Raw genomic sequence first — 92,171 nt, forward strand, 5'->3', positions numbered from 1 at the left:
GGGTTTTCAGCAGCAGGCGCCCGGCGGCATCGCGCTCGTAAGCGGTGATCAGCGTCGAGCCGTCATCGCCAAACTCGGTCTTCTCCAGCAGGTGGCCGTTACGGTCGTAGGCGTAGGCGGTGCGCCGGCCGTCGAAGCCGGTTTCCTGTCGGATCAGTCCGGTGGGCGTGTAGTCCAGTCGATACTTTTCCCCGGACTCGTTCTCGATTTCTGTCAGCAGCAGTTGCGCATGGTCGTAGCGGTACTGCACCCGCGTGCCGTCGGGGTTGATCTTGCGCGAGACCAGATGCAGGTCGTCGTCATACTCGTAACGGGTGACGCGCCCCAGTTCGTCGCGCTCGGCAGTGACCTGGCCATAGGCGCCGTAGCTGTAGGCGCGGGTGGCGCCGCCAGGCAACGTCGTCTGGAGCAGGCGACCCACGGCGTCCCAGTGCTGGCGGGTGATCGCGCCGTGTTCGTCCTGGGTTGTCGTCCGTCGCCCCAGCGCATCGTAGGAAAAGCGCCGCACACCGCCGTCGGGCAGGGTTTCTTCGGTCAGTTGGCCGAGGTCGTTCCACACCCACTGATGCCGGCTGCTGTCCGGGTAACGGACCGACAGCAGTTGCCCACGGGTGTTGTAGTAGTAATAGGTAACCAGCCCGTCGGGATCGACCGCCTCGGTGACATCCCCCTCAGCGTTGCGCCGAAACGTCCACACCGCCTCACCACGAGAACGGCTGTGCAGGAAACCGTTGCGATACTCGTAGGACGTTGGCTCATCTTCCGGCGGAAGCCGCGCCACCAAGCGTCCGACTTCGTCGTAGCGGTACTCGGTGACCGCCCCCAGCGGATCCTGCTCGGCGATCAATCGTCCCGCAGCGTCGTAGGCCTTGAGGTGCTCGCCGCCATCGGCCTCGACCTTGCGCACCAGTCGCGCCCGATCGTCGTGGACGTAGGTTTCTTCCGTGCCATCGACGTAATGCACCGCGACGCTGCCGTCGTCGGCCCAGACGTAACGCGTGTCCATCTGCGAGAACGAGGCCCAGTGGCGGACGCAACGCGCGGCCTTGCCGGAGCGCTCCCACTCCCAGAAGAAACTCGCGCCACCGGTCAGTTGCCGCTGCAGGATGACGTGCTGGTCGTCGTAGTCGTAACGCTCGCTGTCCCCGGCGGCGTTGGTCGCTTCCAGCAGACGCTGGCAGGCGTCGTAGCGGTAGCTGACGAGGGTTTGTTCGGTGTGCCAGCCCGTCCCGTCAGCAGCAAAGGACTGGTAATCGACAGCGATCAGCTGCGCCCGGTCATAGCGCAACCCCAGCGACCGACCGGCGCCATTGTCCAAACGAACAATGCGCTCCTGATGATCGCGAACAACCCGCAGCCGGTTGCCATACGCATCGCTGATCGTCGTCAGCCGCCCGGCGCGAAAGTGATAAAACCGCGCTGCGTCCCCGGCCAGCGCGAGAATCAGCTCCTCCGGCTCATCCCCGAGAAAAATCGCGGCCCGCGACAGGCTGTTGTGAATCGCCGGGCGTTCAACACTGGGCAACGGAAAGCGCGTGCGGCGGTTCTCGTGATCGACCCAGACCACCGCATCGCCTTCGAACGCCAGCCGATGGGCCAGCGAATGGCTCCAGCCAAACCCCAGCCCGACATCGAGCTCAACCGCGCTGGTGCGGTACAGCCGGGTGAAGGTGAACGGCAACACCCCGTCGAGCGTGCCATCGCTGAGGGTCAGCAGTTCTTCGCCGGTGACCATCGACACCGGACAGCCGTTGGTGCAGGTCAGCGGCGCGCAATCGGCGCTGGCGCCGTTGGGGTTTTTCGCTTGATCGGGGGAGTCGTCGCGAGGTTCGTGCCGCTCCATCCGGGTCGTGCCCCGGGACTTGTCCCGCGCCATGGGCGCCGGATTCGGTACCGTCAACACCACTGAATCCGCCTGGCGAATATTCAGCGGGATCGCCGGCGTCGGCTTCAGCGGCACGGCGCGCGTATTGACCATCAACGGCTTCAACGTGGCCGCGTGTTTGTTCAGGTCGGCAGTGGAGGGCAGTTCGTTCAGGCGCAAGGCCGCCGCTGCCAGCCATTGCCGCGCCCGAGGCGACTTGATCTTGCTCAGCACCTTGCTGCTCAATTTCACGGGTACGCCGACGCCACCGGCGACCCGCATCAGCAGAAAGCTGATCAACAATTCGACCCGAACCTCGGCCACCACCTCCGCCAGGTATTGCGGCGGCAGCATCTTCAGCCAACTGGTGAAGGCCGCCAGATGAATAAACAGCAACGGCTCGTCACTGAGGATCAGCAGGCCATTGGCGATGGCTTCTGTGGAGGCATTGAGCAGCGCTTGCAGTTCGACCTCGGTCAGGTACTGCAACAGTTTTTCACTGTTGGCCTGCAGGTCGGCGAGCAGGGCGAACAGCTGTTTAACGTCGTCCCAAATGGCGTTTAACGCCTTCTCGAACCCGCGCCAGTCGGCCTGTTGTAACTGGCGGTAACGATCGCTGAAGCCGGCGCTGGAAAACGCCGTCCATAGCGGCTGAAAACCGGCCCACTCGTCGCGCAGCCAAGCTTCCAGCCCGTCGAGGATCCCCTCGTACGAGGCATACAGCGCTTTGACATGATCGGTGGAAACATCGGGAAAGAAGGTGATGCGATAACGCTGGCCTCGGTCGCAGTCGCTGACTTCCAGAATGCCGCTCGGGCCGATGGTATGGCGCAGCGGTGCGCCGAAGCTCAGAACCCCGTCGACATCGGCGATCACCGGTTCCAGCACCACCGGGGTATTGCCGATCGGTACGAAGCGCGCCGCCTCGAACATGTGCACCAGGGTCAGCGGACCGCTCGCGGGGCACATGACCACCGATGTCTGAATCGGCTGGCGGGATTTGGCGGGCGCGCTGAGCTGCAGGTCGTTGCCGACCTTGAACACCTGCTCGACATCCAGCGCCGTCCCGGTCCAGAACTGCTCGGCCCAGGCATCGTATTGGTTCAGGCTCAGGCGGAACTCGCGGATCAGTGTTTCGAAGTCCGGGTGAACCGGGTTCAGGGCGGCAACCACCAGCAGGCCGATGCTGTTGTTCAGGGCCAGAAGCCGATCGGTTTGGAACATTCGCAGGCACTCGCGCACGTGAAAGAGGTGCGCGGACTTTGCGGGGGATCAGCCAGGAAAGAAGTCGGGCAAGTAGGCAATAGCTGTAGGGCATTTCGCTAAATATCAGCGTGCCATTCAACGCCTTGCGGACATTGGCCGTTGCTGAATGTCCATTGGCCTCGCTATGCTGCTGAACCCATTAATCAGATCCGAGCAGCGGCATCGACTGTGCCGCCCGGGATGTTTTTGATAACGGATCCGATGATGAATGCACCGATGAAGGCGTTTGGCCCGATCAAGGCCGTGATTTTCGACATGGACGGTTTATTGCTGGACACCGAAGGCATCTACACCGAGGTCACGTCGCTCATTGCCGAGCGTTACGGGCGGACCTTCGATTGGAGCGTTAAACAGAACATCATCGGACGTGGCGCCAATGACCTCGCCAACTACGTGGTGCAGGCGCTGGACCTGCCGATCAGCGCCGAAGAGTTCCTGGTGATCCGCGAGCCGCTGATGCGCGAGCGCTTCCCCAAGGCGCAGGCGATGCCAGGCGCTGAGGAGCTGATTCGCCACCTCAAGGCGCACAACATTCCGATTGCCGTGGGCACCAGTTCATCGCGCCAATCGTTCGGCCAGAAAACCACCTTGCACCGCGACTGGTTTGCGCTGTTCGATTTCATCGTCACCGCAGACGATCCGGAAGTCGGTGCCGCCAAGCCTGCGCCGGACATTTTCCTCACCGCCGCCCGGCGTCTGGGGGTCGCGCCTGAAGATTGTCTGGTGTTCGAGGATTCACCGTTTGGCGTCACCGCGGCGAAAGCGGCGGGGATGACCGCCATTGCGATTCCCGACGCGGCCATGGCCGATGAAAAATACGCCCACGCTGACGGGATCCTGCGCACGCTCAAGGCGTTCACTCCGAGTGCCTGCGGTTTGCCGGCGCTGGAATGGGCCTGATCGCTGAATAAACACCCATGAAAAAACGCCGCCCTCTGAACCGAGGTGCGGCGTTTTTTTGTGCCGGGGATTCAGCAATCAGGCGCCGAAGCCGCCGTCGATGGTCAGGCTGGCACCGGTGATGTAACCGGCCTCAGGGCCTACCAGATAGGCGACGAAACCGGCGATTTCGTCGGCCGTGCCGTAACGACCGACTGCCATCAGCGGGATCAGGCTTTCGGCGAAATCGCCATCGGCCGGGTTCATGTCGGTGTCGACCGGGCCGGGCTGCACGTTGTTGATGGTGATGCCGCGTGGGCCGAGGTCGCGTGCCAGGCCTTTGGTCAGGCCGACCAGCGCCGATTTGCTCATCGCGTACACACCGCCACCGCCGAAGGGCATGCGGTCGGCGTTGGTGCTGCCGATGTTGACGATGCGCGAGCCTTCGCCCATGTGTTTGGCGGCTTCCTGAGAGGCAATGAACACGCTGCGCACGTTGATCGCCAGGGTCTGGTCGAAGTCTTCCAGTTTGAAGTCTTCCAGCGGCGCAATCGCCAGTACCCCGGCGTTGTTCACCAGAATATCGAGGCGGCCAAAGGCTTCAACGGTGGCGCTGACGGCGTTGCGGATGGCGGTTTCATCGGCGCTGTCGGCCTTGATCGCCAAGGCTTTGCCACCCTTGGCGGTGATGCTGTTTTGCAGGTCTTCGGCCTTGGCGGTGGAGCTGACGTAGGTGAAGGCGACAGCGGCGCCTTCGGCAGCCAGACGTTTGACAATGGCGGCGCCGATGCCACGGGAACCGCCTTGAATCAGTGCGACTTTACCGCTGAGGTGTTGAGTGGTCATGTTCGATCTCCAGTAAGTGGAAGGCGGGGTGCCTTGGTGTTGGAGCCGAGTATCGGCCTGACATCGACAACCGTGTAGCCCATGATTGCTATAGTCTGTGTAAACCAAAAGTTTATAGTGGCGACCATGGAAACCTTCAGCAGTATCGAATGCTTCGTGCGCAGTGCCGAGGTCGGCAGCTTTGCCGAAGCCGCCCGGCGCTTGAGCCTGACCCCCGCCGCCGTCGGCAAGAGCGTGGCGAAGCTTGAAGTGCGGCTCGGTGTACGGCTGTTCCAGCGTAGTACACGCAGCTTGGCCCTGACCGAGGCCGGTCAGCTGTTCTTGAGTCAGGTCAGTGGCAGCCTGACGACGATTCAGAATGCCGTGGCCAATCTGTCCAGCGTCCAGGGACTGCCGGCAGGCACGTTGAAAGTCAGCATGGGCACGGTGTTCGGGCGGTTGTACATCGTGCCGTTGCTGGAAGAATTTTTAGGTCGGTTTCCGGCGATCAACCCTGACTGGCATTTCGATAACCGGCAGGTCGATTTGATTGGCCAAGGTTTCGATGCGGCGATTGGTGGCGGATTTGAACTGCCCCAAGGCGTCGTCGCCCGCAAATTGGCGCCCGCGCATCGAGTCTTGGTGGCCTCCGCTGACTATCTGCAAAAGCACGCGGCCATCGCCGAGCCGGATGACCTGCAACACCACGATGGCATTCTGATTCGTTCGCCGCAAACCGGTCGAGTACGCTCCTGGCAGTTGATCAGTGGTGGTGGTCAACTCTGCCGGCCACTGACCCTCAGGACGCGAATGACCATGAGCGACTCCGAAGCCGCCTGCGCGACGGCCGCGCAGGGGCTGGGGATCGCGCTGGTCAGCATGCCGTTTGCCGTGGGTTACCTTGAGGCGGGCACGTTGAAGCGCGTGCTGCCGGACTGGTACATCGATGACGGCAACATTTCGATCTACTACGCCGAGCACAAATTGCTGCCGGGCAAGACGCGGGCGTTTGTCGATTTTGTGATTGAGCAGTTTGCGCAGCAAGGGTTGGCTCAGCGATTCAGTGCTATCTGAGTTTGGCTTTTAACCGAGGCGCGGCCATCGCGGGCAAGCCACGCTCCCACAGGTCTCGCGTCGCACACAAAATGTGCGAGAAACTCATAACCTGTGGGAGCGTGGCTTGCCCGCGATAAACGATAACGCGGTCTACCGGGCAAACCGCTCCGCCCAACCAATGATCTGTTTCGGCCGTGGCGTCGCATAAGTGCGCACCTTGGACGTCGACAACCCCAGCCGCACCAGCGATTCGGCAATGGTCACCGCCGCCGTCACCCCGTCCACCACCGGCACCCCGGTGCGTCGGCGAATCTGTTCATCCAGCCCGGCCATGCCGCCGCAGCCGAGGCAAATCACCTCGGCCTTGTCCTGCGTCACCGCCAGTTCCGCCTGATGCACGATGGCTTCCAGCGCGCGTTGCGGTTCGTGTTCCAGTTCTAGCACCGCCAGACCGCTGGCCCGCACCGAGGCGCAGCGATCCCACAGGCCCGACAGTTTCAGCCGATCCTCGATCAGCGGCACGGTGCGGTCCAGCGTGGTCACCACCGAATAGGCGTGGCCGAGAAACATCGCGGTGCTTGCCGCCGCGTCGGTGATGTCCACCACCGGCACGTTGAGCAGCTCCTGCAAACCTTCACGGCCGTGCTCGCCATAGCCGGCCTGAATCACTGCGTCGAACGGTTGGTCGTAGGACATCACCCGGTCCATTACGGCGATGGCTGCCAGGTAACTTTCGAAATTGCCTTCCACCGAGTCGGCGCCAAAAAACGGCGTCAGACCGACGATTTCCGTGCCGGGGGAAGCGACGGCCTGCGCCGAGCGGGCGATGGCCTGGGTGATGGATTCGGTGGTGTTGACGTTGACCACAAGAATACGCATGGGAAGTCCTTATTGCGGGCAGTTCAGCGGCCCGAAGCGCGGGCCGCGAGGAAGTTAATGGCCGACGTTGTCGACGGCGATGGATTCGCCGCTGACGTCGGCGTAGTGCGGCTGACGCCGGGCGATGATCAGGTAAAGCATCGCGGCAATGCCGGCGCCCACCAGCCACGAGAATGGCGAGATGTTGTGGAAACCTGGCACCAGCGCCAGGACGATGGCGATCAGCGCTGCAGGAATGAACGCCGCCACGGCGCGGAAATTCACCCCGCGGCTGTAGTAATAAGCGCCGTTGGGATCCTCGCTGTACAACTGCGGGACGTTGATCCGGCCTCTGCGGATCAGCCAGTAGTCGACCATGATCACCCCGTACAACGGGCCGAGCAGGGCGCCGAGGCCGGAGAGGAAATACACGATCACCAGCGGACTGTTGTAGAGGTTCCACGGCAGGATCAGCACGGCGATGGTTGCGCTGATCAGCCCGGCGCGGCGGAACGTCAGGTATTTCGGTGCCAGGTTGCTGAGCACGAACGCCGGCGCGACGAAGTTGGCCATGATGTTCACCGCCACGGTGACGATCAGGAACGCCAGACAGCCGAGGACCAGAAAGAACGTGTTGGGAATCGACGCAATGATTTCGGTCGGGCTTTCGATGATCCGTCCGTTGATCTGAAATTGCGCGCCGCACAATAGGACGGTGATGGCGGCGAACACCAGAATGTTCACCGGCAAGCCCCAGAAATTGCCGACCTTGATGGTTTTACGGCACGGCGAAGATCGGGCGAAATCGCAGAAATTGAGAATCAGCGTGCCGTAGATCGCCAGCCACAGGGCGCCGCCGGCAAAGATGTTGCGCCACATCTCGCCTCCGGTCAGCGGTTCGCGGATCGACCAGGCAATGGTCGCGTTGGCCTGGGTGTACATCCACGCGGCGAGGGCGGCGACGGTCAGCAGAATCACCGGTCCGGCAAAGGCTTCGTAACGGCGAACCATCTCCATGCCGTAGGCAAGGATCGCCAGTTGCACGAACCAGATCGCCACGAAACACACCCAGCCCAGAGACGACAGGCCGAGGATCGAGTTGTGGTCGTACTCGGCGAAGCCGGGGTGAATCGCTGTCAACAGCACGCGAAACACCACCGACGCCAGGTACGTCTGAATGCCGAACCAGGCGATGGCGATCACCGCCCGGATCAATGCCGGAATCTGCGCCCCGTGAATCCCGAAACTGATCCGGCTGATCACCGGAAACGGCACCCCGGTTTTTTGCCCCATGTAGCCGGACAGGTTCATGAAGAAGTACACCAGCGCCGCGCCGATCCCCAGTGACAGCAGAATCTGCCAGCCTCCCAGGCCTAACGCATACAGGCCGATGGCGAACGAGTAGTTGGCGATGTTGTGCACATCGTTGGTCCACAGGGCGAAGATGCTGTATTTGCCCCAGCGCCGACCTTCGGCCCTGGTTGGTGCCAAGTCGCTGTTGTGCAAACGGGGGCTCAGTTGTAACGGTTCGGCCAGGCCATCGGCGGGCAATGGCTGGTCGAGGGCAGAGGCGGACAGATTCAGCGCGATGTTGTTGGAGAGACTTGTACGCATTCCGGCAGGCTCCTGATGGGCGGGCCGCGATGACTGTGCATGAGCCCGGGGCTCGACAAATCTTCGTCGCGGCCAGCAGACATCACTGGTTACGGGGCATCTGCAGCCTGTACGGGATAGGGCGCTTCAGGCTTGCGGATCGAAAGTGTTTGGTCATGTTTTGCAGTTTTGTATACAAAACATGCATGCACTAAAGCCAGATCTGTGCCAGTTACCGATCTATGCGCAGCCATCCTCATTTCGAAAAGTTATCGAGGAGCGCTAAGTGGTTGAAAATGGTTGGTTATAAATTGACCGATTGAACAGATATTTATTTTTTGCGGGGGATTTTTTGGAGGTGGCAAAACGGACGGGCGTTCAGAAGGGATGTAACTTTTCAGGGCGTGAAAAGAAAAAGTGCACACATAAATGGCACCGATGGTGACATTCGTGTGTACACATTTTGAAGGTTTCACAAAACACTGTAGGAGTGAGCCTGCTCGCGATAGCGGTGTATCAGTCCAGGAATTTCTTGGCTGACACACCGCTATCGCGAGCAGGCTCACTCCTACAGGGAGGACATCATTGGGGCTGAGATTTATGCCTTGCTGATGATATTCCCCGCATGCAACCCGCATTCTTTCTGCGTCGCTTCTTCCCACCACCAGCGGCCTTCGCGCTCGTGCTGGTTCGGCAGGACCGGGCGGGTGCACGGTTCGCAGCCGATGCTGATGAAGCCGCGTTCATGCAGGCTGTTATACGGCAGCTCGAGCATGCGGATGTAGCCCCAGATCTCTTCGCTGGTCATCTGTGCCAGCGGGTTGAACTTGTACAGGGTGCGCTCCGGGGTGGAGAACGCGGTGTCGATTTCCAGCACCGCGACGGCGCTGCGGGTGCCCGGGCTCTGGTCACGGCGCTGGCCGGTGGCCCAGGCTTTGACCCCGGACAGTTTGCGCCGCAGCGGTTCGATCTTGCGGATGCCGCAGCATTCGCCATGGCCGTCCTTGTAGAAGCTGAACAGGCCTTTTTCCTTCACGAACGGTTCGAGTTTCGTGTAGTCCGGCGACACCAGTTCGATATCGATCTTGTAGTGCTCGCGCACCTGATCGATGAAGCGATAGGTCTCCGGGTGCAGGCGGCCGGTGTCGAGGCTGAACACCTTGACGTTCTTGTTCAGCTTCCAGGCCATGTCCACCAGCACCACATCCTCGGCGCCACTGAAAGAGATCCACAGCTCATCACCGAACTCGGCAAACGCGAGTTTCAGGATGTCCTGAGCGGATTTATTGGCATAGGTCGTGGCGAGTTCCACGACATCGAACGTTGGGCTCATCAGGGCGGCTTCCTACAGGTCGGTGGCGCTGGGCGCTCTATATGGCGGCGATGTTAACAAAAAGCAGCGGGGTACGGGGTGCCCGCTGCGTTGCGCCGTGGCGGGGGAGTCGCTAGAGTTCGGGCTCGCTCGACTCAATAATCAATACAAACGGGAGTGTCTTGTGGAAATTGCTTGCCTGGATCTTGAAGGGGTACTGGTACCGGAAATCTGGATCGCCTTCGCCGAAAAAACCGGAATCGAATCCCTCAAGGCCACCACCCGGGACATTCCCGATTACGACGTGCTGATGCAGCAGCGCCTGCGCATCCTCGACGAGCACGGCCTGAAGCTCTCGGACATTCAGGAAGTGATCGCCACCCTCAAGCCGCTGGACGGCGCGGTGGAGTTCGTCGACTGGCTGCGCGAGCGCTTCCAGGTGGTGATTCTCTCGGACACCTTCTACGAGTTTTCCCAGCCGCTGATGCGGCAACTGGGCTTCCCGACCTTGCTGTGCCATCGTCTGATCACTGACGACAGCGGGCGGGTGACCAGCTATCAATTGCGTCAGAAAGATCCCAAGCGCCAGTCGGTCCTGTCGTTCAAGAGCCTGTACTACCGGGTGATTGCGGCGGGGGATTCGTATAACGACACCAGCATGCTGGGCGAGGCGGATGCGGGGATTCTGTTTCACGCGCCGGAGAATGTGATTCGCGAATTCCCGCAGTTCCCGGCGGTGCATACGTTTGCCGAGTTGAAGCAGGAATTCATCAAGGCTTCGAACCGCGACCTGAGCCTGTAAACAATTCCTGTGGCGAGGGAGCGTGCTCCCGCTGGAGTGCGAAGCGCTCCCCAAAATCTTACGACTGCTTCGCAGCCGAGCGGGAGCAAGCTCCCTCGCCACACAAAGCTATAGGTTCTGCAGGGTTTCCAGTAGAACCTTCACTTTGGTAATCGACTCCTGATACTCCGCCTGCCAGTCCGAATCGGCCACAATCCCGCCACCGCCCCAGCAACACACCTGCCCATCCTTGACCAGCAGACTGCGAATCGCGATGGAGCTGTCCATCTCGCCGCGCACGTCCAGATACAACAACGACCCGCAATACAAACCGCGCCGCGTCGGCTCCAGTTCGTCGATGATTTGCATGGCACGGATCTTCGGCGCGCCGGTGATCGAACCGCCGGGGAAACTGCCGGCGATCAGGTCGAGGGCGTCGCGATCCTGCGCCAGTTCACCGGTCACGCTGCTGACCAGGTGATGCACGTTGGGATAGCTTTCCAGGCTGAATAACTCCGGCACCCGCACCGAGCCGATGCGGCAGGTGCGGCCGAGGTCGTTGCGCAGCAGGTCGACGATCATCAGGTTCTCGGCGCGATCCTTCGGGCTGGCCAGCAGTTCGGCGGCGTTGGCGGCGTCTTCGGCGGGCGTCAGGCCACGCGGGCGGGTGCCTTTGATCGGGCGGGTTTCCACCTGGCGCTCGCTGACTCTGACGAAACGCTCCGGCGACAGACTCAACACCGCGCCGCCCTCGGGCAGGCTCTGGAAACCGGAAAACGGTGTCGGGCAGGCCTCGCGCAACGCGCAATAGGCCAGCCATGGATCGCCCTGACACGGCGCGCGGAAGCGTTGGGCGAAGTTGACCTGATAGCAGTCACCGGCCTGGATGTATTGATGGATGCGTTCCAGCGCCTGACGATAATCATCGGCCGACAGGTCGGCGGTCATTGGCGTGTTCAGCTTGAACGGCGTCAGTGTCGCTGTGGCTGGTTGGCTGAACAGGGCGATCAGCCGTTGCTGCTCGCTCTTGGCCAGTGACGGGTGAAACACCAGTTGGCTGGTGGCCGTCTGGTGATCGCTGATCAGTGCCCAGTCGTACAGGCCGAAGCGCGCGTCGGGCAGTTGCAGATCGTCCCGGGCCTGGCTCGGCAGGTGTTCCAGATGCCGGCCGAAGTCGTAACTCAGATAGCCGATCAGGCCGCCGGCGAAGGGCAGTTGGTAGTCCGCAGGCAGCTGCGCTTCGCCGAGACGGGTCAGATTGTCGCGCAGGCGTTGCAGGAAAACGCTGCCGCTTTCGTCGGGCAACACCGCCAGTTGTTCCAGCGGCCAGGCGCTGAGCAGGTCATAACGACCACGATCGGCACTCGGCCGGCCGCTGTCGAGCAGCACGGCGCCGGGCGCATGGCGGATGGCCGCGAAATAGTCGGCGGGGTTGGCGCGGTAGGGCAGCGGGTATACGAAACAGATCAACATGGGCGGGGCAGATCGGCCATTGAGGCGGGGTGGGGATTGTAGTCCTCTCCGATGCCAGATCAAAGTCAAAAGCCTACCCCCTCACCCCAGCCCTCTCCCCCAGGGGGGGCGAGGGGGAAAGGGAGCAGATCGGGGGGCTTTTCAAGTCCTGAGTTCGACTCCGGACTGTCAGGTCGATGGCGCGTGAACATCCAACTCGGTCAGTCCCCTCTCCCTCGGGGAGAGGGCTAGGGTGAGGGGCTTTTCAGCTTTTAGCCCTCAACAGCCGGAATATGCCCAAACATCTCCTGAGTAAACGCCACCCGCTCTTCAACCGACTCTGTCACCCCGCGTGCCTTCAGCTCTTCCAGTCGCGCTTCCACCGCATGGGTACGCAACGTCAGCCCGCAATCGTTGGCAATCTGGATATTCAGCCCCGGTCGCGCATTCAGTTCCAGAATCAGCGGGCCTTTCTCCTGGTCCAGCACCATGTCCACGCCGATGTAACCCAGCCCGCACAGCTCATAACAGCCAGCGGCGAGTTTCATGAAACCGTCCCAGTAGGGCAGTTGCACGCCGTCCACCGCGTTGGTGGTGTCGGGGTGTTTGTTGATGATGTTGTTCAGCCAGGTGCCGCGCAGGGTCAGGCCGGTGGCGAGGTCGACACCGACGCCAATCGCGCCCTGGTGCAGGTTGGCCTTGCCGCCGGACTGGCGGGTTGGCAGGCGCAGCATGGCCATCACCGGGTAACCCATCAGCACGATAATGCGGATGTCCGGCACGCCTTCGTAGCTGATGCTCTTGAAGATCTGGTCCGGGGTCACCCGGTATTCGATCAGCGCGCGGTCGCGGTGGCCGCCCAGCGAATACAGGCCGGTGAGGATGCTCGAGATATGGTGTTCCAGCTCCTCGTGGGCGAGGATCTTGCCCGACACCGTGCGATAGCGGCCTTCGAAGCGGTCGGCGATGACGATGATGCCGTCACCGCCGGCACCTTGGGCCGGTTTGATCACGAAATCGTTGCGCCCGCCGATGATCGCGTCGAGCTTGTCGATTTCCTTCTCCGTGGAAATCACGCCATACAGCTCCGGCACATGAATGCCGGCGGCGATCGCGCGTTCCTTGGTGATGATCTTGTCATCGACGATCGGGTACAGGCTGCGCTTGTTGTACTTGAGCACGTAGTCGGCGTTACGCCGATTGATGCCCATGATGCCCCGCGCCTCCAGGGCCTTCCAGGTCTTCCAGAAACCGAACATCAGGCGTCAGCCTTCTTCAGGAAAGCCTTGAAACGCACCAGTTCGGTCAGGCGGTAGCCGCGATAGCGACCCATCGCCAGCATGAAGCCGACCAGAATCAGCAGGATCGCCGGGAAGGTGAACACGAAGTACACCAGCTCCGGCACGGTCATGATCAGGTGCGCCAGTGAGGCGGCGAACAGCGTGCCGATTGCCACTTTCATGGCATGGCTGGCGCCGCGTTCTTCCCAGGTGATCGACAGGCGTTCGATGGTCATGGTCAGAATCACCATCGGGAACAGCGCCACCGACAGGCCGCGCTCCAGACCGAGCTTGTGGCTGAACAGGCTGATCGCCGCAATCAGCACCACCACGAAGGTCAGGACCACCGAGAGGCGCGGCAGCATTTGCAGCTTCAGGTGTTCCAGGTACGAGCGTAATGACAGGCCCAGCGCAGTGATCACGGTAAACAGCAGGATGCCGAAGCCCAACTGCGTTTCGCGGAAGGCCAGTGCGATCAGTACCGGGGTGAACGTGCCGAGGGTCTGCAGGCCGATCAGATTGCGCAGGATCAGGATCACCAGCACGCCGATCGGGATCATCACCATGATCATGAAGGTCTGCTGGGTCTGCAGCGGCAGGCCGTACAGCGAGTATTCAAGGAAGTTGGCGTCGGTGTTTTCGTCGGTCAGCTTGGCCAGACGAATCGCGTTCATCTCGCTGTTGTTCAGGCTGAAGGTCACGTTGGCTTTCTTCGCGCCGTCGACGGTGATCAGGTTTTCATCGCCGGTCCACCACAGCAGGCGGTCCGTCGGCAGACCTTGCTCACCGGTTTCCGGGTTGAAGTACAGCCAGTCGTTGCCGTTGAAGCTGCGCAGCCACAGTTCCGGGGTTTGCGGTTGATCGGCGACGAGGCGGATGGTGTGGACTTTTTCCACCGGCACGTGGGCGATGGACAGCAGCAGTTCGACGATCTTCGCCTTGTGCGGCGTCGACGGGTCGCCGGCCAGCAGCAGTTTGACGTTGTCGTCGTTGGCGTTGTTGACGCGTTTGATCGCCTCGCCGATGAAGGTTTCGACGTCGGCCGAGTGCTGGCGGATCGGCGCGAGCAGGGCTTCGGCGGCGATTTTTTCCGGGCCTTCGATGGCGATGCTATCGCGGAAGGTCGGGCCTTTGATCTTGGATTTTTCTGCGGTGTAGCGTTTGGTCAGCACCAGACGGTAATAAAGGGTCTGGTTGCCCTTGGCCCGGCGCGCCGACCAGGTGACCTTGCGGTTGCCGTCGACGCGGTTCACGGCAACGCCGTAGTTATTGGAGATGAAGCTTTCGTTGAGGCTGACGTAGTCGCGGCTCAGGGGCGGCACGAACATCTGGATCTTCACCGGATCCTTGGTGCTGGCGACGAACTCGACCTTGGCGTCGATATTCCACAGGTCGTCGGTGGCGTCCTCGGTCACCGGGATGCCGAGCACGAAAATCTGATAGGCCGTAACCGAAACGCCCAGGAGCACCAGAATGGTGATCAGGATTTTCAGGTGGAAGGTTAGAGAACGCATGGAAATTACTCGGCGGTATGAGCGGCGATGGTGCAGGCGGGTTTGCCGGCAGCGTATTTAAGACTGGGGTCGACCAGCGCGTCGAAGCGTTTCAGGGCTTCGGAGCCGATCAAAAGCGGGTATTGGAACGCACTACGGTCGGTCAGGTTCACTTCGATGCTGCGCAGCGCCGAACCCATGCAGATGTCCAGCTCGATTACCGGCCGGGCGGTGTACTTCTTGCCTTCTTCCGGGTCGTAGTCGCCGGCGCGGCGCTTGATCTTGCTGACCCGGGCCAGCGGCCGTTCGATCGGGTGCGAGTGCGCGGCGTCGATCGCCAGATAGAAGCGTACCCACGACTCGCCATTGCGTTTGAAGCGTTTGATGTCGCGGGCACTCAGCGAGGCGGTTTTGGCGCCGGTGTCGAGTTTGGCCGCGACTTCCAGATTGATGCCATCAAGCGATGCATATTCGTTGAGGCCGTACACGGTTTTTTCCCCCGCGGCAGCCAGGCCGGGCAGGCAAAACAGAGCAAAAAATGTGGGGAAGGGCTTGAGTCTCATAAATCCTGGTGCGCAGCGTTCCGTTCTCGGTTCAGGTTCCTGGCAATGACTGCGCAATCCCCTTCGTGTGCCTATCAGCTTTTTATGACAAGCCGTACAAAAGGCCAGCAAATGCGGGCGGCATTCTAGCACGGTGGTTTTATGGCGCCAGCGCTTGGGCCGGTCTATAACCCTTGGGATACCCTGTGGGAGCGAGCCTGCTCGCGAAAGCGTAGTGTCAGTCAGCATCTTCTTGGGATGACGCACCGCCTTCGCGAGCAGGCTCGCTCCCACAGGGATTAATCGACCAATGGAAGATTGCCTGCGGTTATTAGACGATTGTCGACAATGTGTATTTATCCTTTGACTGGCGTGGGCTAATTGGCTAGTTTTTGCCGCATTGGATTTGAAGGTGTCGACAATATGCTGGATCAACTCGATCCCCCGGTCATCAGCGGCGACGATTCCGAAACACTTTCGGAAAACGTCTTCCGGCGCATCCAGGCGGCCATCGTCAAAGGCGAGATCGCCCCGGGCAGCAAGATCTCCGAGCCTGAACTGGCGCGCACCTACGGCATCAGTCGCGGGCCGCTGCGCGAAGCCATTCATCGGCTCGAAGGCCAGCGTCTGCTGGTGCGCGTACCGCATGTCGGCGCGCGGGTGGTATCGCTCAGCCATGCCGAATTGCTCGAACTCTACGAAATCCGCGAATCCCTCGAAGGCATGGCCTGCCGTCTGGCGGCCGAACGCATGAGCGTCGAAGAAATCGACGAACTGCGCCGGGTGCTGGAAACCCATGAGCGCGACGCGGCGTTTCAGGCCGGCGTCGGCTATTACCAGCAGGAAGGCGATTTCGACTTTCACTACCGGATCATCCAGGGCAGCGGCAATCGCACCCTGACCCAGATGCTCTGCGGCGAGCTCTATCAACTGGTGCGCATGTACCGCATCCAGTTTTCCACCACGCCGAACCGGCCGCGCCAGGCCTTCGCCGAACACCACCGGATTCTCGACGCCATCGCCGACCGTGACGGTGAACTCGCGGAATTGTTGATGCGCCGCCACATCGGCGCCTCGAAACGCAACATCGCCCGTCATTACCAGGACGGCGCCGACAATAAGACAGCCACTGAACGAGGTGAGTCATGAGTTCCAAGCAGAACACTCCAGGCCAGCGTTTCCGCGATGCGGTCGCCAGCGAGCATCCATTGCAGGTGGTCGGCGCGATCAACGCCAACCACGCGCTGCTGGCCAAGCGTGCCGGTTTCAAGGCGATCTACCTGTCCGGTGGCGGGGTGGCCGCAGGTTCGCTCGGTGTGCCGGACCTGGGCATCACCGGCCTGGATGACGTGCTGACCGACGTGCGCCGCATCACCGACGTCTGCGACCTGCCGTTGCTGGTGGACGTGGACACCGGTTTCGGTTCGTCGGCGTTCAACGTGGCGCGCACCGTGAAGTCGATGATCAAGTTCGGCGCGGCGGCGATCCACATCGAGGACCAGGTTGGCGCCAAGCGTTGCGGCCACCGTCCGAACAAGGAAATCGTCAGCCAGCAGGAAATGGTCGACCGCATCAAGGCCGCCGTCGATGCCCGCACCGATGACAGCTTCGTGATCATGGCGCGCACCGACGCGCTGGCCGTCGAAGGTCTGGAATCGGCCCTGGATCGCGCCGCCGCGTGCATCGAGGCCGGCGCCGACATGATCTTCCCGGAAGCCATCACCGAGCTGGAGATGTACAAGCTGTTCGCCAACCGCGTGAAAGCGCCGATTCTGGCCAACATTACCGAGTTCGGCTCGACGCCGCTGTACACCACCGAGCAACTGGCCGGCGCCGACGTGTCGCTGGTGCTGTACCCGCTGTCGGCGTTCCGCGCGATGAACAAGGCTGCGGAAAACGTTTACACCGCGATCCGCCGCGACGGCACGCAACAGAACGTCATCGACACCATGCAGACGCGGATGGAGCTTTACGATCGCATCGATTACCACACCTTCGAGCAGAAGCTCGATGCGTTGTTTGCCGCTAAAAAATGAAGATCAAAAGATCGCAGCCTTCGGCAGCTCCTACAGGAACGCGGTCGATGTAGGAGCTGCCGAAGGCTGCGATCTTTTGCCAACAACACCGTAATTGCAGATTCCCTAACAAATTCAAGATTGGAGACAGCAATGGCCGAAGCAAAAGTACTCAGTGGTGCCGGGCTCCGGGGCCAGGTTGCCGGGCAAACCGCACTGTCCACCGTGGGCCAGGCCGGTGCCGGGCTGACCTATCGCGGCTACGACGTGCGTGAACTGGCGGCAGACGCGCAGTTCGAAGAAGTGGCTTACCTGCTGTTGTACGGTGAGCTGCCGACCCAGGCGCAACTCGACGCCTACCAGCAAAAACTGAGCAAGCTGCGCGATTTGCCGCAAGCGCTGAAAGAAGTGCTGGAACGCATCCCTGCCGACGCGCACCCGATGGACGTGATGCGCACCGGTTGCTCGTTCCTCGGCAACCTTGAACCGGAGAAAGACTTCTCCGAACAGCGCGACAAGACCGACCGCCTGCTGGCCGCGTTCCCGGCGATCATGTGCTACTGGTACCGCTTCAGCCACGACGGCAAACGCATCAACTGCGTCAGCGACGAGCCGAGCATCGGCGGCCACTTCCTGCACCTGCTGCACGACAAGAAGCCGAGCGAACTGCATGTCAAAGTGATGAACGTGTCGCTGATCCTCTACGCCGAGCACGAATTCAACGCCTCGACCTTCACCGCTCGCGTTTGCGCGTCGACCCTGTCCGACCTGTATTCCTGCGTCACGGCGGCCATCGGTTCCCTGCGTGGCCCGCTGCACGGCGGTGCCAACGAAGCGGCGATGGAAATGATCGAGCGCTTCTCGTCGCCGGAAGAGGCGATCAAAGGCACCCTCGGCATGCTCGAGCGCAAGGACAAGATCATGGGCTTCGGCCACGCGATCTATAAGGACAGCGATCCGCGCAACGAGGTGATCAAGGGCTGGTCGAAAAAACTCGCTGACGAAGTCGGCGACACGGTGCTGTTCGCGGTCTCCGAGGCCATCGACAAGACCATGTGGGAGCAGAAGAAACTGTTCCCCAACGCCGACTTCTACCATGCCTCGGCGTACCACTTCATGGGCATCCCGACCAAGCTGTTCACGCCGATCTTCGTCTGCTCGCGCCTGACCGGCTGGGCCGCGCACGTGTTCGAACAGCGCGCCAACAACCGCATCATCCGTCCGAGCGCCGAGTACATCGGCGTTGAACAGCGCAAGTTCGTGCCAATCGAACGTCGCTGAATGGTGAGGGCCCGGAGCCCGAGAGCGCCGCTAGACCCTGTGGGAGCGAGCCTGCTCGCGAAGACGGACTGACATCCAACATTGATGTCGACTGATCTACCGCTTTCGCGAGCAGGCTCGCTCCCACAGTGGACGATGTGTATCTCAACTCCGTGCTGGCCACCCTTTGAAACTACCGTGACCCGAGTCCTGACCCGATGAACACAGCATTCCGCAAAAACCTGCCCGGCAGTTCCCTGGATTACTTCGACGTCCGTGCGGCGGTCGAGGCGATTCAGCCCGGCAGCTACGACACCCTGCCGTACACCTCCCGCGTGCTGGCGGAAAACCTCGTGCGTCGCTGCGACCCGGCCACGCTCACCGATTCGCTGAAACAACTGATCGAGCGCAAACGCGACCTCGACTTCCCGTGGTTCCCGGCGCGGGTGGTGTGCCACGACATTCTCGGCCAGACCGCACTGGTCGACCTCGCCGGCCTGCGTGATGCGATTGCCTTGCAGGGCGGCGACCCGGCGCAGGTCAACCCGGTGGTGCCGACGCAACTGATCGTCGACCACTCGCTGGCGGTGGAGGCGGGCGGTTTCGACAAGCAGGCGTTCGAGAAGAACCGTGCCATCGAAGACCGGCGCAACGAAGACCGTTTCCACTTCATCAACTGGACCAAGAAGGCCTTCAAGAACGTCGACGTGATTCCGCCGGGTAACGGCATCATGCACCAGATCAACCTGGAGAAAATGTCCCCGGTGATCCAGGTGCGTGACGGCGTGGCATTCCCCGACACCTGCGTCGGCACCGACAGCCACACCCCGCACGTCGATGCGCTGGGGGTGATCGCCATCGGCGTTGGCGGCCTCGAAGCCGAGAGCGTGATGCTCGGCCGCGCCTCGTGGATGCGCCTGCCGGAAAGCGTCGGCGTCGAACTGACCGGCAAGCTGCAACCGGGCATCACCGCCACCGACATGGTGCTGGCGCTGACCGAATACCTGCGCAAACAGAAAGTCGTCGGTGCCTGGCTGGAGTTCTTCGGTGAAGGCGCCTCGGCGCTGACCCTCGGCGACCGTGCGACCATCTCCAACATGGCCCCGGAATACGGCGCCACGGCGGCGATGTTCTACATCGACCAGCAAACCATCGATTACCTGAAACTCACCGGTCGCGAAGACCAGCAAGTGCAGCTCGTCGAGCAGTACGCCAGGCTCAACGGTCTGTGGGCCGACAGCCTGAAAGGCGCGCAATACGAGCGCGGCCTGACGTTCGACTTGTCGTCGGTGGTGCGCAACATGGCCGGGCCGAGCAACCCGCACGCTCGCGTAGCGGTGTCAGACCTGGCCGCCAAAGGCATCTCCGGACAGTGGGATGACGTGCCGGGGCAAATGCCTGACGGCGCGGTGATCATCGCGGCGATCACCAGTTGCACCAACACCAGCAACCCGCGCAACGTGATCGCCGCCGGCCTGTTGGCGCGCAATGCCAACAAACTCGGCCTGACCCGCAAACCGTGGGTGAAATCCTCGCTGGCGCCGGGTTCGAAAACCGTTGCGCTGTACCTCGATGAAGCCGGGCTCATCACTGAACTGGAACAACTCGGTTTCGGCGTCGTCGCGTTCGCCTGCACCACCTGCAACGGCATGTCCGGGGCACTTGATCCGGTGATCCAGCAAGAGATCATCGACCGCGATCTGTATGCCACCGCCGTGCTCTCCGGTAACCGCAACTTCGACGGGCGGATTCATCCGTACGCCAAGCAGGCGTTTCTCGCTTCGCCGCCGCTGGTGGTTGCTTACGCCATCGCCGGCACCATCCGTTTTGACATCGAAAAAGATGTGCTGGGTGTGGTCGACGGCAAGGAAATCCGCCTGAAAGACATCTGGCCAAGCGACGAAGAAATCGACGCCGTAGTGAAGTCGTCGGTCAAGCCGGAGCAGTTCCGTCAGGTCTACATTCCGATGTTCGCCATCCATGAAGACACCGGCCCGAAAGTCACGCCGCTGTACGACTGGCGTGAGATGAGCACCTACATCCGCCGTCCGCCGTACTGGGAAGGCGCGCTGGCCGGCGCGCGTCCGCTCAAGGGCATGCGCCCGCTGGCGGTGCTGCCGGACAACATCACCACCGATCACCTGTCGCCCTCCAACGCGATCATGCTCGACAGCGCCGCCGGCGAATACCTGGCGAAAATGGGCCTGCCGGAAGAGGACTTCAACTCCTACGCCACGCACCGTGGCGACCACTTGACCGCGCAGCGTGCAACCTTCGCCAACCCGAAACTGTTCAACGAAATGGTTCAGGAAAACGGCAAGGTCAAGCAAGGCTCGCTGGCCCGCGTTGAGCCGGAAGGCAAGGTGATGCGCATGTGGGAAGCCATCGAAACCTACATGGAGCGCAAGCAGCCGCTGATCATCATCGCCGGCGCCGACTACGGTCAGGGTTCGTCCCGCGACTGGGCGGCCAAGGGTGTGCGTCTGGCGGGTGTCGAAGCGATCGTCGCCGAAGGTTTCGAGCGCATCCACCGCACCAACCTGGTGGGCATGGGCGTGTTGCCGCTGGAGTTCAAGCCGGGCACCGACCGTCACACCCTGGCCATCGACGGCAGCGAGACCTACGACGTGATCGGCGCCCGCACACCGCGCGCCGACCTGACGCTGGTGATCCATCGCAAGAATGGCGAGCGCGTTGAAGTGCCGGTGACCTGCCGTCTGGATACCGCTGAAGAAGTGTCGATCTACGAGGCCGGTGGCGTGTTGCAGCGCTTTGCCCAGGACTTCCTCGAAGAGTCGGCGGTGGCCGTTTAAATCAACTGATGGGGGCATGGGGTTTCAGGCCCCATGCCTTCGGTAAGGAGCATCATGGCTCACGCACCACAAATAAAGATCCCCGCCACCTACATGCGCGGCGGCACCAGCAAAGGCGTGTTCTTCAGCCTCAAGGATCTGCCCGAAGCCGCGCAGGTTCCCGGCCCCGCCCGCGATGCCTTGCTGCTGCGGGTGATCGGCAGCCCCGACCCGTACGACAAGCAGATCGACGGCATGGGCGGCGCCACTTCGAGCACCAGCAAAACCGTGATCCTGTCGAAAAGCATCAAAGCCGATCACGACGTCGATTACCTGTTCGGTCAGGTGTCGATCGACAAACCTTTCGTGGACTGGAGCGGCAACTGCGGCAACCTCTCGGCGGCGGTCGGCTCGTTCGCCATCAGCAACGGTCTGGTCGATGCCAACCGCATTCCGCACAACGGTGTGGCGGTGGTGCGCGTGTGGCAAGCCAACATCGGCAAGACCATCATCGCCCACGTCCCCATCACCAACGGTGAGGTGCAGGAAACCGGTGACTTCGAACTCGACGGCGTGACCTTTCCGGCCGCCGAAGTGCAAGTCGAATTCATGGACCCGGCGGCGGAAGAAGAGGGCGGCGGTGGCTCGATGTTCCCCACCGGCAACCTGATCGATCAGCTTGAGGTGCCGGGTGTCGGCACGTTCCAGGCGACCATGATCAATGCCGGGATCCCGACGATTTTCGTCAACGCCGAAGACATCGGCTACACCGGCACCGAGCTCCAAAGCGCGATCAACAGCGATCCGAAAGCGCTGCAGATGTTCGAAACCATCCGCGCCTACGGTGCGCTGCGCATGGGCCTGATCAGCCATCTGGATGAAGCGGCCAAGCGGCAGCACACACCGAAAGTCGCGTTCGTGGCCAAGCCTGCGGATTACGTTGCGTCCAGCGGCAAGGCGATTGCCGCCGGTGACGTCGACCTGCTGGTGCGTGCGCTGTCGATGGGCAAATTGCACCACGCGATGATGGGCACGGCAGCGGTAGCGATTGGCACGGCGGCGGCGATTTCCGGGACCTTGGTCAACCTTGCGGCGGGTGGCATTGAACGCAATGCCGTGCGCTTCGGTCATCCGTCCGGGACCCTGCGCGTCGGCGCCGAGGCCAGTCTGGAAAACGGTGAGTGGGTGGTGAAGAAAGCCATCATGAGCCGCAGCGCGCGGGTGCTGATGGAAGGCTACGTGCGCGTGCCCGGCGACTCCTTCTGACCCAGTACAAAACCCCCTCGTAGGAGCTGCCGAAGGCTGCGATCTTTTGATTTTGTTTTTGAAGATCAGGATCAAAAGATCGCAGCCTTCGGCAGCTCCTACACGGAGTGCATTCATTAATAAAAAATTGCCAGCCTGAACCGAGGTCCCATCAACGAACCACCGCCAGAGTGAATCGAACATGAGCGCCAACGTCGACCTGAACAACCGCCCCGACTACGACCGTGTCCTGCAGGACATCGCCGATTACGTCCTCACTTTCAAAATCCAGTCTGCCGAAGCCCTCGATACCGCCCGCAACTGCCTGATGGATACGTTGGGCTGTGGCCTGCTGGCGCTGCGTTTTCCCGAATGCACCAAACACCTGGGCCCGCTCGTCGAAGGCACCGTGGTGCCATTTGGCGCACGAGTCCCGGGCACGTCTTATCGCCTCGACCCGGTAAAAGCCGCGTGGGACATCGGCTGCATCGTGCGCTGGCTCGATTACAACGACACCTGGCTCGCCGCCGAGTGGGGGCACCCGTCGGACAACCTCGGCGGGATTCTCGCGGTAGCCGATCACCTGTCGCAAAAGCGCGTGGCCAACGGTGAAGCGCCGCTGACGGTGCGCGATGTGCTGGAAGCGATGATCATGGCCCACGAGATTCAAGGCGTGATCGCGCTGGAAAACTCCTTCAATCGCGTCGGCCTCGATCATGTCCTGCTGGTGAAGGTGGCTTCGACTGCGGTCACCGCGAAACTGATGGGCGCGAGCCGCGAGCAATTGTTGTCGGCGTTGTCGCATGCCTTCGCCGACGGGCAGGCGCTGCGCACCTATCGCCATGCGCCGAATGCCGGGTCGCGCAAATCCTGGGCGGCGGGGGATGCGACCAGTCGCGGCGTGCGTCTGGCCGACATCGCCCTGCGCGGCGAAATGGGTATTCCCGGCGTGCTGACGGCCAGGCAATGGGGCTTCTACGACGTGTCGTTCAGCCACATCAACAACGATCTGGCGCTCAAGCCAGAGGGCAAGCGTGCCTTCAGTTTTTCGCGCCCCTACGGCAGTTATGTGATGGAAAACGTGCTGTTCAAGATCAGCTTCCCCGCCGAATTCCATGCGCAGACCGCCTGCGAAGCGGCGGTCACCCTGCACCCGTTGGTGCGCAATCGGCTGCACGAGATTGACCGCATCGTCATCACCACCCACGAGTCGGCGATTCGCATCATTTCCAAGGTCGGGCCGCTGGCCAACGCCGCCGACCGCGACCACTGCATTCAGTACATGACCGCCGTACCGCTGGCGTTCGGGAACCTGGTTGCCGAGCAGTACGAGGATGATTTCCACGCCGCGCACCCGATCATCGATGTGCTGCGCGAGAAAATGGTCATCGTCGAAGACCCGCGTTTCACCCGCGAATATCTGGAGGCCGACAAACGCTCGATTGCCAACGCCGTGCAGGTGTTTTTCAAGGACGGTTCCAGCACCGAGAATGTGGTGGTCGAATACCCGATCGGCCATCGTCGCCGTCGCGCCGAAGGCATTCCATTGCTTGAAGACAAGTTCAAGGCCAACCTGGCGACGCGCTTCACCGGCCAGCGCAGCCACCAGATCTTCACCTTGTGCAAGGATCAGGCGCAGCTTGAAGCCACGCCGGTCCATCGCTTCGTCGACCTGTTGGTGATTTAGGCGCAGCGCCAGAGCTGCCGAGGGCTATAGGCTGCCCTCGACATCCTCCAGGCTGAACGTTTCGGTGTGGTCGTCGTAGGAGAAAATCTCCGCGTAACGGCCCCAGGCGATCACCACTTCCAGGGTTTTCTCGACGAAGGCTTCGGTCAGCGAGTCCTGCAGTTCCTGCTCGAAACGCACCCGTGGCGCACGGTGACCATTGCGCTCCAGCAGCACCTGACGGATGCGCGCCGCCAGCGGCACATGGCGAATCAGGTGCTCGGCGAACAGGGTTTTGCGTTCCTGGGTGCCGTAGTCAGCGAACAGTTTGCCGGCCTCGGTCAGGGTGATGTCGGCACCCTTGAGTTCGGCGAAACCCAGGTGCTCGATCATCTCGGCCACCGGAAACAGGTCATCGACTTCCAGCAAGCGCCGCTCGGCCACGGTGGGCAGACCGGCGTGGCCGTCGTAGGGTTCGGCGGCGATCGTTTCAATCAGGCCGGCCATCAGGTTGGTCGAGACTTCCGGCAGCGGGCTGCTCATTTTCAGCTCGGGCTTGCCGGCGCTGGCATCGGCGCTGCGGCGGTCGGTCATCTGCGCGTAAATGTCATCGACCATCTGCCGGAAAGTCGGATCCAGCCGATTGCGTGGGTGGGCGAACGGCACTTTGATTTCCGCCACCACCCGCCCGGGGTTGGACGACAACACCAGAATGCGGTCGCACATCAGCACCGCTTCTTCGATGTTGTGGGTGACGATCAGGATCGATTTGATCGGCAGTTGCTTGCCGCTCCACAGATCCAGTAGATCCGTGCGCAAGGTTTCAGCGGTCAGCACATCCAGCGCCGAGAAGGGTTCATCCATCAACAACAGAGTCGGGTTGACCACCAGTGCGCGGGCGAAGCCCACACGTTGGCGCATGCCCCCGGACAGCTCGCGCGGGTAGGCGTTTTCGAAGCCGTCGAGGCCGATCAGGTCAATGGCCGCCAGGGCGCGTTTGCGCGCAGCCTTGCGCTCGACCTGCAACGCTTGCAGGCCGGCCTCGACGTTTTCCAGCACCGTCAGCCACGGGAACAGCGCGAAGGTCTGAAACACCATCGCCACACCTTCGGCCGGGCCGTCGAGCGGTTTGCCGTTGTACAGGACTTCGCCCGACGAAGGTTCGATCAGCCCGGCAATGATCCGCAGCAAAGTCGACTTGCCCGAGCCGGAGCGGCCGAGCATGCCGACGATCTCGCCCTCGCGCAGGGTCAGATCGACGCCGCTGAGCACCTGCAGTTCTTCCTTGCCTTTGCCAAACACCCGGTTCACATCGCTGAGCGAATAGATTTCCGGGCTGGCGGCGGTTGGTTCGGTATAGGTATTCATCACAGCGAATCCCATCAATTGAGGCGGAGTTTGTTTTCGGCCACGGCGTACATCGGCCGCCAGACCAGGCGATTGAAGGCCACGACGAAGATCGCCATCACCACCACGCCCAAGGTGATTTTCGGAAAGTCCCCGGCGGCGGTGGTCTGGGCGATGTACGCCCCGAGGCCGTGGGCGACGACTTTGTCCTGCCCCCAGGAGACGAATTCGGAAACGATGCTGGCGTTCCACGCGCCGCCCGAGGCGGTAATGGCGCCGGTCACGTAGTAAGGGAAAATCCCCGGCAGCATGACCTTGCGCCACCACAGCCAGCCGCGAATGCGGAAGTTGATCGCGGCTTCCTTGTAGTCATTGGGGAAGGCGCTGGCCCCGGCGATCACGTTGAACAGGATGTACCACTGCGTACCGAGCACGATCAGCGGGCTGAGCCAGATGTCCGGGTTCAACTGGTAGCGCAGGATGACGATGACGAACACCGGGAACAGCAGGTTCGCCGGGAATGCCGCAAGGAATTGCGCCAGTGGCTGGATCTTTTCCGCCAGCGCCGGGCGCAGACCGATCATCACCCCCAGCGGCACCCAGATCAGCGAGGCGATGAAGATCAGCCCGGCCACCCGCAGCAGGGTGAAGCACCCCAGCAGCAACACGTGGCCAACCTCGCCGAGGGTCACTTCGGTGCCGACATACAGCACGATGTGGTACAGCGCGTAAGCGGTGAGCAACGCGATCAGCGTGCCCCAGACCCCGTCGATCAGCTTCGACGTCGCCGGGTTGTCCGAGGCGATGGCCTGGCGCGCCGCACGCGGCAGGTTCAAACGCATGTTGCCGAGCCGGCTGATGACGCGACTGAACGGGCGCAGCAGGCGCTGGATCAAGCGGGTGCGCTGGATCAGGTTCAGCACCCATGACTCCGGCGCGGCGGTCTGCGAAGCCGTGTTTTCCATGCGGAACTTGTCGGCCCAGGCCACCAGCGGGCGGAACAGGAACTGGTCGTAGATGAGGATGACCACGATCATGGTCAGGATCACGTAGCCCACCGCGTGCAGGTTCTGCTGCGCGATGGCCAAGGCCAGGTACGAACCGATTCCCGGGAGGGTGATGGTCTGGTCGCCGACGGTGATCGCTTCCGACGCCACCACGAAGAACCAGCCGCCGGACATGCTCATCATCATGTTCCAGATCAATCCGGGCATGGCGAACGGCACGTCGAGCTTCCAGAACTTCTGCCAGCCGGACAGTTGCAGGTTGGTCGACACCTCCACCAAGTCGCGCGGCAGCATGCGCAGCGACTGGTAGAAGCTGAAGGTCATGTTCCACGCCTGACTGGTGAAAATGGCAAAGATCGCGGCGAACTCGGCGCCCAGTACCCGGCCGGGAAACAGCAGCAGAAAGAACGTCACGGTGAACGAGATGTAACCCAGCACCGGCACCGATTGCAGGATGTCCAGCACCGGCACCAGCAGCTTTTCCGCGCGGCGGCTTTTGGCCGCCAATGTGCCGTAGAGCAGGGTGAAGATCAGTGCCGCGACCATCGCCGCGAGCATGCGTAAGGTGGTGCGCATCGCATACTCAGGCAGGTTGCCCGGGTCGAGGGAAATCACCTCGCTCTGCAAGGTGGTGATCGGCGCCCAGGTTTCCCGGGCGGTAATCGAGAAAAACAGCAGGAAGCCGACCACCAGCGGCAGGGCGATCAAATCCCAGCGATTGGGCAGCAGGCGTCTGGCCGTGGCCGGGATGTAGTGACGGAACACTTTCTTCATAAGCTGTGATTCCAGCGGTTTCCGAGTGGGGCGCGGCAGTCTGAGCGTAGCTTTTGTCTGCACGACCCACCGAGAATGAGCGGACGCTCGTTCTTCAGGTTCAAGTGGGAAGTGAATGTTGCAGGCCTGTTGAATTCGACAGGCCGGGAGGGCAGGCGCATCGGGTGTTTAACCCGGATGCGCTGCTTGCGCGGATTGTATTGTTTGAGATGTTACAAAGACGTAAAGAACGCGTCGGTTTTGGGTGAAGAAATTTTCATCCACGCAAGCTCGACCGTTCAGGCGAAACGCAGGATCACCCGACGATTGTGCTGGCTTTTCTTCTCGATTTTTTCGCAATAGACCTCGCCGATTTCCCGGGTGTTGACCACGTGGGTGCCGCCACAGGGCTGCAGGTCGATGCCTGCCACCTCAATCACGCGCAGATCACCCTGGATTGCCGGTGGCCGGTTGGTCTTGCTGCCGATCCGTTCCAGCAGCGCGGGGTATTGCGCGGCTGGCATGCTCAGGACGTTGACCGCGCACGCGCGCTCGATCAGCGCGTTGAGGTCGCGGGTGATGCGCTCTTTGTCGAGGGTCATTTGCGGCAGATCGAAATCCAGCCGGCCCTTGTCGGCGCTGATGCTGCAACCGGTCACGGGTGCATCGATGAGCGCGCCTAGCAGGTGCAGGCAGGTGTGCATCTTCATGTGCTGGTAACGCCGCTGCCAGTCGAGGCTGGCGTTGAGCAGCGTGCCGACGCCAAGGTGCGGCGGGCACTGCGCCACCTGGTGCCAGATGATCGACGGCAGCGCCGGGTCGCGCACGGTGCCGGTGACGTCGATCCGGGTACCGTCCGCCAGAGTGAAGTGCCCGCTGTCCCCCGGCTGCCCGCCGCCAGTGGGGTAGAACAGCGTGTGTTCGAGTACGACGGCCTGATCGACCACGCCGATCACCCGCGCGCTGAAATTGCGCCGGTAGGGTTCGGCGTTAAACAGGCTGAGGGTTTCCATGGTGTGTACCGACATTTGAACCTCCGATGTTCAAAGTTGAGTGTTGTGGGGGATTTCAACGCTTGAGCGGCAGCTTGGTGATCGCGAAACCGGCGAGCAGGATCGCTGAATACAGCATCAGCTCCCGTGATACCGGCGTGCCTTCGTACCAGGCGCCGATGAGCAGGGCGAACACCGGAAAAATGATGAACACGAACGACAGCAATACCGGGCTCAGGCGTTTGAGCAGGATGAAATACGCGATGAAGCCGCCCACCGACGCCACCAGTCCGAGGTAAAGCAGGGCGCCCCAGGAGCGTGCGGTGATGTCCTTGAAGACCGGTGTTTCTACATTCAATCCGACAATAAATAACATCAGCCCGGCGATGCCGATCGGCAGGGTGTTGTAGGTGATCACGCTGATCGCGCTGCCGTGTTTCTTGGTCACCACGTAGCACAGCGCATGCAGGATCGCCGCACACAGAATCGCCAGCACACCGAGCCATTCGGCCTGATCCAGATGCAGGCCCTGGCTGCGAATGATCATGAACAGGCTGGCGAAACCGATGGCGATGCCGAGCAACTGTGTCGGGAGGATTTTTTCGCGCAGAAACAGCGCGGAAAAAATCAGGATGAACACCGGCATGCAACTGAACAGCAGCGCGGTCAGGCCGGACGAAACATGCAGTTCGCCGTAGTTGAGCAGGTAGTACGGCAGGCTGAAATACGACAGCGTGACGAACACGAAAAACCAGCGGCTCTGCCGCGGGAACAGCAGCGGCGCCTTGCGCAACACGGCGAAGCTGAGGAACAGCGGGAAGGCAATCAGAAAGCGCAGTCCCGCAGCCGTCAGCGGCGGCACGCTTTCCACGGCAATCTTGATCCCCAGCCAGGTGGTGCCCCAACTCAGGCAGACGATCAGAAACAGCGTGCAGGTGAGCAAACCGGCGAGCCAAGGCTTGCTGGCGCTTAACGGGGCGCTGATGGCAGTCGACATGCTTTGTACTCCGCAGCAGAGGAATTGACCTCGTCGGTAAAAAGGACTATCCCTGATTGCACCTGTTTTCAGCACGCTATTCGGGGCGACAATGACTGTCAAAGTAAGTATTGCCATGGTGTCAATCCTGCGTGACGGCCTCGCCAATGGCGTCGGCGTGAAGTACAAACGCCTGGCGGATGCGGTGGAGCAAGCCATTGCCGAAGGGGTGATCGCTGCCGGCGCGAAGTTGCCGCCGCACCGGTTATTGGCCGACAGCCTCGGCGTGACCATCGGCACCGTCAGTCGTGCCTATGGCGAATTGGAACGGGTCGGTCTGGTCGTCGCGCGTGTAGGAGACGGCACTTTCGTGCGTCAGCGCGGGATGGAACGAACGCGGGACAAGGGCTTTCGCAATGTCAGCGAAGAGCCGCGGGCTTGCTTCGACATGAGTCGGAATCAGCCGATTCCCGGGCAGGAAAGCGCTTTCATGAGTCTGACCCTACAGACCCTGGCCCACGATTCGCAGAGCCTGCAGCAGTTGACCGGCTACACCGCCGAAACCGGCTTGCCCCGGCACCGACAGGCGGGCGCTTACTGGCTGAGCCATGGGGCATTTCAGGCGGATGCCGATCAAGTGTTGTGCGTCAACGGTGGTCAGCACGGGCTGCTATGCGCATTGATGGGCTTGCTCAAGGCGGGTGACACGGTGGTCACCGAGCATCTTTCCTACCCGGGTTTGATCAGCGTCGCACGCCAACTCGGGATCAAACTGATCGGTGTCGCAATGGATGCCGAAGGCCTGTTGCCGTCGGCGCTGGAGGACGTCTGCCGGCAGCATCGGGTGTCGGCGTTGTATTGCACGCCAACGATCCAGAATCCTACGGCGGCGGTGATGTCGGTACCACGGCGCGAAGCCATTGCCGTCATCTGCCGGCAACACAATCTGCTGATTTTCGAGGACGAGGCGCATGCGCTGCTGGATCGCCAGCGACCGCTGCCCCTGAGCGCGTTTGCGCCGGAGCGGGCGGTGCTGATCGGCAGTTTGAGCAAAGCGGTGTCAGCCGGGCTGCGTATCGGTTACCTGCACGCGCCGCACGCGTTACTCGGGCGTTTGAGTTCAGCCATTCGCGGGACGTGCTGGATGGCCAATCCGTTGGCAATGGAGGTGGCGTGCCGCTGGATCGAAAGCGGCATTGCCACACAACTGCTCAACGAACAAATCAGTGAAATTGGCCGGCGCAAGGCCTTGGTCAGCGCGACGTTGCAAGACCTGGCGTACAGGACGCACGTCAACAGCCCGCATTTCTGGATCGAAGTACCCGAGCTATGGCGCGCGTCGCAGATTGCTGCGGAACTGAAGGAGAACAACTACTTGGTGTCCACTGCCGAGGCCTTTGCGGTCGGGCATGCGGCGGTGCCGCAGTTCATTCGGGCGAGTGTGTGCAATTCGGTGGGGGATGACCGGTTGTTGCTGGACGGGTTTGAAGCGTTGGCCAGGGCATTAACAGAGACTGTGTGATCGTTCATCGCGGGCAAACCCGCGATGGCGCCACAACAGATGCCAAAAAACTATTTGAACCGCCGCTCCACACCTTTCTCCACCAGAATCTTCGCCGAAATCTCTTCCACCGAAAAATGCGTGGAGTTGATGTGCGCAATGTTCTCGCGGCGGAACAGGTTTTCCACTTCGCGCACCTCGAATTCGCACTGGGCGTAGCTCGAGTAGCGGCTGTTGGGCTTGCGCTCGTTGCGGATCGCGGTGAGGCGGTCCGGGTCGATGGTCAGGCCGAACAGTTTGTGCTGATGGGCGCGCAGGGCGGTCGGCAGGGTCAGGCGCTCCATGTCGTCTTCGGTCAGCGGGTAGTTGGCCGCGCGGATGCCGAATTGCATCGCCATGTACAGGCACGTCGGCGTCTTACCACAACGCGACACGCCCACTAGTATCAGGTCGGCCTTGTCGTAATAGTGGGTGCGCGCGCCGTCGTCGTTGTCGAGGGCGAAGTTCACTGCCTCGATGCGCTCCATGTAATTGGAGTTGTGCCCGATCGAATGCGACTTGCCGACGGTGTAGGAGGAATGCTCGGTCAGTTCCTGTTCGAGCGGCGCCAGGAAGGTCGAGAAAATGTCGATCATGAAACCATTGGAGGTCGCGAGAATCTCACGGATGTCCTGATTGACGATGGTGTCGAAGATGATCGGGCGCAAGCCGTCGGTTTCAGCGGCTTTGTTGATTTGTTGTACCATGGCCCGCGCTTTGTCCACGTTGTCGATATACGGCCGCGTGAGCTTGGTGAAGGTAATGTTTTCGAACTGCGCCAGAAGGCTTTGACCCAGGGTTTCGGCGGTAATGCCGGTGCCATCGGAGATAAAGAAAGCAGATCGTTTCATTTGCACCTTGGGCCTTAAGCTAGTGACGAATCTTGGATATGATAGGCGCGATTTGCCGGCCGCCATTGGCCCGCATTCTCACTTATTTTCCAGGTCCAGGCCATACAGCCGGCCAACGCTCCCCCGAGCTGCCGGTTTCTGAGCTTTTCCAACACAGTTAGTGGAGAGATCACCTTGGTAGAGTACGTAGTTTCCCTCGATAAGCTCGGCAAACACGATGTTGAGCATGTGGGGGGCAAGAACGCATCCCTGGGCGAGATGATCAGCAACCTGGCGGGTGCCGGTGTGTCGGTCCCCGGCGGCTTTGCCACCACCGCGCAGGCCTATCGCGACTTTCTCGAACTGAGCGGCCTCAACGATCAGATCCACAAGGCTCTCGACGCCCTGGACGTCGACGACGTCAATGCGCTGGCCAAGACTGGCGCGCAGATCCGTCAATGGATCATGGACGCCGAATTCCCTGAAAAACTCAATACCGAGATCCGCACCGCGTTCGCCGCGTTGTCGGCCGGTAATCCTGACGTGGCCGTGGCCGTGCGTTCCTCGGCAACCGCCGAAGACTTGCCGGACGCATCGTTTGCCGGCCAGCAGGAAACCTTCCTGAACATCCGTGGCGTGGAAAACGTTATCCGCGCCGCCAAAGAGGTGTTCGCCTCGCTGTTCAACGACCGTGCGATTTCCTACCGCGTGCACCAGGGCTTCGACCACAAACTGGTCGCCCTGTCGGCAGGCGTGCAGCGCATGGTGCGTTCGGAAACCGGCACCGCCGGCGTGATGTTCACCCTCGATACCGAATCCGGTTTCCGTGACGTGGTGTTCATCACCGGCGCCTACGGCCTGGGCGAAACCGTCGTACAAGGCGCGGTGAACCCGGACGAATTCTACGTACACAAAGGCACCCTGGAGGCTGGTCGCCCGGCGATCCTGCGGCGCAACCTCGGCAGCAAAGCGATCAAGATGATCTACGGCGACGAGGCCAAGGCCGGTCGTTCCGTGAAGACCGTCGATGTTGACAAGGCTGAACGCGCGCGCTTCTGCCTGACCGACGCCGAAGTCAGCGAGCTGGCAAAGCAGGCGATGATCATCGAGAAGCACTATGGCTGCCCGATGGACATTGAATGGGCCAAGGACGGTGATGACGGCAAGCTGTACATCGTGCAGGCGCGTCCGGAAACCGTGAAAAGCCGCACCCAGGCCAACGTCATGGAACGTTACCTGTTGAAAGAAACCGGCACTGTGCTGGTGGAAGGTCGTGCCATTGGCCAGCGCATCGGCGCCGGTAAAGTGCGGATCATCAAGGACGTCTCCGAAATGGACAAAGTCCAGGCCGGCGACGTATTGGTCTCCGACATGACCGACCCGGACTGGGAACCGGTCATGAAGCGCGCCAGCGCCATCGTCACCAACCGTGGCGGCCGTACCTGCCACGCGGCGATCATCGCCCGTGAACTGGGGATTCCGGCGGTCGTGGGTTGCGGCAACGCCACTCAGCTGCTGAAGGATGGCCAGGGTGTGACCGTGTCCTGCGCCGAAGGCGATACCGGTTACATCTTCGAAGGCGAGCTGGGTTTCGACGTCAAGAAGAACTCCGTGGACGCCATGCCGGAGCTGCCGTTCAAGATCATGATGAACGTCGGCAACCCGGACCGTGCCTTCGACTTCGCGCAGCTGCCGAACGCCGGTGTGGGCCTGGCCCGTCTGGAGTTCATCATCAACCGCATGATCGGCGTGCACCCCAAGGCACTGCTGAACTACGACGGCCTGCCGCAGGAAATCAAGGACAGCGTCGACAAGCGCATCGCCGGTTACGACGATCCGGTCGGCTTCTACGTCGAAAAACTGGTTGAAGGCATCAGCACCCTCGCTGCAGCGTTCTGGCCGAAGAAGGTCATCGTGCGGCTGTCGGACTTCAAGTCCAACGAGTACGCCAACCTGATCGGCGGCAAGCTGTACGAGCCGGAAGAAGAAAACCCGATGCTGGGCTTCCGTGGCGCTTCGCGTTACATCAGCGAATCGTTCCGTGACTGCTTCGAACTCGAATGCCGCGCGCTGAAACGCGTACGCAACGAGATGGGCCTGACCAACGTCGAAATCATGGTGCCGTTTGTCCGTACCCTCGGCGAAGCCAGTCAGGTGGTCGACCTGCTCGCCGAAAACGGCCTGGCCCGTGGCGACAACGGCCTGCGCGTGATCATGATGTGCGAACTGCCGTCCAACGCGATTCTCGCTGAAGAATTCCTCGAATTCTTCGACGGTTTCTCGATCGGTTCCAACGACCTGACTCAGCTGACACTGGGTCTGGACCGTGACTCCGGGATCATCGCGCACCTGTTCGACGAGCGTAATCCGGCGGTGAAGAAGCTGCTGGCGAACGCGATTGCCGCGTGCAACAAGGCCGGCAAGTACATCGGCATCTGCGGTCAGGGCCCTTCGGACCACCCGGACCTGGCCAAATGGCTGATGGAGCAGGGCATCGAAAGCGTGTCGCTGAACCCGGACTCCGTACTGGAAACCTGGTTCTTCCTCGCGGAAGGTCAGGCACCGGCCTGATAAGTATGTGAACGGCCCGCTCCCGCAGGGGGGCGGGGCCTTGAGATTGAGTAGGGCGGGCTCCTGTAGATGCCGCCCTTTTTTGTGCAAGAGCATTATGCAAAGCAGCAGCAACCTATTTCCTGTCGCCCTGATCAGCGCCGAACGGCGCGGTGATCTGAGCGAAGACGTCTATCGTTTGAAACCCGGCAACAGCCCAGACTGGTCCGTGGAGATCGCCGTGACCCGCCTGGGCATGGCTGACGAGCCGGCCTCCCGTGGCGTGCCGGTGATTCTGCTGCACGGCAGTTTTTCCAACCGACGCTTCTGGTTTTCCCCCAAAGGCCTGGGGTTGGGCGCCTACCTGACGCGCCTGGGCTTCGATGTGTGGATCCCGGAAATGCGCGGCCACGGCCTGTCGCAGCGCAACGAAGACTATCGGCGCAATCGCGTGGCCGACTACGCCCGTTACGATCTGCCGGCGATTGCCGCGTTCGTGCGCGAGCAGAGCGGGCAGGTGCCGCACTGGATCGGCCATTCGCTGGGCGGCATCACCCTGGCGGCGGCGCTGGGCGGCGAATACCTCGGCGAGCCGGCGGTGGCCTCGGCGGCGTTCTTCGGCACTCAGGTCAGTCGCACTTACTGGCCGCTGAAGATCCCGCCGGTGGAGTGGAGCGGGCGCTTCATTCTCAAGCGTTTCGCGCAATTGTCCGGCTCACGCCTCAAGCGCGGCCCGGAAGACGAGCCGATCGGGCTGGCGCTGGAAAGCATGCGCTGGTACGGCCTGTTCGGGCGTTTTGGCGACAAGGACAAGGATTGGTGGGCCGGTCTCGCTGAGGTGCAGGTGCCCGTGCTGGCGGTGACGGCGGCGGGGGATCATCAGGATCCGGCGTGGGCCTGTCGCAAACTGTTCGAGCAGATCGGTTCCGAGCACAAACAGTTCGTCAATCTGGGGCGCGAACAGGGCTTCAGCGACAACTTCGGGCATGTCGAGATGCTGGTGAGCAAGGCCGCGCAGGCCGAGGTCTGGCCGCTGGTGGCGCGCTGGCTGCAGGATCAGCACACACCATTGCTGGGCGAGAAGCCGGATCTGGCCGCCGCGGTCTGAGCCGGAGGCTCTGAAAAGGGCATTTCGTTCGGATCGGCTTGCGGCTAAGATATGACGCATTGTGCAATTCTGGTCATATTTGGTGGCTGTTTAGCTATTACGTTTCAGCGTTTGTTCAGGTTCGTTCAGCGACCATTGCATGAACTAAGGTAAACAGCGACCGCCGGGACTCGTTTCAAAAGAGTGCGACATCCTTGATCGTCTTCCTTGTTACAGGAGTTTTTCGATGAACCATTACCTCACGCCTGACCTGTGCGACGCCTATCCGGAGCTGGTGCAGGTGCTGGAACCGATGTTCAGCAATTTCGGCGGCCGTGATTCCTTCGGCGGCGAAATCGTGACCGTCAAATGCTTCGAAGACAACTCGCTGGTCAAGGAACAGGCCGAGCTCAAGGGCAACGGCAAGGTGCTGGTGGTCGATGGCGGCGGTTCGCTGCGTCGCGCGCTGCTGGGCGACATGATCGCCGAGAAAGCCGCGAAAAACGGCTGGGAAGGCATGGTCATCTACGGTTGCATCCGTGATGTCGACGTCATTGCCCAGACCGATCTCGGCGTGCAGGCGCTGGCCAGCCATCCGATGAAGACCGAAAAGCGCGGCATCGGCGACCTCAACGTGCCAGTGACTTTCGCCGGAGTGACGTTCCACCCGGGCCACTACATTTATGCGGACAACAACGGCGTGATCGTTTCGCCAAGTCCGCTGCAGATGCCTGAATAAGTTTTCGATAAAGGGATGCGGATGTTCGAGGAAGAAAACGCGCAGTGGGGGCTGGTGCACGCCCTGGTACTGGACGGTAAAGGCGGTGCGCGTTCGATAGCCCGGACTGAGCTCGACGATCTGCAGCTGCAGGCGCATGAGAGCCTGTGGCTGCACTGGGATCGCAGTCACCCGCAAACCCAGACCTGGCTGCGCAAATCCAGCGGCCTGAATGAATTCGCCTGCGACCTGCTGCTCGAAGAAAACACCCGGCCGCGCCTGTTGCCATTGCCGGATGCCGAGCTGCTGCTGTTTCTACGCGGGGTCAACCTCAATCCAGGTGCCGAGCCGGAAGACATGGTCTCGGTGCGGATTTTCGCCTCCGCCCAGCGCGTCATCTCGTTGCGTCTGCGTCCGCTGCGCGCCACCGATGAACTGTTGGCGCTGCTCAGTGAGGTCAAAGGCCCGAAAACCTCCTCGGAATTGATCCTTTATCTGGCGCAATTGCTCACCCACAAGGTGCAGGATCTGGTCACGTGTCTGTCGGAACTTGTCGATGAAGAGGAAGAAAAACTGGATGCCGACGAACGGTATACCCCCGAGCATGGCTCGATTTTGCACATCCGTCGTCGGGCGGCCGGACTGAAGCGTTTTCTGGCACCGCAGCGGGATATTTTCGGACAACTGACGCGGATAAAACTGCCGTGGTTTGTCGACGATGACGCCGACTACTGGAACGAATTGAACAACAGCCTGACCCGCTATCTCGAAGAGCTCGAATTGACCCGAGAGCGCATGGGGCTTGTGCTGGAGGCCGAAGACCGGCGTTTGAACGTGCGCATGAATCGCACAATGTACCGCTTCGGCATCATCACCTGCATCTTCCTGCCGATGAGTTTTCTCACCGGTTTGCTGGGTATCAACGTCGGCGGAATTCCGTTCTCGAGCAGCCCTTATGGTTTCCTGATTGCCTGCCTGACCGTGCTGGCGATGGCCTTCGGTCAGTGGTGGTTATTCCGCCGTTTGCGCTGGGTATGAAAATGCAACATGTGACCCGACCAAATCTGCCCGCGTCTTTCACAGACATCACGAGAGGTGCGTATGCACGATCCGTTTGAACAGTCTTTGCGCGACATGCTCAACGCCTCGCCGTCCAGCCGCGACGACGACGCCTGCCTGGGTCGCGTACTCAAAACCGCCAACCGCCAGGTCGGCGCCGGTGATCTGTTCAGCCTGCTGGGCCGCTGGCTGCCCGCGCTGATGATCGCCCTGAATAACGGATCGGCCCACGTCTCGCCGGTTTCCCGTCTTCGTAAAACTACTGCACGCACTGCTGATAAGGCTGATTGAATATGGAACTTGATCTCTGGACTCAGAGCCTCGTCACTGCAATGACTGCGTTGTGGACCAAAGTCGCCAATTTCATCCCGAACCTGTTCGGCGCGCTCGTAGTGCTGCTGTTGGGCTTCGTGGTGGCCAAGTTGCTCGATACCTTGCTCTCCAAGTTGCTCGCCAAGCTGGGCCTCGATCGCCTGATGGGCGGCACCGGGCTGACCAAATTGATGTCGCGGGCCGGGCTGCAAGTGCCGATTTCGACCCTGATCGGCAAGATCGTCTATTGGTTTGTTCTGCTGATTTTCCTGGTTTCTGCAGCAGAGTCGCTTGGACTTGAGCGAGTTTCAGCTACGCTGGACATGCTGGCGCTGTATTTGCCGAAAGTTTTCGGTGCCGCGCTGGTGCTGCTGGTCGGTGTTTTGCTCGCACAACTGGCCAACGGCCTGGTGCGCGGGGCGGCGGAAGGCGTAGGACTGGACTACGCTTCGGGTTTGGGTCGCATCGCTCAAGGGCTGGTGATCATCATCAGCATCTCGGTCGCGATCAGTCAGCTTGAGGTCAAGACTGACCTGCTGAACCATGTGATTGTCATCGTATTGATTACCGTTGGTCTGGCGGTTGCGCTGGCAATGGGGTTGGGAAGCCGGGAAATTGCCGGTCAGATTCTTGCGGGAATCTATGTGCGTGAGTTGTATCAGGTTGGGCAACAAGTGCGTGTTGGTGAGGTCGAAGGCCAGATCGAAGAGATCGGCACGGTTAAAACCACATTGCTGACCGATGACGGTGAGCTAGTCTCACTCTCCAATCGGATCCTGCTGGAACAGCATGTGAGTAGCCGCTAACCCGGCAAACCCTGCTAATGTATGCCGCCGCGAAATGCCCTGAGAGGGTAGCGGCGGACATTGACCTGACTGTCGGCACGACTTGTTTTGAATAAAGCCCAAACGCTATCCACGCGCTATGACCCCCGTGAGCTCTCTGATGAGGAGCTGGTCGCGCGCTCGCATACCGAGCTGTTTCACGTAACGCGCGCCTATGAAGAGCTGATGCGCCGGTACCAGCGAACATTATTTAACGTTTGTGCGAGATATCTTGGGAACGATCGCGACGCAGACGATGTCTGTCAGGAAGTGATGCTGAAGGTGCTGTACGGCCTGAAGAACTTCGAGGGGAAATCGAAGTTCAAGACCTGGCTGTACAGCATCACTTACAACGAATGCATCACGCAGTATCGGAAGGAACGGCGAAAGCGTCGCTTGATGGACGCTTTGAGTCTGGACCCCCTGGAAGAAGCGTCGGAAGAAAAGGCGCCGAAACCCGAGGAAAAGGGCGGACTTGATCGCTGGCTGGTGTATGTGAACCCGATTGACCGTGAAATTCTGGTGCTACGATTTGTCGCAGAACTTGAGTTTCAGGAGATCGCAGACATCATGCACATGGGTTTGAGTGCGACAAAAATGCGGTACAAACGTGCTCTAGACAAATTACGTGAGAAATTTGCAGGCATTGCTGAAACTTAGTTCAGCGCAAATATCTCTTACGTGTAGGCAAGTTCTGATAGACTTGCCGCCGAGTTGTCCCCCGGTTTGCGGGACTGCTTCACAATCACCAGATGGGGATTTAACGGATGAAACTGAAAAACACCTTGGGCTTGGCCATTGGTTCTCTTATTGCCGCTACTTCGTTCGGCGCACTGGCACAAGGCCAAGGCGCAGTTGAAGGCGAGATCAACTACAAGAAGCAGTACAACGACAGCATTGATCATGTCGAAGACGGCTTCAACCCAGGCGCCAAAATCGGTTACTTCCTGACCGACGACGTCTCCGTCAACTTCGGCTGGGATCGTAACAACCACACCCGTTCGAACGACGGTACCGGTAGCCAAAAACTGCGCGGTGACAACTTCGGTCTGACCGCTCAATACCACTTCAACAACGCTGGCGACGCTCTGCGTCCATACGTTGAAGGTGGCGTTAAGCACGGCAACCTGACCAACGTAGCTGCTGACGGCCACACCGGTCGCGACCAGTCGACTTTCCTGACTGCTGGCGCTGGCGTTAAGTACTACTTCGCCGAAAACTTCTTCGCCCGTGCTGGCGTAGAAGCTGACTACAAACTGGACAACGGCCGTTGGGACTACGCTCCATCGGTTGGTCTGGGTGTGAACTTCGGTGGCGGCGGCAAGCCAGCTGCTGCTCCAGTTCCAGCACCAGCTGAAGTCTGCTCCGACAGCGACAACGATGGCGTTTGCGACAACGTTGACAAGTGCCCGGACACCCCAGCCAACGTAACTGTTGACGCTGATGGCTGCCCAGCAGTTGCTGAAGTTGTTCGTGTAGAGCTGGACGTGAAGTTCGACTTCGACAAGTCGGTCGTCAAGCCAAACAGCTACGCTGACATCAAGAACCTGGCTGACTTCATGAAGCAGTACCCAGCCACTCACACCACTGTTGAAGGTCACACTGACTCCGTCGGTCCTGACGCTTACAACCAGAAACTGTCTGAGCGTCGTGCAAACGCCGTTAAGCAAGTTCTGACCCAGCAGTACGGTGTTGAGTCGTCCCGCGTTCAGTCGATCGGCTACGGCGAATCCCGCCCAGTTGCTGACAACAAAACTGAAGCTGGTCGCGCTGTTAACCGTCGCGTAGAAGCGCAGGTTGAAGCTCAAGCTAAGTAATTAGCTCGCCGCTTTGAGAAAAGCCCGGCTTAGGCCGGGCTTTTCTTTGCCTGCGATTTGGTGAAACCGGGGTTGTCAGGCCAATCGGTTGGCTGGCCAGTGAATCGAATCGACTTGGGTTGCAGCCGCTGCGACGGCGCCTATGACCAGAATCGCAGGGCTCTTGAGCTGGAAACCAAGGGCATCGTCTTCCATCGCTGTCAGATTGCTGCGGCATTCGCGCTGCTCCGGCAACGAGGCGTTCTCGATCATCGCCACCGGCGTATCCGCCGCCATGCCGCCCGCCAGCAGTTGCTCGCGAATCTCACCGAGCTTCGCCACCCCCATGTAAATCACCAGCGTCGTCCCGCCTTGCGCTAGCGCCCGCCAGTTCAACTGGCTGTCGTCCTGTGTGTGGGCCGTGACCAGCGTCACGCCCCGGGCCACGCCGCGCAAAGTCAGCGGAATATCACACTGGGTCGCGCCGGCCAGTCCGGCGGTGATGCCATTGACTAGCTCCACCTCGACCCCGCGCTCGCGCAACCACTGAGCTTCCTCACCCCCACGCCCGAAAATGCACGGATCGCCGCCCTTGAGCCGCACTACGCATTTGCCCTGACGGGCATAACGCAGCATCAGCCGATGGATGAACGCTTGGGGCGTCGAGCGGCAGCCGCCGCGTTTGCCGACCGCGATAATCCGCGCAGCAGGGCAGTGCTCAAGTACCGCCTCATTGACCAGATCGTCGATCAGCACCACCTCGGCCTCGCGCAAGGCACGCGCCGCTTTGAGCGTCAGCAATTCAGGATCACCGGGGCCCGCGCCCACCAGCCAGACTTTCGCGTTCATGGTGTTTTCCTCTTCAGATGACGGCGACCGGACGCACTTCGGCGGTCAGCAAACGCTTGATTTCCGGGACGCAGGAACCGCATTGCGTGCCGCACCCCAACTTGTTTTTCAAACCCTGCAGATCCAGACCTTCACGGATACCGGCGCAGACCGCGCTGTGGCTGACGTTCTTGCAGTTGCACAAGGTTTTGTCCGCCACAACCTGCGCGCTGGCATTGCCCGGCGGTGCACTCATCGGTGCCAGCAGCCAGCGCCGCAGTTGTTCGTCGGCACGACCCTCCAGCCACAGGCCTTGCAACCAGTGCTGAGCGAGGGTTTCGCCGGCCTGGCGGATCGCGGTGATTCGCCCGTTTTCGATGCGCACCCGTTTACCGATGGCGCGGCGAGGATCGTCATAAGCCAGCACCGGCCCGTCGATCAGGGCCAGGCACTGGTCGATTTCACGCAGTAATTGCGGTTCTGGTGCCACTGCGCTGGCTGCGCGTATCAGCAGCGCAGGCCGTTCACGTCCGACAAGGCTGAGACTTGCGTAGGAAAACGCCTCACAGAGCGGTCGAAGCGCCTCGAAATGCCGTTGAACATCGCCCTCGATCAGTGCGAACAGTTGCCATGGCAAATTCACCGGCTCCAGCCGCACACCGCTATGCTTGAGTTCCGGCTGTTTCGACAAAGGATCGAAGGCGGGCAGGGTCAGGCTGTTCACACCGCCCTTGAGGAAACGATCACCCCAGTGCATCGGCAGGAACGCCTGGCCCGGACGCACGCTGTCATCGCTGGCGACCGCCACAATCACCGCGCCCCGACGACTTTTCAGATTCACCAGATCCCCCGGCTGCAAGCGGTGACGGCGCAATTCGTCCGGATGCAGGCTCAACACAGCTTCGCTGACATGACCGAATAACTGCGCCGCCGTGCCGGTGCGGCTCATGCCGTGCCATTGATCACGCAGGCGGCCGGTGATCAGGGTCAGGGGAAAACGTGCGTCGCGTTGTTCCTTGGCGGCGCGATAGGGATCGGCAACGAACTGCGCGCGCCCGTTCGCTGTAGGAAAGATCCCGTCGCCATACAGTCGGGCTGTGCCTTGGCGAGCGCCAGCGGGGAAGGGCCATTGCTGTGGCCCCAGCTCATCAATCAACCCATGGCTGACCCCGGACAAATCCAGATCGCGTCCTCGGGTCAGTTGTTTGTACTCGTCAAAAAGCTGCGCCGGTTGTTCGAACGCAAACAGCCCCGGCTGCTGCGGGCGCAGACGCTTCTCCAGGCGTTGTGCGAAATCTACGGTGATCGCCCAGTCCGGTCGTGCTTCACCCGGTGCGGCAATGGCCTGGCGGACGTGGGAAATCCGCCGTTCGGAGTTGGTCACCGAACCTTCCTTCTCGCCCCAACTGGCCGCCGGCAACAGCAGATCGGCAAACGCTGCGGTTTCGGTGGTGCGAAACGCCTCCTGCAACACCACGAACGGACAAGTCTCCAGCGCGGCGCGCACGGCGTTCTGATCCGGCATCGATTGTGCGGGGTTGGTGCAGGCAATCCACAACGCCTTGATCTTGCCGCTGCGCACCTGTTCAAACAGTTCGATGGCGCTGAGACCGGTATTCTCCGGCAGCTTATCCACACCCCAATACGCCGCTACTTCGGCGCGGTGCTCCGGATTGGCGACTTCACGGTGACCTGGCAACAAGTTGGAAAGGCTGCCGGTTTCCCGTCCGCCCATGGCATTCGGCTGACCGGTCAGGGAGAAAGGTCCTGCACCCGGACGGCCGATTTGCCCGGTGGCCAAGTGCAGATTGATCAGCGCGCTGTTCTTCGCGCTACCAGCGGTGGATTGGTTCAGGCCCATGCACCACAGCGACAGAAAACTCGGCGCGGTGCCGATCCATTCGGCGCATTGCTGCAACTGCTCGACACTGATCCCGCACAGTTGCGACACCATCGCCGGCGTGTAGTCGCGCACCAGGCTTTTCAGCTCGGCGAGGCCATCGGTGTGAGCCTGGATGAAGTCGCGGTCGATCCAGTCTTCCCACAACAGCAGATGCAAAATTCCATGGAACAACGCGACATCGGTGCCCGGCAGAATCGCCAGATGCAGGTCCGCCAGATCGCAGGTGTCGGTGCGCCGTGGATCAATAACGACGACTTTCATCTGCGGGCGGTGGGATTTGGCTTCTTCGAGGCGGCGAAAAAGTACCGGGTGGGCGTAGGCCATGTTACTGCCGACGATCACCACGCAATCGCTCAACTCCAGGTCTTCGTAGCTGCATGGCGGTGCGTCGGCGCCGAGGCTGCGCTTGTAGCCGACCACCGCCGAAGACATGCACAGCCGCGAATTGCTGTCGATGTTATTGGTGCCGACCAGCGCCCGCGCCAGTTTGTTGAAGGCGTAGTAATCCTCGGTCAGCAACTGCCCGGAGATGTAGAACGCCACGCTGTCCGGGCCGTGTTCGGCGATGGTGTCGGTGAACACGTTGGTGGCGTGATCCAGCGCGGTGTCCCAGTCGCAACGACTGCGCGCCAAGCCTTTGCCCAGGCGCAATTCCGGGTACAACGCCCGTGCTGCCAAATCACCGGTCAGGTGCAGGGTCGAGCCTTTGCTGCACAGTTTGCCGAAGTTGGCCGGATGCGCCGGATCGCCGCTGACGCCGAGAATGCGCTCGCCGTCATGCTCGATCAGCACGCCGCAGCCGACTCCGCAATAACAGCAGGTTGAGGCGGTCGTCTGGCGGTTCATCAGACGGCGTCCCGCAGGGCCAGTTGCACGCGGCCGTTTTCGACCCGGGCCGGATGATGGTGCGCGCAGCCGATATCCGGGGCCTGGGCTTCGCCGGACTGCAGGTCGATCTGCCAGTTGTGCAACGGGCAGGCCACGCGCTTGCCGTAGATCAGGCCTTGGGACAGCGGTCCGCCCTTGTGCGGGCAGCGGTCATCGAGTGCGAAAACTTCGTCGTCGCTTGTGCGAAAGATCGCGATGTCACCTTTGGGCCCGGCGATGATCCGCGAACCGAGGGCGTTGATCTCTTCCAGGGCACAGATATCGAGCCAGTTCATGCCGGCACCTCCAGGTTTCTCACGGGGATCACGTCGAATTCTTTTTTCAGTTGCGGCTGGGCGAGGCGCTCTTTCCACGGATCCTGTTCGAACGACAGGGAGAACTGCAGGCGCTCGTTCAGGGCCTTGCGACGCTCGGGATCTTCCAGCACGGCTTTCTTGATGTGCTCCATGCCGACCCGTTGCAGATAGTGCACGGTGCGCTCGAGGTAGAACGCTTCTTCGCGGTACAGCTGCAGGAACGCGCCGTTGTATTCGCGCACTTCCTCGGCGGTCTTGAGCTTGACGAAGAACTCGGCGACTTCGGTCTTGATCCCGCCGTTGCCACCGATGTACATCTCCCAGCCGGAATCGACGCCGATGATTCCTACGTCCTTGATCCCCGCTTCCGAACAGTTGCGTGGGCATCCGGAGACCGCCAGCTTCACTTTGTGCGGCGACCACATGTTGAACAGATCGTGTTCGAGGTCGATGCCCAATTGGGTCGAATTCTGCGTGCCGAAGCGGCAGAACTCACTGCCGACGCAGGTTTTCACGGTGCGGATCGATTTGCCGTAGGCGTGGCCGGACGGCATGTCGAGGTCCTTCCACACACCGGGCAAGTCCTGTTTTTTGATCCCCAGCAAGTCGATGCGCTGGCCGCCGGTGACCTTGACCATCGGCACCTGATATTTGTCCGCCACGTCGGCGATCCGCCGCAGTTCCGACGGGTTGGTCACGCCGCCCCACATCCGTGGCACCACCGAATAGGTGCCGTCCTTCTGGATGTTGGCGTGGGCCCGCTCGTTGATCAGGCGCGACTGCGGATCGTCCTTGGCCTCGCCGGGCCAAGTGGAAATTAGGTAGTAGTTGAGGGCCGGGCGGCAGGTAGCGCAGCCGTTGGGGGTGCGCCAGTTGAGGTAGCTCATGGTGCCGGCGATGGTCAGCAGATGCTGTTCGCGAATCGCCTGGCGGATCTGGCCATGGTTGAGGTCGCTGCAACCGCAGATGGCTTTTTCGCTTTTCGGTTTGACGTCCGCCGCACCGCCGACGGTGTTGATCAGGATCTGCTCGACCAGCCCGGCGCAGGAGCCGCAGGAGCTAGCGGCCTTAGTGTGTTTCTTCACTTCGTCGACGCTGAACAGGCCGTGTTCCTGAATCGCCTTGACGATGGTGCCCTTGCACACGCCGTTGCAGCCGCAGACTTCGGCGTTGTCGGCCATGCTCATAGCCTTGTCTTGGCCCTGATGTCCTACATCGCCAAGTGCGTTTTCTCCGAACATGAGGTGATCGCGGATCTCGCCGATGGCGTGATTCTCACGAATCTGCCGGAAATACCAACCGCCATCTGCCGTATCGCCGTACAGACAAGCGCCGACCAGCACGTCATCCTTGATCACCAGTTTTTTGTACACCCCGCCGATCGGGTCGGAGAGGGTGATGGTCTCGGTGCCTTCGCCGCCCATGAAGTCGCCAGCGGAAAACAGGTCGATGCCGGTGACTTTCAATTTGGTCGACGTCACCGAGCCCTGATAACGGGCGAAACCCAATTGGGCCAGGTGGTTGGCGCAGACCTTGGCCTGTTCGAACAACGGCGCCACCAGGCCGTAGGCGATGCCACGGTGGCTGGCGCACTCGCCGATGGCATAGATGCGCGGGTCGTAGGTTTGCAGGGTGTCGTTGACCAGAATCCCGCGATTGCACGGAATGCCGGCCTTTTCCGCGAGTTCGGTGTTGGGGCGAATGCCGGCGGCCATGACCACCAGATCGGCAGGAATGATGTCGCCATTCTTGAACTGCACCGAGCCCACGCGACCGTTGCCGGCGTCGTGCAGGGCCTGGGTCTGTTCGCACAGGCGAAAGTGCAGGCCACGGGATTCGAGGGCGGTTTGCAGGAGCTGGCCACTGGTCTTGTCCAGTTGCCGCTCCAGCAGCCACTCACCGAGGTGCACCACGGTGACGTGCATGCCGCGCAGCATCAGGCCGTTGGCCGCTTCGAGGCCGAGCAGGCCGCCGCCGATCACCACGGCGTGCTTGTGGGTTTTGGCGGTGTCGATCATCGCCTGGGTGTCGGCAATGTCCCGGTAGCCGATCACGCCCTGCAAGGTGTTGCCGGGGATCGGCAGGATGAACGGGGTCGAGCCGGTGGCGATCAGCAGGCGATCGTATTCGGCCTCGGTGCCATCCTCGGCGATCACCCGGCGTTTAACCCGGTCGATCTCCACCACTTTGCGGTTGAGCAGCAGTTTGATGTTGTTTTCCAGGTACCAGTCGAGGTCGTTGAGCACAATCTCTTCGAAGGTCTGTTCGCCGGCCAGCACCGGCGACAGCAGGATGCGGTTGTAGTTGGTGTGCGGTTCGGCGCCGAAGACCGTGATGTCGTACAGCTCGTTGCTCAGCTTGAGCAGTTCTTCCAGGGTGCGAACCCCGGCCATGCCATTGCCGATCATCACCAGTTTGAGTTTTTTCATCAGGTTCTCCGGGAGCATCGGGCTTGCCTCTTGTGGGCAGTCAGGCCTTGCTCGACAAAAATGGCGCAAACAAAAAAGGCGTCCCGCCAGTTACCTAGCGAGGACGCCTTTGTCCTTGTCCCGTTCTCTCGGGAAGCCTGGCCTTCGTCGTTGAAGGTCGGGCTTTATGTCAGTTGCAAACGTTAATGCAGTGGTTGTGCCAAGTCGTGATGAGCCGCGAATTCACTGGGGTAATGCTGGAATTGGCCAGATGTTCATTGTGGTTTTTGCACTGAATGGAAGCAGCACGCTCGTTAATGGAGCGCCGCATCAGCCATGAAACAACAGAAACAGCAGCACCAGATTGCCCAGCAGTGCCAGTAACGCCAGTGTCCGCCAGACCTTCAGCGGCTCACGTTCCAGCAAGGGACGAGGGCGCACACTCAGGCTGCGGCGCTCACCTTGCTCCAGAATCAGCAACCATTCCTCGGCGGTTTCATAGCGTTGCAAAGGATCGGTCGCCACACCGCGCTCCAGACACTGCGCCAGCCACTCCGGCAGATCCGGGCGATAGCGTCCGGCACTCACCGGCACCCCGAAACGCGGGCGTTGGAAGGCTTCGATCTCGCCGTAGGGAAAATGCCCGGTGAGCAAAAAATACAAGGTCACGCCCACCGCATACAGATCCTGTTGTGCGCTGGGTGCTGCACTTTGAAAGGCCTCCGGCGCGATGAAGCTCGGGGTTCCGGGCAGGGTTGACGGTGCGTCCTGCGACAGACCGGGGCAATACGCCAGACCGAAATCCAGCAGACGCAACTCGCCGTCGTCCCCTAGGTGCAGGTTTTCCGGTTTGATGTCGCGGTGCAGGATCTGCCGTCGATGCAACAGGCCGACGGCCCGCGATAGGCGTTCGGCCAGATCCTGCCACTGAGCCAGTGGCAGCGGGCCGTTTTGTTCGAACAGCTGCGCCAGGGTTGTCCCTGAATATTCACGCATCACGTAGTACAAATGCTGACGCTGGCCGGCGCTATGGACTTCGGGAAAGTGCCGCCCTGCGACGCGTTTGAGAAACCATTCCTCCGCCAGCAAGGCCTGACCAGCCTGGGCATCGTCTGCCAGTTGTGCAGGCAAAGTCTTCAACAGCCAGGCCTGGCCCTGACCATCGAGCACGCGATACAGCAACGATTGCTGGCTGCGACTTTTAACCTCTTGAACCTGCCAGCCTTCAAAGACCTGACCCGCTTTCAGCGGCGGGGGCAGCGGCCACTGCTGCAAATGAATCAGTGCATCGCCAAGGCTGGCCTCGCCGACGGCATCCACTCGCACCAACAGCGCGCTGGCGTTGTCCTGACTGCCGGCCAGATGCGCGGCGTTGACAAGCGTTTGCGCGGCACTGTGCAGGTCCGGTTGATCGCGCAGGATTCCGGCGATGGCGGTATCGCCGAGCACCGCCCACACGCCATCGCTGAGCAGCACGAAACATTCGCCGTCACGCAATTCGCCATCGAGAAAGTCCAGCACCAGATGCTGATCCAGTCCCAGTGCGCGCTTGAGCACATGCTGCATACCGGGTTGATCCCAGACGTGATCTTCGCTGATCCGTTGCAAGGTCTCGGCATGCCAGCGATAGACCCGGCAATCACCGACGTGCGCCAGGGTAAACCGCCGGCCGCGCAGGACCAGCGCGCTGACCGTGGTGAGCAGCGGCTGGCCGCCACCGTTGGCCTGCAACCAGCGGTTTTGTGCGAGCAACAGACGATCGAGGGCCTGGGCCACGCTCCAGGTTTCCGGTGTGGCGTAGTAGTCCAGCGCCAGCGCCTGCAAGGTCGAACGCGCGGCCAGCCCGCCATCGGCGCACTGGCTGACGCCGTCGGCGATGGCGAACAGAAACCCTTTGCTGGCCGCCAGCGCCGGGGCCGGGGTCACCAGGCGCAAGGCGTCCTGATTTTCCGCGCGGGGGCCGGTGACGCTGGCTTCGGCAAAGCTCAGTTGCAGGGCCATTCGGGCCTCAAACCCGGGCAGCGGTCACGGCCGCCGAACCCCAAGTGGTTCTCCAGCGACGTTTGACTCCGTGCAGACCGAACCACGCCAACACGCCAAGGCTGGCGAACAGCCACAGCGCCAGTTGATAGCTGCCGGTGCTCTGTTTGATCGCGCCCATGCCCGCCGCCAGGGCAAACCCGCCGATGCCGCCGGCCATGCCGATCAGCCCGGTCATCACGCCGATTTCGCGACGGAAACGTTGCGGCACCAGTTGGAACACCGCGCCATTGCCCGCGCCGAGACCGAGCATGGTGCAGACGAAAAGCGCCAGTGCCGCGTAGGAGCTCGGCAGGTTGAAGCCGACCGCTGCGATACAAACTGCGGCCACCGTATACATCGCCAGCAGCGTGCGAATACCACCGAAACGGTCAGCCAGCGCGCCACCCAGTGGACGCATCAGGCTGCCACCGAACACGCAGGCAGCGGTGTAATAACCGGCGGTCACCGGGCTCAGGCCGTATTGATCGTTGAAGTAGCCGGGCAGGGCGCTGGCCAGGCCGATGAAGCCGCCGAAGGTGACGCTGTAGAAAAACATGAACCACCAGCTGTCGCGATCGCCCAGGGCCTTGAAGTAGTCGGCCATGGATTTGGCTTTCGGCCGCTCCGGCGCGTTTTTCGCCAGCCAGGCGAACAGCACCAGGGTCAGGAGCAGCGGGATCAGGGCGAAACCGAACACATTGCTCCAGCCAAACGCCGCCGCCAGCACCGGAGCGATCAGCGCCGCGAACACAGTCCCGGAATTGCCGGCTCCAGCGATGCCCATCGCCTTGCCCTGATGCTCCGGCGGATACCACTGCGAGGCCAGGGGCAGGGCCACGGCGAACGAGGCGCCGGCCATGCCGAGGAACAGGCCGAGCAGCAGGGCCTGTTCGTAACTGTGGATGCCGAGTTTCCAGGCACCGAACAGCGCACAGATCACGATCACCTGACCGATCAGGCCGGCGGTTTTCGGCGACAGGCGATCGGCGAGCATGCCCATCGCAAAGCGCAATACCGCGCCGGCCAGAATCGGCGTGGCCACCACGAGGCCACGCTGTTGGGTGGTCAGGTGCAGGTCGGCGGCAATCTGCACCGCCAGCGGGCCGAGCAGGTACCAGACCATGAAGCTCAGGTCGAAATACAGGAAGGCTGCGAACAGGGTCGGGGTGTGGCCGGATTTCCAGAAGCTTTTATTCATCGCGCACCTCAGCTGTAGAGAATCTCGAGAAGGAGTCAGAACCAGCACAGTGGGGCGCCGCCACGGCCGCACCACCGGCCCCGGGCTGTGGGGCCAAAACGCAAAAACGCCGCTACCCGGATCGCCGAAAGGGGCGAAGAAGGTGAGCGACGTCTTTGTCGTAGGTGGGGCAACCGCCGTTGGTTACCTGTAGGGATTGCTTAGCGAGATTTGTGCCAAGTCAAAATCAACAGCAGCGCAAGGCTTCAGCCAAGCAACTCGCTCATGGCAATGATCTGTTCCGCCACCTGAATCAGTTTCTGCTGGCGGCTCATGGCCTGGCGGCGCATCAGGGTGTAGGCCTCTTCTTCATTGCAGTCCTTCATTTTCATCAGCAGGCCCTTAGCCAATTCGATGCGTTTGCGCTCGGCCAGTTGCTGATCGCGGGCCTGAAGCTGAGCGCGCAAGGCCTGATCGCTCTCAAAGCGGGCCATGGCCACGTCGAGAATCGGCTGCAAGCGTTGTGCGTGTATGCCCTCGACGATGTAGGCACTGACCCCGGACTTGATCGCCTGACGCATCACGCCGGGGTCATGTTCGTCGGTGAACATCACGATCGGCCGTGGCTGGTCGCGGCTGACCAGCACCACTTGCTCCATCACATCGCGGCTCGGTGACTCGGTATCGATCAGGATCACGTCCGGGCGCACCGTTTCGACGCGCGCCGGCAGGTCAATGGTCAGGCCCGACTCGTCGATCACCTCGAAACCGGCCTCGGTCAAAGCAGCTTTCAGGCGTCCGACTTTTTTCGCGGTGTCGTTGATCAGCAGAATGCGCAGCATGTTCGCGGTCTCCTGTCAGCGGTGGGCGAGAAGGGGTGCGCTGTCGTTCAGCGCGTGGAGCTTGAAGCTCCGGGCGTAGGCGGCCGGGTCGCTGCCGTCCCAGATTTTGCCGTCGATCAACTGGCTGCTGCGCATGTCCTTGCCCCAGGCCGCGACGCCTACAGCAGTCGCCGCGTCGCGATAGATCTCCAGTTGTTGTACCTGACGGGCGACGGCGAGGTAATCCGGGTCATCGCGCAGCAAACCCCAACGGCGGAACTGGGTCATGAACCACATGCCGTCCGACAGATACGGCAGATTCACCGCCCCATCGCCGTGAAAGCGCAAGGCGTGCGGGTCCTGCCAGCGATTGCCCAGGCCATCGTCGTAGTCGCCGAGAAAGCGCGGCTCGATGCAGGACACCGGGGCGTCGAGGTATTCCGCAGCGCTCAGCAACTGCGCGGTGCTGCGGCGGTTTTCCGGGCTTTCTTCGATGAAACGGCTGGCTTCGAGGATCGCCATCACCAGCGCCCGGGCGGTGTTGGGATTCTGCTCGACGAAGGCGCGGGTACAGCCGAGGACTTTTTCCGGGTGATCGGGCCAGATGGTCTGGCTGGTGGCCAGCGTGAAACCGAGATCCTGCTGCACGGCGCTAGCCGCCCACGGCTCGCCGACGCAGAGGCCATCAATGCGTCCGGCCTGCAAGTGCGCGACCATTTGCGGCGGCGGCACCACCACGCTGTCGACATCCTGCAACGGATGAATGCCCTGGCTCGCCAGCCAGTAATACAGCCACATGGCATGGGTGCCGGTCGGGAAGGTCTGGGCGAAAGTCAGTTTTGCGCGGGTTTGGTGCACATGGTGGTGCAGCGCTTCAGGACCGGTCACGCCCAGGCCCTGCAAACCGTGGGACAGGTTCAGGCTCTGACCGTTCTGGTTCAGGCCCATCAGCACTGCCATGTCGGTCGGCGCGACACCGCCAATCCCCAGGTGCACCGCGTAGATCAGGCCGTAGAGGCTGTGGGCGGCATCGAGTTCGCCGCTGACCAGATTGTCCCGCAGGTTGGCCCAGGAACTCTGGCGCTTGAGGTTCAGGGTCAGCCCATAAGGCTGGGCGAAGCCCTGAGTGGCCGCGACCACCAGCGAGGCGCAGTCGCTCAGGGCCATGAAGCCCAGGTTGATCACGCTCTTTTCCGGAGCATCGCTGCCGTTGACCCAGGCCAGCGGCCCGGCGGAGGTTTGAGTCATGAAAGCCACCCTCAAAAAAAACGTCGTCCCAGGCTTTGCCCGCGCAAAACCGAGAGACGACGCCATTGTCCTTGCCTGCACGCCACCATTGGCCTGCGGGCTGATGCCGAGGAAGGTGCAAGGCATATGCCATGCGCACGGATTTACCCGTGCGCCTCGCGCGGCGGGGCGTTGCCCGGCTATAATCGCCGCCTCTTTTCGCCGCCCGAGTCATCGCCGCCCATGTACACCCTGGCCCGTCAGCTGTTGTTCAAACTTTCCCCGGAAACCTCCCACGATCTGTCGCTGGATCTGATCGGCGCGGGTGGGCGTTTGGGCCTCAATGGCATGCTGTGCAAGAAACCGGCAAACGTGCCGGTGACGGTCATGGGGCTGGACTTCCCGAACCCGGTGGGGCTCGCGGCCGGTCTGGACAAGAACGGCGCGGCCATCGACGGCTTTTCGCAACTGGGATTCGGTTTTGTCGAAATCGGCACCGTGACTCCACGTCCGCAGCCGGGCAACCCGAAACCACGGATCTTCCGCCTGCCGGAAGCCGAGGCGATCATCAACCGCATGGGCTTCAACAACCTCGGTGTCGATCACCTGCTGGCGCGGGTTGCGGCGGCCAAGTACAAGGGCGTGCTGGGGATCAACATCGGCAAGAACTTCGACACCCCGGTCGAGCGCGCAGTGGATGACTACCTGATCTGCCTGGACAAGGTGTATGCCCACGCCAGCTATGTGACGGTCAACGTCAGCTCGCCGAACACCCCGGGCCTGCGCAGCCTGCAGTTCGGTGATTCGCTCAAGCAGTTGCTGGCGGACCTGGCGACGCGCCGCGCTGAACTGGCCCTGCGTCACGGCAAGCACGTGCCGCTGGCGATCAAGATCGCCCCGGACATGACCGACGAAGAAACCGCGCAGGTTGCTCAGGCGTTGATCGAAACCGGGATGGACGCGGTGATCGCCACCAACACCACCCTTAGCCGCGTCGGCGTCGAAGGCATGGAGCATGGTGACGAGGCGGGCGGTCTGTCCGGCGCCCCGGTACGCGACAAGAGCACCCACACCGTCAAGGTGCTGGCGGCAGAGCTGGGTGGTCGGTTGCCGATCATCGCGGCTGGCGGCATCACCGAAGGCAAGCACGCGGCCGAGAAGATCACTGCCGGTGCGAGCCTGGTGCAGATTTACTCCGGGTTCATCTACAAAGGTCCGGCGCTGATTCGTGAATCGGTCGACGCGATCGCCGCCCTGCGCTGAGGATTGCTGAGGGCTTCTGTGGCGAGGGAGCAAGCTCCCTCGCCACATCGATTTTTTTCAGGCAATAAAAAGGGCTCCTCGAAGGAGCCCCTGGGCCGCAGCCCGCCGTCCGGGAAGGACGTGCATGGTAAGTCGCTAGAAATTCAGATTGTCGTGTTGCAATAAGTGCCCTGTGTCAGCCGACGGCGTGAAGTTCGTTGAGTCTGTGGATCCCCGCAGTGCCGGTCATACCGTCCCAGTTGTCGCCGCGTCCTTCTCGCCAGCCGTTGATCCAGGCTTGACGTACCGACGGTAGAGTAAATGGGCAAAGCTCGCGGGATTTGCCACCAACGCCATATTGATATCCGCGCAAAAATGCTCTTTCCAACGGATCACGCTTAAGTCTTCTCATAGGGTGTTTCCCTCACTTGTTGACTGTTTGTGTCGCGTCGACCTCAACCGAGGTCTGGCAGAAAAACTCTGCCGTGGTGCGGCTCGCTGCCGGCGTGGCGAGCCAAGGTGTTGACGCCGTTGCGACGTCAACCTGTGGTCAGTTCTAACCAATGAGTCACACAGAGGGAATGATCGTTTTGTCATAAGGACGTAACGAAAATAGTGCTACAGCCATAAGTAACGACGGGTTTCATGAATGTTTTTTCAGCAAACCCCGGTATGATCGGGCCCGCGCTGGATGATGGGGTTAATCCTTTAGTGAGAATGACCCACGTTTACGCTCGGTTAATAAGCGACGAAGGGTCGCTTTAAGACTTTTTGTTTCATCAACTTTTTTATCTGTCCCGGCATCTAAGCTCCTTTAACCCGAGCAGCGGGGATGGAACGGCACACCTTCGTGCCACGCGGGCGCTCTTTTAGAAAAGCGCCTGATTGAAAACCGGATCGGCAATGCGTTGCCGGTTCACTAGCCAAAGGCTCTGGAAATACCATGTCCGATCGTTTCGAACTCTTCCTCACTTGCCCAAAAGGCCTTGAAGGCCTGCTCATCGAGGAAGCCGTCGGGCTTGGCCTTGAAGACGCCCGCGAGCACACCTCCGCCGTGCGTGGCATGGCGACCATGGAAACCGCTTATCGCCTGTGCCTCTGGTCGCGTCTGGCCAACCGCGTGCTGCTGGTGCTCAAGCGTTTCCCGATGAAGGACGCCGAAGACCTGTACCACGGCGTGCTGGATGTCGAGTGGCAGGACCACATGCTCAGCGACGGCACGCTGGCTGTTGAATTCAGCGGCCACGGCTCGGGCATCGACAACACCCATTTCGGCGCCTTGAAGGTCAAGGACGCCATCGTCGACAAACTGCGCACCCCGCAGGGCGACCGTCCGTCCATCGACAAGCTCAACCCGGACCTGCGCATTCACCTGCGCCTGGATCGCGGCGAAGCGATCCTGTCCCTCGATCTCTCCGGCCACAGCCTGCATCAGCGCGGTTACCGCCTGCAGCAGGGCGCTGCACCGCTGAAGGAAAACCTCGCAGCGGCGATCCTGATCCGTTCCGGCTGGCCGCGCATTGCGGCCGAAGGCGGCGCGCTGGCTGACCCGATGTGCGGTGTCGGTACGTTCCTGGTCGAAGCCGGCATGATCGCCGCCGACATGGCGCCGAACCTGCGTCGCGAGCAGTGGGGCTTCACCGCGTGGCTGGGACACGTCCCGGCGCTGTGGAAAAAACTCCATGAAGAAGCCGTCGAGCGTGCCGCTGCCGGTCTGGCCAAGCCGCCGCTGTGGATTCGCGGTTACGAAGCCGACCCGCGCCTGATTCAGCCGGGCCGCAACAACGTCGAGCGTGCCGGCCTGAGTGAGTGGATCAAGATCTATCAGGGCGAAGTCGCGACCTTCGAGCCGCGCCCGGACCAGAACCAGAAAGGTCTGGTGATCTGCAACCCGCCGTACGGCGAGCGTCTGGGTGACGAAGCCAGCCTGCTTTATCTCTACCAGAACCTCGGTGAGCGTCTGCGTCAGGCGTGCCTGAACTGGGAAGCGGCGGTGTTCACCGGTGCGCCGGAGCTGGGCAAGCGCATGGGCATCCGCAGCCACAAACAGTATTCGTTCTGGAACGGCGCGCTGCCGTGCAAGCTGCTGCTGATCAAGGTTCTGCCGGATCAGTTTGTCACCGGCGAGCGGCGCACGCCTGAACAGCGTCAGGCCGAGCGCGAGCAAGCGGCTTACGATCAGACCCCGAACGAGCCGCAAGAGCGCAAGTTCAACAAGAACGGCAACCCGATCAAGCCAGCGCCAGCCCCGGCGCCAGTGATCGAACAGCCGCGCCTGAGCGAAGGCGGGCAGATGTTTGCCAACCGCCTGCAGAAAAACCTCAAGGCGATGAGCAAGTGGGTCAAGCGCGAAGGCATCGACTGCTACCGCGTCTACGATGCCGACATGCCGGAATACGCCATGGCCATCGACCTGTACCACGACTGGGTGCACGTGCAGGAATACGCCGCGCCGAAGTCGATCGACCCGGAAAAGGCCTCGGCGCGCATGTTCGACGCCCTGGCGGCGATCCCGCAGGCGTTGAACGTCGACAAGAGCCGCGTGGTGGTCAAACGCCGCGAGCGCCAGAGCGGCACCAAGCAGTACGAGCGTCAGGCCGCGCAGGGCAAGTTCAATGAGGTCAGTGAAGGCGGCGTCAAGCTGCTGGTGAACCTCACCGACTACCTCGACACCGGGCTGTTCCTCGACCACCGCCCGATGCGCATGCGCATTCAGAAAGAGGCGGCCGGCAAACGCTTCCTCAATCTGTTCTGCTACACCGCGACCGCCAGCGTGCACGCAGCCAAGGGCGGCGCGCGCAGCACCACCAGCGTCGACCTGTCGAAAACCTACCTCGACTGGGCGCGCCGCAACCTGTCGTTGAACGGCTTCTCCGACAAGAACCGTCTGGAGCAGGGCGACGTGATGGCGTGGCTGGAAAGCAGCCGCGACGAGTACGACCTGATCTTCATCGACCCGCCGACCTTCTCCAACTCCAAGCGCATGGAAGGCATCTTCGACGTGCAGCGTGATCAGGTGCAGTTGATCGACCTGGCGATGGCACGTCTGGCGCCGGGGGGTTTGCTGTATTTCTCCAACAACTTCCGCAAGTTCCAGTTGGAGGAGAACCTGGCCGAGCGTTACGCGGTCGAGGAAATCAGCGCGCAGACCATCGATCCGGATTTTGCCCGCAACACCAAGATCCACCGCGCCTGGAAAATCACGGCGCGTTGACACCCTGCTGAGTTGGATCCACAGAGCCTTGATTTTTAAAGGCTCTTGGATCCGTTCAGTGCTAGCCAAATTAATGGCTAATAGCTATAACTCACTCATGGCCAATGGGGTTTTCCCGGAACACTGGCGTAGTGAGTTGCCCTTATGTCGTTGCACCCCGTGCGCCCGAAGATTCTGGGTTTTATCAGCGAAGACGTCTCGGCCTGGCTGGTCGCGCTGCTGGTATTGCTCGCCGGCGGGATTCTCACGGGGCTGCTCGCCTGGGCCACCCTCAATCAGTTTCACCATCAATTGCTGCAGCGTTTCCAGCTGCTCGCCAATGAGCGCTACAGCCGCATCGAAGAGCGCTTTCAGGACCAAGAGCAACGCCTCGACGGCCTGCGCCGTTTCTTCGCCAACTCCGAATCGGTGTCCCGTGCCGAGTTCGACGGCTACACCCAACCGTTATTGCTGCGTACCCAGGCCTATTCGTTTGCGCCAAGGATCAGTGCGGCCGAGCGCCCGGCGTTCGAGCAGCGTGTACGCGATGAAGGCCTGAGCACCTTTACCATTCGAGAACTCAACGCACAGGGCGAACTGCAACTGGCGGCCATCCGTGACGAATACGTGCCGGTGTTGTACAGCCAGACCCAAAGCCGCCTCGGTTCGCCACTGGGTTACGACTTGCTCGCGCAGCCACTGCGCCGCGACACCCTGCAGCGCGCCGAAAAACTCGGCAATCTGGCGGTGTCGCAACCGTTGCACCTGGTGAGTATCGAGCCGTCCTATGCGCGCGGTGTGCTGCTGGTGGCACCGGTGAGCCGTGGGGCCGGGCAGCGGCCGTTCGGCTACGTAATGGCGGTGATCAGCATGCGCCAGTTGCTCGCCGATGGCTTGCCGGACGTGCTCCATGATTACCTTTCGGTGCGCATTCTCGATCTGTCGACCAACGATCAGCACGAGGTGTTGTTCGAGTCGAGCAATCAGCCGGCTGCCAGTGATTTGTCAGCAACGCGCCTTGTGCGCATGGCCGATCACGACTATCAGGTCGATATCCTGCCAAGCGAAGCGTTTATGCAGGCCAACCATTCGTCAGTCGGCAGTGTGGTGATTCTCGGCGGATTATTGAGCGTATTGCTCAGCGCCTTGCTCTATGTCCTGGTCAGCCAACGCCAGCGCGCCTTGCGCATGGTCGAGCTGCGCACCCAGGAACTGCACGAGCGTGAACAGGAATTGCGCGGTACCCACGGCCAGTTGCGCGGCGTACTGAACGCGGCGACGCAAGTGGCGATTATCGCCACCGACCTGCGCGGGGTGATCAACACCTTCAACCCCGGCGCGGAACAGATGCTCGGCTACAGCAGCGCCGATGTTGTCGGCCATATGACGCTGGAAAACCTGCACCTGCCGCGGGAGCTGGCAGCGCGATCAGCGGAATTGAGTGCGCGTTACGGCAAGGTCATTCCGACCTGCCATGCGATGCTGGTCGAGGGCGGCGAGGTTGGCGGCCATGAAGCGCGCGAATGGACGCTGGTGCGCAGCGACGGCAGCCACCTGCCGGTGAACATGCTCGCTACGCCGGTCCTGGACGAGCAAGGGTTGTGGGTCGGGCATCTGGCGATCTGCATCGACATCACCGAACGCAAGCGCGTGCACGAGGCGCTGGCGGCGCGGGATGTGCTGCTGAAAAAACTCAGCGCCCACGTGCCCGGTGGCATCTACCAGTTCAAGATGGAATTCGACGGGCGCTTCAGCGTGATCTACGCCAGCGACGGCATTCGCGAAATCTACGAGCTGGAGCCGGACGTGTTGCTGCTTGATGCCGAGGCGATCTTTTCCCGTATCCACCCGCAGGACATCACTCGCGTGCGCAGCTCGATCCGCGCCTCGGCGGACAACCTCAGCCCCTGGCGCGAGGAATACCGCGTGCAACTGCCCGCGCGCGGCCTGCGCTGGGTCCGCGGTGAGGCGACGCCGGAAGAACTGCCAGGCGGTGGGGTGCTGTGGCACGGCTACATCTCGGACATTTCCGACCTGAAGCGGGTGGAAGAAGAATTGCGGGCGCTGTCGGTGACCGACTCACTGACCGGCATCCACAACCGCCGCTATTTCCAGGAGCGCCTGACCACCGAAATGGCCCGGGTCGAGCGCGGTGGTGGCGAGCTGTCGGTGATCATGCTCGACATCGACCACTTCAAACGGATCAACGACCAGTTCGGCCATGCCGTGGGCGACCGCGTATTGCAGGCCGTGTGCGAGCGCATCGGCCATCGTTTGCGGCGCACCGATGTGTTCTGTCGTCTGGGCGGCGAGGAATTCATGGTGCTGTGCCCGGACATCGACGGCGAGCATGCGTACATGCTGGCGGTGGAATTGTGGCAGGGCTTGCGCAGTGCGCCGGTGGACGTGGTCGGGGTGGTGACGGCCAGTTTCGGCATCGCCAGCTGGCGGCCGGGGGAGGGCGCGGATGCGCTGTTGTTGCGGGCGGATTCGGGGGTGTATGCGGCGAAGCAGGGTGGGCGCGATCGGGTTGAGCAGATGAGTTAGGCCGTTACGCCCATCCACTGTGGATAGCGGTTTTTGTGGCGAGGGAGCTTGCTCCCGCTTGAGTGCGCAGCGTTCACACTCTCTTTGGGGCCGCTGCGCAGCCCAGCGGGAGCAAGCTCCCTCGCCACAAAAGCGTTGCTGTTAGAGGGCTGAAGCCGTCTGCGGCAAGCGCGGCTGCTTGTACAGATCCAGCAGCACCTGATCCAGCACCGACGACGCGCCGAACGGTGCCTTGTCGTTGAGGATCGCCACCACCGCCCAGGTATTGCCGTTGACGTCGCGGCTGAAACCGGCGATGGCACGCACGGTGTTCAAGGTGCCGGTCTTGACGTGGGCTTCACCGCGCATCGCGGTGGTCTTCAGGCGTTTGCGCATGGTGCCGTCGGTACCGGCAATCGGCAGCGAGCTGATGTACTCGGCAGCGTACGGGCTGTGCCAGGCGGCTTGCAGCATGTTGGCCATCTCGCGGGCACTGACGCGTTCAGCGCGCGACAGCCCGGAGCCGTTTTCCATCACCAGGTGCGGCGCGGTGATGCCTTTTTTCGCCAGCCACTGGCGGACCACGCGTTGTGCGGCCTTGGCATCGTCACCGTCGGCTTCGTTGCGGTATTTCTGGCCCAGGCTCAGGAACAGCTGCTGAGCCATGGTGTTGTTACTGTATTTGTTGATGTCGCGGATGATTTCCGCCAGATCCGGCGAATAGGCGCGGGCCAGCAGCTTGGCACTGCTCGGGGTCGCGGCGAGGCGATCCTTGCCCTGGATGCTGCCGCCCAGTTCTTTCCAGATCGCGCGCACGGCGCCGGCGGTGTAGGTCGCGTGGTCGAGCAGCGACAGGTAAGTCTGCGAGCTGCAGCCATCGCCCAGTTGGCCGGCGACGGTCACGGTCACGCTGCCGTCAGGTTGGGTCACCGGGTTGTAGCGTACGCCGCCGGTGCACTGCTTGGAGTTGAGCGCCTTGACCGTGTTTTCGATGCGCACGCTGGCGATCGGCGGTTCTACCGAGATCAGCACCCGGCCACCGTCATTGCGCGCGACGAAGCGCAGGGCCTTGAGGTTGACCAGCAGCGAGTCGGGTTTGACCAGGAACGGCTTGTTCTCGTCGTTGCCGTCGTCGTTGAACTCGGGCAGTTGCGGCTGGATGAAGAAGCTGCGGTCGAGGATCAGGTCGCCGGTGACCTGGGTCACGCCGTTGGCGCGCAGGTCGCGCATCAGCAGCCAGAGTTTTTCCATGTTCAGCTTCGGGTCACCGCCACCCTTGAGGTACAGGTTGCCGTTGAGGATACCGCCGCTCAGATCGCCGTCGGTGTAGAACTCGGTTTTCCACTGATGGTTGGGGCCGAGCATTTCCAGCGAGGCATAGGTGGTGACCAGTTTCATGGTCGAGGCTGGGTTGACCGAGACGTCCGCGTTGTACACGGTCGGGTTGCCGGGGCCGTCCAGCGGGATCATCACCAGCGACAGCGCAGTGGGCTGCAGTTTGCTGGCCTTGAGGGCTTTTTCGACGTTAGGGGTGAGCGCGGTGTTGATGGTGGCTGCAGAAACCGGCAGGGCCAGGGGCAGAAGAAGGCCGGCGAGAAACAGTGGACGCAACGATTTGATCATATGAAATAAAACCCTGCAGAAGAGGGGGAAATAACGAGGGCATGGATGAAAAAGCCCTCAGTGGTCATGAAAGTGTCGGCATTATGCCCCAAGGTGTAACAGCTTGTGCCTTGCCCGAGACGGCCATTTCGTTATTTTTTTACAGGCGGTCGGCCTCAGCGCCCAGAGAGTCGGGCAATTGACCGCTTAAACTGGTAAAGTGCCGGCCGTTATTACTTAAGAGGATTGTTCCAATGGCGACTAACCGTTCCCAGCGTCTGCGCAAAAAACTGTGCGTCGATGAATTTCAAGAGCTGGGTTTCGAACTGAACCTGGGCTTCAAAGAAGACCTGTCCGAAGAAGCCATTGACGCTTTCCTCGAAGCATTCATCAAAGAAGCCATGGAAGCCAACGGTCTGGGCTATGTCGGCGGCGACGACTTCGGTCTGGTTTGCCTGCAGAAGCGTGGTTCGGTCTCCGAAGAGCAGCGTGCTGCTGTTGAAGCCTGGCTGAAAACCCGCTCCGAGCTGACTTCTACTGAAATCAGCCCGCTGCTGGACGTTTGGTATCCGGAAAAGCCGATCAACGCGGCTAAGTGATACTGAAAAAAACGGCGACCTGAGGGTCGCCGTTTTTTTATGCCGGTTTTTTACTCAGGCCTTGCGCCAGTTGAGGATCAGCAAGGTCAACACCCCCGCGACAATCCCCCAGAATGCCGACCCGATGGAAAATAGCGTCAGCCCCGACGCCGTGACCATGAAGGTAATCAGCGCCGCTTCACGTTCCTTCACCTCGCTCATGGCAATGCTCAGACCGTTGATGATCGAACCGAACAACGCCAGCGCGGCAATCGACAGCACCAGTTCTTTCGGCAGCGCAGCAAACAACGCCGCCAACGTGGCGCCGAACACCCCGGCAATCCCGTAGAAAATCCCGCACCAGACGGCGGCGGTATAGCGTTTGTTGCGATCCTCGTGAGCGTGCGGCCCGGTGCAGATCGCCGCGCTGATCGCCGCAAGGTTGATGCCGTGGGAACCGAATGGCGCCAGCAGCAGCGAGGCGATGCCGGTGGTGGTGATCAGTGGCGAGGCCGGCACGTTATAGCCGTCGGCGCGCAGCACGGCGATGCCGGGCATGTTCTGCGAGGTCATGGCCACCACGAACAGCGGGATGCCGATGCTGATGGTCGCGGCCAGCGAGAAGTGCGGGGTGGTCCACACCGGCGTCGCCACTTCCAGGTGAAAACCGCTGAAATCCAGCAGGCCCATGAAGCCCGACAGTGCCGTGCCGATCAGCAATGCCGCCAGTACGGCGTAACGTGGTGACAGGCGTTTGACCACCAGATAGGTGAAGAACATGCCCAAGACCAGCCCGGTGCGGTGCTGCGCCGCGACGAAGATTTCGCTGCCGATCTTGAACAGAATCCCCGCCAGCAACGCCGCCGCCAGCGACGCCGGGATCTTTTTCACCAGGCGTTCGAAGCTGCCGGTCAGGCCGCAGATCGTAACCAGCACCGCGCAAGTGATGTAGGCGCCGATGGCCTCGCCATAGGTAACGCCGCCCAGGCTGGTGATCAGCAGGGCCGCGCCCGGGGTCGACCAGGCGATGGTGATCGGCGTGCGATAACGCAGCGACAGGCCGATCGAGCACACCGCCATGCCGATCGAGATCGCCCAGATCCACGAGGAAATCTGCCCGCTGCTCAAACCCGCCGCTTGCCCGGCCTGAAACATCAGCACCAGGGAACTGGTGTAGCCGGTCATCATCGCGATGAACCCGGCAACGATGGCCGAAGGCGAAGTGTCGGCGAGAGGGCGCAGTCGGGTGTAAGTGGCGTCGTTCATGACGGCGGTGTTCCTTTTTATAGAAGCGATGAATCCAACAGGTCGGTGTGCGTGCCCGGTTTTCGTGGCGAGGGAGCTTGCTCCCGCTGGGCAGCGAAGCTGCCCTAATATGAGCGACGCGGTCTTTCAATCCAATCGCGTCGTCTGGGTTTACGACTGCTGCGCAGTCGAGCGGGAGCAAGCTCCCTCGCCACAATGTTCGTTAGGCGGCGGTTTTGGGGTTTAAGCCTAAACTCAATCGTAACGGATCGTTGCAATACAGCCGTGGTCACAAACAGCCATACAGTCGTGTTGCCACCATCCATTGTGTACAATCGCGCTGTTTTTTACGCGATACTTGCCAGCGACCTACTGTGCCGTATTACAGTCACGGTCTATTCGCCGCAGTTCTCCCGACTCGAGTGCCCATGAACGAACAGTTGCAACCCCTCAAGAAACAACCGCGAGCAGGCAAAGCCGGCCGTAGCGGAACCCAGGACGATATTGTCTACGCGCATATCTTCGAGGCCATCCTCGAACAGCGTCTGGCGCCCGGCACCAAGTTGAGCGAAGAAGCGCTGGGGGAAATCTTCGGGGTCAGCCGCACCATCATTCGCCGCGCACTCTCGCGTCTGGCCCATGAAGGCGTGGTGCTGTTGCGGCCGAACCGTGGCGCCGTGGTCGCCAGCCCGAGCGTTGAAGAAGCGCGTCAGGTGTTCATGGCCCGCCGTCTGGTGGAGCGCGCGATCACTGAGTTGGCCGTACAGCACGCCACCGCCGAGCAGATCGCCGAACTGCGGCAGATGGTCAACGACGAGCGCGACAGCTTCTCCCGTGGCGATCGCGGTGCCGGCATCCGTCTGTCGGGCGAATTCCACCTGAAACTGGCGGAAGCGGCGAAAAACGCACCCCTGATCAGCTTCCAGCGCAGCCTGGTCTCGCAGACCTCGCTGATCATCGCTCAGTACGAAAGCGGCAACCGCTCGCATTGCTCCTACGACGAGCACACCCAGTTGATCGACGCCATCGAAGCGCGCAACGGTGAGCTGGCGGTGGACCTGATGATGCATCACATGGACCACATCGACAGCAAGCTCAACCTCGACGAGGAAAGTGCGTCGGATGATCTGCATGCGGTGTTTTCGCATTTGTTGCAGACCAAGAAGCCTGGGCGTCCGGCGGCCAAGCTCTGAGCTGATACCGAGTCGCTCCAATCGCGAGCAGGCTCACTCCTACAGTGGATCTTCAGTGGCCACAAAATGTGTGAACAACAAAGATCACTGTAGGAGTGAGCCTGCTCGCGATAGCAATCGGACAAGCAATAAAAATCCCCCGGGGTGAACACCTCCGGGGGATTTTTTATGCCTCGGGAAAACTCAGCGCTGATGCACCAGCGCACCCGCCGCATACGTCTGTTGCACCGTGCGGTCATCCCCCAACGTCATCAACACGAACAACGTCTCGGCAATGTTGTTGGCCTGCTTCAAGCGGTAGCTCAGCAGTGGCGTGGCGTTGTAGTCCAGCACCAGGAAGTCGGCATCGGAGCCCGGTTGCAGGTTGCCGATCTTGTCTTCCAGACGCAGCGCCCGCGCACCTCCCAGGGTCGCCAGGTACAGCGACTTGAACGGGCTCAGGCGCGCACCCTGCAACTGCATCACTTTGTAGGCTTCGTTCAGAGTCTGCAGCAGCGAGAAACTGGTGCCGCCACCGATATCCGTGCCCAGGCCGACATTCAGTTTGTGCTTCTCGGCCATCGGCAGGTTGAACAGGCCGCTGCCGAGGAAGAAGTTCGAGGTCGGGCAGAACGAGATCGCCGAGCCGGTTTCCGCCAGACGCGCACATTCGTCATCGCACAGGTGCACGCCGTGGGCGAATACCGAGCGCTCGCCGAGCAGTTTGTAGTGATCGTAAACGTCGAGGTAGCCCTTGCGCTCCGGGAACAGCTCCTTGACCCACTCGATTTCCTTGAGGTTTTCGCTGATGTGGGTCTGCATGTACAGATTCGGGTATTCGCTCAGCAACTGGCCGGCAAGGGTCAGTTGTTCCGGGGTGCTGGTCGGCGCGAAACGTGGCGTGACCGCATAGTGCAGGCGGCCCTTGCCATGCCAGCGCTCGATCAGCGCCTTGCTCTCGACGTAGCTGGATTCGGCGGTGTCGGTCAGATAGTCCGGGGCATTGCGGTCCATCATTACCTTGCCGGCGATCATCCGCAGATCAAGCTTCTCGGCGGCCTCGAAAAACGAATTGACCGACTGCGGGTGCACGCTGCCGAACACCAGCGCGGTGGTGGTGCCGTTGCGCAGCAGTTCCTTGATGAAAATGTCCGCGACTTCATCCGCGTGGTTCTTGTCGCCGAACTGGCTTTCGCACGGGAAGGTGTAGGTGTTGAGCCAGTCCAGCAGTTGCTCGCCGTAGGCACCGACCATGCCGGTTTGCGGCAGGTGGATGTGGGTGTCGATGAAGCCCGGGGTGATCAGCGCGTCCTGGTAGTGCTCGATTTCGATGTCCGCCGGCAAGGTCGGCAGCAAGTCGCTGGCGTGGCCGAGGGCGCTGATCTTGCCGCCATCGACCACCAGCAGGCCGTCCTCGAAATATTCGTAGGAGGCTTCGATCCCGACTTCGGCGGGGTCGGCGATGCTGTGCAGGATGGCGGCGCGGTAGGCTTTGCGAGTCAGAGGCATGAGGGTTCTCTAATCAGTTTGAGGCTTTGAGTTTGGCGGCCTGACTGCGGCGGGAAACCGGCAGCAGTTTGGCAATCGGTTCGGCGCTGGCGCTGTGCTGGCCGAAATTGGCGTTATAGGTGGCGATGATTTCGCCGGCGATGGAAATGGCGATTTCCACAGGCAGTTTGCCTTTGACTTCGCCGATGCCCATCGGGCAGCGCATGCGTTGCACGACGCTGGGGTCGAAACCGCGATCACGCAGGCGATGTTCGAACTTGGCCCGTTTGGTTTTCGAGCCGATCAGGCCGAACCAGGTGAAGTCGTTGCGCTTGAGGATCGCGGCAGTCAGCTCCAGGTCAAGTTGATGGTTGTGGGTCATGACGATGCAGTAGCTGCCGACGGGCAGGTCGTCGATTTCATCCACAGGCTCTTCGGCGACGATTTTACGGACACCGTGGGGAATCTGTTGGGGAAATTCTTCTTCCCGCGAATCGATCCAGCGCACCCGGCACGGCAGGCTGGCGAGCAACGGCACCAGCGCGCGACCAACGTGGCCGGCGCCGAACACCGCGATCTGCGCCTGCACCTGGCCCATCGGTTCGAACAGCAGCACCGTGGCGCCGCCGCAGCACTGGCCGAGGCTGGCGCCGAGGCTGAAGCGCTCCAGATGGGTGTCCTGCTTGCCGCTGGCGAGCATCTCGCGAGCAATCTGCATGGCTTTGTATTCCAGATGCCCGCCACCGATGGTGTCGAAGGTCTGTTTCGCGCTGACGACCATTTTCGAGCCGGCATTACGCGGGGTCGAGCCGAGTTCTTCGATGATCGTCACCAGAACACAGGGTTCGCCCTGGTTCTGCAGGTCGGCGAGGGCGTCGATCCAGTTGTACATATGTCACCCCTACAACATCGTTGTCTGTTCGGGCCTCTTCGCGAGCAGGCTCACTCCCACATTTGGAATGCGTTCCCCTGTAGGAGCGAGCCTGCTCGCGAAAGCCGCGCCTCGGTCCTAGAGCGGAGCCAATTCGGTTTCAGCCTCGACCGCTTTCACAGTCTTGAGCTGACGCATCTGCTCGCACCCCCACAACACCCGCTCCGGGGTCGCCGGCGCGTCGATCTGCGGCTGATGCCGGTAGTCACCGAGGCTCGCCACCGCATCCTTGATCGCACACCACGCGGCAATCCCGAGCATGAACGGCGGCTCACCGACCGCCTTGGAATGGAACACCGTGTCTTCCGGGTTCTTGCGGTTTTCCACCAGCTTCACCCGCAAATCCAGCGGCATGTCCGCCACGGCCGGGATCTTGTAGCTGGCCGGGCCGTTGGTCATCAGCTTGCCCTTGTTGTTCCAGACCAGCTCTTCCATGGTCAGCCAGCCCATGCCCTGGACGAAACCGCCCTCGACCTGACCGATGTCGATCGCCGGGTTCAGCGAGGCGCCGACGTCGTGGAGGATGTCGGTGCGCAGCATCTTGTACTCGCCGGTGAGGGTGTCGACGATCACTTCACAGCACGCCGCGCCGAAGGCGAAGTAGTAGAACGGCCGACCACGGGCCTGGCTGCGGTCGTAGTAGATTTTCGGGGTCTTGTAGAAGCCGGTGCTCGACAGCGAGACCTGATTGAAATACGCCAGCTGGATCAGCGCTTCGAAGGTCATGATGTGGTCACGCACGCGCACGTGGCCGTTGTGGAATTCCACGTCTTCTTCGCTGACCTTGTAGTGCCGCGCGGCGAACTCCACCAGACGCTGCTTGATGATTTCGGCAGCGTTCTGCGCGGCCTTGCCGTTGAGGTCGGCACCGCTGGACGCGGCAGTCGGCGAAGTGTTTGGCACCTTGTCGGTGTTGGTCGCGGTGATCTGCACCCGGTCCATTTCCACCTGGAATACTTCGGCCACCACCTGCGCGACCTTGGTGTTCAGGCCTTGGCCCATTTCCGTGCCGCCGTGGTTCAAGTGGATGCTGCCGTCGGTGTAGACGTGGATCAGCGCGCCGGCCTGGTTGAGGAAGCTGGCGGTGAAGGAAATGCCGAATTTCACCGGGGTCAGCGCCAGGCCTTTTTTCAGGATCGGGCTGTTGGCGTTGTAGCGACGGATCGCTTCGCGGCGCTCGGCGTACTGGCTGCTTTCTTCCAGTTCGGCGGTCATTTCCTCGAGCATGTTGTGCTCGACGGTCTGGTAGTAGTGGGTGACGTTGCGCTCGGTCTTGCCGTAGTAGTTGGCCTTGCGCACGGTCAGCGGATCGAGGTTGAGGTGACGGGCAATCGCGTCCATCACTTCTTCGATCGCGACCATCCCTTGCGGGCCGCCGAAACCCCGGTAGGCGGTGTTCGATGCGGTGTTGGTCTTGCAGCGGTGACCATTGATCGTCGCGTCGCCGAGGTAGTACGAGTTGTCCGAGTGGAACATCGCCCGGTCAACGATCGACGCCGACAGGTCCGGCGAGCAGCCGCAGTTGCCGGCCAGGTCCATGTTGATGCCGTGCAGGCGTCCGGTGCTGTCGAAGCCGACGTCGTACTCGACGTAGAACGGGTGACGCTTGCCGGTCATCAGCATGTCTTCGACCCGTGGCAGGCGCATCTTGGTCGGCTGCCCGGTGAGGTGGGCGATCACCGCGCACAGGCACGCCGGGCTGGCGGCCTGGGTTTCCTTGCCGCCGAAACCACCGCCCATGCGGCGCATGTCGACGACGATCTTGTTCATCGACACGTCGAGTACTTCGGCCACCAGTTTTTGCACTTCGGTGGGGTTCTGTGTCGAGCAGTAGACGATCATCCCGCCGTCTTCGGTGGGCATCACCGAGGAGATCTGCGTTTCGAGGTAGAAGTGTTCCTGGCCGCCGATGTGCAGCGTGCCTTGAATACGGTGTTCGGCGGTCGCCAGCGCGGAAACCGAGTCGCCGCGCTGATGGGTGTGGCTGTCGAGCACGAAGTGGCGTTTGCGCAGGGCTTCGACCACATCCAGCACCGGCTCCAGATCTTCGTATTCGATGATCGCGGCCATCGCCGCTTTGCGTGCGGTTTCCAGGTCCTTGGCCGCCACGGCCAGCACCGGTTGGCCGACGAACTGCACGTCATCGATGGCCAGCAGCGGATCGCCCGGCAGCAGCGGGCCGATGTCTTTCAGGCCCGGCACGTCTTCGTGGGTGATGGCAATGCGCACGCCTTCGAAGGCGTAGCAGGGCTTGGTGTCGATGCTGATGATTTTCGCGTGGGCGCGGTCCGACAGCCGTGCGTAAACGTGCAGCTGATTGGGGAATTCCAGGCGATCATCGATGTACTGCGCTTCACCGGACACATGCTTGGCGGCGCTGTCGTGCTTGACGCTGCGGCCGACACCGGTGGTCAGGTCCTTGGCGAACAGTTCAGCCAGTTCGGCCTGGGTCTTCTCTACGGCGTGATGATTAGACATAAGCGGTCACCCGAGTCTCGATGTGCGGTGTTTGCAGTTCGATGAAGTATTTGCGCAGCAGGTTCTGCGCACTGAGCAGGCGATATTCCTTGCTGGCGCGGAAGTCCGAGAGCGGCGTGAAGTCGTCGGCCAGTGCGGCGCAGGCGCGTTCGATCACGGCGTTGTTGAACGGCTGACCGAGCAGCACGGCTTCGCAGTGGGCGGCGCGTTTCGGGATCGCGGCCATGCCGCCGAAAGCCATGCGGGCGTCGGTGATCACACCGTTTTCCACACGCAGATTGAACGCGGCGCACACGGCGGAGATGTCGTCGTCCAGGCGCTTGGAGACCTTGTAGGCGCGGAAACGCTGTTCGGCCGTGGCACGCGGAACGATGATCTTCTCGATGAACTCGCTTTCCTGACGCGCGGTGACCTTGTAATCGATGAAGTAATCTTCCAGGTTCAGCGTGCGCCGGGTTTCACCCTTGCACAACACCACCTGCGCGCCGAGGGCGATCAGCAGCGGAGGCGAGTCACCGATTGGCGAGGCGTTGCCGATGTTGCCGCCGAGGGTGCCCTGGTTGCGGATCTGCAGCGAGGCGAAGCGGTGCAGCAGCTCGCCGAAGTCCGGGTACTCGGCGGTGAGCGCTTCGTAACAGTCGGAGAGGGCGGTGGCGGCGCCGATTTCGAGGCGGTCTTCGAAGGTTTCGATGCGCTTCATTTCGGCGACGTTGCCGACGTAGATCATCACCGGCAGGGTGCGGTGGAACTGGGTGACTTCCAGCGCCAGGTCGGTGCCGCCGGCCAGCAGCCGGGCCTGTGGGTAAGCGTCGTAGAGATCGGCCAGGTCGGCCACGGTCAGCGGCACCAGGCAGCGTTTATCGCCACTGTTGAGTTCGCCGATATCGGTCGGGGCAATGGCTTTGAGGCGGGCGATGGTCTCGGCTTCGCGGGCATCGAACTGATCCGGCTGCCTGGCGCAGCAGGATTGCTCGGCGGCGGCGAGGATCGGCCGGTAGCCGGTGCAACGGCAGAGGTTGCCGGCCAGCGCTTCGTGGGCCTTGGCCTGATCCGGTGCATCGCTGTTCTTTTGCAGGGCGAACAGCGACATGACGAAGCCGGGGGTGCAGAAGCCGCACTGCGAGCCGTGGCACTCGACCATGGCTTTCTGCACGCTGTGCAGTTCACCCTGGTGCTTGAGGTCTTCGACGCTGATCAGTTGTTTGCCGTGCAGCGACGAAACAAAGGTCAGGCACGAGTTGAGGCTGCGATAGCGAATGTGTTCGCGGCCGTCGGCATCCGTCTGCAACTCGCCGACCACCACGGTGCAGGCACCACAGTCGCCGCTGGCGCAGCCTTCTTTGGTGCCGGATTTGCCCACATGTTCGCGCAGGTAATTGAGCACGGTCAGATTCGGGTCCAGGGCGTGCTCGCTACGGAGTTCCTGGTTAAGTAAAAACTGGATCACGGAAGGCCTCGCAGACTCATTATTGTTGTTAACCGACTTCAACCGAATTTAGCAGGTCTGACTTTTCGGTCAATGGTTTTCTGACTTAAAGGTCAGGAAAAGCGGTTTTGTCGATTAACGCGTGCTCTATTGAGTATTGACCCTGAGCGGATCCACTGCTTTTTTGCTTGAATCGTGCCAAAAACCGCCGTGCGGGCACTCCGCCATGACCCCGCATTTGCGCTACACTGCGCCGCTTGTGCAGATCGAAGAGTTTGAAGGACAACCATGACGTTCAAGGCGCCGGACAGCCTCGCCGAGCAAATTGCTCACCACCTCGCCGAACGCATCATTCGCGGCGAAATGAAGCCGGGAGAGCGCATTCAGGAACAGAAGGTCACGCTGGCCCTCAATGTCAGCCGCGGATCGGTCCGCGAAGCCCTGCTGATCCTCGAACGCCGCCACCTGATCGCGATCCTGCCGCGACGTGGCGCCCATGTCACCGAACTCACCGCCCACAAGGTGCAGAGCCTGTGCACGCTGATGAGCGAGCTGTACATCCTGCTCGGCAATGCGGTCGCCAATGGCTGGCAGACCCAGGCCGACATGGCGCCGTTCGTGCAGATCCAGCAGCGCCTGAGCGCCAGCTACGAGCGGCAGGACATCCGCACCTTCGTCGACGACAGCTTCGCCGTGATGCGCGCCGCGTACCCGTTCGCCAACAACCCTTACCTGCAAGAGACCGTCGAGAACCTGCAGCCGGCCATGAGCCGCGCCTACTTCCTCGCCCTCGAACAGCGCAAGGCCGAAATGAGCGAGTTCCTCGAACTGTTCGAACGCCTGCTGGCCGCTGTGCTTGCCCGTGATTTGCCGCAGATCCGCATCGTGCTGACGGCTTACGCCCAGCGCAGCTGCGATCTGGTGGTCTCCGCCCTGACGGTTGCCTGAGCGTGCGGCTGAAGTGCATCAAACTGGCGGGGTTCAAATCCTTCGTCGATCCGACCACGGTGAACTTCCCCAGTAACATGGCGGCGGTCGTCGGGCCGAACGGTTGCGGCAAGTCGAACATCATCGACGCCGTACGCTGGGTGATGGGCGAAAGTTCGGCGAAGAATCTCCGTGGCGAGTCGATGACCGACGTCATCTTCAACGGCTCGACCAGCCGCAAACCGGTGAGCCAGGCGAGCATCGAGCTGGTGTTCGACAACTCCGACGGCACCCTGGTCGGCGAATACGCGGCATATGCCGAGATCTCCATTCGGCGCAAAGTCACCCGCGACAGCCAGAACAGCTATTTCCTCAACGGCGCCAAATGCCGCCGTCGCGACATCACCGATATCTTCCTCGGCACCGGCCTCGGCCCGCGCAGCTACTCGATCATCGAGCAGGGGATGATCTCCAAGCTGATCGAAGCCAAGCCCGAAGACCTGCGCAACTTCATCGAAGAAGCGGCGGGCATCTCCAAGTACAAGGAGCGTCGGCGCGAGACCGAAAACCGCATTCGCCGCACCCACGAAAACCTCGCGCGTCTGACCGACTTGCGTGAAGAGCTCGAACGCCAGCTTGAGCGCCTGCACCGGCAAGCCGAATCCGCGAAGAAATATCAGGAATACAAAGCCGAAGAGCGTCAGCTCAAGGCACAACTGTCGGCCCTGCGCTGGCAGGACTTGAACGATCAGGTCGGCCAGCGCGAGTCGATCATCGGCAACCAGGAAGTCAGTTTCGAGGCGCTGGTCGCCGAGCAGCGCAATGCCGACGCGGCCATCGAGCGCCTGCGCGACGGGCACCATGAACTGTCGGAACGCTTCAATCTGGTGCAAGGGCGCTTCTATTCGGTCGGCGGCGACATCGCCCGGGTCGAGCAGAGCATCCAGCACGGCCAGCAACGCTTGCGTCAGTTGCAGGATGACCTGAAAGAAGCCGAACGCGCGCGCCTGGAAACCGAATCGCACCTGGGCCACGACCGCACGCTGCTGCTGACCCTTGGCGAAGAGCTGGACATGCTCACCCCCGAGCAGGAGGTCACCAGCGCCGCCGCCGAAGAAGCTGCCGCTGCGCTGGAGGACTCCGAAAGCGTCATGCACGGCTGGCAGGAGCAGTGGGACGCCTTCAACCTGACCGCCGCCGAACCACGGCGTCAGGCCGAAGTGCAGCAGTCGCGCATCCAGCAACTGGAAACCAGCATGGAGCGTCTGGCCGATCGGCAAAAGCGTCTCGCCGAAGAGCGTGACTTGCTCTCCGCCGATCCGGAAGACGCCGCGATCATGGCGCTCAACGAGCAGCTCGCCGAGTCCGAAGCGACCCTTGAAGATTTGCAGACCAGCGAAGAAGCGCAGGTCGAAAAACTTGAACAATTGCGTCAGGAATTGCAGCAGGCGCTGACCGCGCAACAACAGGCGCAGGGCGATTTGCAGCGGCTCAACGGTCGTCTGGCGTCGCTGGAAGCCTTGCAGCAAGCCGCGCTCGATCCGGGCACCGGCACCGCTGAATGGCTGAAAGAACACAACCTCGCCGAACGTCCGCGACTGGCCGAAGGCCTGAAGGTCGAGGCGGGTTGGGAGCTGGCGGTGGAAACCGTGCTCGGCGCCGATCTGCAAGCGGTGCTGGTCGACGATTTCAGCGGCTTCGATCTGTCCGGGTTCACTCAAGGTGATCTGCGCCTGCTCAGCCCCGCCGGCGATGGCGTGCGGGTGGCGGGCAGCCTGCTGGATAAGGTCGAGGCGCAGATCGATCTGTCGCCATGGCTCGGCCAGGTCAAACCGGTCGACAGCCTGGAGCAGGCGCTGGCCCTGCGCGGCCAGTTGAGCGCCGGGCAGAGCCTGATCAGCCGCGATGGTTACTGGGTCGGTCGGCACTTTCTGCGAGTGCGTCGCGCCAGTGAAGCCGAGAGCGGCATGCTCGCCCGGGGCCAGGAAATCGAGACGCTGCAGGCTGAACGCGAAGAGCGCGAAGCCACCGTCGAAGCCATGGAAACCCGTTTGCAGACCTTGCGTGCGCAACAGCGTCAGCAGGAAAACGGCCGTGAGCATTTGCGTCGCTTGCTGCAAGACGAAGCGCGTGCGCAAGGTGAATTGAAAGCCCAGTTGTCCGCCGGCAAAGCCAAGGCTGAACAACTGACGCTGCGCCGCACGCGTCTTGACGAAGAGCTGGTCGAACTCGGCGAACAACGCGAGCTCGAGCACGAACAGGTCGGCGAAGCGCGCATGCAATTGCAAGAAGCGCTCGACGCTATGGCGCTGGACACCGAGCAGCGCGAGTTGCTGCTGGCGCAGCGCGACAGCCTGCGCGAACGCCTCGACCGCGTGCGGCAGGAGGCCCGTCAGCACAAGGATCACGCTCATCAACTGGCCGTGCGTCTTGGCTCGTTGCGCGCGCAGCATGACTCCACGCGTCAGGCGCTGGAACGTCTGGAAATGCAGGCCGAGCGCCTCACCGAAAAACGCGAACAGTTGAGTCTGAATCTGGAGGAGGGCGAGGCGCCGCTGGAAGAGCTGCGCCTGAAACTCGAAGAGCTGCTCGACAAACGCATGACGGTCGACGAAGAACTGAAGACCGCGCAAATCGCGCTGGAAGACGCTGACCGCGAATTGCGCGAGGCGGAAAAACGCCGGACTCAGGCCGAGCAGCAATCGCAACTGATCCGTGGCCAGCTCGAACAGCAGCGCATGGAATGGCAAGCGCTGACCGTGCGGCGCAAGGCGTTGCAGGATCAACTGCTCGAAGACGGCTACGATCTCAATGGCGTGCTCGCGACCCTGACCCCCGAGGCCAGTGAACGCGCCGCCGAAGAAGAACTCGAACGCATCAATGCGCGGATTCAACGCCTGGGCGCGATCAACCTCGCGGCCATCGATGAGTACACGCAACAATCCGAGCGTAAACGTTATCTGGATGCGCAGGACGCCGATCTGGTCGAAGCCCTGGAGACCCTGGAAAACGTCATTCGCAAGATCGACAAGGAAACCCGTAACCGCTTCAAAGATACCTTTGATCAGATCAATGGCGGATTACAGGCACTTTTCCCGAAAGTTTTCGGTGGAGGCAGCGCCTATTTGGAACTGACGGGCGAAGATCTACTCGATACAGGGGTGACGATCATGGCGCGGCCGCCAGGAAAGAAGAACAGCACCATCCATTTGCTCTCTGGCGGGGAAAAAGCCCTGACCGCGCTGGCACTGGTGTTTGCGATCTTCAAATTGAATCCGGCGCCGTTCTGCATGCTCGATGAAGTTGACGCGCCACTGGATGACGCTAACGTTGGACGCTACGCACGATTGGTTAAAGAGATGTCGCAGACCGTGCAGTTCATCTATATCACCCACAACAAGATCGCCATGGAAATGGCCGATCAACTGATGGGCGTGACGATGCACGAGCCGGGTTGTTCGCGATTGGTTGCAGTGGATGTCGAGGAGGCGATGGCGATGGTGGACGCCTGAGCCTGCGTGGTGTCGGAAGGGTATTAATGGTCTGTAGGACTTTTTTACCGACTTCGACTTGCTGGCCAATCGACATATTCGCGCGAGCTAATGTGACAGACGGTGTAAAGTTGCCTTTGGTCGTGCTAGTTTAATGTCAATTTTTCGTATACGTGGGCAAAACGCCTGTCAGAACATAGAGTTGGCGCCACGTTTTAAAGCGGTTTGCACAATGTAAACCCCTTATTTTTCAGCATTTTTTATAGAGGCACGGGATTACATGGAAATCGGTCTGCGCGAGTGGCTGATCGTCATCGGCATCATTGTGATAGCCGGTATTCTTTTCGATGGCTGGCGCCGTATGCGCGGCGGCAAGGGAAAACTGAAATTCCGCCTTGACCGAAGTCTGTCCAACCTGCCGGACGAGGACACCAGCGCTGAGCTGTTGGGCCCGGCCCGCGTGCTGGATACGCATAAAGAGCCGCAACTGGACGAACACGATCTGCCGTCGGTGAGCATGCCGGCCCGCGAAGCACGCGAGCCTCGCGAATCCGGCTCGAAACGTGGCAAGCGTGGGAACACTGGTCCGGCGCAGGGCGACCTGAACCTCGACCTAGATCTGGACAGCGGCCCGAGCTTCAGCAGCCGAGACGACGATTTCGTTGAAGACAGCAAGCCTTCGCCGGCTGTGGCCGACAAGGATCAGCCGCAAGCCGAAGAAGTTCTGGTGATCAGCGTGATCTGCCGCGACGCCGCCGGCTTCAAAGGCCCGGCACTGCTGCAGAACATTCTCGAAAGCGGTCTGCGTTTTGGCGAGATGGATATTTTCCACCGCCACGAAAGCATGGCCGGCAACGGTGAAGTGCTGTTCTCCATGGCCAACGCGGTCAAGCCGGGCATTTTCGATCTGGACGACATCGACCATTTCAGCACCCCGGCGGTGAGCTTCTTCCTCGGCCTGCCAGGCCCGCGTCATCCGAAGCAGGCCTTCGACGTGATGGTGGCGGCAGCGCGCAAGCTGTCCCAGGAACTGAACGGCGAGCTGAAAGACGACCAGCGCAGCGTGCTGACCGCGCAGACTATCGAGCACTACCGTCAGCGCATCGTCGAATTCGAACGCCGCGCCCTGACCCAGAAGCGCTAAAGGCCAGAGCGCAGTTGTGGCGAGGGAGCTTGCTCCCGCTCGGTGGCGAAGCCGCCGTAAATCCTGCAACCGGGTTGTGCCTGATGCAACATGGTGGAGGGTATTGGGGCTGCTTCGCAGCCCAGCGGGAGCAAGCTCCCTCGCCACAATGTCCATAGCCTTGAGCTATTGTGATTTAGAAGATTGAGCAGCCTCGGCTGCTCTTTTGCTTTATGAGAGAACACCCATGACCGCCGCCAAAAACCGCATTCTAGAGCTGCGCGCTGAACTCGATCAGCACAACTACCGTTATCACGTCCTCGACGAGCCGAGCATTCCGGACGCCGAGTACGACCGGTTGTTCCACGAGCTCAAGGCACTGGAAGCGGCCAACCCGGAACTGATCACCAGCGACTCACCGACCCAGCGCGTCGGCAGCGTGGCGCTGACCGCGTTCACTCAGGTGCGTCACGAAGTGCCGATGCTCAGCCTCGGCAACGCCTTCGAAGAAACCGACATGCGCGAGTTCGACCGCCGGGTGACCGAAGGGCTGGATCTGCCGGCCGGTGATTTGTTCGGCGGCGGCGCAGCGGTGGAATACAGCTGCGAGCCGAAGCTCGATGGCCTGGCGGTCAGCCTGTTGTATCAGGACGGCGTGCTGGTGCGCGGCGCCACCCGTGGCGACGGCACCACCGGCGAAGACATCAGCGTCAACGTGCGCACCGTGCGCAACATTCCGCTGAAGCTGCACGGCACCGGATGGCCGGCGACCCTGGAAGTGCGCGGTGAAGTGTTCATGTCCAAGGCCGGTTTCGAACGCCTCAACGCCTCGCAACTGGAAGTCGGCGGCAAGACCTTCGCCAACCCGCGCAACGCCGCGGCGGGCAGCCTGCGCCAGCTGGATTCGAAGATCACCGCCAACCGCCCGCTGGAATTCTGCTGCTACGGCATCGGTCAGGTCTCTCACGATATTTCCGACACCCACATCGGCAACCTCAAGCAATTGCAGAAGTGGGGCATGCCGATCAGCCATGAGTTGAAACTGGCCAAAGGCATCGGCGAGTGCCTGGATTACTACCGCGACATCGGCGAGCGGCGTAACTCGCTGGCCTACGAAATCGACGGCGTGGTATTCAAGGTCAACAGCATCGCCGATCAGCGCGAGCTGGGCTTCCGTGCCCGCGAACCGCGCTGGGCCATCGCGCACAAATTCCCGGCCATGGAAGAACTCACCGAGCTGCTCGACGTGGAATTCCAGGTCGGTCGTACCGGTGCCGTCACGCCAGTGGCGCGCTTGAAGCCGGTCAAAGTCGCTGGCGTCACTGTGGCCAACGCCACCCTGCACAACATGGATGAAGTCGCACGCCTGGGCCTGATGATCGGCGACACCGTGATCATCCGCCGCGCCGGTGACGTGATTCCGCAGGTGGTGCAAGTGGTCACCGAGCGTCGTCCTGACGACGCTCGCCCTGTGCATATTCCAGAGAACTGCCCGGTCTGCGGCTCCCACGTCGAGCGTACGCAACTGGTCAAGCGCAGTAAGGGCAAGGAAACCATCAGCGAAGGTGCGGTGTATCGCTGCGTCGGGCGTCTGGCCTGCGGTGCGCAACTGAAACAGGCGATCATTCACTTCGTGTCGCGCCGGGCGATGGACATTGAAGGCCTCGGCGACAAGAGCGTCGAGCAACTGGTCGATGAAGGTCTGGTCAGTTCGCCGGCGGATCTGTATGCGCTGAAGTTCGACGACATCGTCGATCTGGAAGGCTTCGCCGAAGTGTCCAGCAACAAGCTGCTGGCGGCGATTGAAGACAGCAAACAGCCGGGGTTGGCGCGGTTCATTTATGCGCTGGGCATTCCCGATGTTGGCGAGGAGACGGCCAAGGTCCTGGCGCGCTCGCTGGGTTCGCTGGAGCGCGTGCAGCAGGCGCTGCCGCAAGTGCTGACCTATCTGCCGGACATCGGCCTGGAAGTGGCGCACGAGATTCACAGCTTCTTTGAAGATGCGCACAACCAGCAGGTGATCACTGCTTTGCTGGGCCATGGTCTGCAGATTCAGGATCAGGGCGAGCTGGGTGCCGAATTTGCGGCGAGCACTACGCTTGGTGGTCTGCTCGACAAACTGCACATCCCCTCGGTCGGCCCGGGTGGGGCGCAGAAGCTGGCGGACAAATTCGGCTCGCTGGAAGCGGTGATGAATGCCGACTGGCTGGACATGCGTCAGGCGCTGCCGGAGAAGCAGGCCAATTCGGTGCGTGAGTTCTTTGCTTCGCCAGAGCACCGGCAGATCGCTGAATCCGCCGAGAAACAACTGCGTGATTTCGGCATGCACTGGCTGAGCGAAAAGAAAGTCGTCGAAGGCCTGCCGCTGTCCGGCGAGACCTGGGTGCTGACCGGCAAGGTTGAGCTGATGAGCCGTGATGTCGCCAAGGAACATCTGGAAAGCCTTGGCGCCAAAGTCGCCGGCTCGGTCTCGGCGAAAACCCATTGTGTGGTAGCAGGCCCGGGTGCTGGCTCGAAACTCACCAAAGCCAATGAGCTGGGGGTGAAAGTGATGGACGAAGAAGCGTTTATTGCTTTCCTCAACACCCACGGTATTTCTGCCTGAGACCTTTTTGGTCGGCAGTCTGCATTTGTGGTGAGGGAGCTTGCTCCCGCTCGGCGACGAAGTCGTCGCAAAACCATTATCCTCGGTATTTCAGGGTAAATGAGGTCGCATGGTTTTGGGGCTGCTTCGCAGCCCAGCGGGAGCAAGCTCCCTCGCCACATCAGCAGTGTCACTAAGCAGCACTTTGTTCGGGAACATTGTTGTCTTAAGAATGATCTAGTCTTGGCAAGCCCCAGGGAGAGATCGCCATGTACCGCTTTTTCGAGCAGCTCAGTTCTCGCATCGTCGCGCCGTTCATGGGCGAGTCTTCGCGCAACAGTAAAATCTGGCCGTGCCGCTGCGGCCAATCGTTGTTCTTTCGCAACAGTCAGTGCCTGGCCTGCAACGCTGCGCTGGGCTACCAGCCTGAAGAAAGTCGCATCACGTCATTGTCTCCCGGTTCAGAGGAGGGCACCTGGACGCTGGATGCCGATCCCGGTGCAGGACTGTTTCGCCGCTGTGCCAACCTCGACACCGCCGCCGCCTGCAACTGGCTGCTTCCCGCCAATGTCGATGATGCGTTGTGCGTCGCCTGCAGTCTCAATCGCACCATTCCTGACCTGTCGGTAGCGGAAAACCCCGAACGCTGGCGCAAGGTCGAAATCGCCAAACGGCGCCTCATCGCTCAATTGATCACCCTCGGCCTGCCGGTCATCCCGAAAACCGTGGATGAAGACACCGGGCTGGCCTTCGATTTCATCGGTGTCGACCTCGAAGGCAATGCGCCGATGACCGGCCACGCCAACGGCCTGATCACCCTCGACATCAAAGAAGCCGACGATGCCCACCGCGAGCAGGTAAGGGCGCAGATGCACGAACCCTATCGCACACTGCTCGGGCATTTCCGGCATGAGGTCGGGCATTATTACTGGGATCGCCTGATCGCCAACGGCCCGTGGCTCGAAGCCTTCCGCAACCTGTTCGGCGACGAGCGTGCCAGTTACGCCGAAGCGCTTGATCGCCACTACCAGCAGGGCGCACCACTGGACTGGCCGCAACACTACGTCAGCGCCTACGCGACCATGCATCCGTGGGAAGACTGGGCCGAAACCTGGGCGCATTACCTGCACATGATGGACGCGGTGGACACCGCACTGGGCTTTGGCATGAGTGCGCGGGAAATGGATTTCGACTACCAGCCGTTTCCCCCCAGCACCCTGTATGACCCGCAGCACCCCGGCGGCGCGGCATTCCTGTCGTTCGTCAACGCGTGGATTGAACTGGCGGGCATGCTCAACGAATTGTCACGCAGCATGGGCCAGCCGGATTTCTACCCGTTCGTGCTGCCGGCGGCGGCAATTGCCAAGCTGCACTTCATCCATCTGGTGATCCAGCAGGCGGGCGGTCGAGCGGACGAAGTCTTGAGCCTGTAGCAGCTGCCGCAGGCTGCGATCTTTATGTCCTTGAAGCCATTCATATTTTTAATCTGAAACCAACGGTTGTAACTTCGCTTCAGATAGGTACAATGGCGCGGCTCGCCGACAGGTGAGTGTCGTTATGGTGACCCCATCGGTCCCCCCGCAACGATTACCCGTGAACCTGGTCAGATCCGGAAGGAAGCAGCCACAGCGGGAACATTGTGTGCCGGGGTGTGGCTGGTGGGGTTACCACCTTAACGAACATCGAGCGCTTCAACAGAACTGCATGGGTTTCGCCCACTGCGGTTTTTTTATGTCTGCGATTTGAGCTTTCACCACAGCCCCTGTGGGAGCGAGCTTGCTCGCGAAGGCTGCATCCCCAATGCCTGTTCGGCCATCGTTGCGCAACAGTGGCATACTCCACCGTCTTGCTGCGCGCGTCGTTGACAAGTTCGCGCCCTGGCTACGAGGTTGTATGCACCCGGAACATCACGATTTATCCACCGCCGTTTACTTGCCTGTAACGGATGAAACCTGCGCGAGCCTGTTGCAGCCCGAGGGCGCGACGACCCTTGGCGAGCTGACGGATGCGCAACTGGCCGCAGTGCTGGTCATCCAGAATCTGGCCCAAGCCGCCGAAAAGGATCTCACCGCCGCCGCGGCGGAGAAGGTCCTGGCACGGCTGATCGCGTGGGCGGTCGATGGCCGGACAGGGTTGTTGTCCGAGGCGCAGCGACTGTTCGATCCGCGCCAGTTGTATTTCGGGCTGAATGCTCTGCGGCGGCTGAACCTGCGATTGCTGTTGGCCGAAGAAGTCGCGGCGCAGGATTACCTGCTGCCCGATGGCAAATGGGATGACGAATTCAAGACGCGCCACCACGCCGTGAATAATCCGTTCAGCCAACAGATGATCAGCCCCATCCAGCGCGAGCGCTGGCTAAGCCCGGCACAAGACAAACTGGTCAGGACCTTCCGCGCCAATCTGGACGAAGACCTGCACGTGCAAGGCTACGCCGGGATCGGCAAGAGCCATCTGCTGGGGGCTCTGACCGAGTGCCTGGAGCCCAGGAAAACCCTGCTGCTGGCGCGTACGCCGGAAAAGCTGGCAACGTTGAGTCAGCGCATGGGCATCACCGGTGATCGCAAGCCCGGCATCACTTTCGAAGCGTTCGCGCGCGGGCTGATCCACGGCCGCAGGCCGCAGACGACAGCGACTGCCGCCCGGCTGGCGAGCAAACAGAGCGTGGCGCAGGCGCTGAATATCCTCGGTTTTCGCGGCCATGATGCGCAACGGACCTTCAACGTCTGCCTGGAAACCCTCGAGCGCTATTGTCAGTCCCGGGATTACAGCCTGAGCGCCCAGCATCTGCCGTATTTCCAACTGTCATTGTCCAGCCTTGAGTCCAAGGTGCTGCTGGAATATTCCAGTCGCGTCTGGAGTTATCTCGAGGCCAACCCGGCCTGGGGCCGACAGAGCGGCTTCGAAGCCTTGTTGTTGATCAAGCGGGCGAGCCTGGCCGGCTGCGTGGTGCCGCCTCGTTACACCCATGTGCTGATTGACGAGAGCCAGGACATTCCGGCCTCGCTGCTGCAGATCATCGAGCGCGGTCGCCAGGTGCTGATCACCCTGGGCGATGAGTACCAGCACGCCAGCCGCGATCTGGTGAAAAGAAAGCGCGAGGTGCGCCAGAGCGATATCACCTATTCGGTGCGCTCCGGGCGTAACGTCGAGCGCCTGGTCAATCCGCTGATTTCCCGGCACTCGGAAAAGACCAAGGTGCCCTTCGAAGGTGCGAGTGAGGCGGACGTCGGGATCGAGTTTTATCCACAAGGCTTTGTGCCGCCCGAAGGTTGCGTGGTGCTGACCGCATCGCCGTGGGACACGATGATGTGGGCCATGCAATTGCACGACGCCAACTGCCTGTTCAGCTTTCCCGACATGAAAGCGCAGCGCGACCTCGAACATTTCATGACCACCGCCATTGAGCTGTTCAAGGTCGATTATTACAGCGCCGAGCACAGCGAGAAGGGGCCGCACCGGTATTTCAGCGACTTGCCCGACTGGCAGCAGGTGCGCGCTGCCAATCGGTTCGACGAAGCGTTTCTGTGGGTCGAGGCCGAGCTGCAAAAAGGCTTCAAGGTCGCGGACCTGACCCGGCTGATCCGGATGATCGGCGCCCCCGGCAAGAGTTGCATGCTGATGCAGGCGCAGGAGGCGGGCGGCATGGAGTTCGACCGGGTGCTGCTGACGCCCGAGTTGCTGACCAACGTCAAGTTCAAGGATGCCTATGCGTTCGACGAGCGGATTTGCGCGGTGTACATCGCCATTTCCCGCGCCCGGCAGCAGCTTTTTTTGCCGTACGATGTGGTGGAGTGGATCGAGTTTCACGACTACCAGAAATTCCGCGAGTCGCACGGCTACTGAATACCCGGCAACCATCCCCCAGTAGGAGTGAGCCTGCTCGCGATAGCGTCATATCAGTCGGCATCAACGTTGACTGAACCAGCCCATCGCGAGCAGGCTCACTCCTGCAAGGGTTACGGGTTGTCTTCGGCGCTGCCGGTATACAACCGGATAATCTCATCAATCTCCCCCGACATTTTCATCCGCAGCATCGTGCGCAAGATCCGCTGCACCGGCACCTGCGGGTCATTCCTCACATAGCAGCCGACATGCTGCTCCTGCAACACGGTCACAGCGTGCAGTTGCTGCCCGGGCAGCAGGCGCTGGTTAAACCAGTCCAGGGTCCATTGATTGCTCACCGCGTAGCGATAGCGCCCGGCCAGCAGTTTTTCCAGCACTTGCTCCTGATTGCGCGCATCGTCGCGTTGCAGGTGATCGGCGTCGAACAGCGGTTGCAGGGTCGGGTAGGTGTAACCGAGCACGGTGCCGGCCGATTGGCGGGGCAGGCGGGCGGGATCGACGTGGGGCGGCTGAGCCTCGCGACTGATCAACAAATCGCGCTGGGACCACAACGGAATGCTCCAGATGTAATCCCCGGACTGATTCGGCAGCCACGATTGCGCGGCATAGCAGCGCACATCGACTTCGCCGCGCTCCATGGCGTTTTGTACCCGGGCGCGCGGCAGTACGTGAAATTCGGCCGGCACGCGGACTTGGGTCGCCAGGCTGAGCATCATGTCGTGAAGGATGCCTTGGGTCGGGCGGCCGCGATCCAGTTGCACCATCGGCATCGCCCAGCTGTCGGCCACGACGAAGCGCAGCGGCGGCTCGGCGGCCGCTACGTTCAGGCAAATTCCCAGTAACGCTCCCACGGCCCACCGCATAAACGCTCCGGTAATTCTCGATCCCGGGCCGATAAAAGCCTCTGGTCATGCAGCTTAGCCAGATTAGACGAGCACACCGGATGCAATTTTGCCCTTGCTCCGCTAGCATTAGCCGCTTCAGCTTCCTTCGTTGCGACGGTTTTCGATGAGTTATCAGGTTCTTGCACGTAAATGGCGTCCGCGCTCGTTCCGCGAAATGGTCGGCCAGACCCATGTGCTCAAGGCTCTGATCAATGCCTTGGACAGCCAGCGGCTGCACCACGCGTACCTGTTCACCGGTACCCGCGGGGTCGGTAAGACCACCATTGCGCGGATCATTGCCAAATGCCTGAACTGTGAGACAGGTATCACTTCCAGCCCGTGCGGCGAGTGTTCGGTATGCCGCGAGATCGACGAGGGCCGCTTCGTCGACCTGATCGAGATCGACGCCGCGAGCCGGACCAAGGTCGAAGACACCCGCGAACTGCTCGACAACGTGCAGTACGCCCCGAGCCGTGGGCGCTTCAAGGTCTATCTGATCGACGAAGTGCACATGCTCTCCAGCCATTCCTTCAATGCGCTGCTGAAAACCCTCGAAGAGCCGCCGCCGTACGTCAAGTTCATCCTGGCGACCACCGACCCGCAGAAACTTCCGGCAACGATTTTGTCGCGCTGCCTGCAGTTCTCCCTGAAGAACATGACGCCCGAGCGCGTGGTCGAGCACTTGACCCACGTTCTGACGGCCGAAAACGTGCCGTTCGAAGACGACGCGCTGTGGTTGCTCGGTCGCGCCGCTGACGGCTCGATGCGGGACGCCATGAGCCTGACCGACCAGGCCATCGCCTTCGGTGAAGGCAAGGTGCTGGCCGCCGACGTGCGGGCGATGCTCGGTACGCTGGATCACGGCCAGGTCTTTGACGTCCTGCATTCGTTGATCGAAGGCGATGCCAAGGCGTTGCTCGAGGCCGTGCGCCACCTGGCCGAGCAAGGCCCGGACTGGAACGGCGTGCTCTCGGAAATTCTCAACGTGCTGCACCGCGTGGCCATCGCCCAGGCGTTGCCGGAAGGTGTAGACAACGGTCATGGCGACCGGGATCGCGTTTTGGCACTGGCTCAGGCGCTGCCGGCCGAAGACGTGCAGTTCTATTATCAGATGGGCCTGATCGGTCGGCGCGATTTGCCGCTGGCGCCGGACCCCCGGGGTGGCTTCGAGATGGTCCTGCTGCGGATGCTGGCCTTCCGGCCGGCGGACACGGCGGACGCCCCGAGGCAACCGCTAAAGCCAGTGGGGATCAGCCAGGCCACAGTTGATTCCGCACACTCAGTGGCTGCCGCGCCGAAACCTGCGCCGGTAGTTGCTGCGGCTGTTGCGCCGACGCCTGCGCCTGCACCGGTTGCTGCCCCGGCCGCGGAGCCCGCGCCTGCCGTGGTCGCCGAGCCTGCACCCGCACCTGCAGCAGAGCCGCAGCCAGAACCCGAGCCTATCGTCGCCGAAGAGGTTGTCGACCTGCCGTGGAACGATCCGGTCGAACCCGAGCCCGAACCTGCGCAGCAGCCAGCCGTCGAACCGGTGCTGGAAACCGCCGGCGAGCAGCCCGAGTTGCCGCCGATGCCGCTGCCGACCCCGGACAGCGTGGTGCCGGACGCGCCGGAATGGGCCGCCGCGCCGATTCCCGAGCCGTCGGTGGCCGATGTCGATGCTGCCACACCGGGCATGGACCTGGACGACGAGCCGCCGCTGGACGAAGACTACATCGAGCCGGACCTGGATTCGGCCTACAGCTACCTCGACGACTTGGCCAGCGAACACACCGCCGAGCCGGCCCCGGAACCCGAGCCGGAACCTGCCGCCGCGCCGGCCACCGGTCTGGCGCTGCAGTGGCTGGAGCTGTTCCCGCAACTGCCGATTTCCGGCATGACCGGCAGCATCGCCGCCAACTGCACATTGATCGCGGTCGATGGCGACCATTGGCTGATGCACCTGGACCCGGCGCACAGCGCGCTGTTCAACGCCACGCAGCAGCGGCGCCTGAACGATGCGTTGAACCAGTTCCACGGTCGCACGCTGACCCTGACCATCGAGCTGATCAAGCCCGAACAGGAGACCCCGGCCCAGGCTGCGTCCCGCCGCCGGGCCAACCGTCAGCGCGAGGCGGAGGAATCGATCCACGGTGATCCGTTCATCCAGCAGATGGTCCAGCAGTTCGGTGCGGTCGTGCGACACGATACTATTGAACCTGTCGATGCCTTGGTCACCCAAGGCTAATAACTGAGGGCGTTCGGTGTTAAGCGCCGGGCGCTGTTTTGATCCAAGTACTTTTGAGGTGATTCCCATGATGAAAGGTGGCATGGCCGGCCTGATGAAGCAGGCGCAGCAGATGCAGGAAAAAATGGCCAAGATGCAGGAAGAACTGGCCAACGCCGAAGTCACCGGCAAAGCCGGTGGCGATATGGTCACCGTGGTGATGACCGGTCGTCACGACGTGAAAAGCGTCAGCATCGACCCAAGCCTGGTTGAAGGCCTGAGCGAAGACGACAAAGAAATGCTGGAAGCCGTGGTTGCTGCCGCCGTCAACGACGCCGTGCGCAAGATCGAAGCCAACAGCCAGGAAAAAATGGGCAGCATGACCGCCGGCATGAACCTGCCAGCGGGTATGAAACTGCCATTCTGATTCGCCATTGCGCGGCAGATGAGCGACACAAAATGCCAGGCATCGCGCCTGGCATTTTTGTTTCTGCTCGGCCATGTTCACTGTTCCCCTGTAGCGAGGGAGCTTGCTCCCGCTCGGCGACGAAGTCGTCGTGAAACCTGCCAACCTGATAGATCGGTAAGAAAGCAGGGGAGCGCTTCGCACTCCAGCGGGAGCAAGCTCCCTCGCCACAGCAATTGTGTAGAAACATCGAACGCCGAAATGCCTCAACAGTCTGCTTCCTATATCCCCGAATTCACCCTTCACAGGAGACGCTGACATGTCCGACCCTCTGACCCTCAATCAACGCATCGTCCTGGCCTCCCGCCCAGTGGGCGCGCCAACCCCGGAAAACTTCCGTCTGGAGCGCGAAGCGTTGCCGGACCTCGAAGACGGTCAGGTGCTGCTGAAAACCCAGTACCTGTCCCTCGACCCGTACATGCGCGGGCGCATGAGTGATGCGCCGTCCTACGCCGCGCCGGTAGAAATCGGTGAGGTGATGACCGGTGGCGCTGTCAGCCGTGTCGAAGATTCCCGTCATCCGAAATTCCATAAGGGTGATCTGGTGGTTGGCGCGACAGGCTGGCAGAGCCACAGCATCAGCGACGGCCGTAACATCATCCCGATCCCGTCCGGCCTGCCGAGCCCGTCGATGGCCCTCGGCGTGCTGGGCATGCCGGGGATGACCGCGTACATGGGCCTGATGGACATCGGTCAACCGAAAGAGGGCGAAACGCTGGTGGTCGCTGCCGCGTCCGGGGCGGTCGGTTCGGTGGTCGGTCAGGTGGCGAAGATCAAAGGCCTGCGCGCCGTGGGCGTGGCCGGTGGCGCCGAGAAGTGCAAGTACGTTGTAGACGAGCTCGGTTTTGATGCTTGCATCGATCACAAGGCGCCGGACTTTGCCGAGCAACTGGCCAAAGCGTGCCCGAACGGCATCGACATCTATTACGAGAACGTCGGTGGGCATGTGTTCGAGGCCGTGCTGCCGCTGCTCAACCCCAAGGCGCGGATTCCGCTGTGCGGGCTGATCGCCGGTTACAACGCCTCTGAAGCGCCGCAAGGCCCGGATCGTCTGCCGACGTTGCAACGCACGTTGCTGACCAAGCGTGTGCGGATTCAGGGCTTCATCGTGTTCGACGACTATGGCGACCGTCAGCCGGAATTCATCAGCCACATGGTGCCGTGGGTGCGTGACGGCAAGGTGAAATTCCGCGAGGACGTGGTGGAAGGCCTGGAGCAGGCGCCCGAGGCGTTTATCGGTCTGCTGGAGGGGCGCAACTTCGGCAAACTGGTGGTGAAGGTCGCCCAGGACTGAGCATTTGACGCTGGCCGGAGGCGCGGGTATAAACCGCGTCTCGTTGTTTTGTCGGACTTTTTACCCATGAGCTTCAGCCCTTTGATTCGCCAACTGATCGATGCCCTGCGAACCTTGCCGGGCGTAGGTCAGAAAACCGCCCAGCGCATGGCGTTGCAGTTGCTCGAGCGTGACCGGAGTGGCGGCACGCGCCTGGCCCAGGCCCTGAGCCAGGCCATGGAAGGGGTCGGTCATTGCCGGCAGTGCCGCACGCTGACCGAAGACGATCTGTGCCCGCAATGCGCCGATACCCGCCGCGACGACACGCTGCTGTGCGTGGTGGAAGGGCCGATGGACGTGTATGCGGTGGAGCAGACCGGTTTCCGTGGGCGTTACTTCGTGCTCAAGGGTCATCTGTCGCCGTTGGACGGTCTGGGGCCGGAAGCCATTGGTATTCCGCAGTTGATGGCGCGGATTGAAGAGGCAGGCACCTTTACTGAAGTCATCCTCGCCACCAACCCGACGGTGGAAGGTGAGGCGACCGCGCATTACATCGCCCAGCTTCTCAGCAACAAAGGCCTGATCGCCTCGCGGATTGCCCATGGTGTGCCGCTGGGCGGTGAGCTGGAGCTGGTGGATGGCGGCACACTGGCGCATTCGTTTGCCGGGCGTAAGCCGATTTCCCTCTGATCAAAGCCAAAGATCGCAGCCTTCGGCAGCTCCTACAGGGACGCATTCCAAGTGTAGGAGCTGCCGAAGGCTGCGATCTTTTGATCTTCTGCATCTTGAAAACCAAGCAAGCGCTCGGTTAACGTCGGCCAACCCTTCGATGGAGTTCGCCGATGCCTGCCTTCCAGGAATACTTCGACCCCAGCCACCAAATGGTCCGCGACAGCGTCAGACGTTTCGTCGAACGCGAAATCCTGCCGGACGTCGACGCGTGGGAAGAGGCCGAGGGCTTTCCCCGCGAGCTGTACCTCAAGGCTGGGGCGGCGGGGATTCTCGGCATCGGTTATCCCGAAGCGCTGGGTGGCAGCCACGAAGGTGATGTGTTCGCCAAAGTCGCCGCCAGTGAAGAGCTGATGCGCTGCGGCTCCGGCGGTCTGGTGGCGGGGCTGGGGTCGCTGGATATCGGCCTGCCACCGATCGTCAAATGGGCGCGGCCCGAGTTGCGCGACCGTATTGTGCCGGCAGTGCTCAGCGGCGAGAAAATCAGCGCCCTGGCGATCACCGAGCCCGGTGGCGGTTCCGACGTCGCCAACCTGCAAACCCGCGCCGTGCGTGACGGCGATGTCTATCGGGTCAGTGGCAGCAAAACCTTCATCACCAGTGGCGTACGCGCGGATTTCTACACCGTCGCGGTGCGCACCGGCGCTCCGGGTTTCGGCGGCATCAGCCTGTTGCTGATCGAGAAGGGCACCCCAGGCTTCACCGTAGGCCGCCAGTTGAAAAAAATGGGCTGGTGGGCCTCGGACACCGCTGAACTGTTCTTCGACGATTGTCGGGTGCCTGTGGGCCATCTGATCGGCGCCGAGAACATGGGCTTCGCCTGCATCATGGGCAATTTCCAGAGCGAGCGGCTGGCGCTGGCGCTGATGGCCAACATGACTTCACAACTGGCGCTGGAAGAAGCCCTGAAGTGGGCGCGTGCGCGTGAGGCGTTCGGCAAGCAGATCGGCAAATTTCAGGTGATCAAGCATCGTCTGGCCGAAATGGCCACGGCGCTGGAGGTGTCGCGGGAGTTTACCTACCGGCAGGCGGCGAAGATGGCGGCGGGGCAGAGTGTGATCAAGGAGATTTCCATGGCCAAGAACTTTGCCACGGATACGTCGGACCGGATCACTACCGAAGCGGTGCAGATTCTTGGCGGGCTGGGTTATATGCGCGAAAGCCTGGTGGAGCGGCTGTATCGGGATAACCGCATCTTGTCGATTGGCGGCGGGACGCGGGAAGTGATGAACGAGATCATCAGCAAGCAGATGGGGCTTTAGGTTCTGCGTTGAGGCGGCCGACGCCTTCGTGAGCAGGCTCGCTCCCACAGGAGAATGCATTCCAAATGTGGGAGCGAGCCTGCTCGCGAAAGCGGTCTGACAGGCGCTACTTACTTATCAGTCAGGGCAAATTGCGTCAGACAGAAGGTCGGGATGCCCATGTCTTCCAGGCGCTGCGAACCCCCCAGCTCCGGCAGGTCAATGATCGCCGCCGCTTCATGCACCCGTGCGCCCATGCGGCGGATCAGGTTGGCCGCTGCGATCAGCGTGCCACCGGTGGCAATCAGGTCATCGAACATCACCACCGAATCGCCTTCGCACAGGCTGTCGGCGTGCACTTCGAGGAAGGCTTCGCCGTACTCGGTCGCATAACCTTCGGCCAACACGTCCGCCGGCAGTTTGCCCTGCTTGCGGAACAGCACCAGCGGCTTGTTCAACTGGTAGGCCAGCACCGAACCGATCAGGAAACCGCGCGCATCCATCGCGCCGATGTGGGTGAAGTCGGCTTCCACATAGCGGTGGGCGAAGCTGTCCATTACCAGGCGCATGGCCTTGGGCGACTGGAACAGCGGGGTGATGTCGCGAAAGATCACGCCCGGTTTCGGGAAGTCGATCACGGGGCGGATCAGGGATTTGATGTCGAAGGAGTCGAAGACCATCGTCGAGGTGTCCTGGCAGGGCTGCAAACGGCGCAGTATACCCGCGGCTGAAACGCTTCGCTCAACCGCGGATCGAGATCAGCCTTCCAGCGAGCCGCCAGCCAGGGCGCAGAGCTGGATCGGGTCGAGAATGTGGATCTCCTTGCCCTCGGCGGCGATCAGTTCGTTCTGCTGGAAGCGCGTGAACACCCGGGACACGGTTTCCACCGCCAGGCCCAGGTAGTTGCCGATTTCGTTGCGCGACATGCTCAGGCGGAACTGGTTGGCCGAGAACCCGCGGGCGCGGAAACGTGCCGACAGGTTGACCAGGAACGTGGCGATGCGCTCGTCGGCGGTTTTCTTCGACAACAACAGCATCATTTGCTGGTCGTCGCGGATCTCGCGGCTCATCACGCGCATCAACTGGCGCCGCAGCTGCGGCAGTTGCAGGGCCAGTTCGTCGAGGCGTTCGAAGGGAATTTCACACACCGAGGTGGTTTCCAGCGCCTGGGCCGACACCGGGTGTTTCTCGGTGTCCATGCCGGACAGGCCGACCAGTTCGCTCGGCAGGTGGAAACCGGTGAGCTGTTCTTCGCCAGTGTCGCTCAGGCTGAAGGTTTTCAGAGCGCCGGAGCGTACTGCATAAACGGAATCGAAGGTGTCACCCTGGCGGAACAGGAACTCGCCTTTTTTCAGCGGGCGACCACGTTTAACGATTTCGTCCAGCGCATCCATGTCTTCCAGATTCAGAGAAAGTGGCAGGCAGAGAGGGGCCAGGCTGCAATCCTTGCAATGGGCCTGGTTGTGAGCGCGCAGTTTGACTGGCTCGGACATTTCTTAAATCCTTGTGGGAAAACACACATAAGCCGTAAGGGTAACCCACGGGAGGACATTCAGGCCAGTCCATGGCGACTTTGTCCCACGGGCGTAAAGCCGCAGGGTCAGTGGCCGATAAAGGGGTATCACCACGCACGCAAGGAGCCGCTTCGATGACTGCCATTGGTACGCTGAACCCCGGTAACAAAGGCGTTACGTCCTCGCCGGGTACCGCTCAAACCGCCGCAGGCGATGAACCGGGCCCCGAGGCATCGCTGCTGGCAACCCCGACCTTGGTCGAGGGTGTCAAAGTGTCGCTGTCCGGTGCCGCTATGACAAAAACCTTCAGCGCCGGGGGCGAGAACAGCGACATCGAAGACAGCGGCTTGCCCGAGAACGTCCAGCAGTTGTTGAAGATGATCCGCAAACTGCAAAAAGAGATCGCCGAGAAAAAAGCCCGGATGGCCGCCGTCATGGCCGACAAAACGCTGACCAACGAAGCCAAGGTCAACATGCTCGCCGCGCTGCGTGGTGCCATCGCGGCGTTGAACACCGGGCTGATCAGCGCCAATCTGGCCCTGTCCAAAGTCATGGATCAGTCCGGTCTTTCCGCCGAGCAAAACCTCAAGCTCGGCTCACTGCTGACAAAAAACTAGATCACTCGCGAGAAACGCTGACGGTTCTGCTGTGCCAGATACGCATCGAACACCATGCACACCGAGCGCACCAGCAGGCGTCCGGCCGGCAGCACTTCGATTCTTTCGCGATCAAGGGTGATCAGGCCATCGTTGGCCATGCCTTGCAGTTGCGGCCACAGCGCGCCGAAATAGCCCTGAAAATCGATGTTGAACGCTTGCTCGATGTCGGCGAACTCCAGGCTGAAGTTACAGATCAGTTGCTGGATCACCGCGCGGCGCAGGCGGTCGTCGGCATTGCATACCAGGCCACGGCTGGTCGCCAGTTGCGCGGCGGCGAGGGTGTTCTGGTACTGATTGAGGTCGCTGCTGTTCTGGCAGTACAGGTCACCGATCTGGCTGATCGCAGAGACGCCCAGGCCAATCAAGTCGCAATGGCCGTGGGTGGTGTAACCCTGAAAGTTGCGTTGCAGGGTCTGCTCTTCCTGAGCGATCGCCAGCTCATCGTCGGGCAGGGCGAAGTGATCCATGCCGATGTAGCGGTAACCGGCAGCGGTCAGTTGCTCGATGGTGCGCTGGAGCATTTCCAGTTTGTGCGCAGGGCTCGGCAGCTCCTGGCTGTTGATCCGCCGCTGCGGCATGAAGCGCTCCGGCAGGTGCGCATAGTTGAACACCGAGAGCCGGTCCGGTTGCAGGCTGATGACTTCTTCAACGGTGCGCGCAAAATTCTCCGGTGTCTGTTTGGGCAGGCCGTAGATCAGGTCGATGTTGATCGAGCGAAATTGCAGGGTGCGCGCAGCATCGATCACCGCGCGGGTTTCTTCCAGGCTTTGCAGGCGATTGACCGCACGCTGGACTGCCGGATCAAGGTCTTGCAGGCCGATGCTGACCCGGTTGAAACCCAGTTCACGCAGCAGGCCCATGGTCGACCAGTCGGCCTCACGCGGGTCGATTTCGATGCCGTAGTCACCGGAGTCGTCATCCAGCAGGTTGAAGTGTTTGCGCAAATGCGCCATCAACTGCCGCAGCTCGTCATGGCTGAGAAAGGTCGGGGTGCCGCCGCCGAAGTGCAGCTGCTCGACTTTCTGCGCCGGCTCCAGGTGGCAGGCAATCAGCTGGATTTCCTGCTCCAGTCGTTGCAGATAAGGCTGGGCGCGGCCGCGATCTTTGGTGATGACTTTGTTGCAGGCGCAGTAATAGCAAATGTTCGCGCAGAACGGCACGTGCACGTACAGCGACAACGGGCGCAGCGCCTTGCGGCTGTCGCGCAGGGCATGGAACAGGTCGAACGTGCCGACCTGACTGTTGAATTGCACGGCCGTCGGGTACGAGGTGTAGCGCGGCCCCGCCAGGTCGTAGCGGCGGATCAGATCAGTGTCCCAACGAATGGCGTCGAGCATGCGGGCATTCCCCCGGATAGGCTGGCAGTGTGGCGAGTCTATCGGGGAGCGGCGACGGGGCTCTTGATTTGCATCAACGGCGGATTGGTAGTCACTGCTTTTGTGGCGAGGGAGCTTGCTCCCGCTGGACTGCGCAGCAGGCCCAATGCTTTTGATGGCAAAAGCGAGGGGCGCTCCGCACCCCAGCGGGAGCAAGCTCCCTCGCCACAGTGTTAATCAGTGGCCCATCAGCCAATGCTGATGCGGGCCGGGCAATGTCCAGATGCCGAAGAGAATCACCAGCAAACCACCGGCCATGCGCACGCTGCGTTTGCGCAAAATGGCAGTGACACGTTCAGCCGCAAGCCCCGTGGCGAGCAGCACCGGCCATGTCCCGAGGCCGAAAGCGAGCATCAACAACGCGCTGTCCAGCGCATTGCCCTGACTCGCCGACCACAGCAGCGTGCTGTAAACCAGTCCGCACGGCAGCCAGCCCC

General features: G+C 61.4%; 69 protein-coding genes and 1 other RNA gene. 36 read left to right on the top strand and 34 right to left on the bottom strand.

Annotation, left to right across the window (positions count from 1 at the left end):
• On the bottom strand, positions 1-3,088 hold a 3,088-nt coding region (locus J5M57_RS23135; protein ID WP_207850122.1), incomplete at its 3' end, for a DUF6531 domain-containing protein.
• A gap of 246 nt (positions 3,089-3,334) precedes the next feature.
• Here J5M57_RS23135 and J5M57_RS23140 point away from each other — a divergent pair.
• Positions 3,335-4,030 (top strand): HAD-IA family hydrolase, encoded by a 696-nt coding sequence (locus tag J5M57_RS23140; RefSeq protein ID WP_064586737.1) that lies wholly within the window; start codon positions 3,335-3,337, stop codon positions 4,028-4,030.
• A 78-nt stretch (positions 4,031-4,108) separates the two neighbouring features.
• Here J5M57_RS23140 and J5M57_RS23145 read toward each other — a convergent pair whose 3' ends face one another.
• Positions 4,109-4,855 carry a 3-oxoacyl-ACP reductase family protein gene (locus tag J5M57_RS23145; RefSeq protein WP_207850121.1) on the bottom strand — a complete coding sequence of 249 codons (747 nt, stop codon included), beginning with the start codon at positions 4,853-4,855 and terminating at the stop codon, positions 4,109-4,111.
• A 126-nt stretch (positions 4,856-4,981) separates the two neighbouring features.
• Here J5M57_RS23145 and J5M57_RS23150 point away from each other — a divergent pair, with 126 nt between their 5' ends.
• On the top strand, positions 4,982-5,908 hold the full coding sequence (locus J5M57_RS23150; protein ID WP_207850120.1) for a LysR family transcriptional regulator: 927 nt from the start codon (positions 4,982-4,984) through the stop codon (positions 5,906-5,908).
• A gap of 132 nt (positions 5,909-6,040) precedes the next feature.
• On the opposite strand, the gene J5M57_RS23155 is transcribed toward J5M57_RS23150, so the two are convergent.
• The 3 genes from J5M57_RS23155 to J5M57_RS23165 all read right to left on the bottom strand — a co-directional run bounded on the left by J5M57_RS23155 (position 6,041) and on the right by J5M57_RS23165 (position 9,674).
• Positions 6,041-6,769: an aspartate/glutamate racemase family protein gene (locus J5M57_RS23155; RefSeq protein ID WP_169840815.1), complete on the bottom strand. Its 729-nt coding sequence runs from the start codon at positions 6,767-6,769 to the stop codon at positions 6,041-6,043.
• Positions 6,770-6,823: 54 nt separating this feature from the next.
• Positions 6,824-8,362: an NCS1 family nucleobase:cation symporter-1 gene (locus J5M57_RS23160; RefSeq protein ID WP_207850119.1), complete on the bottom strand. Its 1,539-nt coding sequence runs from the start codon at positions 8,360-8,362 to the stop codon at positions 6,824-6,826.
• A 577-nt stretch (positions 8,363-8,939) separates the two neighbouring features.
• Positions 8,940-9,674 (bottom strand): phosphoadenylyl-sulfate reductase, encoded by a 735-nt coding sequence (locus J5M57_RS23165; RefSeq protein ID WP_003223260.1) that lies wholly within the window; start codon positions 9,672-9,674, stop codon positions 8,940-8,942.
• A gap of 163 nt (positions 9,675-9,837) precedes the next feature.
• Between J5M57_RS23165 and thrH the strand changes: the two genes are divergently transcribed.
• Entirely contained in the window at positions 9,838-10,455 is a 618-nt protein-coding gene (gene thrH / locus J5M57_RS23170; RefSeq protein ID WP_207850118.1) for a bifunctional phosphoserine phosphatase/homoserine phosphotransferase ThrH, read from the top strand.
• Positions 10,456-10,563: 108 nt separating this feature from the next.
• Here the strand turns inward: thrH and pabB are convergent, their stop codons facing one another.
• The 4 genes from pabB to J5M57_RS23190 all read right to left on the bottom strand — a co-directional run bounded on the left by pabB (position 10,564) and on the right by J5M57_RS23190 (position 15,222).
• Positions 10,564-11,907, bottom strand: a complete 1,344-nt coding sequence (gene pabB, locus J5M57_RS23175; protein WP_169840810.1) for an aminodeoxychorismate synthase component I — start codon at positions 11,905-11,907, stop codon at positions 10,564-10,566.
• A gap of 251 nt (positions 11,908-12,158) precedes the next feature.
• A complete protein-coding gene (locus J5M57_RS23180) occupies positions 12,159-13,145 on the bottom strand; it encodes an alpha-L-glutamate ligase-like protein (RefSeq protein ID WP_064586744.1) in 987 nt (328 codons plus the stop codon).
• Complete coding sequence (locus J5M57_RS23185) at positions 13,145-14,680, bottom strand: inactive transglutaminase family protein (RefSeq protein WP_064586745.1); 1,536 nt, start codon at positions 14,678-14,680, stop codon at positions 13,145-13,147. Before J5M57_RS23185 ends, J5M57_RS23180 begins: the two co-directional genes overlap by 1 nt.
• Before the next feature lie 5 nt (positions 14,681-14,685).
• A complete protein-coding gene (locus J5M57_RS23190) occupies positions 14,686-15,222 on the bottom strand; it encodes an ATP-dependent zinc protease (RefSeq protein ID WP_007916436.1) in 537 nt (178 codons plus the stop codon).
• A gap of 405 nt (positions 15,223-15,627) precedes the next feature.
• On the opposite strand from J5M57_RS23190, the gene J5M57_RS23195 reads away from it, so the two are divergent.
• The 6 genes from J5M57_RS23195 (at position 15,628) to prpD (ending at position 24,200) form a co-directional block, all read left to right on the top strand.
• A complete protein-coding gene (locus J5M57_RS23195; RefSeq protein WP_169432611.1) occupies positions 15,628-16,350 on the top strand; it encodes a GntR family transcriptional regulator in 723 nt (240 codons plus the stop codon).
• Positions 16,347-17,237, top strand: coding sequence for a methylisocitrate lyase (gene prpB, locus J5M57_RS23200; protein WP_083366502.1), 891 nt, complete (start codon positions 16,347-16,349; stop codon positions 17,235-17,237). The genes J5M57_RS23195 and prpB overlap by 4 nt, the downstream gene beginning before the upstream one ends.
• 132 nt (positions 17,238-17,369) lie before the next feature.
• On the top strand, positions 17,370-18,497 hold the full coding sequence (gene prpC / locus J5M57_RS23205; RefSeq protein ID WP_207850117.1) for a 2-methylcitrate synthase: 1,128 nt from the start codon (positions 17,370-17,372) through the stop codon (positions 18,495-18,497).
• Positions 18,498-18,694: 197 nt separating this feature from the next.
• Entirely contained in the window at positions 18,695-21,289 is a 2,595-nt protein-coding gene (gene acnD / locus J5M57_RS23210; RefSeq protein ID WP_207850116.1) for a Fe/S-dependent 2-methylisocitrate dehydratase AcnD, read from the top strand.
• Between the two features lie 54 nt (positions 21,290-21,343).
• Positions 21,344-22,534, top strand: a complete 1,191-nt coding sequence (prpF, locus tag J5M57_RS23215) for a 2-methylaconitate cis-trans isomerase PrpF (RefSeq protein ID WP_207850115.1) — start codon at positions 21,344-21,346, stop codon at positions 22,532-22,534.
• Positions 22,535-22,715: 181 nt separating this feature from the next.
• Entirely contained in the window at positions 22,716-24,200 is a 1,485-nt protein-coding gene (gene prpD, locus J5M57_RS23220) for a 2-methylcitrate dehydratase (protein ID WP_207850114.1), read from the top strand.
• A gap of 24 nt (positions 24,201-24,224) precedes the next feature.
• On the opposite strand, the gene J5M57_RS23225 is transcribed toward prpD, so the two are convergent.
• The 4 genes from J5M57_RS23225 to J5M57_RS23240 all read right to left on the bottom strand — a co-directional run bounded on the left by J5M57_RS23225 (position 24,225) and on the right by J5M57_RS23240 (position 29,275).
• Positions 24,225-25,547, bottom strand: coding sequence for a nitrate/sulfonate/bicarbonate ABC transporter ATP-binding protein (locus tag J5M57_RS23225; protein WP_169840805.1), 1,323 nt, complete (start codon positions 25,545-25,547; stop codon positions 24,225-24,227).
• A 14-nt stretch (positions 25,548-25,561) separates the two neighbouring features.
• Positions 25,562-27,307 carry an ABC transporter permease subunit gene (locus J5M57_RS23230; RefSeq protein ID WP_083366497.1) on the bottom strand — a complete coding sequence of 582 codons (1,746 nt, stop codon included), beginning with the start codon at positions 27,305-27,307 and terminating at the stop codon, positions 25,562-25,564.
• 278 nt (positions 27,308-27,585) lie between these two features.
• Entirely contained in the window at positions 27,586-28,314 is a 729-nt protein-coding gene (locus J5M57_RS23235; protein ID WP_207850113.1) for an alanyl-tRNA editing protein, read from the bottom strand.
• Between the two features lie 40 nt (positions 28,315-28,354).
• Positions 28,355-29,275, bottom strand: a complete 921-nt coding sequence (locus J5M57_RS23240) for an EamA family transporter (RefSeq protein WP_207850112.1) — start codon at positions 29,273-29,275, stop codon at positions 28,355-28,357.
• A gap of 91 nt (positions 29,276-29,366) precedes the next feature.
• Between J5M57_RS23240 and J5M57_RS23245 the strand changes: the two genes are divergently transcribed.
• Positions 29,367-30,776 carry a PLP-dependent aminotransferase family protein gene (locus tag J5M57_RS23245; protein ID WP_207850111.1) on the top strand — a complete coding sequence of 470 codons (1,410 nt, stop codon included), beginning with the start codon at positions 29,367-29,369 and terminating at the stop codon, positions 30,774-30,776.
• A 50-nt stretch (positions 30,777-30,826) separates the two neighbouring features.
• Here J5M57_RS23245 and J5M57_RS23250 read toward each other — a convergent pair whose 3' ends face one another.
• Positions 30,827-31,645 carry a pyruvate, water dikinase regulatory protein gene (locus J5M57_RS23250; RefSeq protein ID WP_169840800.1) on the bottom strand — a complete coding sequence of 273 codons (819 nt, stop codon included), beginning with the start codon at positions 31,643-31,645 and terminating at the stop codon, positions 30,827-30,829.
• A gap of 174 nt (positions 31,646-31,819) precedes the next feature.
• Here J5M57_RS23250 and ppsA point away from each other — a divergent pair, with 174 nt between their 5' ends.
• The 8 genes from ppsA (at position 31,820) to J5M57_RS23290 (ending at position 39,991) form a co-directional block, all read left to right on the top strand.
• Positions 31,820-34,195 carry a phosphoenolpyruvate synthase gene (gene ppsA, locus J5M57_RS23255; RefSeq protein WP_169840798.1) on the top strand — a complete coding sequence of 792 codons (2,376 nt, stop codon included), beginning with the start codon at positions 31,820-31,822 and terminating at the stop codon, positions 34,193-34,195.
• Between the two features lie 97 nt (positions 34,196-34,292).
• Positions 34,293-35,282, top strand: a complete 990-nt coding sequence (locus J5M57_RS23260) for an alpha/beta fold hydrolase (protein WP_169840796.1) — start codon at positions 34,293-34,295, stop codon at positions 35,280-35,282.
• A gap of 226 nt (positions 35,283-35,508) precedes the next feature.
• Positions 35,509-36,000, top strand: a complete 492-nt coding sequence (gene rraA / locus J5M57_RS23265) for a ribonuclease E activity regulator RraA (RefSeq protein WP_083366492.1) — start codon at positions 35,509-35,511, stop codon at positions 35,998-36,000.
• Between the two features lie 21 nt (positions 36,001-36,021).
• Positions 36,022-37,017, top strand: coding sequence for a zinc transporter ZntB (locus tag J5M57_RS23270; RefSeq protein WP_207850110.1), 996 nt, complete (start codon positions 36,022-36,024; stop codon positions 37,015-37,017).
• Between the two features lie 63 nt (positions 37,018-37,080).
• Complete coding sequence (locus J5M57_RS23275) at positions 37,081-37,329, top strand: hypothetical protein (protein ID WP_003223293.1); 249 nt, start codon at positions 37,081-37,083, stop codon at positions 37,327-37,329.
• Between the two features lie 2 nt (positions 37,330-37,331).
• Positions 37,332-38,156, top strand: a complete 825-nt coding sequence (locus J5M57_RS23280) for a mechanosensitive ion channel domain-containing protein (RefSeq protein ID WP_003223294.1) — start codon at positions 37,332-37,334, stop codon at positions 38,154-38,156.
• 87 nt (positions 38,157-38,243) lie between these two features.
• Positions 38,244-38,834 (top strand): RNA polymerase sigma factor SigX, encoded by a 591-nt coding sequence (gene sigX / locus J5M57_RS23285; protein ID WP_011333251.1) that lies wholly within the window; start codon positions 38,244-38,246, stop codon positions 38,832-38,834.
• A 107-nt stretch (positions 38,835-38,941) separates the two neighbouring features.
• Positions 38,942-39,991, top strand: a complete 1,050-nt coding sequence (locus tag J5M57_RS23290) for an OmpA family protein (RefSeq protein WP_064586761.1) — start codon at positions 38,942-38,944, stop codon at positions 39,989-39,991.
• Between the two features lie 75 nt (positions 39,992-40,066).
• Here the strand turns inward: J5M57_RS23290 and cobA are convergent, their stop codons facing one another.
• The 8 genes from cobA to J5M57_RS23330 form a co-directional block, all read right to left on the bottom strand.
• Complete coding sequence (cobA, locus tag J5M57_RS23295; protein WP_064586762.1) at positions 40,067-40,819, bottom strand: uroporphyrinogen-III C-methyltransferase; 753 nt, start codon at positions 40,817-40,819, stop codon at positions 40,067-40,069.
• A gap of 13 nt (positions 40,820-40,832) precedes the next feature.
• Positions 40,833-43,547, bottom strand: coding sequence for a nitrate reductase (locus J5M57_RS23300; protein ID WP_207850109.1), 2,715 nt, complete (start codon positions 43,545-43,547; stop codon positions 40,833-40,835).
• Positions 43,547-43,864 (bottom strand): nitrite reductase small subunit NirD, encoded by a 318-nt coding sequence (nirD, locus tag J5M57_RS23305; protein ID WP_064586764.1) that lies wholly within the window; start codon positions 43,862-43,864, stop codon positions 43,547-43,549. The genes J5M57_RS23300 and nirD overlap by 1 nt, the downstream gene beginning before the upstream one ends.
• Positions 43,861-46,314, bottom strand: coding sequence for a nitrite reductase large subunit NirB (gene nirB / locus J5M57_RS23310; RefSeq protein WP_064589971.1), 2,454 nt, complete (start codon positions 46,312-46,314; stop codon positions 43,861-43,863). Before nirB ends, nirD begins: the two co-directional genes overlap by 4 nt.
• Positions 46,315-46,623: 309 nt before the next feature.
• A complete protein-coding gene (locus J5M57_RS23315; RefSeq protein WP_207850108.1) occupies positions 46,624-48,294 on the bottom strand; it encodes a bifunctional protein-serine/threonine kinase/phosphatase in 1,671 nt (556 codons plus the stop codon).
• 7 nt (positions 48,295-48,301) lie between these two features.
• Positions 48,302-49,513 (bottom strand): nitrate/nitrite transporter, encoded by a 1,212-nt coding sequence (locus J5M57_RS23320; protein ID WP_207850107.1) that lies wholly within the window; start codon positions 49,511-49,513, stop codon positions 48,302-48,304.
• A gap of 245 nt (positions 49,514-49,758) precedes the next feature.
• On the bottom strand, positions 49,759-50,334 hold the full coding sequence (locus J5M57_RS23325) for an ANTAR domain-containing protein (RefSeq protein WP_007916390.1): 576 nt from the start codon (positions 50,332-50,334) through the stop codon (positions 49,759-49,761).
• 15 nt (positions 50,335-50,349) lie between these two features.
• Positions 50,350-51,561: a CmpA/NrtA family ABC transporter substrate-binding protein gene (locus J5M57_RS23330; RefSeq protein WP_207850106.1), complete on the bottom strand. Its 1,212-nt coding sequence runs from the start codon at positions 51,559-51,561 to the stop codon at positions 50,350-50,352.
• A gap of 222 nt (positions 51,562-51,783) precedes the next feature.
• Here J5M57_RS23330 and J5M57_RS23335 point away from each other — a divergent pair, with 222 nt between their 5' ends.
• Positions 51,784-52,803 (top strand): quinone-dependent dihydroorotate dehydrogenase, encoded by a 1,020-nt coding sequence (locus J5M57_RS23335; protein ID WP_169840792.1) that lies wholly within the window; start codon positions 51,784-51,786, stop codon positions 52,801-52,803.
• 175 nt (positions 52,804-52,978) lie between these two features.
• Here the strand turns inward: J5M57_RS23335 and J5M57_RS23340 are convergent, their stop codons facing one another.
• Entirely contained in the window at positions 52,979-53,194 is a 216-nt protein-coding gene (locus J5M57_RS23340) for a ribosome modulation factor (protein WP_003223300.1), read from the bottom strand.
• A gap of 531 nt (positions 53,195-53,725) precedes the next feature.
• On the opposite strand from J5M57_RS23340, the gene rlmKL reads away from it, so the two are divergent.
• Both rlmKL and J5M57_RS23350 read left to right on the top strand, forming a co-directional pair.
• Entirely contained in the window at positions 53,726-55,996 is a 2,271-nt protein-coding gene (gene rlmKL, locus J5M57_RS23345) for a bifunctional 23S rRNA (guanine(2069)-N(7))-methyltransferase RlmK/23S rRNA (guanine(2445)-N(2))-methyltransferase RlmL (RefSeq protein WP_207850105.1), read from the top strand.
• 144 nt (positions 55,997-56,140) lie between these two features.
• Complete coding sequence (locus J5M57_RS23350) at positions 56,141-58,522, top strand: GGDEF domain-containing protein (protein WP_169840788.1); 2,382 nt, start codon at positions 56,141-56,143, stop codon at positions 58,520-58,522.
• Between the two features lie 141 nt (positions 58,523-58,663).
• On the opposite strand, the gene dacB is transcribed toward J5M57_RS23350, so the two are convergent.
• Positions 58,664-60,124, bottom strand: coding sequence for a D-alanyl-D-alanine carboxypeptidase/D-alanyl-D-alanine-endopeptidase (gene dacB / locus J5M57_RS23355; RefSeq protein ID WP_064586770.1), 1,461 nt, complete (start codon positions 60,122-60,124; stop codon positions 58,664-58,666).
• Between the two features lie 233 nt (positions 60,125-60,357).
• On the opposite strand from dacB, the gene J5M57_RS23360 reads away from it, so the two are divergent.
• Positions 60,358-60,702, top strand: coding sequence for a YggL family protein (locus tag J5M57_RS23360; protein WP_007952029.1), 345 nt, complete (start codon positions 60,358-60,360; stop codon positions 60,700-60,702).
• Positions 60,703-60,756: 54 nt separating this feature from the next.
• On the opposite strand, the gene J5M57_RS23365 is transcribed toward J5M57_RS23360, so the two are convergent.
• The gene (locus J5M57_RS23365) at positions 60,757-61,947 is read right to left on the bottom strand and encodes a benzoate/H(+) symporter BenE family transporter (protein ID WP_169840784.1); all 1,191 of its coding nucleotides are present in this window, start codon (positions 61,945-61,947) and stop codon (positions 60,757-60,759) included.
• A gap of 407 nt (positions 61,948-62,354) precedes the next feature.
• On the opposite strand from J5M57_RS23365, the gene J5M57_RS23370 reads away from it, so the two are divergent.
• Entirely contained in the window at positions 62,355-63,119 is a 765-nt protein-coding gene (locus J5M57_RS23370) for a GntR family transcriptional regulator (protein WP_007961054.1), read from the top strand.
• 183 nt (positions 63,120-63,302) lie between these two features.
• On the opposite strand, the gene guaD is transcribed toward J5M57_RS23370, so the two are convergent.
• The 4 genes from guaD to xdhA all read right to left on the bottom strand — a co-directional run bounded on the left by guaD (position 63,303) and on the right by xdhA (position 69,442).
• Entirely contained in the window at positions 63,303-64,607 is a 1,305-nt protein-coding gene (guaD, locus tag J5M57_RS23375; protein WP_207849563.1) for a guanine deaminase, read from the bottom strand.
• 13 nt (positions 64,608-64,620) lie between these two features.
• Positions 64,621-65,478, bottom strand: a complete 858-nt coding sequence (gene xdhC, locus J5M57_RS23380; protein WP_064586773.1) for a xanthine dehydrogenase accessory protein XdhC — start codon at positions 65,476-65,478, stop codon at positions 64,621-64,623.
• Between the two features lie 117 nt (positions 65,479-65,595).
• Positions 65,596-67,995 (bottom strand): xanthine dehydrogenase molybdopterin binding subunit, encoded by a 2,400-nt coding sequence (gene xdhB / locus J5M57_RS23385; protein WP_207849564.1) that lies wholly within the window; start codon positions 67,993-67,995, stop codon positions 65,596-65,598.
• On the bottom strand, positions 67,988-69,442 hold the full coding sequence (gene xdhA, locus J5M57_RS23390; protein WP_083366476.1) for a xanthine dehydrogenase small subunit: 1,455 nt from the start codon (positions 69,440-69,442) through the stop codon (positions 67,988-67,990). Before xdhA ends, xdhB begins: the two co-directional genes overlap by 8 nt.
• A 267-nt stretch (positions 69,443-69,709) precedes the next feature.
• Between xdhA and J5M57_RS23395 the strand changes: the two genes are divergently transcribed.
• From J5M57_RS23395 to J5M57_RS23425, 7 genes are all read left to right on the top strand, one after another.
• Entirely contained in the window at positions 69,710-70,369 is a 660-nt protein-coding gene (locus J5M57_RS23395) for a GntR family transcriptional regulator (protein WP_083366475.1), read from the top strand.
• A gap of 2 nt (positions 70,370-70,371) precedes the next feature.
• Positions 70,372-73,860 carry a chromosome segregation protein SMC gene (smc, locus tag J5M57_RS23400; protein WP_207849565.1) on the top strand — a complete coding sequence of 1,163 codons (3,489 nt, stop codon included), beginning with the start codon at positions 70,372-70,374 and terminating at the stop codon, positions 73,858-73,860.
• A gap of 259 nt (positions 73,861-74,119) precedes the next feature.
• On the top strand, positions 74,120-74,983 hold the full coding sequence (gene zipA / locus J5M57_RS23405) for a cell division protein ZipA (RefSeq protein WP_064586778.1): 864 nt from the start codon (positions 74,120-74,122) through the stop codon (positions 74,981-74,983).
• A gap of 226 nt (positions 74,984-75,209) precedes the next feature.
• The gene (gene ligA / locus J5M57_RS23410) at positions 75,210-77,567 is read left to right on the top strand and encodes an NAD-dependent DNA ligase LigA (protein ID WP_207849566.1); all 2,358 of its coding nucleotides are present in this window, start codon (positions 75,210-75,212) and stop codon (positions 77,565-77,567) included.
• Positions 77,568-77,815: 248 nt separating this feature from the next.
• The gene (locus J5M57_RS23415) at positions 77,816-78,979 is read left to right on the top strand and encodes a putative zinc-binding peptidase (protein WP_083366472.1); all 1,164 of its coding nucleotides are present in this window, start codon (positions 77,816-77,818) and stop codon (positions 78,977-78,979) included.
• Between the two features lie 134 nt (positions 78,980-79,113).
• An RNA gene (gene ffs, locus J5M57_RS23420) (signal recognition particle sRNA small type) lies at positions 79,114-79,210 on the top strand.
• Positions 79,211-79,439: 229 nt separating this feature from the next.
• The gene (locus J5M57_RS23425) at positions 79,440-81,389 is read left to right on the top strand and encodes a hypothetical protein (RefSeq protein WP_207849567.1); all 1,950 of its coding nucleotides are present in this window, start codon (positions 79,440-79,442) and stop codon (positions 81,387-81,389) included.
• Between the two features lie 113 nt (positions 81,390-81,502).
• On the opposite strand, the gene J5M57_RS23430 is transcribed toward J5M57_RS23425, so the two are convergent.
• Entirely contained in the window at positions 81,503-82,252 is a 750-nt protein-coding gene (locus J5M57_RS23430) for a transporter substrate-binding domain-containing protein (RefSeq protein WP_207849568.1), read from the bottom strand.
• Between the two features lie 145 nt (positions 82,253-82,397).
• Between J5M57_RS23430 and dnaX the strand changes: the two genes are divergently transcribed.
• The 5 genes from dnaX to J5M57_RS23455 all read left to right on the top strand — a co-directional run bounded on the left by dnaX (position 82,398) and on the right by J5M57_RS23455 (position 88,206).
• Positions 82,398-84,497 carry a DNA polymerase III subunit gamma/tau gene (gene dnaX, locus J5M57_RS23435; RefSeq protein ID WP_207849569.1) on the top strand — a complete coding sequence of 700 codons (2,100 nt, stop codon included), beginning with the start codon at positions 82,398-82,400 and terminating at the stop codon, positions 84,495-84,497.
• Positions 84,498-84,564: 67 nt separating this feature from the next.
• Positions 84,565-84,903, top strand: coding sequence for a YbaB/EbfC family nucleoid-associated protein (locus tag J5M57_RS23440; protein ID WP_003223337.1), 339 nt, complete (start codon positions 84,565-84,567; stop codon positions 84,901-84,903).
• 298 nt (positions 84,904-85,201) lie between these two features.
• Positions 85,202-86,236 carry an NADP-dependent oxidoreductase gene (locus J5M57_RS23445; RefSeq protein ID WP_064586784.1) on the top strand — a complete coding sequence of 345 codons (1,035 nt, stop codon included), beginning with the start codon at positions 85,202-85,204 and terminating at the stop codon, positions 86,234-86,236.
• A 66-nt stretch (positions 86,237-86,302) separates the two neighbouring features.
• Positions 86,303-86,905, top strand: a complete 603-nt coding sequence (recR, locus tag J5M57_RS23450; protein WP_003223341.1) for a recombination mediator RecR — start codon at positions 86,303-86,305, stop codon at positions 86,903-86,905.
• 152 nt (positions 86,906-87,057) lie between these two features.
• Positions 87,058-88,206 (top strand): acyl-CoA dehydrogenase family protein, encoded by a 1,149-nt coding sequence (locus J5M57_RS23455; protein WP_207849570.1) that lies wholly within the window; start codon positions 87,058-87,060, stop codon positions 88,204-88,206.
• A gap of 110 nt (positions 88,207-88,316) precedes the next feature.
• Here J5M57_RS23455 and J5M57_RS23460 read toward each other — a convergent pair whose 3' ends face one another.
• Both J5M57_RS23460 and fnr read right to left on the bottom strand, forming a co-directional pair.
• Positions 88,317-88,865: an adenine phosphoribosyltransferase gene (locus tag J5M57_RS23460; RefSeq protein ID WP_064586787.1), complete on the bottom strand. Its 549-nt coding sequence runs from the start codon at positions 88,863-88,865 to the stop codon at positions 88,317-88,319.
• A 78-nt stretch (positions 88,866-88,943) separates the two neighbouring features.
• Positions 88,944-89,678 carry a fumarate/nitrate reduction transcriptional regulator Fnr gene (fnr, locus tag J5M57_RS23465; RefSeq protein ID WP_025110355.1) on the bottom strand — a complete coding sequence of 245 codons (735 nt, stop codon included), beginning with the start codon at positions 89,676-89,678 and terminating at the stop codon, positions 88,944-88,946.
• A gap of 155 nt (positions 89,679-89,833) precedes the next feature.
• Here fnr and J5M57_RS23470 point away from each other — a divergent pair, with 155 nt between their 5' ends.
• Positions 89,834-90,316: a hypothetical protein gene (locus tag J5M57_RS23470; protein WP_083366465.1), complete on the top strand. Its 483-nt coding sequence runs from the start codon at positions 89,834-89,836 to the stop codon at positions 90,314-90,316.
• Here the strand turns inward: J5M57_RS23470 and hemN are convergent.
• Both hemN and J5M57_RS23480 read right to left on the bottom strand, forming a co-directional pair.
• Positions 90,313-91,695, bottom strand: a complete 1,383-nt coding sequence (gene hemN / locus J5M57_RS23475) for an oxygen-independent coproporphyrinogen III oxidase (protein WP_064586789.1) — start codon at positions 91,693-91,695, stop codon at positions 90,313-90,315. The genes J5M57_RS23470 and hemN overlap by 4 nt on opposite strands.
• Positions 91,696-91,911: 216 nt before the next feature.
• On the bottom strand, positions 91,912-92,171 hold a 260-nt coding region (locus J5M57_RS23480), incomplete at its 5' end, for a sulfite exporter TauE/SafE family protein (RefSeq protein WP_207872005.1).

Source organism: Pseudomonas sp. 86_A (assembly GCF_017491705.1).
Lineage (GTDB): Bacteria > Pseudomonadota > Gammaproteobacteria > Pseudomonadales > Pseudomonadaceae > Aquipseudomonas > Aquipseudomonas koreensis.

Excerpts from the sequence above, each read along its gene's own strand:
- J5M57_RS23140 (WP_064586737.1), top strand. The coding sequence starts at position 3,335 with ATGAATGCACCGATGAAGGCGTTTGGCCCGATCAAGGCCGTGATTTTC.
- J5M57_RS23145 (WP_207850121.1), bottom strand. The coding sequence starts at position 4,855 with ATGACCACTCAACACCTCAGCGGTAAAGTCGCACTGATTCAAGGCGGT.
- J5M57_RS23150 (WP_207850120.1), top strand. The coding sequence starts at position 4,982 with ATGGAAACCTTCAGCAGTATCGAATGCTTCGTGCGCAGTGCCGAGGTC.
- J5M57_RS23155 (WP_169840815.1), bottom strand. The coding sequence starts at position 6,769 with ATGCGTATTCTTGTGGTCAACGTCAACACCACCGAATCCATCACCCAG.
- J5M57_RS23160 (WP_207850119.1), bottom strand. The coding sequence starts at position 8,362 with ATGCGTACAAGTCTCTCCAACAACATCGCGCTGAATCTGTCCGCCTCT.
- J5M57_RS23165 (WP_003223260.1), bottom strand. The coding sequence starts at position 9,674 with ATGAGCCCAACGTTCGATGTCGTGGAACTCGCCACGACCTATGCCAAT.
- pabB (WP_169840810.1), bottom strand. The coding sequence starts at position 11,907 with ATGTTGATCTGTTTCGTATACCCGCTGCCCTACCGCGCCAACCCCGCC.
- J5M57_RS23180 (WP_064586744.1), bottom strand. The coding sequence starts at position 13,145 with ATGTTCGGTTTCTGGAAGACCTGGAAGGCCCTGGAGGCGCGGGGCATC.
- J5M57_RS23185 (WP_064586745.1), bottom strand. The coding sequence starts at position 14,680 with ATGCGTTCTCTAACCTTCCACCTGAAAATCCTGATCACCATTCTGGTG.
- J5M57_RS23190 (WP_007916436.1), bottom strand. The coding sequence starts at position 15,222 with ATGAGACTCAAGCCCTTCCCCACATTTTTTGCTCTGTTTTGCCTGCCC.
- prpB (WP_083366502.1), top strand. The coding sequence starts at position 16,347 with ATGAGTTCCAAGCAGAACACTCCAGGCCAGCGTTTCCGCGATGCGGTC.
- prpC (WP_207850117.1), top strand. The coding sequence starts at position 17,370 with ATGGCCGAAGCAAAAGTACTCAGTGGTGCCGGGCTCCGGGGCCAGGTT.
- acnD (WP_207850116.1), top strand. The coding sequence starts at position 18,695 with ATGAACACAGCATTCCGCAAAAACCTGCCCGGCAGTTCCCTGGATTAC.
- prpF (WP_207850115.1), top strand. The coding sequence starts at position 21,344 with ATGGCTCACGCACCACAAATAAAGATCCCCGCCACCTACATGCGCGGC.
- prpD (WP_207850114.1), top strand. The coding sequence starts at position 22,716 with ATGAGCGCCAACGTCGACCTGAACAACCGCCCCGACTACGACCGTGTC.
- J5M57_RS23225 (WP_169840805.1), bottom strand. The coding sequence starts at position 25,547 with ATGAATACCTATACCGAACCAACCGCCGCCAGCCCGGAAATCTATTCG.
- J5M57_RS23230 (WP_083366497.1), bottom strand. The coding sequence starts at position 27,307 with ATGAAGAAAGTGTTCCGTCACTACATCCCGGCCACGGCCAGACGCCTG.
- J5M57_RS23235 (WP_207850113.1), bottom strand. The coding sequence starts at position 28,314 with ATGTCGGTACACACCATGGAAACCCTCAGCCTGTTTAACGCCGAACCC.
- J5M57_RS23240 (WP_207850112.1), bottom strand. The coding sequence starts at position 29,275 with ATGTCGACTGCCATCAGCGCCCCGTTAAGCGCCAGCAAGCCTTGGCTC.
- J5M57_RS23245 (WP_207850111.1), top strand. The coding sequence starts at position 29,367 with ATGACTGTCAAAGTAAGTATTGCCATGGTGTCAATCCTGCGTGACGGC.
- J5M57_RS23250 (WP_169840800.1), bottom strand. The coding sequence starts at position 31,645 with ATGAAACGATCTGCTTTCTTTATCTCCGATGGCACCGGCATTACCGCC.
- J5M57_RS23260 (WP_169840796.1), top strand. The coding sequence starts at position 34,293 with ATGCAAAGCAGCAGCAACCTATTTCCTGTCGCCCTGATCAGCGCCGAA.
- rraA (WP_083366492.1), top strand. The coding sequence starts at position 35,509 with ATGAACCATTACCTCACGCCTGACCTGTGCGACGCCTATCCGGAGCTG.
- J5M57_RS23270 (WP_207850110.1), top strand. The coding sequence starts at position 36,022 with ATGTTCGAGGAAGAAAACGCGCAGTGGGGGCTGGTGCACGCCCTGGTA.
- J5M57_RS23275 (WP_003223293.1), top strand. The coding sequence starts at position 37,081 with ATGCACGATCCGTTTGAACAGTCTTTGCGCGACATGCTCAACGCCTCG.
- J5M57_RS23280 (WP_003223294.1), top strand. The coding sequence starts at position 37,332 with ATGGAACTTGATCTCTGGACTCAGAGCCTCGTCACTGCAATGACTGCG.
- J5M57_RS23290 (WP_064586761.1), top strand. The coding sequence starts at position 38,942 with ATGAAACTGAAAAACACCTTGGGCTTGGCCATTGGTTCTCTTATTGCC.
- cobA (WP_064586762.1), bottom strand. The coding sequence starts at position 40,819 with ATGAACGCGAAAGTCTGGCTGGTGGGCGCGGGCCCCGGTGATCCTGAA.
- J5M57_RS23300 (WP_207850109.1), bottom strand. The coding sequence starts at position 43,547 with ATGAACCGCCAGACGACCGCCTCAACCTGCTGTTATTGCGGAGTCGGC.
- nirD (WP_064586764.1), bottom strand. The coding sequence starts at position 43,864 with ATGAACTGGCTCGATATCTGTGCCCTGGAAGAGATCAACGCCCTCGGT.
- nirB (WP_064589971.1), bottom strand. The coding sequence starts at position 46,314 with ATGAAAAAACTCAAACTGGTGATGATCGGCAATGGCATGGCCGGGGTT.
- J5M57_RS23315 (WP_207850108.1), bottom strand. The coding sequence starts at position 48,294 with ATGGCCCTGCAACTGAGCTTTGCCGAAGCCAGCGTCACCGGCCCCCGC.
- J5M57_RS23320 (WP_207850107.1), bottom strand. The coding sequence starts at position 49,513 with ATGAATAAAAGCTTCTGGAAATCCGGCCACACCCCGACCCTGTTCGCA.
- J5M57_RS23325 (WP_007916390.1), bottom strand. The coding sequence starts at position 50,334 with ATGCTGCGCATTCTGCTGATCAACGACACCGCGAAAAAAGTCGGACGC.
- J5M57_RS23330 (WP_207850106.1), bottom strand. The coding sequence starts at position 51,561 with ATGACTCAAACCTCCGCCGGGCCGCTGGCCTGGGTCAACGGCAGCGAT.
- J5M57_RS23335 (WP_169840792.1), top strand. The coding sequence starts at position 51,784 with ATGTACACCCTGGCCCGTCAGCTGTTGTTCAAACTTTCCCCGGAAACC.
- J5M57_RS23340 (WP_003223300.1), bottom strand. The coding sequence starts at position 53,194 with ATGAGAAGACTTAAGCGTGATCCGTTGGAAAGAGCATTTTTGCGCGGA.
- rlmKL (WP_207850105.1), top strand. The coding sequence starts at position 53,726 with ATGTCCGATCGTTTCGAACTCTTCCTCACTTGCCCAAAAGGCCTTGAA.
- J5M57_RS23350 (WP_169840788.1), top strand. The coding sequence starts at position 56,141 with ATGTCGTTGCACCCCGTGCGCCCGAAGATTCTGGGTTTTATCAGCGAA.
- dacB (WP_064586770.1), bottom strand. The coding sequence starts at position 60,124 with ATGATCAAATCGTTGCGTCCACTGTTTCTCGCCGGCCTTCTTCTGCCC.
- J5M57_RS23360 (WP_007952029.1), top strand. The coding sequence starts at position 60,358 with ATGGCGACTAACCGTTCCCAGCGTCTGCGCAAAAAACTGTGCGTCGAT.
- J5M57_RS23365 (WP_169840784.1), bottom strand. The coding sequence starts at position 61,947 with ATGAACGACGCCACTTACACCCGACTGCGCCCTCTCGCCGACACTTCG.
- J5M57_RS23370 (WP_007961054.1), top strand. The coding sequence starts at position 62,355 with ATGAACGAACAGTTGCAACCCCTCAAGAAACAACCGCGAGCAGGCAAA.
- guaD (WP_207849563.1), bottom strand. The coding sequence starts at position 64,607 with ATGCCTCTGACTCGCAAAGCCTACCGCGCCGCCATCCTGCACAGCATC.
- xdhC (WP_064586773.1), bottom strand. The coding sequence starts at position 65,478 with ATGTACAACTGGATCGACGCCCTCGCCGACCTGCAGAACCAGGGCGAA.
- xdhB (WP_207849564.1), bottom strand. The coding sequence starts at position 67,995 with ATGTCTAATCATCACGCCGTAGAGAAGACCCAGGCCGAACTGGCTGAA.
- J5M57_RS23395 (WP_083366475.1), top strand. The coding sequence starts at position 69,710 with ATGACGTTCAAGGCGCCGGACAGCCTCGCCGAGCAAATTGCTCACCAC.
- zipA (WP_064586778.1), top strand. The coding sequence starts at position 74,120 with ATGGAAATCGGTCTGCGCGAGTGGCTGATCGTCATCGGCATCATTGTG.
- ligA (WP_207849566.1), top strand. The coding sequence starts at position 75,210 with ATGACCGCCGCCAAAAACCGCATTCTAGAGCTGCGCGCTGAACTCGAT.
- J5M57_RS23415 (WP_083366472.1), top strand. The coding sequence starts at position 77,816 with ATGTACCGCTTTTTCGAGCAGCTCAGTTCTCGCATCGTCGCGCCGTTC.
- J5M57_RS23425 (WP_207849567.1), top strand. The coding sequence starts at position 79,440 with ATGCACCCGGAACATCACGATTTATCCACCGCCGTTTACTTGCCTGTA.
- J5M57_RS23430 (WP_207849568.1), bottom strand. The coding sequence starts at position 82,252 with ATGCGGTGGGCCGTGGGAGCGTTACTGGGAATTTGCCTGAACGTAGCG.
- dnaX (WP_207849569.1), top strand. The coding sequence starts at position 82,398 with ATGAGTTATCAGGTTCTTGCACGTAAATGGCGTCCGCGCTCGTTCCGC.
- J5M57_RS23440 (WP_003223337.1), top strand. The coding sequence starts at position 84,565 with ATGATGAAAGGTGGCATGGCCGGCCTGATGAAGCAGGCGCAGCAGATG.
- J5M57_RS23445 (WP_064586784.1), top strand. The coding sequence starts at position 85,202 with ATGTCCGACCCTCTGACCCTCAATCAACGCATCGTCCTGGCCTCCCGC.
- recR (WP_003223341.1), top strand. The coding sequence starts at position 86,303 with ATGAGCTTCAGCCCTTTGATTCGCCAACTGATCGATGCCCTGCGAACC.
- J5M57_RS23455 (WP_207849570.1), top strand. The coding sequence starts at position 87,058 with ATGCCTGCCTTCCAGGAATACTTCGACCCCAGCCACCAAATGGTCCGC.
- J5M57_RS23460 (WP_064586787.1), bottom strand. The coding sequence starts at position 88,865 with ATGGTCTTCGACTCCTTCGACATCAAATCCCTGATCCGCCCCGTGATC.
- fnr (WP_025110355.1), bottom strand. The coding sequence starts at position 89,678 with ATGTCCGAGCCAGTCAAACTGCGCGCTCACAACCAGGCCCATTGCAAG.
- J5M57_RS23470 (WP_083366465.1), top strand. The coding sequence starts at position 89,834 with ATGACTGCCATTGGTACGCTGAACCCCGGTAACAAAGGCGTTACGTCC.
- hemN (WP_064586789.1), bottom strand. The coding sequence starts at position 91,695 with ATGCTCGACGCCATTCGTTGGGACACTGATCTGATCCGCCGCTACGAC.